Origin of the sequence: Rubritalea tangerina, from assembly GCF_042683245.1 — a bacterium.
Classification (GTDB): domain Bacteria; phylum Verrucomicrobiota; class Verrucomicrobiia; order Verrucomicrobiales; family Akkermansiaceae; genus Rubritalea; species Rubritalea tangerina.
In genome coordinates, this window is sequence record NZ_JBHUJB010000034.1 from 1 (window position 1) to 113,422 (window position 113,422).

General features: G+C 50.2%; 98 protein-coding genes, 1 tRNA gene and 1 pseudogene. 57 read left to right on the forward strand and 43 right to left on the reverse strand.

The genetic code is table 11. The features are described from left to right. Positions 1 to 76: 76 nt before the first annotated feature. The 5 genes from ACFSW8_RS07730 (at position 77) to ACFSW8_RS07750 (ending at position 6,929) form a co-directional block, all read left to right on the forward strand. Entirely contained in the window at positions 77 to 1,768 is a 1,692-nt protein-coding gene (locus tag ACFSW8_RS07730) for an Eco57I restriction-modification methylase domain-containing protein (RefSeq protein WP_377089395.1), read from the forward strand. 54 nt (positions 1,769 to 1,822) lie between these two features. Beyond that, complete coding sequence (locus tag ACFSW8_RS07735; protein ID WP_377089394.1) at positions 1,823 to 3,442, forward strand: DUF2130 domain-containing protein; 1,620 nt, start codon at positions 1,823 to 1,825, stop codon at positions 3,440 to 3,442. A gap of 28 nt (positions 3,443 to 3,470) precedes the next feature. Continuing rightward, a complete protein-coding gene (locus tag ACFSW8_RS07740; protein WP_377177885.1) occupies positions 3,471 to 5,558 on the forward strand; it encodes an AAA family ATPase in 2,088 nt (695 codons plus the stop codon). 109 nt (positions 5,559 to 5,667) lie between these two features. Further along, positions 5,668 to 5,994, forward strand: a complete 327-nt coding sequence (locus ACFSW8_RS07745) for a GTP pyrophosphokinase (protein WP_377089393.1) — start codon at positions 5,668 to 5,670, stop codon at positions 5,992 to 5,994. 398 nt (positions 5,995 to 6,392) lie between these two features. Next, a complete protein-coding gene (locus ACFSW8_RS07750) occupies positions 6,393 to 6,929 on the forward strand; it encodes an antirestriction protein ArdA (protein ID WP_377089391.1) in 537 nt (178 codons plus the stop codon). A gap of 88 nt (positions 6,930 to 7,017) precedes the next feature. On the opposite strand, the gene ACFSW8_RS07755 is transcribed toward ACFSW8_RS07750, so the two are convergent. Next, complete coding sequence (locus tag ACFSW8_RS07755; RefSeq protein ID WP_377177887.1) at positions 7,018 to 7,440, reverse strand: hypothetical protein; 423 nt, start codon at positions 7,438 to 7,440, stop codon at positions 7,018 to 7,020. Between the two features lie 285 nt (positions 7,441 to 7,725). Between ACFSW8_RS07755 and ACFSW8_RS07760 the strand changes: the two genes are divergently transcribed. The 7 genes and pseudogenes from ACFSW8_RS07760 (at position 7,726) to ACFSW8_RS07790 (ending at position 14,435) form a co-directional block, all read left to right on the forward strand. Beyond that, positions 7,726 to 8,772, forward strand: a complete 1,047-nt coding sequence (locus ACFSW8_RS07760; RefSeq protein ID WP_377177889.1) for a Fic family protein — start codon at positions 7,726 to 7,728, stop codon at positions 8,770 to 8,772. Positions 8,773 to 8,790: 18 nt separating this feature from the next. Continuing rightward, positions 8,791 to 9,612 (forward strand): annotated as a pseudogene (locus ACFSW8_RS07765) (TOTE conflict system archaeo-eukaryotic primase domain-containing protein); the annotation flags it as partial. After that, on the forward strand, positions 9,601 to 11,181 hold the full coding sequence (locus tag ACFSW8_RS07770) for a DEAD/DEAH box helicase family protein (protein ID WP_377177927.1): 1,581 nt from the start codon (positions 9,601 to 9,603) through the stop codon (positions 11,179 to 11,181). The pseudogene ACFSW8_RS07765 and the gene ACFSW8_RS07770, both read left to right, overlap by 12 nt. A gap of 135 nt (positions 11,182 to 11,316) precedes the next feature. Beyond that, complete coding sequence (locus tag ACFSW8_RS07775; RefSeq protein ID WP_377089387.1) at positions 11,317 to 12,387, forward strand: transposase; 1,071 nt, start codon at positions 11,317 to 11,319, stop codon at positions 12,385 to 12,387. Between the two features lie 270 nt (positions 12,388 to 12,657). Next, entirely contained in the window at positions 12,658 to 13,125 is a 468-nt protein-coding gene (locus tag ACFSW8_RS07780; protein ID WP_377089386.1) for a hypothetical protein, read from the forward strand. Between the two features lie 204 nt (positions 13,126 to 13,329). Further along, positions 13,330 to 13,704 carry a hypothetical protein gene (locus ACFSW8_RS07785; RefSeq protein ID WP_377177891.1) on the forward strand — a complete coding sequence of 125 codons (375 nt, stop codon included), beginning with the start codon at positions 13,330 to 13,332 and terminating at the stop codon, positions 13,702 to 13,704. Between the two features lie 74 nt (positions 13,705 to 13,778). Beyond that, a complete protein-coding gene (locus tag ACFSW8_RS07790) occupies positions 13,779 to 14,435 on the forward strand; it encodes a hypothetical protein (RefSeq protein WP_377177893.1) in 657 nt (218 codons plus the stop codon). Positions 14,436 to 15,328: 893 nt separating this feature from the next. On the opposite strand, the gene ACFSW8_RS07795 is transcribed toward ACFSW8_RS07790, so the two are convergent. Further along, positions 15,329 to 15,733, reverse strand: a complete 405-nt coding sequence (locus tag ACFSW8_RS07795) for a transposase (protein WP_377089379.1) — start codon at positions 15,731 to 15,733, stop codon at positions 15,329 to 15,331. Then, positions 15,696 to 16,514, reverse strand: coding sequence for a hypothetical protein (locus tag ACFSW8_RS07800; protein WP_377089378.1), 819 nt, complete (start codon positions 16,512 to 16,514; stop codon positions 15,696 to 15,698). The genes ACFSW8_RS07795 and ACFSW8_RS07800 overlap by 38 nt, the downstream gene beginning before the upstream one ends. Positions 16,515 to 16,707: 193 nt before the next feature. Here ACFSW8_RS07800 and ACFSW8_RS07805 point away from each other — a divergent pair, with 193 nt between their 5' ends. Together ACFSW8_RS07805 and ACFSW8_RS07810 are read left to right on the forward strand one after the other, a co-directional pair. After that, positions 16,708 to 17,436, forward strand: a complete 729-nt coding sequence (locus tag ACFSW8_RS07805; RefSeq protein WP_377089376.1) for a TlyA family RNA methyltransferase — start codon at positions 16,708 to 16,710, stop codon at positions 17,434 to 17,436. A 78-nt stretch (positions 17,437 to 17,514) separates the two neighbouring features. After that, entirely contained in the window at positions 17,515 to 18,234 is a 720-nt protein-coding gene (locus ACFSW8_RS07810; protein ID WP_377089375.1) for a peroxiredoxin-like family protein, read from the forward strand. 3 nt (positions 18,235 to 18,237) lie between these two features. On the opposite strand, the gene ACFSW8_RS07815 is transcribed toward ACFSW8_RS07810, so the two are convergent. Together ACFSW8_RS07815 and ACFSW8_RS07820 are read right to left on the reverse strand one after the other, a co-directional pair. Continuing rightward, a complete protein-coding gene (locus ACFSW8_RS07815) occupies positions 18,238 to 18,978 on the reverse strand; it encodes a magnesium transporter CorA family protein (RefSeq protein ID WP_377177895.1) in 741 nt (246 codons plus the stop codon). A gap of 106 nt (positions 18,979 to 19,084) precedes the next feature. Then, positions 19,085 to 20,044 (reverse strand): archaemetzincin, encoded by a 960-nt coding sequence (locus tag ACFSW8_RS07820; RefSeq protein ID WP_377177897.1) that lies wholly within the window; start codon positions 20,042 to 20,044, stop codon positions 19,085 to 19,087. A gap of 208 nt (positions 20,045 to 20,252) precedes the next feature. On the opposite strand from ACFSW8_RS07820, the gene ACFSW8_RS07825 reads away from it, so the two are divergent. Then, positions 20,253 to 22,445, forward strand: a complete 2,193-nt coding sequence (locus tag ACFSW8_RS07825) for an NADP-dependent isocitrate dehydrogenase (RefSeq protein WP_377089370.1) — start codon at positions 20,253 to 20,255, stop codon at positions 22,443 to 22,445. 79 nt (positions 22,446 to 22,524) lie between these two features. Here ACFSW8_RS07825 and ACFSW8_RS07830 read toward each other — a convergent pair whose 3' ends face one another. After that, positions 22,525 to 23,103, reverse strand: coding sequence for a TetR/AcrR family transcriptional regulator (locus ACFSW8_RS07830; RefSeq protein ID WP_377089369.1), 579 nt, complete (start codon positions 23,101 to 23,103; stop codon positions 22,525 to 22,527). 65 nt (positions 23,104 to 23,168) lie between these two features. Here ACFSW8_RS07830 and ACFSW8_RS07835 point away from each other — a divergent pair, with 65 nt between their 5' ends. The 4 genes from ACFSW8_RS07835 to ACFSW8_RS07850 are packed head-to-tail and all read left to right on the forward strand — an operon-like array spanning position 23,169 to position 25,436. Next, positions 23,169 to 23,738, forward strand: coding sequence for a tetratricopeptide repeat protein (locus ACFSW8_RS07835; protein ID WP_377089368.1), 570 nt, complete (start codon positions 23,169 to 23,171; stop codon positions 23,736 to 23,738). Next, positions 23,735 to 23,986: a hypothetical protein gene (locus ACFSW8_RS07840; protein WP_377085811.1), complete on the forward strand. Its 252-nt coding sequence runs from the start codon at positions 23,735 to 23,737 to the stop codon at positions 23,984 to 23,986. The genes ACFSW8_RS07835 and ACFSW8_RS07840 overlap by 4 nt, the downstream gene beginning before the upstream one ends. 12 nt (positions 23,987 to 23,998) lie before the next feature. Beyond that, positions 23,999 to 25,270 (forward strand): aromatic ring-hydroxylating oxygenase subunit alpha, encoded by a 1,272-nt coding sequence (locus ACFSW8_RS07845; protein ID WP_377089367.1) that lies wholly within the window; start codon positions 23,999 to 24,001, stop codon positions 25,268 to 25,270. Next, positions 25,227 to 25,436 (forward strand): 2Fe-2S iron-sulfur cluster-binding protein, encoded by a 210-nt coding sequence (locus ACFSW8_RS07850; RefSeq protein ID WP_377085844.1) that lies wholly within the window; start codon positions 25,227 to 25,229, stop codon positions 25,434 to 25,436. Before ACFSW8_RS07845 ends, ACFSW8_RS07850 begins: the two co-directional genes overlap by 44 nt. A 32-nt stretch (positions 25,437 to 25,468) precedes the next feature. Here the strand turns inward: ACFSW8_RS07850 and ACFSW8_RS07855 are convergent, their stop codons facing one another. Beyond that, positions 25,469 to 27,163: a cation:proton antiporter gene (locus ACFSW8_RS07855; protein WP_377089366.1), complete on the reverse strand. Its 1,695-nt coding sequence runs from the start codon at positions 27,161 to 27,163 to the stop codon at positions 25,469 to 25,471. Positions 27,164 to 27,282: 119 nt separating this feature from the next. On the opposite strand from ACFSW8_RS07855, the gene ACFSW8_RS07860 reads away from it, so the two are divergent. The 3 genes from ACFSW8_RS07860 to ACFSW8_RS07870 all read left to right on the forward strand — a co-directional run bounded on the left by ACFSW8_RS07860 (position 27,283) and on the right by ACFSW8_RS07870 (position 29,068). Next, positions 27,283 to 27,819, forward strand: a complete 537-nt coding sequence (locus tag ACFSW8_RS07860) for a superoxide dismutase [Ni] (RefSeq protein ID WP_377085821.1) — start codon at positions 27,283 to 27,285, stop codon at positions 27,817 to 27,819. A 249-nt stretch (positions 27,820 to 28,068) separates the two neighbouring features. Beyond that, the gene (locus ACFSW8_RS07865; RefSeq protein WP_377091478.1) at positions 28,069 to 28,695 is read left to right on the forward strand and encodes a peroxiredoxin; all 627 of its coding nucleotides are present in this window, start codon (positions 28,069 to 28,071) and stop codon (positions 28,693 to 28,695) included. A gap of 136 nt (positions 28,696 to 28,831) precedes the next feature. Next, entirely contained in the window at positions 28,832 to 29,068 is a 237-nt protein-coding gene (locus tag ACFSW8_RS07870; protein ID WP_377089365.1) for a hypothetical protein, read from the forward strand. A 20-nt stretch (positions 29,069 to 29,088) separates the two neighbouring features. Here the strand turns inward: ACFSW8_RS07870 and ACFSW8_RS07875 are convergent, their stop codons facing one another. Further along, complete coding sequence (locus ACFSW8_RS07875; RefSeq protein WP_377089364.1) at positions 29,089 to 29,931, reverse strand: MBL fold metallo-hydrolase; 843 nt, start codon at positions 29,929 to 29,931, stop codon at positions 29,089 to 29,091. A 124-nt stretch (positions 29,932 to 30,055) separates the two neighbouring features. On the opposite strand from ACFSW8_RS07875, the gene ACFSW8_RS07880 reads away from it, so the two are divergent. Together ACFSW8_RS07880 and ACFSW8_RS07885 are read left to right on the forward strand one after the other, a co-directional pair. After that, positions 30,056 to 30,691: a hypothetical protein gene (locus ACFSW8_RS07880; RefSeq protein WP_377177899.1), complete on the forward strand. Its 636-nt coding sequence runs from the start codon at positions 30,056 to 30,058 to the stop codon at positions 30,689 to 30,691. A gap of 95 nt (positions 30,692 to 30,786) precedes the next feature. Further along, entirely contained in the window at positions 30,787 to 31,944 is a 1,158-nt protein-coding gene (locus ACFSW8_RS07885) for an HD domain-containing protein (RefSeq protein ID WP_377089362.1), read from the forward strand. A 78-nt stretch (positions 31,945 to 32,022) separates the two neighbouring features. Here the strand turns inward: ACFSW8_RS07885 and ahr are convergent, their stop codons facing one another. The 4 genes from ahr to ACFSW8_RS07905 form a co-directional block, all read right to left on the reverse strand. Further along, on the reverse strand, positions 32,023 to 33,021 hold the full coding sequence (ahr, locus tag ACFSW8_RS07890) for an NADPH-dependent aldehyde reductase Ahr (RefSeq protein WP_377089361.1): 999 nt from the start codon (positions 33,019 to 33,021) through the stop codon (positions 32,023 to 32,025). Positions 33,022 to 33,203: 182 nt separating this feature from the next. After that, positions 33,204 to 33,557 (reverse strand): ribosome silencing factor, encoded by a 354-nt coding sequence (gene rsfS, locus ACFSW8_RS07895; RefSeq protein WP_377177901.1) that lies wholly within the window; start codon positions 33,555 to 33,557, stop codon positions 33,204 to 33,206. Between the two features lie 123 nt (positions 33,558 to 33,680). After that, positions 33,681 to 33,756: transfer RNA gene (locus tag ACFSW8_RS07900), tRNA-Ala, on the reverse strand. A gap of 64 nt (positions 33,757 to 33,820) precedes the next feature. After that, complete coding sequence (locus tag ACFSW8_RS07905) at positions 33,821 to 34,936, reverse strand: serine hydrolase domain-containing protein (RefSeq protein ID WP_377089359.1); 1,116 nt, start codon at positions 34,934 to 34,936, stop codon at positions 33,821 to 33,823. Between the two features lie 134 nt (positions 34,937 to 35,070). Here ACFSW8_RS07905 and ACFSW8_RS07910 point away from each other — a divergent pair, with 134 nt between their 5' ends. The 9 genes from ACFSW8_RS07910 (at position 35,071) to phoU (ending at position 46,856) form a co-directional block, all read left to right on the forward strand. Further along, positions 35,071 to 35,937: a hypothetical protein gene (locus ACFSW8_RS07910; protein ID WP_377089356.1), complete on the forward strand. Its 867-nt coding sequence runs from the start codon at positions 35,071 to 35,073 to the stop codon at positions 35,935 to 35,937. A 234-nt stretch (positions 35,938 to 36,171) separates the two neighbouring features. Next, positions 36,172 to 37,920, forward strand: coding sequence for a Na/Pi cotransporter family protein (locus tag ACFSW8_RS07915; RefSeq protein ID WP_377089354.1), 1,749 nt, complete (start codon positions 36,172 to 36,174; stop codon positions 37,918 to 37,920). A 101-nt stretch (positions 37,921 to 38,021) separates the two neighbouring features. Beyond that, the gene (locus tag ACFSW8_RS07920; RefSeq protein ID WP_377089353.1) at positions 38,022 to 38,708 is read left to right on the forward strand and encodes a response regulator; all 687 of its coding nucleotides are present in this window, start codon (positions 38,022 to 38,024) and stop codon (positions 38,706 to 38,708) included. A gap of 28 nt (positions 38,709 to 38,736) precedes the next feature. Then, entirely contained in the window at positions 38,737 to 39,969 is a 1,233-nt protein-coding gene (locus ACFSW8_RS07925) for a sensor histidine kinase (RefSeq protein WP_377089352.1), read from the forward strand. Between the two features lie 142 nt (positions 39,970 to 40,111). Continuing rightward, entirely contained in the window at positions 40,112 to 40,933 is an 822-nt protein-coding gene (locus ACFSW8_RS07930) for a phosphate ABC transporter substrate-binding protein (protein WP_377089351.1), read from the forward strand. A 130-nt stretch (positions 40,934 to 41,063) separates the two neighbouring features. Continuing rightward, positions 41,064 to 43,037: a phosphate ABC transporter permease subunit PstC gene (pstC, locus tag ACFSW8_RS07935; protein WP_377089350.1), complete on the forward strand. Its 1,974-nt coding sequence runs from the start codon at positions 41,064 to 41,066 to the stop codon at positions 43,035 to 43,037. 25 nt (positions 43,038 to 43,062) lie between these two features. Continuing rightward, positions 43,063 to 45,192, forward strand: a complete 2,130-nt coding sequence (locus tag ACFSW8_RS07940; protein WP_377089349.1) for a PstA family ABC transporter permease — start codon at positions 43,063 to 43,065, stop codon at positions 45,190 to 45,192. Positions 45,193 to 45,318: 126 nt separating this feature from the next. After that, entirely contained in the window at positions 45,319 to 46,113 is a 795-nt protein-coding gene (pstB, locus tag ACFSW8_RS07945; RefSeq protein WP_377091477.1) for a phosphate ABC transporter ATP-binding protein PstB, read from the forward strand. A gap of 59 nt (positions 46,114 to 46,172) precedes the next feature. After that, positions 46,173 to 46,856, forward strand: a complete 684-nt coding sequence (gene phoU, locus ACFSW8_RS07950; RefSeq protein WP_377089347.1) for a phosphate signaling complex protein PhoU — start codon at positions 46,173 to 46,175, stop codon at positions 46,854 to 46,856. A gap of 76 nt (positions 46,857 to 46,932) precedes the next feature. On the opposite strand, the gene ACFSW8_RS07955 is transcribed toward phoU, so the two are convergent. From ACFSW8_RS07955 to ACFSW8_RS07985, 7 genes are all read right to left on the reverse strand, one after another. Continuing rightward, positions 46,933 to 48,477 carry a LamG-like jellyroll fold domain-containing protein gene (locus ACFSW8_RS07955; RefSeq protein WP_377177903.1) on the reverse strand — a complete coding sequence of 515 codons (1,545 nt, stop codon included), beginning with the start codon at positions 48,475 to 48,477 and terminating at the stop codon, positions 46,933 to 46,935. Then, complete coding sequence (locus tag ACFSW8_RS07960) at positions 48,467 to 49,009, reverse strand: sigma-70 family RNA polymerase sigma factor (protein ID WP_377089345.1); 543 nt, start codon at positions 49,007 to 49,009, stop codon at positions 48,467 to 48,469. The genes ACFSW8_RS07955 and ACFSW8_RS07960 overlap by 11 nt, the downstream gene beginning before the upstream one ends. 82 nt (positions 49,010 to 49,091) lie before the next feature. Next, positions 49,092 to 49,859 carry a LamG domain-containing protein gene (locus tag ACFSW8_RS07965; RefSeq protein ID WP_377089344.1) on the reverse strand — a complete coding sequence of 256 codons (768 nt, stop codon included), beginning with the start codon at positions 49,857 to 49,859 and terminating at the stop codon, positions 49,092 to 49,094. Positions 49,860 to 50,120: 261 nt separating this feature from the next. Then, entirely contained in the window at positions 50,121 to 50,750 is a 630-nt protein-coding gene (locus ACFSW8_RS07970) for a PEP-CTERM sorting domain-containing protein (RefSeq protein WP_377089343.1), read from the reverse strand. A gap of 331 nt (positions 50,751 to 51,081) precedes the next feature. After that, the gene (locus ACFSW8_RS07975; protein ID WP_377177905.1) at positions 51,082 to 51,780 is read right to left on the reverse strand and encodes a PEP-CTERM sorting domain-containing protein; all 699 of its coding nucleotides are present in this window, start codon (positions 51,778 to 51,780) and stop codon (positions 51,082 to 51,084) included. A gap of 81 nt (positions 51,781 to 51,861) precedes the next feature. Continuing rightward, entirely contained in the window at positions 51,862 to 53,400 is a 1,539-nt protein-coding gene (locus tag ACFSW8_RS07980) for a LamG-like jellyroll fold domain-containing protein (protein ID WP_377089340.1), read from the reverse strand. Next, complete coding sequence (locus ACFSW8_RS07985) at positions 53,397 to 53,933, reverse strand: sigma-70 family RNA polymerase sigma factor (RefSeq protein WP_377089339.1); 537 nt, start codon at positions 53,931 to 53,933, stop codon at positions 53,397 to 53,399. Before ACFSW8_RS07985 ends, ACFSW8_RS07980 begins: the two co-directional genes overlap by 4 nt. A 179-nt stretch (positions 53,934 to 54,112) precedes the next feature. Here ACFSW8_RS07985 and ACFSW8_RS07990 point away from each other — a divergent pair, with 179 nt between their 5' ends. From ACFSW8_RS07990 to ACFSW8_RS08000, 3 genes are all read left to right on the forward strand, one after another. Beyond that, positions 54,113 to 57,586 carry a translocation/assembly module TamB domain-containing protein gene (locus ACFSW8_RS07990; protein WP_377089337.1) on the forward strand — a complete coding sequence of 1,158 codons (3,474 nt, stop codon included), beginning with the start codon at positions 54,113 to 54,115 and terminating at the stop codon, positions 57,584 to 57,586. Beyond that, a complete protein-coding gene (locus ACFSW8_RS07995) occupies positions 57,587 to 59,569 on the forward strand; it encodes a BamA/OMP85 family outer membrane protein (RefSeq protein ID WP_377089336.1) in 1,983 nt (660 codons plus the stop codon). A gap of 253 nt (positions 59,570 to 59,822) precedes the next feature. Next, positions 59,823 to 60,527, forward strand: coding sequence for a helix-turn-helix transcriptional regulator (locus ACFSW8_RS08000; RefSeq protein ID WP_377177907.1), 705 nt, complete (start codon positions 59,823 to 59,825; stop codon positions 60,525 to 60,527). Positions 60,528 to 60,571: 44 nt separating this feature from the next. Here the strand turns inward: ACFSW8_RS08000 and ACFSW8_RS08005 are convergent, their stop codons facing one another. Together ACFSW8_RS08005 and ACFSW8_RS08010 are read right to left on the reverse strand one after the other, a co-directional pair. Then, entirely contained in the window at positions 60,572 to 60,745 is a 174-nt protein-coding gene (locus tag ACFSW8_RS08005; protein ID WP_377089334.1) for a hypothetical protein, read from the reverse strand. A gap of 80 nt (positions 60,746 to 60,825) precedes the next feature. Continuing rightward, positions 60,826 to 61,314: a YcxB family protein gene (locus tag ACFSW8_RS08010; protein ID WP_377089333.1), complete on the reverse strand. Its 489-nt coding sequence runs from the start codon at positions 61,312 to 61,314 to the stop codon at positions 60,826 to 60,828. Between the two features lie 252 nt (positions 61,315 to 61,566). On the opposite strand from ACFSW8_RS08010, the gene ACFSW8_RS08015 reads away from it, so the two are divergent. Next, positions 61,567 to 65,097, forward strand: a complete 3,531-nt coding sequence (locus ACFSW8_RS08015) for a beta-N-acetylglucosaminidase domain-containing protein (RefSeq protein WP_377177909.1) — start codon at positions 61,567 to 61,569, stop codon at positions 65,095 to 65,097. A 326-nt stretch (positions 65,098 to 65,423) separates the two neighbouring features. Here ACFSW8_RS08015 and ACFSW8_RS08020 read toward each other — a convergent pair whose 3' ends face one another. Together ACFSW8_RS08020 and ACFSW8_RS08025 are read right to left on the reverse strand one after the other, a co-directional pair. After that, a complete protein-coding gene (locus tag ACFSW8_RS08020) occupies positions 65,424 to 66,821 on the reverse strand; it encodes an ROK family protein (protein WP_377089331.1) in 1,398 nt (465 codons plus the stop codon). 165 nt (positions 66,822 to 66,986) lie between these two features. After that, entirely contained in the window at positions 66,987 to 68,111 is a 1,125-nt protein-coding gene (locus tag ACFSW8_RS08025; protein ID WP_377177911.1) for a 3-keto-disaccharide hydrolase, read from the reverse strand. 682 nt (positions 68,112 to 68,793) lie between these two features. Here ACFSW8_RS08025 and ACFSW8_RS08030 point away from each other — a divergent pair. From ACFSW8_RS08030 to ACFSW8_RS08050, 5 genes are all read left to right on the forward strand, one after another. Continuing rightward, on the forward strand, positions 68,794 to 69,048 hold the full coding sequence (locus ACFSW8_RS08030; protein WP_377089327.1) for a FeoA family protein: 255 nt from the start codon (positions 68,794 to 68,796) through the stop codon (positions 69,046 to 69,048). Positions 69,049 to 69,065: 17 nt separating this feature from the next. After that, positions 69,066 to 70,973 carry a ferrous iron transport protein B gene (gene feoB, locus ACFSW8_RS08035; RefSeq protein ID WP_377089326.1) on the forward strand — a complete coding sequence of 636 codons (1,908 nt, stop codon included), beginning with the start codon at positions 69,066 to 69,068 and terminating at the stop codon, positions 70,971 to 70,973. 81 nt (positions 70,974 to 71,054) lie between these two features. Next, positions 71,055 to 71,255: a FeoB-associated Cys-rich membrane protein gene (locus tag ACFSW8_RS08040; protein ID WP_377089325.1), complete on the forward strand. Its 201-nt coding sequence runs from the start codon at positions 71,055 to 71,057 to the stop codon at positions 71,253 to 71,255. A 121-nt stretch (positions 71,256 to 71,376) separates the two neighbouring features. Further along, complete coding sequence (locus ACFSW8_RS08045) at positions 71,377 to 72,078, forward strand: hypothetical protein (protein WP_377089324.1); 702 nt, start codon at positions 71,377 to 71,379, stop codon at positions 72,076 to 72,078. 19 nt (positions 72,079 to 72,097) lie between these two features. After that, positions 72,098 to 72,913, forward strand: a complete 816-nt coding sequence (locus ACFSW8_RS08050; protein ID WP_377089323.1) for a hypothetical protein — start codon at positions 72,098 to 72,100, stop codon at positions 72,911 to 72,913. 296 nt (positions 72,914 to 73,209) lie between these two features. On the opposite strand, the gene ACFSW8_RS08055 is transcribed toward ACFSW8_RS08050, so the two are convergent. From ACFSW8_RS08055 to glmM, 4 genes are all read right to left on the reverse strand, one after another. Next, positions 73,210 to 73,671 (reverse strand): flavodoxin domain-containing protein, encoded by a 462-nt coding sequence (locus ACFSW8_RS08055; RefSeq protein WP_377089321.1) that lies wholly within the window; start codon positions 73,669 to 73,671, stop codon positions 73,210 to 73,212. A 95-nt stretch (positions 73,672 to 73,766) separates the two neighbouring features. Next, the gene (gene glmS, locus ACFSW8_RS08060; RefSeq protein WP_377089320.1) at positions 73,767 to 75,608 is read right to left on the reverse strand and encodes a glutamine--fructose-6-phosphate transaminase (isomerizing); all 1,842 of its coding nucleotides are present in this window, start codon (positions 75,606 to 75,608) and stop codon (positions 73,767 to 73,769) included. Positions 75,609 to 75,623: 15 nt separating this feature from the next. Then, complete coding sequence (locus tag ACFSW8_RS08065) at positions 75,624 to 76,472, reverse strand: hypothetical protein (RefSeq protein ID WP_377177913.1); 849 nt, start codon at positions 76,470 to 76,472, stop codon at positions 75,624 to 75,626. A 4-nt stretch (positions 76,473 to 76,476) separates the two neighbouring features. After that, complete coding sequence (glmM, locus tag ACFSW8_RS08070; RefSeq protein ID WP_377091475.1) at positions 76,477 to 77,838, reverse strand: phosphoglucosamine mutase; 1,362 nt, start codon at positions 77,836 to 77,838, stop codon at positions 76,477 to 76,479. 276 nt (positions 77,839 to 78,114) lie between these two features. Between glmM and ACFSW8_RS08075 the strand changes: the two genes are divergently transcribed. Further along, a complete protein-coding gene (locus ACFSW8_RS08075; protein WP_377089318.1) occupies positions 78,115 to 79,344 on the forward strand; it encodes an aspartate kinase in 1,230 nt (409 codons plus the stop codon). Positions 79,345 to 79,660: 316 nt separating this feature from the next. On the opposite strand, the gene ACFSW8_RS08080 is transcribed toward ACFSW8_RS08075, so the two are convergent. Beyond that, positions 79,661 to 80,194 carry an 8-oxo-dGTP diphosphatase gene (locus tag ACFSW8_RS08080; RefSeq protein WP_377089317.1) on the reverse strand — a complete coding sequence of 178 codons (534 nt, stop codon included), beginning with the start codon at positions 80,192 to 80,194 and terminating at the stop codon, positions 79,661 to 79,663. 158 nt (positions 80,195 to 80,352) lie between these two features. On the opposite strand from ACFSW8_RS08080, the gene ACFSW8_RS08085 reads away from it, so the two are divergent. Together ACFSW8_RS08085 and ACFSW8_RS08090 are read left to right on the forward strand one after the other, a co-directional pair. Further along, positions 80,353 to 81,228 (forward strand): metal ABC transporter substrate-binding protein, encoded by an 876-nt coding sequence (locus tag ACFSW8_RS08085; RefSeq protein WP_377177915.1) that lies wholly within the window; start codon positions 80,353 to 80,355, stop codon positions 81,226 to 81,228. After that, positions 81,229 to 82,419, forward strand: a complete 1,191-nt coding sequence (locus tag ACFSW8_RS08090) for a hypothetical protein (RefSeq protein ID WP_377089315.1) — start codon at positions 81,229 to 81,231, stop codon at positions 82,417 to 82,419. Between the two features lie 64 nt (positions 82,420 to 82,483). Here the strand turns inward: ACFSW8_RS08090 and ACFSW8_RS08095 are convergent, their stop codons facing one another. From ACFSW8_RS08095 to ACFSW8_RS08110, 4 genes are all read right to left on the reverse strand, one after another. Continuing rightward, positions 82,484 to 84,079, reverse strand: coding sequence for a SpoIIE family protein phosphatase (locus ACFSW8_RS08095; protein WP_377089314.1), 1,596 nt, complete (start codon positions 84,077 to 84,079; stop codon positions 82,484 to 82,486). Between the two features lie 50 nt (positions 84,080 to 84,129). Beyond that, entirely contained in the window at positions 84,130 to 85,716 is a 1,587-nt protein-coding gene (locus ACFSW8_RS08100) for a SpoIIE family protein phosphatase (protein WP_377089313.1), read from the reverse strand. Positions 85,717 to 85,782: 66 nt separating this feature from the next. Further along, positions 85,783 to 86,616, reverse strand: a complete 834-nt coding sequence (mazG, locus tag ACFSW8_RS08105) for a nucleoside triphosphate pyrophosphohydrolase (protein WP_377089312.1) — start codon at positions 86,614 to 86,616, stop codon at positions 85,783 to 85,785. Further along, the gene (locus ACFSW8_RS08110) at positions 86,617 to 87,447 is read right to left on the reverse strand and encodes a rhomboid family intramembrane serine protease (RefSeq protein WP_377089311.1); all 831 of its coding nucleotides are present in this window, start codon (positions 87,445 to 87,447) and stop codon (positions 86,617 to 86,619) included. It abuts the gene before it with no gap. A 93-nt stretch (positions 87,448 to 87,540) separates the two neighbouring features. Between ACFSW8_RS08110 and ACFSW8_RS08115 the strand changes: the two genes are divergently transcribed. From ACFSW8_RS08115 to ACFSW8_RS08145, 7 genes are all read left to right on the forward strand, one after another. After that, a complete protein-coding gene (locus tag ACFSW8_RS08115) occupies positions 87,541 to 88,881 on the forward strand; it encodes an LptF/LptG family permease (protein WP_377177917.1) in 1,341 nt (446 codons plus the stop codon). 48 nt (positions 88,882 to 88,929) lie between these two features. After that, complete coding sequence (locus ACFSW8_RS08120) at positions 88,930 to 90,390, forward strand: endonuclease/exonuclease/phosphatase family protein (RefSeq protein ID WP_377089309.1); 1,461 nt, start codon at positions 88,930 to 88,932, stop codon at positions 90,388 to 90,390. A 109-nt stretch (positions 90,391 to 90,499) separates the two neighbouring features. Beyond that, on the forward strand, positions 90,500 to 91,405 hold the full coding sequence (locus tag ACFSW8_RS08125) for a PEP-CTERM sorting domain-containing protein (RefSeq protein ID WP_377177919.1): 906 nt from the start codon (positions 90,500 to 90,502) through the stop codon (positions 91,403 to 91,405). Positions 91,406 to 91,546: 141 nt separating this feature from the next. Further along, positions 91,547 to 92,167, forward strand: a complete 621-nt coding sequence (locus ACFSW8_RS08130) for a TetR/AcrR family transcriptional regulator (RefSeq protein ID WP_377089306.1) — start codon at positions 91,547 to 91,549, stop codon at positions 92,165 to 92,167. A gap of 12 nt (positions 92,168 to 92,179) precedes the next feature. Further along, the gene (locus tag ACFSW8_RS08135) at positions 92,180 to 93,559 is read left to right on the forward strand and encodes an efflux transporter outer membrane subunit (protein ID WP_377089305.1); all 1,380 of its coding nucleotides are present in this window, start codon (positions 92,180 to 92,182) and stop codon (positions 93,557 to 93,559) included. 25 nt (positions 93,560 to 93,584) lie between these two features. Next, positions 93,585 to 94,724 carry an efflux RND transporter periplasmic adaptor subunit gene (locus ACFSW8_RS08140; RefSeq protein ID WP_377089304.1) on the forward strand — a complete coding sequence of 380 codons (1,140 nt, stop codon included), beginning with the start codon at positions 93,585 to 93,587 and terminating at the stop codon, positions 94,722 to 94,724. A gap of 22 nt (positions 94,725 to 94,746) precedes the next feature. Then, the gene (locus ACFSW8_RS08145) at positions 94,747 to 97,905 is read left to right on the forward strand and encodes an efflux RND transporter permease subunit (protein WP_377089303.1); all 3,159 of its coding nucleotides are present in this window, start codon (positions 94,747 to 94,749) and stop codon (positions 97,903 to 97,905) included. A gap of 51 nt (positions 97,906 to 97,956) precedes the next feature. Here the strand turns inward: ACFSW8_RS08145 and ACFSW8_RS08150 are convergent, their stop codons facing one another. Then, positions 97,957 to 98,718 carry a biotin--[acetyl-CoA-carboxylase] ligase gene (locus tag ACFSW8_RS08150; RefSeq protein ID WP_377177921.1) on the reverse strand — a complete coding sequence of 254 codons (762 nt, stop codon included), beginning with the start codon at positions 98,716 to 98,718 and terminating at the stop codon, positions 97,957 to 97,959. Positions 98,719 to 98,831: 113 nt separating this feature from the next. Here ACFSW8_RS08150 and ACFSW8_RS08155 point away from each other — a divergent pair, with 113 nt between their 5' ends. Continuing rightward, positions 98,832 to 99,737: a DapH/DapD/GlmU-related protein gene (locus ACFSW8_RS08155; protein ID WP_377089301.1), complete on the forward strand. Its 906-nt coding sequence runs from the start codon at positions 98,832 to 98,834 to the stop codon at positions 99,735 to 99,737. 284 nt (positions 99,738 to 100,021) lie between these two features. On the opposite strand, the gene ACFSW8_RS08160 is transcribed toward ACFSW8_RS08155, so the two are convergent. After that, a complete protein-coding gene (locus ACFSW8_RS08160; protein ID WP_377089300.1) occupies positions 100,022 to 100,153 on the reverse strand; it encodes an entericidin A/B family lipoprotein in 132 nt (43 codons plus the stop codon). Positions 100,154 to 100,319: 166 nt separating this feature from the next. On the opposite strand from ACFSW8_RS08160, the gene ACFSW8_RS08165 reads away from it, so the two are divergent. Further along, positions 100,320 to 101,228 (forward strand): MerR family transcriptional regulator, encoded by a 909-nt coding sequence (locus tag ACFSW8_RS08165; RefSeq protein ID WP_377089299.1) that lies wholly within the window; start codon positions 100,320 to 100,322, stop codon positions 101,226 to 101,228. Here the strand turns inward: ACFSW8_RS08165 and ACFSW8_RS08170 are convergent. The 7 genes from ACFSW8_RS08170 to metK form a co-directional block, all read right to left on the reverse strand. Continuing rightward, positions 101,225 to 102,538, reverse strand: coding sequence for an MFS transporter (locus tag ACFSW8_RS08170; protein WP_377089298.1), 1,314 nt, complete (start codon positions 102,536 to 102,538; stop codon positions 101,225 to 101,227). The two genes, ACFSW8_RS08165 and ACFSW8_RS08170, sit on opposite strands and share 4 nt — an antisense overlap. Positions 102,539 to 102,543: 5 nt before the next feature. Continuing rightward, entirely contained in the window at positions 102,544 to 103,320 is a 777-nt protein-coding gene (gene yaaA, locus ACFSW8_RS08175; RefSeq protein WP_377089297.1) for a peroxide stress protein YaaA, read from the reverse strand. Positions 103,321 to 103,389: 69 nt separating this feature from the next. After that, positions 103,390 to 103,953, reverse strand: coding sequence for a LemA family protein (locus ACFSW8_RS08180; protein ID WP_377089296.1), 564 nt, complete (start codon positions 103,951 to 103,953; stop codon positions 103,390 to 103,392). 71 nt (positions 103,954 to 104,024) lie between these two features. After that, complete coding sequence (locus ACFSW8_RS08185) at positions 104,025 to 104,942, reverse strand: ThuA domain-containing protein (RefSeq protein WP_377091473.1); 918 nt, start codon at positions 104,940 to 104,942, stop codon at positions 104,025 to 104,027. A gap of 283 nt (positions 104,943 to 105,225) precedes the next feature. Beyond that, complete coding sequence (ahcY, locus tag ACFSW8_RS08190) at positions 105,226 to 106,656, reverse strand: adenosylhomocysteinase (RefSeq protein ID WP_377089294.1); 1,431 nt, start codon at positions 106,654 to 106,656, stop codon at positions 105,226 to 105,228. Positions 106,657 to 106,707: 51 nt separating this feature from the next. Further along, complete coding sequence (locus ACFSW8_RS08195; protein ID WP_377089293.1) at positions 106,708 to 107,067, reverse strand: four helix bundle protein; 360 nt, start codon at positions 107,065 to 107,067, stop codon at positions 106,708 to 106,710. 51 nt (positions 107,068 to 107,118) lie between these two features. After that, complete coding sequence (gene metK, locus ACFSW8_RS08200; protein ID WP_377091471.1) at positions 107,119 to 108,297, reverse strand: methionine adenosyltransferase; 1,179 nt, start codon at positions 108,295 to 108,297, stop codon at positions 107,119 to 107,121. A 66-nt stretch (positions 108,298 to 108,363) separates the two neighbouring features. Between metK and ACFSW8_RS08205 the strand changes: the two genes are divergently transcribed. The 3 genes from ACFSW8_RS08205 to ACFSW8_RS08215 are packed head-to-tail and all read left to right on the forward strand — an operon-like array spanning position 108,364 to position 110,676. Then, positions 108,364 to 109,284: an ArsR/SmtB family transcription factor gene (locus tag ACFSW8_RS08205; protein ID WP_377089292.1), complete on the forward strand. Its 921-nt coding sequence runs from the start codon at positions 108,364 to 108,366 to the stop codon at positions 109,282 to 109,284. After that, positions 109,232 to 110,071 carry a phosphodiester glycosidase family protein gene (locus ACFSW8_RS08210; RefSeq protein WP_377177923.1) on the forward strand — a complete coding sequence of 280 codons (840 nt, stop codon included), beginning with the start codon at positions 109,232 to 109,234 and terminating at the stop codon, positions 110,069 to 110,071. Before ACFSW8_RS08205 ends, ACFSW8_RS08210 begins: the two co-directional genes overlap by 53 nt. Continuing rightward, on the forward strand, positions 110,068 to 110,676 hold the full coding sequence (locus tag ACFSW8_RS08215; RefSeq protein WP_377089290.1) for a hypothetical protein: 609 nt from the start codon (positions 110,068 to 110,070) through the stop codon (positions 110,674 to 110,676). Before ACFSW8_RS08210 ends, ACFSW8_RS08215 begins: the two co-directional genes overlap by 4 nt. 51 nt (positions 110,677 to 110,727) lie before the next feature. Here ACFSW8_RS08215 and ACFSW8_RS08220 read toward each other — a convergent pair whose 3' ends face one another. Both ACFSW8_RS08220 and ACFSW8_RS08225 read right to left on the reverse strand, forming a co-directional pair. Beyond that, positions 110,728 to 110,883, reverse strand: coding sequence for a hypothetical protein (locus tag ACFSW8_RS08220; protein WP_377177925.1), 156 nt, complete (start codon positions 110,881 to 110,883; stop codon positions 110,728 to 110,730). A gap of 149 nt (positions 110,884 to 111,032) precedes the next feature. Continuing rightward, the gene (locus tag ACFSW8_RS08225) at positions 111,033 to 113,123 is read right to left on the reverse strand and encodes an exo-alpha-sialidase (protein WP_377089288.1); all 2,091 of its coding nucleotides are present in this window, start codon (positions 113,121 to 113,123) and stop codon (positions 111,033 to 111,035) included. Between the last annotated feature and the right edge of the window lie 299 nt (positions 113,124 to 113,422).

Genomic DNA, 113,422 nt, shown 5'->3' on the forward strand with positions numbered 1-113,422 from the left:
TCACCTTTGCAAGCTTTTTATTTACTTATTTTCAATCAGTTATGCTTAAGTGAACGCGCATGGGCAGCTCGCTAATTTGAAGGGGCAGAAGACAAAGCTCGCACCTAAGAATATAGCAGCCAGCCAAACAGATTTATTTGAGGCGGAGGATGCTAGTAAACTTGCTCGCGAAAAAGCCAATGCCCTGCAAGAGGCTGTCAAAGCCTTCGCTCTAGAAAACCAACGCAGCAAGAAGCAAAAGCTCAAAACTCAAATCAAAACACTCAAATGGGATTTGATCGAGGCGACTTTAAATGCTCGTGGAGAACAGTCCAAGTTAGGACAGATTGCGAAGTATCGTTCATCTCATGAGCAACCTTTTTTCCTCTGGAAACTGGAGTTTAGCGAGGTCTTTCAGTCTAAAGGTGGCTTTGATGTGGTCATTGGCAATCCGCCTTATGTTCAGCTACAGAATAAGGAGAAAATCCCTGCTGATTTACAAGAAAGCTACGAGCGTGAAAACTACGAGACCTTTGAAAAAACAGGAGATATCTATGCGCTATTTTATGAAATGGGGTTAAATCTGAGCAAACCAGAAACTGGCTTGCTCAGTCTTATCACCAGTAATTCATGGATGTGCACCAAATATGGGGCATCACTCAGAGAATTTTTCAGTTGGTATCAGGGAATAGAATTAATCGATTTTTCAGGCAATCATGTTTTCGACAATGCAACAGTTGATACCAATATTTTCACCTTAAAAAATAGCAGTTATCAATCTTCCTACATTGCTTGTAATATAAAAGATCCCTGTCCAGAAACCGATTTCCTTCGAGAATATCTGAAAATTCATTCTGGGAGATTTAAACCGATTAAGGATAATAGTTGGTTTATTGGATCTGCGGTTCAAATGGCATTGAAGGAGAAGATTGAACGCCTAGGAACCTCTCTCAAAGAATTGAATGTAAAGATTAATTTCGGAATCAAAACAGCTTTCAATGAGGGCTTTATTATTAATCAAGAAGTTTATGACAAACTTATCAAAGCTACGCCGTGTAACGCAGAAATTATAAAACCTGTATTGCGTGGGCGTGACATCCAGCGTTATTCTCCAATATGGGCAGAAAAATATATTATTTTCTCACACAATGGATACAAAAATTCCAAAGGTTCCAGAATACAGCCTGTTGATATAAGCAAGTATCCAGATATAAAAAAGCACTTAGATAGAATTGAGGAAGATCGCAAGAATGGTAAGCTAGGACAGAAGGCGAAAAATGCTAAAGGACTTTTCAAACGTGGTGATCAAGGCGTAACTCCCTATAATTTAAGAAACTGCGCATATGCTTCAGATTTTGAAAATAAGAAAATATCTTGGATCGAATTAGCGGATAAAGGGAGATTTTCTTTGGTTTCCGAAGACATGTATTGTGAAGCAACGACATTCATCATGACTTGCGAGCACCCGAAAGCCATGACAGCTCTACTGAATTCAAAACTGATAAATTGGTATTTTGATAAAATATGTGCTGAGTCTGGAGTTGGAACAAATCGTTGGAAAAAAGTTTATGTTGAGAAAATACCTATTGTTCAACTGAACGACACTTCGGTAAGTGGTCTGGCATCAAAGGTGAATGAAATTTTATCTCTTGCAGCCTGTGAGGGTTACGATCCTGCAAGCCCATCAGAAAAGCAATTAAGCCTTGAAGCAGAAATAGATGAGCTCGTTTTTGACCTTTACGAGCTTACAGACGAGGAGCGTGAGTTAGTAAGGCATTCTGAAAACTAGCTGGTGACAGCTAAATATATGAAGATTGATTGAATTTTAATCGCCAGAAATATTATGAACGAAATTTCATGCCCCCACTGCGGCAAAGCCTTCAAGGTCGATGAGACCGGATACGCGGACATCCTCAAGCAAGTCCGCGATAAGGAATTCGACGCGCAACTTCACGAACGGCTTGAGCTGGCCGAGAAGGAAAAGCGCGATGCAGTGGAATTGGCGAAGGCCAAGTTGAGCACTGAGTTGAAAAGCGAAACTCAGGAAAAAGAAGCGACGATTAAGGAGCTGAAGGCTCAGCTAGAGGCAGGAAAGACCGAGCAGCAATTGGCAGTCAACAATGCGGTGACAGCGGTTGAAAAGGAACGTGATGACCTGCTCAACCAACTGAAACAGGCCAAGCAGGAAACGCAGAACGCCACTGAACAGGCCGAGAAAGACAAGGCCAGTGCCGTAGAGCTGACTGAGCAAAAGGTCAGCAGCCAATTGCGGACAGAGCTTCAGGAGCAGAAAGCCGTCATCCAAGAACTCAAAGCTCAGTTGGATGCGGGAAAAACGGCTCAGGAACTGGCCGTCAAAGACGCAGTTACCAACTTAGAGAAAGAAAAAAGCGACCTCGAAAATCAATTACAGCAAGTGAAAGTCGATGGCGAGAACGCCACGAAGCTCGCTGAAATTGAAAAGCAAAAAGAAATTCAAGAGCTGAAAGGCGAACTCCAAGCCAAGGATGTTAGCCAAAAGTTGGCCATCACTGAAGCGGTCAGCGTTGTGGAGAAAGAGCGCGATACGCTCAAACACAACCTAGACCAAGCCGCTCTTGAAAAGCAGGTCGCCGAAAAAGCCATTACCGAACAGTATGAAGTTCGCCTGAAAGACCGTGATGAAGAGATCGAACGCCTGAAGGACTTCAAGGCCAAGCTCTCCACCAAGATGGTCGGCGAAACGCTCGAACAGCACTGCGAAACGGAATTCAATCGCATTCGCTCTACGGCATTCCCACGTGCCTACTTCGAGAAAGACAACGATGCCAGCTCCGGCAGTAAGGGTGACTATATCTTCAAAGACAACGACGATGCTGGAACCGAGATCGTTTCGATCATGTTCGAGATGAAGAACGAGAACGACACCACTGCCACGAAAAAGAAGAATGAAGACTTCTTCAAAGAGCTGGACAAAGACCGGAACGAGAAAGGCTGCGAATACGCCATCCTTGTTTCGCTCTTGGAGCCCGAAAACGACCTCTACAATTCGGGCATCGTCGATGTGTCTTATCGCTACGAGAAGATGTATGTCATCCGGCCACAGTTCTTTATCCCGATGATTACCTTGCTCCGAGATGCAGCGATGAACGCTCTGAGCTACAAGAACGAACTCGCTCTCGTAAAAGCTCAGAACATCGACGTGACCAACTTCGAGGCCGACTTGGAGGATTTCAAATCGAAGTTCGGACGGAACTATGATCTGGCTTCCAGACAGTTCCAGACCGCCGTTTCTGAGATCGATAAATCCATCTCGCACCTCCAGAAAACGAGAGATGCACTTCTAAAGTCAGAGAACAATCTCCGTCTCGCCAACGACAAAGCCCAAGACGTAACAGTGAAGAAGCTCACGCGTAAGAACCCCACCATGAAGGAGAAGTTCGAGCAAGCCAAAGCAGCCAGCCAAATTGGTGAGATCGAGTAAGCCGAATGAAGCCCAAAGCCCATTTGAGATGAACGTTGAGATAAAAAACTGTAACAATATCGATTTAGGCCAGATCAACATTCAGCCTAACAAGTTGAATATCAAACTAGGTATTAACGGAACTGGAAAGAGCACAATTGCTAGATCGTTGACGATGAGTGCAGCCGGAGAAGACCTCTCTTCACTCAAACCGTTTAAGCATGAAAACGACAAAACGGATGAGTATGCACCTACTGTGTCTGGCTTAGACGGGATTGAAACTGTAAAGATTTTCAACGAAGAGTATGTCTCTCAATTTGTATTCAAACCCGAAGAGCTGATTGAAAACAGCTTTGAAATTTTCATTAAAACACATGAATACACCGAGAAGATGGAGGCCATTAACGGCCTCATCGCAGATGCAAAAAAGGTTTTTCAGGAGCACGAATGGTTGGCTCAGGCGATCAAAGACTTCGATCAACTAGCGGCTGATATGCGCACGACTGCTGCGGGATCACTGGCTGGAAATAGTAAGATGTCGAAAGCGTTTGGTGGGAATGGCAATATTCTGGAGAACATTCCTGAAGAGCTTTCAAGCTACACAAATTACCTGAAATCGAACTCAAATGTGAAATGGTTGAAGTGGCAGGCGCAGGGGAACGCGTTTTTGGATTTGGACAGTGGTTGCCCATACTGCATAGCACCTACAGAGGAGAAGAAGGAGCGAATAAAGAAAGTCAGCGAGATCTATAATAGCAAGACCGTTGAAAACCTCGGTGCTATTATCGATGTGATTGAAAAGTTGGGAGACTATTTCTCCACTTCAACTGTTTCGACCCTAGAGGGGATCGTGAAAAAAATCGAAGGTTTGAATGAGGCTGAGGAGCTGTTTCTCGTCACGCTGAAGCAACAGGCTGAAACGCTATCAAACCACCTAAAGAAGATACAAAATCTATCGAATTTCGATTTCAAGGATAAGGACAAGGCTGAAGAAGAAATCAACGCCCTGAAGATCGACATGAGCCTGTATCAATATCTTAATTCTGAAAAGACTCAGCAAGTGGTCGCTTCTGTTGATGCTTCCATCACTGAAGTTGTCGATAAAATTGGTCTTCTTAAAGGTCAAATTGCTCAACAAGAGAGGCTTGTTAAGGATGCTATCGAAAACAATCAAAAGGAGATTAATGGCTTTTTGGCCTACGCTGGCTATAAGTATGAGGTAGAATTGCTAGGAGAAAAGAACGACATCAAGCTAAGGCTTAGACATACAGATGGAACTAAGGCTGTGCAAAATGGAGATCAGCATCTGAGCTATGGTGAAAGAAACGCCTTCGCCGTGATCCTCTTCATGTATGAGTGTTTGGCGCAAAGCCCAGACTTGATAATTCTGGATGACCCAATATCTTCATTTGATAAAAATAAAAAGTTCTCGATCCTGCATAAACTCTTCAGGGGCTCAAACTCATTGAAGTCTAAAACGGTTCTCTTGCTGACGCATGATGTTGAACCTGTCATCGACACCGTCAAAATCATGCCTGATAAATTCGCTGAATTTACTGTGGCGAGCTATCTAAGAAATCGCAATGGCTCTCTCTCCGAAGAGGCTATCAGCTATGGAGATGTTCTCAGCTTTAAGCAGATTTGTGATGCGGTTAGGGAGACGCATCCTAACAAGCTTATTAGGCTAATTTATTTGAGAAGGTATTTTGATATTCTTGATGACAAAGGTTTGGAATATCAGATGCTTTCAAGCCTTTTCAAAAAAGCTGCAACGCCATACATCAAGAATGGGAATGATGAAGTGGATTTTACTCCTGAACAAAAAACTGAAATAGAGAGCAAGATCAGTGAGTTAATAGGAGGTTTTTTTTATGATGAGTTACAAGCTGTGATGAGTGACAGCTCTCAAATTGTTGAGGCGTATAGGCTGGCTGCAAATGGATACGAGAAAGTGCAGATATTCAGGCTCCTTCAAGCCGAGCATGAAGATCACGTAGTGAGGAAACACATCAGCGAAACTTTCCACATCGAAAACGATCTGGTTTGCCAACTGTCACCTCAGAAATATGATCCAGTCCCAGATTTTTTGATCGAAACTTGTGATTTGTATATCGACGAAAAGTATCCTCCGAATTAAATAAACACCCATGTCCAACCTCGCCAGAGCCATTGAAATCGCATCGTCTGCCCACAAGGAGCAGACGCGGTTCGATGGCAGTCCCTATATTCTGCACCCGCTTCGGCTGATGTTTCAGCTTGAAGGCGAATTGGAGCAGATGGCAGCGGTGCTTCACGATGTAGTCGAGGACACCGAATGGACGTTTGAGGATTTGAGAAACGAAGGCTTCAATGAAGCACTCATCGAAGCTCTGGATTGTTTGACCCGCCGCGAGGGCGAGTCCTACAAGGAATTTATCGACCGTCTGGCTCCGAACCACGTCGCCAGAGCGGTCAAGATCGCAGACCTTGAGGACAATATGAACCTCAAGCAGCTTGAGCGCGTCACTGAGAACGACCTCAAGCGCACTGCGAAGTATCATAAACACTGGAAACGCTTGGTTTCCATGGACTGACTGGTTGCGTCGGTTACAGAGCCTCTATCGCTCCGCTAGTTTCGGCACAGAAACCGCCGCCTTTGAAGGGGCAAACGCTCTTCGTGAACTGCTACCGATTGCCTAATGAGGTCAGGGGGTCGCACGCGCCCCCGTCACATAGGTTTCCTAGCCTGTTTTTCCGCTGCCGCGTAAAACAGATCATGCCAGCCCTACGCTTGAACCCGTAAAGGTCGTATTTTTGCGCCCACTTGTGCAGCAGCGTCACAAGTTCCTCGCTTCCGCATTCAACGAAAAAATCTCCACCTTGACTGGACGGTTTCACCGTCCGCTTCAGGCACTCTCTAGCTTCGCTCGCCGCTTGGCAGGGAAAAATCAGGCTTTCAATCAAGAAGGTCGTAACAACTGGAGATTACAAAATGACTGTCACAGCACAAACGAGCACTTACGAAACACAACGCATCTACATTGCATGCCTTGCAGCATACAACAGCGGAATTCTACACGGGGAATGGATTGAGATTGAAGACGATATTGACCAGACATGGAACCGCATCCGCAGCGTGTTGGCATCCTCACCAATTGAAGACGCAGAAGAATGGGCAATCCATGACTTTGAAGGCTTCGGAGGCATCCGCCTTTCCGAATGGGAAAGCATTGAGCGAGTGCATGAGCTTTCCGAGTTCATGCAGGAGCATGACGAAATCGGAGCTTTAGTTCTGGATCACTATTGCGGCGACATCGACGACGCAACCCGCGCCCTTGAGAATTACATGGGATGCTACACGAGCCTTGCTGACTATGCGCAGGAGCTAACTGAGCAAACAAGTGAAGTGCCGGAGCATCTACAATTCTACATCGATTATGAGCGCATGGGGCGCGACATGGACATGAGCGGCGATATTTTCACCATCGAAACCAGTTTCGACGAGGTTCACATCTTCCTGAACCACTAAAAATTTGGCTCCCCGCCGTGAGGCGGGGAGCCTTTTGCTTTCAAGGGAAAGAATTTCGTCCGAGGTGCGATGAACCAAGTGAAACAAGTTATGCCTCTATTTTGACCGAGAATGCGTCCTCAAAGAGTTTCACCTGATCCGCCTCTCTAGCGGCAGCAATTGGACTAAGTCGCCTGTGGGAGTATTTTTTGGCGGCTCTGGGATCATCCAAGCCCTTGAGGTAGTCAAAAACTTCCAGAGGCAGATTTTTCAACCGGATTATTTTTCGGACTTGTCCCGAAGTCAGCCCGACTTGCTCCGCAATGTCGCTTGAAGACCCGACAAGTCCCTGTTTTAAGGCATTTGACCAGTTTTCGCTTAAATGCACCAGATGCCGACCTTCAGGGCATTCAGTGAGTAATTCGCACTGATCCGGCATTTCCACCCATTCCTTACGTATCGGATGAACAGAAAAATATCCTTGCTGCCAAGAGTCACGGACGACACCAATAAGACACGGCAGGGCTGTCAAAGTTCGCATTCTCTTACCACGCGCCCCGCCATTCGCATTTCCGTAAAAATGCGAACTTTTTTGGAACAAGTTTGGTTTTATGGGTGTTTCGTCTGTGACGTGAACTCCGATCTTTGCTAAGGTGAGGGCGATTTCTGGTTCTTCATTTGTTTCATTTGGTCATTTATTCCTTTCACCTACAATTACGAAGCTCACACCTGTTTTTTCCAGAATGACCTCTTTTTTCAGCTGAACTCTTGATTTTAGAGTTTATTTGGGTATAATCGGGTCAGTTAATGGTTCATTATGGAAGTCACAGTCAATATCACGTCAGAAATTCTCCAACTCATCGCCTCGATTGATGAGTTCAAGGGGCGTTGGCAGGCTCTGGGGGCTATTGATCGTGATCGTCTGACACAACTCAGAAAAACAGCCACCATTGAGAGTGTGGGGTCATCCACAAGGATAGAAGGCTCCAAAATGTCTGATGCTCAGGTGGAAACCCTGCTGGCTAACATTGAAATTGAGAAATTCACTTCTCGGGATGAACAGGAAGTCGCTGGTTACGCCAAGGTCATGGATCTGATCTTTGACTCTTGGGAATTTCTCAATGTAGATGAAAATCACCTGCTCCAGCTTCACTCTACTTTGTTAGCGCACTCTACCAAGGATGAACGTCATCGAGGGGCATACAAAACCTTAGACAATCATGTCGCAGCTTTCGATGCCGATGGTAAGCAGATAGGCATTGTCTTTGAGACCTCTAGTCCTTTTGACACTCCTGCCCACATGAAGACACTCCTTGAATGGGAGCTAGCTACGCGGCAGTCCAATGAGCTTCACTCTTTGCTGAGAATTGGTGTTTTTATTGTCCGATTTCTAGCAATCCACCCTTTCCAAGATGGAAACGGCAGACTTTCACGGGCACTCACTACTCTTTTCCTTCTTCAGGCAGAATATGAGTATGTTCCATATGCCTCGATTGAGAGGATTATTGAAGAAAATAAAGACAGCTATTACAGAGCGTTGAGAACAACGCAAACGTCATTTAAGACTACGCCAGACTGGAACGCTTGGATCGTTTTCTTCCTGCGGACTTTGTCAAAACAATGCGAAGTTTTGGCTCGGAAGGTGGAAGATCATCGCATCATGCAGGCGAGTGATTTATCTCCTCTAGCGCTCGAAGTCCTATCGCTTTTTGAGCAGCACAATAGTTTGAGTAACCGTGAAATGGTTGCTTTGACGGGTTCCAACAGAAACACGATGAAAAGAACGCTTTCTTCTCTGGTCGAAAAACGTCTGCTTATTCTTGAAGGGAAAGGAAGATCCACACGTTACAAGGTGGCTCCATAAAATTGCTTGAGAGAAGTCATGTTCGAGCAATTAAAAGCCAGAATTCGCGAACTCGAAGCCGAGTGTAAACGTCTGACGGTGGAAAATTCTGATCTTCACAGGCAACTGAGCCACTACCAATCCAAGACAACTGCCCAGCCTCCTCATGAAGCTATTGCTTCGTCTATAGACAATCAGTCCTCTTCAGATGAGAAGGTCGAACTTTTTAGGCAGCTCTTCCGAGGGCGGGAAGATGTTTACTCCGTTCGCTGGGAAAACCCTCAGAAAGGCACAGCCGGATATGCTCCCGTCTATCACAGAAACTGGGGAGAAGTTGTGCCCAAGGAGGAACGGCAGTATTTACCTGTCGATGACCATGTGATCCGCAACCACCTCAGTGGTAAGATCACGATGGGAGCATACGCTATTTTAGAAGATGATAGGTGTTACTTTCTTGCGGCTGATTTTGACAAAAAATCTTGGCAACAAGACTGTTTGGCGTTTTTGAATTAATGCGATGCTTTGGATGTTTCTGCATCTTTAGAACGATCACGTTCAGGAAATGGAGGCCACGTGTGGATTTTCTTTCGTGAACCTATTCAATCTTCACTTGCTCGCAAACTGGGATCGGCGATCCTAACCCATGCCATGGAATCACGTCCCGAAATGGGGCTTGATTCCTATGACCGATTTTTTCCCAGTCAGGACACCTTGCCCAAAGGTGGCTTCGGCAACCTCATTGCATTACCATTACAAAAAATCCCAAGACAACAAGGAGGTAGCGTCTTCATTGACCGAAATTTTACCCCTTACGAAGACCAGTGGGCTTATCTGGGTAGTGTCAGAAAAATGACCGCGTTTCAGATTGAAGATATTGTCGCCAATGTTTCGGGGGATCTCCTCGGACTGCGTCATCGATTTGAAGATGGAGATAAAATTGAGAAACCTTGGGAGCTAAAACCTTCCGAGCATTTTTGCTCTGAACCATTGGATGGCATTCTGCCCGAAGAGGTGAAAGCAATTCGGGCAAATCTGCTCTTCATTGAAAAAGCCAGCTTACCTCCAGCTCTGATCAACAGGATCATTCGTCTTGCTGCATTTCATAATCCGGAATTCTACCAAGCTCAGGCGTTGAAATTTTCCACCTTCAACATACCTCGGCTTGTCCACCGTGCTGAGGATTTTTCTGAGCATATTGCTCTACCCCGTGGTTGCCTTCAGGATCTTCAAACACTTTGCGAAGCTCACGAGATAAAGGTATTAACAGAAGACAAACGCTTTGAGGGCGAACCTCTTAGTGTAAAATTCCAAGGAGAGCTTCGTTCGGATCAAAAAAGAGCCGTCAGAGCGGTAATGAAATATGACGAAGGTATCATCTGTGCTGCGACTGCTTTTGGCAAAACAGTCGTAGCGGCAAATATCATCGCACGGAGAAAAACAAATACTCTCATTATCGTGCACCGCAGTCAGCTCCTAGATCAATGGAAAGCTCGCATTGCCACGTTTCTCGACATTGACCCCAAGGAAATCGGTCAAATTGGAGGAGGAAAGAGCAAGCCAACAAAGAAGGTTGATATTGCCATCATCCAAAGTCTCAATCGTAAGGGAGCCGTAAAGGATATTGTGGCTGATTATGGGCATGTAGTCGTGGATGAGTGCCATCACATTTCTGCCTCCAGTTTTGAGTTAGTAATGAGGAAAGTCAAAGCTCGATACATTCTTGGTTTGACTGCCACTCCAGAACGAAAGGACGGACACCATCCGATCCTGTTCATGCAATGTGGTCCAATTCAGTTCCGCATGTCTGCCCGAGCGCAAGCCAAGTTGAGACCCTTTCGTTATCGTGTTTACCCGACACCCACAGGCATGCGTTTTGACAAGATGGCAACATCTCCAAGTATTCACGAATTCTATCAGATCATCAGTGGTGATCCTAAACGTAACCAACTTATTGCTGAAGGGGCACTCTCTGCGATCAAAGAAGGCAGAAGCCCATTGGTGCTAACCGAGAGAACGGATCATCTTGATTTACTGGCAGATTTAATACGCCCTCATGTTAAACACACCATTATCCTGAAGGGAGGCATGGGAGTGAAACAGCGACGTAATATCAACGAACAATTGGAGCTAATCCCCGAAAATGAACCTCGGATCATCCTTGCCACGGGGCGTTATGCGGGGGAAGGATTTGACGATGCTCGATTGGATACCTTGTTTTTAGCCATGCCTATCTCTTGGAAAGGCACTCTCCAACAATATGCAGGGAGGCTTCACCGCATACACGAAGGCAAACAGGAAGTTCGCATCTATGATTATGTGGATGATGATGCTCCCATGTTTGCCTCTATGTTCAGAAAACGGCTGAAAGGTTATTCCTCCATGGGTTATGAAATTCACGACCCTGAACAGGAACCTCTTGATCTGAAATAGCCTTAAAAATAGAGTAATGCCATGAGCGAATATCAGTGCTACCAGTGGAAAAAAGTGGGTCGAGTGCCATTCTAGACAGACAATTTACGAGAGAAGTATGTTGCTTCAACTAATTGATAGTGATATGCTTACTCTATGTCTAAAGCTCGTTTACTAGCCCCCTGGGTAGGCGATGATACAGGTCGCTCTGCCATTTACCATGTCGTGTCCCGCATTGTGGGGCGCGACTTTTTATTAGATGCACGCTGTAAGGAACAATTCGTGCGCTACATGCGGAGGTATGAAGCCTTTTGCGGTGTGCGTGTGTTGACCTACTGCATCATGACCAACCACTTCCACATTCTCGTGGAGATACCACCGAAGTGTGACCGACACTTGAGTGATGAGGCTCTTATAGCACGCTTGGGAGTCCTCTATTCAAAAGAATATGTGGATCAGGTGCGCGTGCATTTAGAGTTGTTAGCAAAGGCGACCCATCCCGAAGGCAGGGCTGCTCATGCCGAACTCAGAGAGCGCTTCACTCGGCGCATGTGGGACCTTGGCCTTTTCATGAAGACGCTGAAGCAACGCTTTTCTTCGTGGTACAACAAGAAGCATGGAAGGCGCGGGACATTGTGGGAGGCTCGCTATAAAAGTGTGCTCGTAGAGAATGGCTATGCGGCGCGTACGATGGCCGCATACATCGAACTCAACCCAGTGCGTGCGGGCATGGTTGAGGACCCTAAAGCATACCGTTGGTGCGGTTATGCAGAGGCGGTGGCGGGTGGACAACTAGCGCGCAATGGTGTGAAGCGAATACTTTCTGAGCTTGATAGTGATACATCCGCCGATGGCTGGAGTGGGGCACGTGATATTACAAAATACGATTGGCGAACCGTAGCGCAGAGGTATCGCCTGATCCTCTTTGAGGACGGCACCAGCTATGATGAAAGCGCTGAGATAGCTCACCCATTACGCAAAGGATTTAGTGAAGAGCAGTGGAAGAAAGAACAGGAGCGCGAGGGCAAACTGAGTATCGCTGAGGTTGCGCGTTGCCAATCGCGGTACTTCGTAGAGGGGGCTGTCTTAGGCAGCCGCGAGTGGGTGGATGAAGTGATCGAAGGGATCAAGGGGGACTTCCTGAGTGAAAACCGCAAAACACTTTCGAGTAAAATGCGAGGGACGCTTGATGGTTGCGGCTTGTGGTCGATGAGGAAGTTAGAGTGAACTAAAGCTGTGGGGGGCGATGCATTGAGTCTGGTGAGGGTTATCTAACAACCCATGCTGAGGTGTGTATCTAACTTATGGTGTTCTGCGTTTTTAGAGCTAAATTTGGAGAGTGGCTGCCCTGATTTCGCATTTTCAGGTGAGAAGAGGCTGGAGTAGTTTGGGCGGCAAGAAAACTGAGCAGGTGTGGGTAGATTTTTTAGCTAGCTACAGGAATTGTCTGTCTGTATATGATTATGAGCTACAGGAATTGTCTGTCTGTATATGATTATGTATATGATTACGGGAACCAGCTCTTACATCAACATCTTCGCCCAAGGAAGCCGCCTGAGTGACCCAGCTTTCACAGCCGGAAGCATCGACATCACTGGACTCACATTCGTGGGGTCGTCGACTAATACAGTGGACTTTGTGAACGCAGTTCTTGGCGGTTCACTCACCAGGAGCTTCAACAACCTCGATCTCTCCCCTCACCTCAACGAAACTCTCTACGCGGTAGTTTCTACCACGAACACCGCTGACTCATTCGTTGGCGCCTCATTCGAAATTGCTAATCCCGGCAGTGAATCGTTTAACGGTCTCGCTCCAGCTGACTCCGCTGCGCTCTTCGGCGGCACTCCTGATGCTGGCAGAGCCCTCACCTTCAACGTGACTTTGGTACCCGAACCATCGTCCAGCGAGCGCACTCATCGGCCTCGCAGGACTTACCTTCATCCTGCGCCGCCGTCGCTAGACTAGGTTGACACCCACTCTCTCTCAAACTCCCGTCACGCAAGCTGATCGGAGTTTTTTTACCCCCTCTCCAGATAGGGTCGGTTTTTCCAAACTGTCCCGCACACGCATGAAATCACACACAATCTGTGTACCTTATTGGAGCAATAGGCTTCTCTCACAGATTATATATCCTTCAGATCGTGTGGCTTCGTGAAAACCCATGCGGCGATGATCACACCTAGCTTTGGAACCTCAGGGGGCTTCAAGACTGTATCCGCGAGTCATCTTCAACTCAGAGAGAGCATGCAGAATGCTCACGACCTTGAAGAGCTCGCACCTCTGAGAGCTTCGCCCCACTTCGAAGTCGTGATCATAAGAAACACCATTTCCTTATGCACCACACATATTGTACGTCCTTTAGATTCTGGCAATGCTGTCAGAGTAAACAACCGTTTCCATTGCTTCTTACGTGAAAAACGCGCTCCCGTGCTCCGTTTCCTGAAAATAGAAATCCACCGACTAACAGCAAAACTAACAATCGAGTACGGTGGTAAAAAATTCAAAGATCTCATCCGCGAAACCATCCACCTTCGCCGTGACTGACGGGGCTCCATGGTCGTCGAATCGCGTGAACATTAATGATTGGCAGAGACCTATCCACAGTTATAGTTCTCCCCATGCTCCATCGTTATCTCTTTACATTTCTCGTCGGCATAGCCCTCACAAATACAGCGTTTTCAGAAATGCCAAAAGGACAGACCATTGCTGTCACCAGTGTTGTTTACGGTAAAACAAAAGATGGCAACAAAAGGACCGGCATTCTTCGGCTCATTATGACCGAAGGAGAAATAGTTGTATTTCAAGATGAGGATCATTTTAAAGGCAAGTTTGCCCTTCAGCTGGAAACACAAGGTGCACAGGACAAAACCACGCCCCTCAATCCCATCACTCTCCCGCTGACCGGAGGAGGTGACTTGTTTTTCCCAAAAGGCACATGGCCCATCGTCACCCATGATTTTAACAAAGACGGCATTAGTGAATTCAATCTGTCCCAACCAGGTAACAGCTGGGGCTCTCACTTCATGCTGTTCACGTTTGCCAAGGATGGAAGTGGAAAGATCGAGGCCATGATTGTTGATGAGGAGAAGGACTATAACTACCTACATCCCCAAACCACCAGCCCATCAACTCATGAGCTTTTCGAAACCAAGGAAGGCTTCAAACACATCTTCACCGAACGAGGTGATATTGAAGACAAGGAAATCTACATTCACTTTCGCTGGAATACTAAAACCAAGCAGTTCCAAGAACAGAAGCGTGCCCCAGTAGAATAGTTTCGCACTGAAGGACACACAATCTGTTTACCGGAGTATCGGAGCCGTGGGGTGCTGCGGTTGGTTTGACGCAAGCGTGTGGGATGGTTTGATGCCTTTGGGCGTCGAAGACACGTCCCTCGCCGGACGGTTTGGAAAACCGTCCCTGCCTGCGCCATAGCCGATGAATTTATCAAATTTATCAGACAGACAAGAATGGCACGTAGTTAAGCGGCACTTCGCTTGGCTCCTCGGTGTGCAATTTCTCTGAATGTGTGTCGAGGTTCTGTAAGTAGCTGATAGTTTTTAGGCCGCTGTTTTTGTGCTCTAGGTTCGCTACGAAAAGGTCTTATAGAGAGCGTCTTTGTAGCAAAGGTCTCTATGATCCTTTTCCGACATGACTCCAAATTTCTGGAGCTAACGAGGAGCCCCATAAAACAAGATTGACTACTGGTTATCACATCTAGAACACCTTTGAAGCTGAGGTGTCTGTTAGAGATTCCTGTGAGTGTTGAAGATTTTTGCATTAGGCAGCGTATTAGGTGTTATTTATCACGATGCTATCGTATTTTTCGTCCAAATATTACCAAGGTTCCATCGCAACCTAACAGATATGAAGTCTGTTAATCTAACCCTGATTCCTTACCACTCAAGTATCGAGAGCCTGTGCTATGCCTCAGAAAATCTCGGGGTTTGGGGCTGAGCCCCATCTATCCTAACAGAAACGCTACGGTCAGAGCGTGGTAACGATTTTTAAGCTCACATGAACACTCAAACTGGGCTATTATTCCCAAATTTCACCTCAAAAAGATATCCAAAAGCATTGTAGCCTCATTTAACTATAATCATTTGAACACGTTTTATGATCGATTTGATAAGGAATCGACTATTTGAACAGGTTTAATTTGGTAATTTCATACGACGTTAATTTGGAAATTAACAATTAGGTTGTATGCAAGCATCATCATACCCAAGGTTTTGTGAGCCATTTCGGGAGTTTTCACAGCAAACTTTTCCAGTCCCATAGTGGTTTTCACATCCCTCAACTTCACTTCAATTTCCCAACGCTTCGCATAGAGGTCAGCTAGTTCGACGGCGTCATATCTAACATGATCCAACAGAGTGGTCACAACGACTAATGTCCTCTTCAGGCCTGACCTGTCTTCAAAACCAACACGGATATAGCGAAGCTTCATTTCTGAGGGAAGATTATCCCATTGTTCTGAGCTTAAGTCACTCTTTTCAGGCTGTGTACTAGGCTTTTCCCATGTCACTATTCTTTCAATAGGACTCACTTTCTGACCCTTTCTCCAATCCATTTTTGCGTTGCCTAGCTTGATGTAACCTCATCAAAACGTGTCCGCCTCTCTGTTGGGCTAGGCTTATTATCTCATAGGAGCAAAAAGCTCGATCGCCCATCAGCAGGTCACCATCAGCAACGTACTTGAGTAGCTTGGGAGCTACACGAGCACCGTGTTTTTGCCATTGGCAGGTTTCAAACCCTTCCCAGCCTCCATGGCTAAGGTTAACAACTCCAACAAAGCCCATTACAGGGTAACCACAGCCAGGCTTTTGTGTCGGAGGCTGAGGGTACACCTGCTGATTTGCTTCAGAGTCCATCAGTTGCACTGAGCTTCCATCAATAGCCTTGAGCTTAAGGCCATTCCAGAGGTCACAGTCTTGAGTTCTTTGCTCCAACTGCGAGCTAACTTGACTTGAAAGTGTCTTTATAAAATCAATCTTAAGACGTTTTCTAGCCTGACAGAAGCCACTAGTATCACCTTTTGGAGCTTGTAGCCCAGAAGCTTGATACCACGTTTGTATGAGGCTGAGAGCTTTACTACATGAGGCGTTAGCTTCCATTATTTGACCTAACCACGCCCAGAATGTAGGAATATGGCCGAAGCTGCGTTGCCTGAGAGTTGGGTCATGTTTAGCCAATAGCCGAGACGGCAGAACATCCTCAAAAATTTGTGAATAGCCAGAGATACTTTTCGCAATGGCCTCTTGTTTGGCTGCACGAATACCTGCTTGATAACGTCGTTTAGCCGTGGCAAAAAACGTGCTCGGAAAGCCTGTGAGAATAGGTTGTTTGTTCACACCTCAGCTCATTCAATATCAGGCTTTCCGTCTACTACAAAAAAGCTCGTAATCGACCTTAACTACGTGCCATTCATGACAGACATCGAGTTACCCACACAGCAAAGTATACCCCAACAAAAGAAAATCTGTACAATCTCGCCATTCTGCAGTCTTCATCTCACTGACAACAGTAGCCTTCACACTTATCACAATGAAAGACCGAGCCGACGCCCTTCTCGTTTCCCGCAAACTCTGCGACTCCAGAGAACAAGCCAAACGCCTAATTCTAGCAGGTGAGGTCCTCACTGGTACGACTGTCGTTGCTAAACCCTCCACAAAAATCGATGTCGATGCCCCACTCAGCATCAAAGAAAAACCCAAATACGTCTCGCGAGGAGGCCTCAAACTCGAAGGCGCCCTCGATCATTTCAATTTTGACCCGTCGGGGATGGTGTGCCTCGACTGTGGTGCCTCAACGGGTGGCTTCACCGATTGCCTACTCCAATCAGGCGCCGTCAAAGTCCACGCAATCGATGTCGGCACCAACCAACTCGTCTGGAAAATCCGCAGCGACGAACGCGTCATCGTGAAAGAAAAATTCAATGCCCGCCATATGGTCCCTGACGACATTGGCGAACAAGTCGACCTCTGCGTCACAGACGTTTCCTTTATCTCTCTGACAAAAATCCTCCCTCCTCTCTTCAGCGTGCTCAAGCCTGACGGTCATATCATCTGCCTGGTAAAACCACAATTTGAGCTGGAGCGTGATGAAATTAGTAAAGGTGGCATCGTGCGCGATCCAGCACTCCACCAGAAGGCAGTCGATAAAATCCACACCTTTGTCACTCAGGAACTCGGCCACCAATGGCTCGATCACACCACCTCTCCCATCACTGGTACTGACGGTAATGTCGAATACCTCGCATTGCTCAGCTTCTAAATCCCCCCCGCCATTTTGGCTCATTTGCTTTTACCCAAACATAGTCTACACTGAGGCTTTCCATCCCTTCAGTGAACTATGAAATTTCCATTAATACCTCTCACGGCCCTCGCCCTCTGCACCTCCTCCCAAGCCGATTCCCTCAGCGCTCAACTCGAAAAACGTGCAGCCCAAAGTTCTCCCAAAATCACCCCTGAAATTAAGGCAGAATTCCGCCAAGGCATCGAAGCAGTCAAACAATCAGGTGTCACAGTCAAAGCCAAACAAGTAGGTGACCAAGCCCCTGACTTCACACTCACCAACGCCACAGGCAAAAAAATCACCCTGAGTGAACAACTCAAAGACGGCCCCGTCGTCCTCACTTGGTACCGAGGTGGCTGGTGCCCCTATTGCAACATCACCCTTGCCGCCCTCCAAAAAGAACTGCCTGCCATCACCGCCACAGGAGCATCACTACTCGCCCTCACTCCCGAACTCCCAGACAAAAGCCTCAGCACTAAAGAAAAAAATGCGCTCAGCTTCGAGGTCCTCTCCGACTTAAATAACCAAGTCGCCTCCCAGTACGGGTTGCTCTTCAAACTCACACCCGATGTCGAAAAACGCTACGCCCAATTCTTTGATCTCAAAAAATTTAATGGAGCAAATGCCGACACCGATACCCTGCCACTCGCAGCCACCTACATCATCGGACAAGATGGGAAAATCCTCTGGGCCTTCCTCCACCACGACTACCGAAAACGTGCCGAACCCAGCGAAATCTCGAGTTTCCTGGAGAAACTCAAAGACCAAAACAAATAAGCATCACTCAGATCGCTTCAGCGCCCCCCGTACAATCGCCCCCAACACCAACCCAACCACCAAGGCTGCCCAAATCCCCGCATGAGATAATACCTCCCTCACTGGGTTCATTCCAAACACGGCTGCGATCGTCATTAAGGGAAAGAAAAAAGCCGCCAGACGGTTCAGCTTTTGCGCCTCTTTTGCCGCCTTGTGAGACTCCTTCGCCTGCACCACTGTGTTCTTGGCAACCATGAAGTCCAAACTCGACTTCGCATCCTGCAAAACCAAATCACCACTGCGCTCCATCTGCACCGCCATATCACGCGTTGCCAAAATATCTAAATCCTCTCGCAGCGCCTTGCGCAGTTCACTAACAACTTGAGCAACATGACGTCCTGCTCGAACCACTGGTGTCGCCTCATCTATCACATTGTGAATAACCTCTGGGTCATCAGCCTCCTCCATCGCTGCATCCAGGGCATTGATGCGCGACTGATAGGACTCTACCAAGGTTCTCAACTCGGACCTTCCTCCCGAACTCGGCGAGGACTTCCAATTGCCCTGCCCGTCATGCCAAAATAATGCAGGCTCACGCTCCCCTTTATCCTCAGCCTTCGGCACCATGTGCAGCAACACCAATATCTCTCCATCCTCTTCAATCAACCTCTGACGACCTACGGATGCGCCCACCCGCTGCCGAATGACAGGTGACACACTCCACGACTTGGGAATGACCGACTTTCGCGAACTCATCGTTTGCATGACTACCAATAAGCAAATCCTCGCTGCCTCGCCTATTACAAATCTCAGAGAATTTCCCACCTCACCTCATCAGCACCCCCAAAAGCTCCCTCCCCACCTCTACACCTCACGGCATCTTCTCTAAACGCGATTTGTAAAACTTTGCCCCATCTTCTAATCCCTGAGCTTCGCAAAATTCCAGCAACTTCCGGTACCGCGTCTTTGCCGAAAACCCACAAGCATGATGGAACTTACGTAAACACACTGGACACGCTTGCAGTGGACTAACATCTACCTCCCCAAGGTGATTGGATCCATTCATATTACATTGGTAGTAAATACAATGGAGCACACCAAACATGTGCCCAAACTCATGCGTTAACACTTTCACAGAACGCTCTAACGCCAGTTCCTTAGGCACCTTCTCACCACCGCCCCCGACTCCACCACTGTACCGCGCAAAGCTAAAAACCCCCACCCTCTCTTTCAAGGAAGCTTGCCCGAAGACATAATTCCAAGACTCCCTCGGGTACAAGTCAACCATCGTCACTGCCAACATCGCATACGCATCACTCGGTAACTTCCCTTCTAACCATTTGAGGGTGTCCTCACTATGCAGCTGCGTCCCAAAACTCCTCTCACGCGTCTGGGCCTCCACATCATTTAGCGCCACCGCTGGCAGCACACGCACCTTCATTGGATGGAAGTAGGCCTCGGTATAGCTCGCTAACTGAGAAAGCTTCGGTGAGCTACCGAGCCCAAACGTTCCAAGCGGTAAAATATAGAGAGTGTCCTTTCCCTTTTTCGGGACATTCGCACCTGAGCGTAAATACTGGCCGTAGCTCTGCCCCGGCTCGTGGTGAGACGCCAGCCAATCCCTCTGCCCCGGAGCCCTCTTTAGTTCAAAGTCATCCAAGAAGCTTACCGCGGCTCGCATCTCTGGATCTAATTCTGACACATCCCCAACCGCAGACTGCCGATCGACAGGTCGCACTTTCTGCCACTGCGCATGCAGAACCAGCCCTCCTGCTCCTATCAAAATCAACAGCAATGCAATCACCGACTTTGCCGACAACATCGTTCTCATCTCACCATCTAACGCGTAATGCTTCAGTTTTCATAGATAATTTTGAGTCCCTCCTCCCATCTTCCCATTCATCCTCCATCGCAAAAACTCCTAACCATTTCAGACATTATGAAATTTCCTCATAAATAATCCGAAATTCAGCACGAATTCCCCCTTGTCCATCGCAGCTGAATACTCTAAACCCCGCGCCATCAATTGATAAATTCTTATGTCTACTATCATTTACACAAAGACAGACGAGGCTCCAGCGCTCGCGACATACTCACTGCTTCCAGTGATCGAAGCATTCTCCAAGACTGCAGGTGTTGCTGTGGAGACTCGCGACATCTCACTCGCTGGCCGTATCATTGCTAATTTCCCAGAGAATCTCACTGAAGATCAGAAGATCGGTGACGCACTCGCTGAGCTCGGCGAACTCGCTAAGACTCCAGAAGCAAACATCATCAAGCTTCCAAACATCTCCGCATCCGTGCCACAGATGAAGGCTGCAATCGCAGAACTTCAGTCCAAGGGTTACGACATCCCTAACTACGAAGACGCAGAAGAGCGCTACGCTAAAATCAAAGGTTCCGCAGTAAACCCTGTCCTTCGTGAAGGTAACTCCGACCGCCGCGCACCAAAGGCAGTGAAGAACTACGCGAAAGCAAACCCACACCGCATGGGCGCATGGTCAAAGGACTCCAAGTCCCACGTCGCAACCATGGGTGAAAACGACTTCCGCTCCAACGAGCAATCCGTCACTCTCGAAAAAGCAACTGACGCAAAGATCGTCTTCACAGCTGCTGACGGCACAGAGACAGTTCTCAAGCCATCCATCCCACTTCAGGAAGGCGAAGTATTCGACTCCACATTCATGAGCAAGAAGGCACTCGTTGCCTTCCTCGAAGAGCAAGTTGCTGACGCAAAGGCGCAGGACATCCTCTTCTCCCTTCACATGAAGGCTACCATGATGAAGGTTTCCGACCCAATCATCTTCGGCCACGGCGTAGAAGCATTCTACAAGCCTGTATTCACCAAGCACGCAGCAACCATCGCTGAGCTCGGCGTGAACACAAAGAACGGCTTCGGCGACCTCGTTTCCAAGCTCGAATCACTTCCAGCTGACAAGAAGGCTGAGATCGAAGCAGATATCGAAGCATGCTACGCATCCGCTCCAGCAGTCGCTATGGTGGATTCCGACAAGGGCATCACCAACCTTCACGTTCCTTCCGACATCATCATCGATGCATCCATGCCAGCAATGATCCGTACATCTGGTCAAATGTGGAACGCAGCAGGAGAGCAGCAAGACACTAAGGCTGTCATCCCAGATAGCTCCTACGCAGGCGTCTACGCAGCAACTATCGACTTCTGCCGCGAGAACGGTGCATTCGACCCAACAACCATGGGCACAGTGCCAAACGTAGGTCTCATGGCTCAGAAGGCTGAGGAATACGGTTCCCACGACAAGACATTCGAAATTCCAGCTGACGGTTTAGTCAAAGTTCTCGACTCCGAGGGCAACGTTCTCACTGAGCACACAGTAGAAGAAGGCGACATCTGGCGTGCATGCCAGGCGAAGGACGCACCAATCAAAGACTGGGTGAAGCTTGCAGTCACACGCGCTCGCGCGACGAACACACCAGCTGTGTTCTGGCTCGACGAAACACGTGCACACGACGCACAGCTCATCAAGAAGGTTGGCCAGTACCTCCTCGACCACGACACAGAAGGTCTCGAGATCCACATCATGGCTCCAACAGAAGCGACTGAGTTCACACTTGCTCGCACCAAGGCTGGCGAAGACACCATCTCCGTCACAGGTAACGTACTCCGTGACTACCTCACTGACCTCTTCCCAATCCTCGAGCTCGGTACATCCGCAAAAATGCTCTCCATCGTTCCTCTCATGAACGGCGGCGGTCTCTTCGAGACAGGTGCAGGTGGTTCCGCTCCTAAGCACGTGCAGCAGGTTGAAAAGGAAAACCACCTCCGTTGGGATTCCCTCGGTGAATTCCTCGCAACAGCAGTTTCCTACGAGCACCTCGCTACTGCAAACAACAACGCAAAAGCGGCAGTACTCGGTAAGACACTCGATGAAGCAACTGAGAAGTTCCTTCAGAACGACAAGTCACCATCTCGTAAGGTTGGCGAACTCGATAACCGTGGCTCCCACTTCTACCTCGCTACTTACTGGGCAGAAGCTCTCGCAGCACAAACGGAAGACGCAGATCTTCAGGCAGCATTCGCACCAATCGCAAAAGAGCTTGCTGATAACGAAGCAACTATCGTCAACGAACTCAACTCCGCACAAGGCCCAGCAGCTGACCTCGGCGGTTACTACATCTTCGACGACGAGAAGACTTCCGCCATCATGCGCCCATCCGCGACATACAACGCGATCATCGCTAAGCTTGGCTAAACGCTAACCTAACTACTCAACACACTTTTCATCCCGCTCAGGCACTGTCTGATGCGGGATTTTTTTTGCCGCCACATCACTATTTTGCTCCAGACAAACCTGCGATCAATTGATCCACACAATACACTGAAGCATCAGAATACCTCTGGCCTAACTCTAATGGCTGCAGCGATGCCTCGTTAAATAAGATTGCAGTCACTCCATACGCCACCTCCCAAGTCCTCGGATGCCCATCACTATAACGACCCAACAAATCAGCCACTGCCGAGGTGTAAGCTTCCACGTATTCTAAAATCTTCTGACTGGCCGCAGGATACAGTGCCGACGCTGCAATAAATTGCTCAATCAGTATCACATCACTAAACCCACAGTTCGCCCCCCCGTCGTAAAGAAACGCTACAATCTCTTCCCGATCCCCTCCCTCAAAAGCCACAATCGTATCTAACTGGCCATCTAACCTACCTCTTAACCTCTCAGCGACAGCCTCCACCAATGCATCTCGGTTCCCAATATAATGACGAATAATCGTACGCTTTAACTGCGCTTCCTCAGCCACACGCTCCAATGTGCTCCCCTCAATGCCATACCGCACCACGCAACGCTCAAACGCATCCAATATCTGCTGACTCCGCTCCTCCACCATACTCTTCCTTGGCATACCCCCACCCTCCAATAGATTTTCACATTTGACAACTTTAAACCTTTCATTATAGATTTTCAAGAATGAAAACATTCAACAAACCACCTCAACAAACCCTATCCTTCTTCTGTGCTCTACTCGTAACCACAGGGCTAGCCCTCACTGCATCGCACCCACCAAACCAAATAACGACCTCAGCAGAACTTCACTCAACCTTCAAAACCCTGAGCCCATACACCCCTGAAGGTGAAGCCTACTTCTCCAAGCTCTGTGACTCACCAAAATTCTACGAACTACTCAATCAACTCCAAAAGTCAAAGTCCCCAAACACTGCTGAGTCTTACACAAATCTTGCCACATACTTTTCACTAGCAGCATGGGATCAAGATGCCCCTGAAGCCCAAACTCGCTATTACAACCTCGCAGACACAGCCTATAACAACGCTCTCAAGATTTCTCCCAACCACACTGACGCTTGGATCGGTAAAGCTGAACTTTATTCCTACTCAGAACACCCTGAATCGATCAAGTACGCCATACAAATCCTACAGCATCTCAGCGCTTCCGAGACTTCCCTAGATGTATACAGAAGTAACTACATTAAGTCACTCTCGAAGAAACTCAACGTCCTAACAAAAGGAGAAGGTAAATGAAACATTGGCCTGTCTATATCGCTCTGGCCCTCATCTATCTATCAGTTTGGTTCGAGTATAATTTCCTTTGGGGCATCCTCTTCATTTCGTGGACGATCCCAGCTTTCTACACAAAAGAAATCCACCTTATCCAAACCGTCAGACAAAACGAATCCCCCTTCCTCTTCTGGACCATTGTCCTCACATGGATCATACTGAGCATCTGGATGATTCTGCTAGATATACCAAACCTCTCAATCGCGCCCTAAACCACCTTTCCTATGTCTACGAATATGCTCCACCACCTTCCAGTCGAAGCCTACACAAGCCAAGAATGGTTTGACCACGAGCAGGCTGAAATTTTCTCAAAAACCTGGCGTTATGCAGGTTTTGTCGAGGATCTCACCGCACCTGGTGAATACCTCACGGTACAAGCAGGCCTCAACAACATCTTCATCATCGTCAGTGCTGATGGCTCCCTCAAAGCCTTCCATAATAGTTGTCGCCATAGAGGCACCCAACTCCTCAGAGCAGAAGGAATAACCGACAAACTTATCACCTGCCCATACCATGATTGGACATACAACTTAAATGGTGAACTCTGCACCGTACCTGACGAGGCCAGAGAATTTGACACTATCGACAAATCCTGCCTGCACCTCAAACCTGCCAGTGTCGGCGTCTGGCGTAAAATGCTCTTCGTGCACCCGGACCCAGAAGCTCCATCACTCAATGATTGGTTTGCCGACATCACACCACACCTAGGCCCACACGATTTCACCACACTTGTCGAATACCCCGAAGCCGCTACCAGCTACGAAATACAGGCAAACTGGAAAATCGTCGTCGAAAACTATATTGATGTCTATCACCTCGCCCACCTCCATTCCGGAACCCTTTCGATGTATGACCACGCAAAAGCTGAATACCAATTCATCGGCCCACACTTCAGCTTTGTGGAACCTCTAGCAGATTATTACGCCAAAGACATCGACAGTAATACCCCCACTCCTCTCATCCTTCCTAAAGAGCAACTCGCAGCCTATGTTCCCATGCTCTTTCCCGGGATCGGTCTAGCTGAAAGTGAATCCTCCTGGGCCACCTTCATCATCACCCCGCTCGGGCCAGATAAAACCAGAGTAGAAAACCGTGTGAGGCTCAAAAATGCATCCGCTTGGGAATTCACCAAACAAGAATGGAAATCAGCGGCATTCTGGAATAAACACATCTCCCCCAAATATAAAGGGGATAAGAACACCGACCCAATCGCCTCAGCTGACTTTACCTCAGAAGATATCTATGCCTGCGAACAACAACAGAAAGCACTGAAAAGCCCCTACTACCAAGTCGGTCCCGCCGCAAAAGGCGAATCACCAATTCTAGAGCACCAGAAAATTGTCCTGCAATACCTTGGAAGACCCATTCCTGAAAACCTATCTAAGCGCACCACAAAGAAACCACCGTCCAGTCACCTCAGATGTTTCAGTCCAAGTTCCAGAAAACGAAACAATCCTAAACGCCGCTCTCTCAGCAGACATAACACTCCCGCATAAATGCAAAGCAGGGGTCTGCGGCGCTTGTAAAGCTCAGCTCACATCGGGCTCGTGCTCCCAAAAAGTAACCGCCGCCCTAACACCCAAGGAACTCGAAAATAATTACATCCTCACATGCCAAGCTCAGCCCACGAGCAACCCAACAAGCATCAAGTTCTCATCCTAACCCTCGCATCAACACCCCTATCTTGTGCGCAGCTACACCTCCCAATCGGGGGCTAAATCAGCCTCGTAACACATCATAACTGCAGTAATCATCGCCTTGCCACTCTGCTCCTCATCATACAACACAAAGTGCACACCTGCTCGCTGTAAACGCTCAGCCTGACCTGCAAACTTTGCACGCGCATAAATGCGCACTTCAGGGTTGAGCTCCACCGCACTGTGCATCGACTTCAATACAGCTTGCTCATCAGGAAAGGTGAACGCAATCCCGCGGGCTCGCTCAATATGAGCTAGCTCTAGAGATTCCTTGTCGCTGGCATCCGCAAATAGCGCAGCCACCCCCTCTGCATGTAAACGCTTCACTGTCTCTGGATTCGTCTCGAGTACCACCACTCCAACGTTGGCACGTAGAAGATTGCGGTGCAGATTCTGACCCACTGGACCATAACCACATATCACCACATGATCCTGTAAACCCTCAATCTGCCCCCCCATTCCTAATTCCTCATGGCTTCTGCCACAAAATTCCTTGCTCGACCTCCTGATCTTGTCCGCCCAACCAAGGCTCGCCTTCATCAAAGTCGGTACCAAACCCATCGAAAATGCCGTGCTCGCTAAAAAAATCTGCTCCCACTGCGAGCTCCAGGCATTGAACTCACTCGCCCGCGCTAACAATACAATGGAGAACTCCCCTGTGCTGCACAAAGCCGCTGTCGTCACCAACCAACTCCCTTTCCTCAACCCTGACCACTTCGCAGCATACGCAACAACCACCCCCTTGAGTACGATGATCGATACCGTTGCTAACAAAATATTCGGCCAGTATTCCACGATCACATCCAAATCAATCAAAAGCCCAACAGATACAAAAAAGACCGTCAAAAATAAGTCCTTGAATGGCAAAATATCCGATAACACACGGTGCGAGTATATCGATTCACTCACCACCACCCCTGCGGCAAATGCCCCCAAAGCAGGACTCAAACCCAATAAGCCACTCACCAAGGCTACCGCCGCACATAAACCAATCACCGTAATCGTAAATAACTCCCTGCTGCGCGTGCGTGCAACGGCATCTAACATTTGAGGAAAACCGTGCCTCGAAAGAACGATGATCGCTCCCGTAAATAATGCCCCCCGGATCAGCGCTGTGAAAACTGCTCCGCTCCCACCATCCTCACTCAATAATGGAGGTAGCAAAACCATGAATACGATCGCCGCCAAATCCTGATAAATCGCCATCCCCAATGCCGTCCTCGCCTGCGGACTCTCAGGTAAACCTAATTCCTGAAAACTCTTCATGCTTACCGCAGTCGATGATAGTGATAAGGCAAAACCTAACAGAACAGCCTGAGAGATATTGAGCCCCAGACACATCCCTCCAACAATCCCTAGTAAAATACATAGCCCCACCTGCGATCCCCCACCCACAAACACAGGCCTCTGCAAAGCCTTGATCTCCTTTAATGAAAACTCAATCCCAAGAGTAAATAACAACAATACCACCCCAATCTCTGCTAAGGCATCAATGACTTCCACTTGCTCAACTCCGACCCAATCTAGCAACCCACTGTTACTAATCAAAATCCCACACAAGAAGTACCCTACTAACAGTGATTGCTTGATACGGGTAAGCACCAGTGAAACAACAACCACTGCTAACAAAACTACGGTCAATAATATAAAAAAAGGTGGGATCGCTCCACCTGCTGCTAAAAGCCATGGCATGCTCCAAAACTAGCCTACTTAATCAACATTCATCCATCAAAATTCACAGATTTCATATTTTATTCTGCTAGGCTCCATAATTTGGGCTATAATGCCTACGAATTTACGAACCAATACTCATGAAGACACCACTACTCACTGCCCTTGGCACCGCATTCGTACTCGCTTCCGCTCCCCTCGCATCCGCACATTGCCAAATCCCTTGCGGTATCTACGCAGACGACAATGTCTTTGTCACACTCCACAAAGACCAAGAAACCATTGCCAAAGCAATGCAGCAAATCAAGGAGCTCTCAAAGGATCCTGCAGCCAACGTCAACCAAATCTCTCGCTGGGTCACCAATAAAGAACAACACGCCCAAAATGTTCAAAATGTCGTCGCTCAATACTTCCTCGCCCAACGTATCAAAATCAATGAAAGCGATAAGGAAGCCTACACCAAAAAGCTCACTATGCTTCACCAGATCACTGTCTACGCCATGAAGTGCAAGCAAACCACTGACCTGGAAAATGCGAAAAAGCTGCACGAGCTCATCGATTCCTTCCATGCTGCCTACTCTGGGAAACAAAAGGACAAATCCAGCTCAACTCACAGCCATGGCCACGGTCATTCCCACGACCATAAGCACTCCAACGGCCATAGCCATAAACACTAGCCCACTCGCCTGTCTCTAATTTCAAAACACCTGCACCAGCTCTGGTCAGGTGTTTTTCTTTGCCCTCGCTCCCCGAAACCAGTTCCCACAGCCATCATTAGCGACTCTAATAGGTAGTATTTATCCCCCCGCTCTCAAAAACCTATTGCGACTTCCTGTAAGCTCGCTTACACCCAAGCGCGTTCGAAAGTGGCTAGGCAGTGCCGCTCCTCTTTCTCTCATTTAATCCGAATTAGAAACTATAATATTATGGCAGTCCTCGTAGGCAAAAAAGCACCAGCATTCACTGCAAAGGCAGTTCAAGGTCAGAACATCATCGAAGAATTCTCACTCGAGCAATTCGTCGGAGAAAAATACGTTGTTCTCTTCTTCTACCCAAAAGATTTCACTTTCGTTTGCCCAACTGAACTCCACCGCTTCCAAGAAGAAATCGCACAATTTGAAGCACGCGGCGTCCAAGTTGTCGGTTGCTCCACTGATTCCGAGTTCTCACACTGGGCATGGCTCAACACACCTAAGGCACAAGGCGGCATCCAAGGCGTTTCCTACCCACTCGTCGCTGACATCAACAAAACAATCTCAGAAGACTACGACGTACTCGCTGGCGAAGCATACATCGACGAAGACGATAACGTCGAAATCGCAGGTGAGCTCGTTGCCTACCGCGGCCTCTTCCTCATCGACAAAGAAGGTATCGTTCGCCACCAGGTTGTAAACGACATGCCACTCGGCCGCTCCATTAACGAGTGTATCCGCGTCATCGATGCTCTCCAGCACTTCGAACAACACGGTGAAGTTTGCCCAATGGACTGGCAAAAAGGTGACGACGCAATGACTGCTGATCACGAAGGCGTTTCTTCCTACCTCTCTAAGTAATTTACTACTTTCTTACCTAGCCTCATGGAGACTTCCTCCATGGGGCTTTTTTTTACCTCCGCACCACACGCACAATTTGATGTAACCAATTCTGTAAAAATACCGTATACTCAAGAGAACCCCATTAAATAACCCCATGTCAGTACACGTCCAATACGGCCCCATCGATATCACTCTCGAAAAAGACTCCGAAGGCTTCGCCTTCTCATGCCCACTCTGTCATAGCATGTTCTTTTCAACCGGTGACCAAGAAACCTGCGGTAGAGTGGTTCAAGACCACCTCCAACAATTCCACCGCATCATTCTTCCCGCCGCCACCATCAGTGAAGATGGACTAGAACCACCCAAGGTTCAATTGCGTAAAGCTCAGTGAGCTACCAACTGAGCCCTACTCTAAAATAACTCTTCTTGCTGTAACTCCCCAGAGAGCCGCTCCAAGATTGCACCTCGATTGCTCTGACCAAACTCTACCCACTCCGTCGGCTTGTCTTGGCTCGCGCACTGAACTTCCACTTCGGATAATCCACCATTCTCTAACATCCCATGCACCGTTTCGCGTGCCACCTTGGGACAGTTACAATCCCCACTCAAGTGCCCTAACACCACGCTCTTGAGTCGCTCACACCCCACATCGGCGATCAACTCACCCGCCTGAGTGTTAGATAAATGGCCGTGCCTAGATGCGATCCTCTGCTTCGTCGCCCATGGACGCTTCGTATCAGCTTCTAACAGGGCTTCATCGTAGTTTGATTCAACAAAAAGCGCATGAGCCTCCCTCAAATGCATACGCATCGCCTGAGTCACATACCCCACATCGGTCACTAAACCGAACTTTGTACCCCCGGCAGTGACCGTGAACCCCACAGGCTCTGCTGCATCATGCGGGATCGGAAATGGATGCACCTCCATTTCCCCAATACGAAAATCCTGGCCAGTATGAAAAACTTTCCACTGAATCGAACTCTTCAGCCCCCACTGTAACGCCTCCTTGGTCATCGCATTGGCATACACGGGAATTGCACGCTTCCTTAAGAGCACATCCACCCCCTTGGCATGATCACTGTGCTCGTGCGTTAATAGTATTGCCGTCAGGCTGTCTGGCTCGATATCTAATGCTTCTAGACGTAGGCTCAATTGCTTAGCACTCAAGCCTGCATCCAACAAAACGCGTTCATTCCCGCACTCCAAAATAGTAGAGTTGCCACCACTGCCACTGCCTAAAACTGCCATCCGCATTCTCACGAGCCGAAGACTAATCAATCTTTTCCCCCACTCAAGCCAGATTCACCAATCCTTTAAAATCTCGCACTTTAGCCTTCCGTACTCGACCAAATCCTCTACACCTTTGCTCATGAATATTATGAAGATCATCATCGGATCTACATTTGCCCTCCTCATTGCCTGCCTTTTCATATCCTACAGCAGCATGAAACAGGGCGTGATCAATAACCCCGAAGAACTCGAAATCGCCCGCCTCGAAAAGCGTCAGGCACAACTCGAAGCCGCACTCGCCAAAGGTGCCGCCAACTCACCAAGCTTCGAAAATACCTTCACTCCGCAAAACCCACTCGAAAAAGCAGCCCAAACTCAGGCTGATATGAACGAGCTCCAACGCGTACGCGAAGAACTCAAAGAACTCAAAGAAGCGCGCGACGCTATCGAAGATAAAGCCGCTGAAGTGATCGAAGACGCTCTCGAAGCCACCCCATCACCGAAAAAAGGGCGTGCCAACCTCGTCAAAACAGCTCTCGTAATGGCTCGTGTCACCGAATACGATAACGTCAATAAAATTGCAGGCATCGAAATCCTACGTGTCGGCAATGTCAACACTGGCGACGTCCTCGGTATCCGCAGAAATTCTGGTATTATCGGTCGCCTCACCATCGGCACCATCGACCGTAACCAAGGAATTGCTGACCCACTCCCAGCCTCATTCATGGGTGGCAACGTAGATATTCAGGCGGGTGATGAACTCATCCTCCCACCGGACTTTTAGGCCCCACACTTCCCCCCAACAATCACGATGACAAAAAGCGAACCTCGGTTCGCTTTTTTATTGGCCTCCTTCCCCCCTCCTCCCATGCTTCCCCCGTGGATCAGCTCACTATCACTCAACTCAAACAATCTGCCGGAGACTCCCCCATCAGCGCTAGTATTGACGTCCAACTCCAATCCTGCGTCACGAAAACCACAAAGTCGGGAAAACCCTACCTAGAGCTCACCCTCGCTGACTCCATCGACCAATTTACCCTAAAAATCTGGGAAAACCTTCCACAGTTTAAACTCGCCCAAGAACTCCCCGCCGAATCCTTCCTCCGCCTCGCCGGCGACTGGACCCAAAACCAATACGGACTCGACGCACAACGCTGGGATTTTAGACCACTCAACCAAAGCGAAATCGCAGACCTCCTCACCGGAAACCCTGAAACCAGCGCCCAACAACGCAAAGACTGGGAAACCATCAATGACTTGTGTAATAGCATCCACGACCCCCGTCTTCACACACTTTGCCAAAACTTTATCCAGTCCCACGGCATTCTCTTCCAACGCACCGCTGCAGCCCGTAAAAACCACCACGCCCGCCGAGGCGGCCTTGTCGAACACGTGGCCCAAATGATGCGTAGCGCTAAAGCCATCAGCACTGTCTACACTGACCTTAACCTCGACCTTCTCATCGCAGGTATCCTCTTCCACGACTGTGGAAAAATGTGGGAGAACACCTACCCAGAAACAGGCTTCGCCCAACCCTATGATATCCAAGGCGAAATGCTCGGACACATCCCGCTGGGAATCGACCTCTGTGGCAGACTCTGGTCCGCTATGATGACAGATGCTCCAGACGACTGGAACGAGCTCTTCCCTCTCAGTGAAGATGTACGCATCCACCTGCTGCACCTCATTGCCAGCCACCACGGCACCTACGAATTTGGCTCACCCACCCTCCCCCGCACCCCCGAAGCCATCGCCTTACACTACATCGATAACCTCGACGCCCGCTACGAAATGTTCAAACAAGGCTACAATGCCGCGCCCGAACTCGCTCCAGGTATCCAACAAAAACAATTCCCCTTACCGGCAAACCTCGTAGCACCTCTCGCCCATTTCCCTGAGCAACCCCATTCCCCAGCTCCCACCTCGCCAGACGCACAGACTCCCACCTCCGCCCCCAAAAAGACCTCCACTCCAGCTGAGGAGCCAGAGCTCGAAGATGAACTCCAAGCCAAGCCCTTCACCGGCGAACTCTTCTAATCCCACTCACACACAGCACCCCAAAAATCAGGGAAATGCCAACCCAGATCGACAGATGCCTCAGCTCACTCCCCCATACTACTTCTTGAGCACAATGCGGTAATGGGCTTTGCCCTCCCGTAGGTGGTCCAATGCCGCATTCACATCGTGCATTGCAAATTCCTCCACCACAGGCTCAATGCCGTGCAGCTTGGCAAAATCTAACATTTTAGCAATCGTTGCTGGCGACCCAACAGGTGAGCCGGAAATTTGGCGCTGCTGCATGATCAAGCCGAAGGCTCCTATGTCCAATGGTTCAAGCGTGGCTCCCACAAAATGTAGCCGCCCCTTGGCTTTCAAAGTGTTCAAATACAGGTTCCAGTCGAGCTTGACGTTCACGGTTGTCAAAATCAAATCAAACTGCCCAGCAGCGGCCTCCAGCTCAGCTTCATCACGGGAATTCAGTGTCGCATGTGCGCCTAACTTCAGCGCCTCAGTCCGTTTAGATTCACTAGATGTAAACGCAGTCACTTCACAGCCCCAAGCATGAAGAAACTGCACAGCCATACTCCCCAAGCCCCCAATCCCAACCACTCCAACCTTCGCAGTCGGTTTCACATCAAATTGCACCAGGGGATTAAACACTGTAATCCCACCACAAAAAAGTGGACCAACCTTCGCTAGATCCACTCCCTCAGGAATCGGAACCACACTATTTGCCGCTGCACGTACCTTGTCGGCAAAGCCACCGTGCCGCTCAATCGTTGAAGTTGCTCCCGTACACAAATTGTTATCACCTGAGTCACAATGCGCACAGTGGTCACAATAACCCGCGTGCCAGCCAATCCCCACTGCCTGTCCAAGCTCTAACCCCACGACCTCCTCACCAAGCTTCGCAACCCGCCCAACCACCTCGTGGCCCGGTACCAAAGGGTACTCCGATAAGCCCCACTCGTTGTTAATCATGCTCAGGTCAGAGTGGCATATACCACAGTATAACACGTCTACCTCAACATCGTTCTTCCCCAGTGCCCCTGGGTCATACTGAAATGGCTCTAACGAACCACCCTCTTCCATCGCAGCATATGCATTTATCATAATACGCCACTCATACACCAACTTTGCTCTCCATGCTAGTCAACAAGCGTTAGATAGCTCCAACACCACCTCAACTCCCAAATCTGTCAGGCATTTACTTGGATGATTAATGCCAGAATAAAATCAGGCTCAGTTAGCAAACCCGCCAGTGATACCGCTCCCCTCCCATGCTGTGAACTCGCCTACTCAGACCAAGCCACCTCTTTGGCATCGCCCCAAAGATTCTCAAGATCGTAGTGGCCACGTGCGTCCTCACTCATAATGTGAACCATCACATCGAAATAATCGAGCACCACCCAGTTAGTCTCTGCACGACCTTCACCACTGTACGGCTTTACCTCATGCTTCTCAAAGACAATAGCCTCGGTGTCACGTAACAACGCCTTCAAGTGAGGCATCGAGTTGCCTGAACATATAACGATGAAATCAGTAAGTGATGACAAACCTGTGACATCTAACACGCGAATATTCTCAGCCTTGTTCTCATCTGCCGCATGCGCACATGCGATTGCAAGTTCCTTACCTTCTACTTTCATTGTCTCTGCTAGATCTAATTGCTTCACTCGTTTGGACAAAAAAAAAGCCCCTGTGAGGGCCATCCTTTAACAAGCATCTGGAATTTCTACCAGAATGAAAACCAACCATCTCCTGAAGATGGATGGTGGAGCATAGCGGAATCGAACCGCTGACCTTCTGCATGCCATGCAGACGCTCTACCAATTGAGCTAATGCCCCGTAATCCTTCGAGTGCGGCAGGGATTTAGCCTCTCCCATACCCAGTGGCAAGATCTTTTTTTAGCTAGCTCTCAGAAAGTGCCTCAATGATCGCTGAGCTTTTTGCCCCAGGAAGCACCGAGAGGTCCATCTGGTTCATGATGTATGCATAAGAAATACCAGAATCTGGATCCCCAAATGCGTGACTTCCACCCGCCCCTGGATGCCCAAATGCATGCATCCCACTACCATAGTTGTGCCTTACCTTCTTTCCTGCTCCATCTAGGGGGTCCAGCTGGAAACCACAGCTGAAGCGTGTTTGCGTCATCAAAATCCTATCATCCCCAGTCACAAGGGGCGTCTTCATCCACTCCAGAACCTCATCAGAAAAGAAGGGAAGCACCCCAATCGCCGCCTGATAAAACTGAGCCAAACCCTGCGCCGTACCCACTCCCCCCATCGCAGGCAATCCAGACTGCCATGCCTTGGGAGTATTCATCTCATGCACTCCCTGCAGCCCCCTCGGGGAACTGAATGCCTGTCGAACCAATGTCCCCTGTTGGTTAAATGCCTTATAAAAACCGCTCTCCAGATCACTCTTATCCGTCTTCCCAGGATAGAGAGTTGCCACACGACCAAACTCACTCTCAGGTAGCCCAATCCATAGCTCTAACCCTAATGGCTCAGCGATGCGCTCGCGAAAAACCTCTCCCAACCGCTTGCCCGAAAGTAAACGCACTGGCTCCTCCACGATAAAACCAAAAGTCCGTGGGTGGTAGCCATGCCCATCCCCTAAATCCCAATTCGGTTCCTGAGCCTCAATCGCTGCTATCACCGCTTCATACTCAAAAACACTCACCTTCTGATCGAGTGCCGCAAGGCCACATTGGTGACTCAGTAATTCACCAAACGTCGCATTCTTGTTGGGAAACTCCGCCCACACACGGCATACCAAATCCTCCGGCCCAAGCCCGTTCTCCTCCAACAACATCAAAAGTGTCGCTGACGCCAGCGCCTTCGTCGCCGAATAAAAAGGAACCATCGTAGCCGCAGTCCATTCCTTCTGATGCTCTCGCTCACACCACCCATCAGCCAAGTTTAAAACCTCTTCCCCCCCTTGCCATATGGATAGCGATGCCCCCAATTCCCCCCTCTCGACAAAATTATCCCGAAATGCCTTCTCAACAGCTGCCAAATCCATGGCCAGAGAGCACCCCGACATCGCCTATCATTCAATAGAAAAAATCAGCGAATCGACACTCAGCCCACCACCTACGCATCCAGTTAGATCAGATTTGGTTTACACCCACCCCGCGATCCGATAGCGTCAGCGCTGTGAAATTCTTGGCGACATGCATCCTCCTGCTCAGTTTGGGCCTCCCCGCCCAGGCAAACTATTGGAAACATGACGCCCAACAAGGTAAGGTCTCCGCCTGCCATTGCTTCGCCGTCATTGCTCTTGTCGAAGCCGCATACTGGCAAAACACTGGCCAATACCTTAACCTCTCTGAACGCGATCTCTTCTATAGACACTACGCCCACGGCTCATCTCAGCCAGCTGAACTCATCCAAAAACAACTCATCTCCGCTGGCCGTACAAAACTCCCACAACACCACAACGAAGCCGGCCACCTCAGCGCCAACTTCTCACTCATGCAAAAGTACGGTGTCGCCAGCGAGAAAGAGCTCCCCTACAACCCACTCTTCAGTACCGGTGTCGCCATGACCGTCGAAAAACTCAGACGCCTGCGTGACCAATTCACGGCCGATGCCAAACTCGGGCATTGGGGCGCACAAACCACCACCCACATGGCAGCAGAATACGCAGCAAATCAAAAATCACTCACGCGCGCGCTCACCCTACCACCCCACACAAAAACCCGCCAATGGACCCAAAAGTGGCTCAGCCAATTCACCCTCAAAAAAGTGAAACCCGCCACCTCAGCCACTGTAAAATCCAACATCATCTCCCAGCTCAGCCGTGGCCCCGTTGCCGTCGATGTCTCAAACTTCGACGAACTTATCAGCAAACGAGGCTACGCCACGCGCTACTACCAACACAGTCTCGTCGTCAGCCACTACGACCCGCAAGCCGACCTCTTCACCATCCGCAGCTCGACCCATAAAGGCAGTAAACAAGTCTCAGCAAAAGCCCTCAGCCGCGGCACCTACCAACTCTACTATCTTCAAAAAAACGGATAGGACGACTCCACAAACCACTATCGCCGCAAAATACAATCCTCCCATCTCGCTGACTGCCCACCTATTAACCACTCCCTCCTCACTGTGTGGGCAATTTCCACAAGGCAACCTTCATAATCAAAATTCGCCTTGCGGAATTAATGCCTTTGGACAGCCTTCCACCTTGACACTTGTTAGCGAAAGCGACACACAGACCACTGTCACTTGTGACGAATTAGACACACAGCACACATTATGGGCAGTATCCTAACCATCCTCACCATCCTCGGCGCCTTAGGTATTTTCCTCTACGGAATGAAAGTCATGTCTGAAGGCATCCAGAAAGTTGCCGGAAATGGCATGCGCAGAGCCCTCGCTACCATGACTACCAACCGCTTCAGCTCGGTAGTCACAGGCCTCTTTACCACTGCCCTAGTCCAGTCATCCTCCGCCACCACAGTGCTGGTCGTGAGCTTTGTGAATGTGGGTCTACTCACACTCGTAGAATCCATTGGTGTGATCATGGGGGCAAACCTCGGCACCACAGTCACGGCATGGATCGTCGCCACCATTGGTAAGTTCAGTGTCACTAAAATCGCCCTTCCCATCATTGGCTGTGGCCTCCCACTTTTCTTCGCAGGAAAAGGCAAATGGAAGTCCATGGGTGAAGTGCTGATCGGCTTCGGCCTTCTTTTCTTCGGCCTCGGCGAACTTAAAAATGCCGTCCCCGACCTCAAATCTACCGTAAAAGACGCAGTCGCCACTGGCGACATGGGAGCTGTCGAGACCATGCGCAACATCGTCACGTGGATCCAAGGTACCGGCTTTGCCTCTGTCATTCTCTTCATGATCGCAGGTGTCATCCTCACTCTCGTCGTGCAGAGTTCCTCAGCGGCCATGGCCATCACCATCACATTTGCCATGCAAGGCTGGCTCGGCGATGACCCATACATCGCCTTCAAAAATTCCGCTGCGATCGTCCTAGGAGAAAACATTGGCACCACAGTAACCGCTTGGCTCGCATCGCTTGGCGCCTCCACGGCAGCGAAACGTGCCGCACGTGCCCACCTTCTCTTCAACGTCATTGGTGTCGTCTGGATGCTGATCTTCTTCGGCGTCTTTACCAACTTTATTTGGTCACTTGCAGACATGCTCCCAGACAGCCTCAAGAGCGCTAAGAAGGACTTCGGCAAATCAGAGGTCGCCTTCGCCACCGCTGTCTTCCACACCAGCTTCAACCTTATCAATATCGGGGTCCTTATCTGGTTCGTCCCACAAATTGCCAACCTCGTCCAAAAAATGGTCAAAGACAAAGACACTGACGAACCAGGCGAAACCAAACGTATCAAGTACATTTCTCAGTCACTCGTCGACCTCGGGGAACTCAACATCGTCGAGGCGGAACAAGCAGTCGAAGCCCTCTCACAACATTGCTCAAAAATGTTCCAAGGCTACGTCGAAGTCTTCGAAAACCCACAGAGTGATATGTCCGAACATGTCAAACAGCTCAAGGAAATGGAAGATGAAGCAGACCTCATGATGCACGACATCACCGAGTACCTCGTCCGCTGCACCTCCAAAGAAGTCTCCCCACACCTCTCAGAGCGTATCACCGGCCTGCTCCGCATGACTGCCGAACTAGAAGAATGCTCAGATGCCATCTACCGCCTTATCAAAATCGCCGAGCGCAAATACAATAAAGGCCGCCAGTTCAGCTCCGAGCAAACCCAGTCGATTAAGGAACTTAATGCCCACATCTCCGAATTCCTCACCTTCTGTGAAGAACGCATCCTCGGCCAAGTCAGCCCAGCTGAAACACAAAAGGCCGAGGACATCCGCGAGAAAATTAAATCCCTCACTAAGAGCTCCAATAAAGCTGCCATGAAGCGCATGGCCGACGGCAACGTCAAACTCGAGATGCTCAATATCGATACCAATAACCAGCTAAATATCGTCGCCAACCACCTCATGCATGTGGTACAAACCTCCGCGGAGGTGAGCTAGGCATCTGTGACAGGATTGCCACCAACATAACTTCGCTAATAGCCGAGCTGCACCTATAGCAGTCTCGGCTTTTTAGTTTTTAACCCAGAGCTCTCCACACCATGCAAAAGATCCTTATCATCGAAGACGAAGCAGACATCGCTGAACTCATCTCATTTAACCTCCAGCGAAACCAATTCGAAACAATCATCGCTCACGACGGCCTAGATGGTCTCAATAAAGCGATGAGCATCGAACCAGATCTCATCGTCCTCGATCTCATGCTTCCCGGCATGGATGGCATCAATGTCAACAAAGAGCTCAAGCGTGACCCCAGAACGCGCAACACCCCCGTCATCATGCTCACCGCTAAAGCGCAAACCGAAGACCGCATCACCGGCCTCGAAACTGGCGCCGACGATTACTTAACCAAACCATTCAGCCCAAAAGAGCTTGTCCTTCGCGTCCAAGCTGTCCTCAAGCGTACCACCACCAAAAGCAGCGGCACTGTGCTTGAACTCGGCCCCTTCAAATTCGATAAAAACTCGCTCTCTTTCTACCTCGACGGCCAACTCGAAGACCTCACCTCAACAGAGTTTAAACTCATGATCTTCCTCTGTGAGCGCGTCAATGCCCCACAAGACCGCAGCACCTTGCTTAAAGAAGTTTGGGGGTATAGCGACGACGTCCATTCCCGCACACTCGATACCCACATGAAGCGCCTGCGCAAAAAGCTTGAACCACACGCCAACTACCTCGAAACAGTGCGCGGCGTAGGCTACCGCATCGTCGACACCCCCGCCAACTAACCCCACCTGAGCACGCTTCAGATTCCTCATGCTGTCCCTTGCCATCACCCTAGCTAGCCTCTTGCTGATCATCAGTGCCGCACTCGCTGTGCGCCTGAAGCATCAGAGCCAGCGCTGCGCCAAACAGCTCAGCCAGGCAAAAGCGAAACGTGAAGCCGCAGAAAAAGCTCTCTCAGAAGCTCTCTCAGATAGCCAAGTCTCACTCGACGCCCTCAGTGACGCATTCTTCCTCGTCTCCTCAGACCTGGAAATCCGCAAGTCCAATACCCGTGCACGCGAAATCTTTCGCGACCAAGAGCTCGTCGGCCGCGGACTCCCAGAAATTCTCATGAACCCCAGCTTCACCGACGCCATCCGCGGCATGGTTGAAGCTGGCAAACCCGCTCAAGAGCGCCTCACACTCTCATCCAGCGGCCACGCCCTCGGCGGATCCGCTTCAGAAGGCGAGACCGCTTGGATTATCCAGGTCACCCCCCTTCCAAACCACGTCAACGACCCACTCAGCTGCATCATCCTCCGCGATATCAGCACCGAGCACCGCACTGAACAAATCCGTACCGACTTCGTCGCAAATGCCTCACACGAACTGCGCACCCCACTCGCAATCATCAATGGCTACCTAGAAAATCTCCTCGATGACGACATCGTCGAAGAACCTGCCATGTCACGCCGTATGCTCACCACCATGCGCAAACACGGCCAGCGCCTCTCACGCCTCATCGATGACATGCTCGTTGTCTCACGCCTCGAATCAGGTGAAAATGCCGCGATCAACCGCGAACCCTTCGACCTCCTCGAATGCGCAAATGACGTCCTCGAACGCCTCGACCAAATCATCAGCTCCACTGGCACCACTCTCGTCAAAAACTTCCCTGACTCCCCCGTCATTCTGAATGGTGATCGCTTCTATTGGACCCAAGTCATGTTCAATCTCATTGAAAATGCGATCAAACAAAACCCGAACCGTGAACTCACAGTCACCCTCGGCATTGAACTTCTCGGTGCCGATCAGGTACAAATTACGGTGAGCGATAATGGCATCGGAATCCCCTCCTCCCACCTCCCATTCATCTTCAAACGCTTCTACCGAGTCGATAAACATCACACCCAGTCCGACATCAAAGGAACGGGGCTCGGCCTCTCCATTGTGAAACGCGCTATCGAAGCCCATAATGGTACCATTGAGGCGTCATCAAAACCTGGCATCAAAACCACCTTCACCATCACCACCCCACTTGGTGATGAAAATGCGCCAAACTAACAAGATTACTTCTCATTCTTTTTGAATGAGTTACAATTGTGACAACTTCGTCTCCCTAAGTTCTTTGGCAAATCACCCACTCCCATTGATGGTTCTGCCGCTCCCACAAAAATAGGAGAAACAATTAACTCAAATTGACACGATGAAATTCAACGCATTCGTAAAAGCAATTGTCGCTGGCCTCGCTATCTCAGCAACAGCATCCGCACAAACTAAGCTCGTAGTAAAGGGTTCTGACACTCTCGGCGCGAAAATGGTTCCTCAGCTTGCAGAAAAGTACAAATCCAATGGCAACAACGTAAGCTTCGAAATCGCTGCGGAAGGCTCTTCCACATGCTTCACAAACCTCCTCGCTGGCACTGCCGACTTCGGTATGTCCTCACGCGCTGTCAAGTCCTCCGAAAAGAACAACTTCGCTTCTGCAGGTAAAGACCTCGTTGAGCACGTTGCAGGCATCGACATGATCGCTGTGATCGTTAACGAAGCAAACGACGTCAAAGAACTCACCAAAGACCAAGTTAAAGGTATCTTCACAGGCACCATCACTGACTGGTCTGAAGTTGGTGGCAAAGCAGGTGAAATCAAAGTTTTCACACGTAACACCTCATCCGGCACCTACAAAACATTCCAAAAGCTTGCTATGGACAAAGTCGACTACGGCAAGAACAGCCAGAAGATGGCTGGTAACGAGCAAATCGCTCAGGAAGTTGCTAAAGACACCAACGGCATCGGCTACGTTGGCCTCGCATACGCTAAGAAAGAAGGCGTTGCTCCAGCTGCTGTAAATGGTGTTCTCCCAGAGCCTAAGAATGCTTCTAAGTATGCTCTTTCCCGTAACCTCTACTACTACACTGTTGGTCAGCCATCTGGTGAAGTGAAAAAGTTCCTCACATGGGCAATGACTGACAAGGACGCTGCTAAAGTCATCGAAAAAGTTGGCTTCATCGCTCCTGCTGCTAAGTAATTCCCTCTTAGAAAAAATTCATAACAATTAAGGGATAAATCTAGAGGCGCCGCACAGCAAATGTTTGTGCGGTGCTTTCTTGACTAATAGGGGAAATTGTCGCTCTCTCGCAGCACATTGAGCCGCAGCTATGAAATCGAGCAATAAACCACACTCAGCCAACCCGTTCAGCAAGTCGGGAGACTTCAGAATTCTAGGGATTGGCAAGCAAGAGGCCATCAAATATTTCTTCGGTGGCAATGCGACTCTAGCGATCATCGTTATCGGGATGATCATCATCTTCCTCATCTACCATTCCTATTCCTTCTTCCCACAATACAGAGATAAACTCGATCTCTACAGAAAGTCGGGTCAGGAATTTACCGATTACGCGTCTGAGCAAATTACCGCCCAGAAAGAACTGAGCTCACTCGCCGTCCAAGCCCGTGCATACGAAATTAAACATAAGCTCGGCGCCCTCTACAATGTCCGCCCAATCTTTAACGAGTTCAAGCGCGAGACTCTTAAAAATATCTCCTCTGAGCGTAAAGAATGGATGCGTGAAAAATCACGCCTCGATGACCTCAATGACGAAGATGATGCCTCACCCGATGCCATCGCCGCTGCCGAAAAAAATCTCGCGGCAGCTCTCACCAAACTAGAAAATGCCGCCAAGTCGGCGGTTGCCGAGCTCGAATACAGCTCACTCTCCGACCGCTCATGGAAAACCGATCCTAAATACCTCGAGCCGATCCGCGCCGCCGTCGTCGAGAGCATCGTCACCGGTGAATCCCAGCCCGCATTCATCAAAGAAATCAAAGCTGAGGAAAAAACGAAAACTGAAGCCATCGATACCACCCAAACAATGCAAGACCTCAATGCCGCTCTTGCTAGCTTCAAAGCTCCCCAAAAATCATTTGAATCCTTCGTCGACTCACTCCGCGATGTCGCCAGTACTAACAAAAGCCAAGCCGTCACATTCTCCAGTGCCCAAGCACGTAAAGACGCACTCCTAGAAGGTGCCGCTCTCGCAAAGACGCCCGAAGCCAAAGAACGCAAGCTCATCGAAGCACAACGCGTGCTGACTATCGAGCCCAACTACACCGAGCTCAATAAACCACTCTACGCCAGCCTGCCAAAACACAAAGAATTACTCGCTGAGCTCTCAGCTAAAACTGCTGAAGGCTTCGCCAAAATGCCCAACACCGACGCCTTCGACGGTAAACTCGCCCAACGCCGCATCAGACAAATCGACGAGATCGAAACCAAAATCTTCAAGCTCTTTGAAGATAAACGCCGCAGCATGGAGACCTGGAAACATGAAGAACCAGTCACTCTCAGCGCCGCCGTCACCGGCTTCTTCTTCGGAACCAAGTGGGTAACCAATTCCTCGTGGCAAGACTTTTACGGCATCCTCCCACTCCTCGCTGGCTCAGTCTGCGTGGCCATTGTCGCCGTCATCCTCGCCATCCCATTTGCCGTAGGTGGCGCCATTTATGTCAACCGACTCGCCTCCCCCTTCGAACAAAAGTTTATCAAGCCAGTCATCGAATTCATCGGCGCGATTCCCTCCATCGTTCTCGCCTTCTTTGGGGTCGTGGTTCTGGGTGAGCTCCTCCAGACTCACTCACAATCCCCCTTCTTCTCTTGGATTCCTGGGTTCCCAGTCGAAGGTCGCCTCACCATTTTGAATGCCGGGATCCTTCTCGCATTCATGGCAATTCCAACCATCTTCACCCTTGCTGAAGACGCCCTCAACAATGTGCCAAAAGCTTACAAAGAAGCCTCTCTCGCTCTCGGCGCTACACACATCCAAACCGTCCTCAAAGTCATCATCCCCAGCTGCGCCTCCGGTGTCATCGCTGCCGTCCTCCTGGGCTTCGGCCGCATTATCGGTGAGACAATGGTCGTACTTCTCGTGATGGGTGGACGTATCGCCATTCCAAAATCGTTCACCGACCCAGCCCACTCCATGACGGGCATTCTCGCCCAAGAAATTGGTGAGGTTGATGAAGGCTCACTCCACTGGGGTGCCCTCTTCATGGTTGGTCTCGTCCTCTTTGTTATCGCTCTGACTCTCAACTACATCGCGCAAACCACGCTCCGCAAATTCAGCAAGCGCTAATCACCACTTTCTCATTCTCTGGCTTATGTCCTCACCACGTCCAAAGCAGGCCAATCCCTTCTGCAAGTCGCAAGAAACGCACAAGACAAAGGAAACTGTGATCAAATCACTCTTTGTGATCGCCACCTATGTCATCATCCTCTGTGCCTGCTGCATCTTCGGAGATATCATCATCAAAGGGGCTCCAGTCCTCTGGAATAAAGGTTGGTCCTTTATCACCAAAAAACCTCAGACACTCAATGTCCTCGAGGTGGAGAAAGCCGATGCCATCGAAATTCCTGAGAAAAATTTCGACTCCATCTTGCGCTCGAACACCAAAGTCTCCGAGCTCTTCACCAATGTCGAATCCATCGAGCGCAAATTCTCGTTCACCGAATTTCAGGTTCAGCCAGGCTCTATCATCGGTGAAGGCTACCTCAAGAACCTTGAGAAACAAAATGACGGATTCTACCTCCTCTACGACAAGCGTGACACCAATGCTCCTGTCGCATTCACTCTCAAGAGTGACAAATCCTTCCAACTCAAAGCAAACGACTTCGCCACCCTCAAGCAAGTGGCTCCAGAAATCATCCCCGCAGAAGTCGAGGCCAACGAACGCACCCTCTCAAAGTTTGAAATTACCGTAGCAAAGGGAGAATACCCGATTGGCAAGGCCGCCCACGACGCCCTTGTCCCTACCGACCTCATCTTCCAAATGCGCCAGACCTTCGCAGACGATGACCAAGGTAAAATCAACCAAGTAGTCATTCCTGAAACCCAGACGCTCACTATCGAAGCCTCTGCATTCTTCACCGCCTTTGATGAGGACGAAAGCGGCACACTTCCTCTCGCAGCTCAAAAAACCATCCCCCAAAAGACAACCTTCCACGCCTTCTCACTCCCCGCTGGCACCTACCAAATTCCACTCGCTGGCCTCGCGATTCTCGAATCCCAAGGCGCGTCCAGCCAACACAATACCCTCAAGGGCTCTATCGTCTTTAACAACGAAAAACCTATCACCCTCCGCACACCCAGTGATGAATTCGTCGCTCTTAAAGCGGAAAACCCATCGCTCAAAATTGCCGGGGAAAAGCAATTCGAAGAAAGTGAACCATACATCAGCTTCTCACTCGCCAAAGATGCAGAACTTCGCCTCGATATCGATGACTACGAAGCTGTCACTCACGCCAACAAAGAATCCGGTAACTTCAAAACCCTCTCGGAAAAAACCCATTCCTATTCAGGAGGGGGTATCCTCGGCCCCATCGTTGGTACGGCATTGCTCGTCCTCATCTGCATGCTTGTCGCCCTCTCCACAGGTATTGCCACATCAGTCTTCCTCAACGAGTACGCAGCTAAAGGTAATTTTATCAAAACCATCCGTCTCGCCATGCTCAACCTCGCTGGCGTTCCATCCATCGTGTTCGGCCTCTTTGGCCTGGGCCTCTTCGTCATTCTCGCCCCCAACATCACCAGCACGCCGAATGCTGAGAGTAAACTGATCGTCCCCATCGCCCCCATCGCGTCAGAACCCGGCCAGCGCGAAATCGAAGATAAAAAAATCTTCATCTCCGATGACGTAAGCGCCACTGCAGACATCGCCACCCAAGCCTCTGCTGATGGCAGCACCCTCTTCTACGATGGTTGGACCTACCTTTCATTCCAAGGCTGGGGTAACTGCATGCTCGCCGGCGGTTTCACTCTCGCCATTATGGTGCTCCCTGTCATTATCACCTCCTGTGAAGAGTCGCTTTCAGCCGTACCCATGGGCTTCCGAGAAGCCTCGCTCGCTCTAGGCGCCACCAAGTGGCAATCCATCCGCACAGCGGTCCTCCCCTATGCCTTCCCTGGTATTCTTACCGCCTCCATCCTCGGCATCACGCGTGTCGCCGGCGAAACCGCCCCCATCATGTTCACCGCCGCCGTGGCCGAACGCTCAGACCTCCCGTGGCAAGGAATTCACGAAACCGGCTTTGACGGCTTCATCGCATTCCTCCAACAATCCGTCCAAGCATTGCCCTACCACATCTACACTGTCGCTGGCAGAATCCCTCAATCTGAATATACTGAACCTATGCAGTACGGCTCTGTCCTCGTCTTCATGATGATCGTCATGACCTTCGCTGCCTTCTCCGTCTGGTTGCGTATCCGCATCCGTAACAAAATTAAATGGTAACCACCACCACCTCATTAACTTCATAAAGCCATGTCCACTCTAGAAGCCACTGCTCCTGAAACACTCGCCAAGGAAGTGACCGCACCAGACACTACCTCCAGCTCACCGACCACCCAAGTCTCACCCATGGAATCAACACCTGAGAATGTCACCGAAAATAAGACAATGATCGAGATCGATAACGTCTCCTTCTCCTATGACTTAGGCAAGACCAATACCCTGCGTAATATCAGCCTCGACATTCCCGAAAAGCAAGTCACCGCCTTCATCGGGCCCTCCGGCTGTGGTAAATCCACCCTCCTGCGCTGTATCAACCGCATGAACGACCTCGTGGAAACCTCCCGCGTAACCACCGGAGAAATCCGCATCATGGGACAAGACATCAATGCCAAAAATGTCTCCGCCATCGAGCTGCGTAAGCAAGTCGGCATGGTCTTCCAAAAATACAACCCCTTCCCAAAATCTATCTACGACAACGTCGCCTACGGCCTCCGTATCCAAGGTATCAAAGATAAAAACACCCTCGATGAAGCCGTCGAGCGCGCCCTCAAAGGCGCCGCACTCTGGGACGAAGTCAAAGACCGCCTCAAAGACTCAGCACTAGGCCTCTCAGGAGGTCAGCAACAACGCCTCTGTATCGCTCGCGCCACCGCGGTCCGCCCGAAAGTCATCCTCATGGATGAACCATGCTCGGCACTCGACCCCATCGCTACCGCCAAAGTAGAAGAGCTGATCACCGAACTGCGCCGTGACTTCACCATCGTCATCGTTACCCACTCGATGCAACAAGCCAGCCGTATCTCAGATAACACCGCCTTCTTCTACCTCGGTGAACTCATCGAATACGATTCAACTTCCAAAATCTTTACCAATCCCTCCGTCAAGCAAACTGAAGATTACATCTCAGGACGCTTCGGCTAAAAACCGCTCGTACAACCCATTATCCAACCTAACCCCTAGCACATTACCATCTAACCATTATGCACACCGGCGGACATATCCTCACCGACTTCAACCTCGCACTCAAATCCTTCAAGGAAAAGACAGTCCACATCGGCTGCCTCGCTCAGCAAAACCTTGAAAATGCCCTTCAAGGCCTCTTTGAGCGCAACGGTGAACTTTGTAACAAGGTGATCGCGGAAGACGAAGACGTCGACCAACTCGAAATTGCAATTGACGAAGACGGCATCATGCTCATGTCGAAATACCGTCCCTTTGCAAGTGACCTGCGCATCGTGGTGGCTTCCATGAAGATCACCAATGTCATCGAACGTATCTCTGACCACGCTGTCAGTATCGCTAAGCGCAGCCGCAAGCTCATCCGCACCCCTGAGCTCCCGGAAGTATCACTCATTGAGCCAATCTTCCAGCATGCCAACACCATGCTCACCGATGCCCTCAATGCTTACTCAGATGGAAACCAAGAGCTCGCAATCAAGGTCATCAATGCCGACCCTGAGCTCAATAAACTTCACAAAAAAGCCACCAAACAGCTCACAAAATGCCTCGAGGGTGAAGCCGAAGAACACAAAGCTTACCTTCACCTCGTCTTCATCTCACGCTGGCTCGAACGTGTCGGTGACCTCGCAGTCAATATCGCTGAAGATGTCGTCTACATGGAAACAGCCACTGACATCCGTCACGGTGGCGAGCTCCCTGAGTAATCCCAACCCAACCATCAGCCAACTTCCAGCCAACCAGCTCCCTCCGCTCGGTTGGCTTTTTTTATGCAACCACTTACTATGGCGCTTCTACCGCATTATCTCGGTACAACCGCTCCACCTCCTGAGCGCCAATCTGGCCCTTGAAGAGATACAATTCATCCAAGCCGATCTGCCCGTCTGTCCAACCATTGTATATCCCCCATCTCCCACCAAAAATCCCCACCGGATTGCCATTGCGCCAATCACCAGCGGTGCGCTTCTCCACATAACCATCGGCATTGCGCGCCACCCTCTCCGTCCACTCACGCTTCACCTCACAAACCTTGCCATCAATGTAACACGTGATCGCAGGTGCCTTAATTGCTTCATCCGACCCATTACATGCAAAAACTACATGGTGCCATTCACCATCTGACAAGTCAGTCATAGCCGAAACCCAATAGCCCCCCAGTGAGATCCCTGGCACAACCACACCACCTTCAGCTTCCACATACAGATAAAAAGCGTTAGTCTCGCTGTCGTTGAACCCGTACTGCCGCCCCCAACCGACGACTTGCCTCACGTAATTCTGCCCCTTGGGAGCTTTGATCCAACACGCAATTGATACAGATTCTTCATCCACCACCCCTTGCCAGTCTCCACGGTATAGATGCTCGTTGTCTGATCGAAATGCCTGACCAAACACCCCATCAATCGTCTGCAGCTCTGACCACCATTCCATCTGAATCGGCTCTAATTCCTGCAGCACACCACCGACATCTAACACATTATCTTTCTGATCAAAACCCCAATGGTAATAGGGCAAACTCCGTGGCAGCTGGGTTAAAAATTTTCCTTCCCCATGCGCAATACTCTCTAACTTGCCAGTAACTGTAGCCCTGCAAGACGCCAATTCACCTAGCTCCCAGCTGTCCTTACTTGCATAGCTCGTCTCGACCAACACTTTCCCCTCGTACACATGAACCTCATCGTATCCATCTTCATGCACAGCCACACCAAAACGTGTCCCCAGATCCACAACCCTGAGTTCGTCCGTACGCACAGTAAACCCATGTCCTGAGCGCGGCACGTCAAACCATGCCTCTCCACGAGCTAAATACAACTCACCCGCTTCGTGCAGGGTCAAATCCGCTGGTGCTGAGACTACCCCACGCACACCATTAGTCAGCACAACCTCAACCACCCCCTGGCTTAACTCCAAACGTGAGCCCTCACGCAACAAATTCTCCCCCTCACTCTCACCCTCCACATGGCTCAATGCATAGCGCGCCCCAGGCGACACCTCAAATGAGGCCGACACAGCATTCGGCTCAAATTGCATAAACCTTAGCCCCATCATAGCAACTAACAAAATGGCTGCCGTCGCTACCGCCGCCCACTTCACTTGCTTCTTACGCTGGCGCTGAATGATGAGCTCGATTGGCACCACCTTCTGCGCTAAGGGATCCACCGCCTGAGCCTGCAGTTCAAGCGCATTATGCACCAAGGCATACTCACGGTAAATCTGCTTCGCACGTGGGTCTTGCTTCAACAATGTCTGCAGTTGCTGAAAGCCTGCTTCGTTCAACTCACCCTCAAACAAATCGATGATTAGTTCCTCTATCGCTTCCTCATCCACCATAGATCTCTCCCGTTTCAATCTGATAGGTCACACACTTCCTCAACTTTTTGCGGACCCTGTGCAGTAACACCCGTAACGAACCCACCGGCTTATTGGCCTCCTGTGCATATTGGCTCAATGTCCTCCCTTTGGAATACCGGTTCTTCACCATCAAGAGCTCATCATGGCTCAGCTTTGATAAACATTGCTCAAGCGCGTGCATCCTCGCCTCAGCCTCATGCTGGCTCACTTGACAAAAATTTGATAGATCGTCGGCCAATGCATCATCAAATACCAAATGGGTCCCCCCCCTCGCCTGCTTGCGTAAATAATTCTTCACCTCAAACCGAGCAATCGCAAATGCCCACGCCGTGAAGTGACTCCCCATTTGAAAACTCTCACGCTTCTCCCACAAAACCATGTTCGTTTCCTGCAGCACATCGGCTACAGCCGAATGCCCAGGCATTAATGAAATGATGTAGGCACGGATCGCCACTTGGTGTTGTGTTATCAACCCAATAAATGCTCGCTGATCTTCAGGTGACGATGCCATATATGAGATTCTTCCAGCCTAGCCTGCAACCTCTGGTAGAAAAAGTAGGAACTTCCCCCGCCAGAGGTGCCTGCCAATCATTCTAGCGCTTGCGACGCAGCACCAAGCCTAAGCCACCTAGACCGATCAGAATGGCTGAGGAAGGCTCCGGTACCGCCTCAGTCGCCACATTGACGTTCAACCACGCCATCTCTCCAGCTGTCAGAGCCCTATCATAAATCGCCACATCATCAATGTCCGCCGTCGTACGACGCCCTAATGCCCATTCAGCTCCTAACTGGAGTCCTGTGATCGTGCCAGAACCAGCATACGCTGCAGACTCAACAGCAATACCATCAATGTAGAGAGTCAGCGTACCCCCAGAGCTCACCAAACCTAACTGATGCCAACCACCATCACGAATATCTGGCCCAGCTCCTCCACCGATGGTGACAGCTGCACCACCCGGTGTATTAGTACTGTAGACTGAGGCGTGGCCTCCTGAGTTTTGCTCAATCTTTAATGTGCCACCGCCCCCATTGAATGAAATAAAGTCAGTCCAATTACCTGCACTGGGAGCCTTCACATGCATAGATACCGTGAAGTTGGAAAAATCCACAGCAGCTGTACCGAAGCCACTGTTCCAGTAGTCGGTCGCTGGAACAAAGCCAGCAGCTCCACCAAATTTCCCACTCACCGCTGTCGCCCCTGATGAGCCATTCCATGTCAGTCCTGCTGAACCCGAGTTCTCACCAAGATTCCCAGCATTATCAAAGGTATAATGGGCCACCAATGCGGCCGACACATTGCCAGCACTCATGCCTAGTGCCGCAACCATGCCCGCTATCGCGTGTTTTTTTCGTATGTTCATAATGTATTGCTTATCGTTCGGCCCCCATGCGCAGACTCACGTCTCCACACAAAAACCTAAATCGACTAGCAAACGCACAAACCCACCAAGACGTTAACAAGCAATCTCAGAAAATTAACTAAAGCTCTCCAGAGAACATACCCGCATGTGGCACCGTAAACACCTCTATACTAAAACGAGAATCTACCCAATTGCCCTACAGTCTGAACTCACAATGATAGTTCACACATATCCATTGGCGAGAAGTCCTCGTAGACTTCGCTAGCGACGACGACGCAGCATCAACCCCGTTGCTCCAACAAGCATCAACACACCACTACTCGGCTCTGGTACTGCTTCCACACTCAACTGGAAATTATCAACTTCCGGGTAGGCCACTACCGCACGCACCCCGAAACCTATCGTCTTTCCAACCGCACTATCCCCAGAGAGTACCGTGTAAGTACCGCCGTACGCCTTAGGTACTGCTGAACCATCACTCGTAACTTCCGTTGCCAAAATAGATGTTATCGTACCACCATCATCATAAACTAATCCCCCTATATGGGTTCGATCACTGCGTGCTGCATGGTCCCATGAAAAAGTAAAAACATCCCCTACTTGTACCACATGATTCGTCATGTTGTAGGCAGCATTCCCCGCCTGTAAAAAAGCGATCCTACTCCCATCAGTCGCCGTAGCACCATTATCTTCCGCGCCACTATCCCCATTCGCAGTCGAAACCTCAGTCCATTCATCCCAAGCAGTCACACCAGACCAATTCTGAATCTTTCCGGAATCATCTTCAAAACTCCCATTCCGTGTCGCAGGATCAATCAACACAACACTCGCTGCCTCCATCATTCCAGACCCCGCCACCACAAAAAACACAATATTCGCTCTCAACTTCATAGCTATCTCATTCAGTCTATTTATTTAACCCAGTCCTATAACATAGATCTATCACCCCTGACCAGTCCCCTTGTCAAAAAAGATAACGAACAGGACAAGATCAGAACGAATGAGTCGCATAAGCCGCAAATAACGATCCCACTTCGTTCTCACCCTGCGATGTAGCCCCACAAAAAAATCTCCTGTTGCACACCTCAAACTCCACCTATAAAACAAAGAAGCCACAACTCACCAAAGTGAGCTGTGGCTCCGAACTGTCAATGCAGTTCAACCTCATACTAACACGCCGCGCTAGCACATGCACAAAGCTAGCGCGGCACTGATGAACAATTTACTTACGGCGACGTAAGATCAAAGCCATCCCACCAAGCCCTAAAAGCGCTGTGGAAGTTGGCTCAGGAATAGCCGTCGTATCGATGATCTGAAAACCAGCGATGGTCGCGCGGTTCGCACCGTCACGAGTACCATCAACTACGAGATCTCCAGTCAATCCTGTGATCACGAGCGAGTTCGTGTCGTCCCAAATTGGGTTCGTGCCGTATTGCTCCTTCGTGCCTGTGGAAGTCTGTGGTCCAACTCCATTCACGGTAAAGTTACCATAGGTACCACCACCAGCATCAGTGGAGAAGTAGAGCACTGCAGTGTACGTAGCATATCCGATGTTTGTCACCGTAAAGTCAGCTCCGTCACCGACATCATCCTTGTAGCCACGGGCAATACGTGCATTTCCAACACCAGCATCTGCATCAGTGTTTGCAGTGCCGTCGCCCCAAACATTAGTGGTAGCCCAGGAAACATCAGCTGTGGTTGTCGCTCCTGTGGAGTCAATCAAGTCAAGTGATGGTCCTGCCACGTTTGAAGCAACATTGTTCCAGTTAGTTTGCTCATAGCCAGTGCGGCCAGCCAAATCAGCAGCACCAAGCTGCTGGTTGGCACGTCCAGCGTCTTCCGTAAAGTTGACGCTGATCGTGGCGGCTTGCACCGACCCGAGAAGTGCTGCGCTCGCAGCAAGCATTATCGTTTTTTTCATATGGTTGTGTGTTTGTTTTGTATGTCTGTACAGATGGAAGGACACAGCCCTCCAAAGCTATCGAAGTATCCTCAGCCCCCACTATTGTCTGGCTTCGTTCCTTAAGTAGAGGGACTGTACCTCCCTCTCGCTGAGGACTTTCGGAAACACATAAAGCTCATCAAGCTCCCGGTGCACCGCTATATCAAATTGCTCCCAGTCCTCATGGATCGGCCCAAAGAACCACAGGTCCTCACGCTTCTCGGCCTCCCCACCCGTATGTATCGGAGAAAAATATTCTGGCCGCTCGCCACCACCAAACCAATGCAGCTCATCGCGCTTGCCATCTACATAAAGCTTTAGGTCGGGTAAACCATCGTCGTTTACCTCACCAGAGTAGGTGTAGGTCACATGGTGCCATTGCCCGTCAGCTAGCGCCTGCGTCCCCTCCGCCCATACTTGGCCAAAAGACAGACCACTTACTGTGCCCTTATCCGGACACGCTAAATAACTATAAAACCCACTATTCGTACCCGTTAGTTTCCGAGTCCCCCAGCCAGCAATAGAATGATAATGATGCTCACCCTCTTGCAACCTGATCCAATAACTCATCGTGCGTGGATTATCTCCTAAGATCCCCGGCCAGTTGGTTTGAATGTATCCATTGCCAATCCCTTTCACCGCACCACCAAAATGCCCGCGCGTGATCTCAAAACTCTCACCCGAATGCCTCACCTCAGCGTGTGCCACCAAGGGGTCACGCGTGGGTAAAGTCGCCACTCCCTCCAGCACCTTGCCATTCTCAAAGGCAAAGTGAACCGAAGGAATGGTCTTAGGCAATTCTGTTAAATACTGGCTATCGCGTACTCTAATTTCCTCCAACTCTCCTAACAAGGTCAGGCGTCGCGCCTCACCCGCTTCTAGAGTCTGACTCACCCGGCGGTTGCGCAATACGCGAGCCCTCACTTTGCCGGTAAATACATGCACTTCATCAAACTCCTCAGGATCTACAGTCATCCCAAACTCAGTACCTAAATCCACCACTTCGAGTTCCCCAGTGGTCACCGTAAAACCAATCGCTTTCCTTGGCACCTCAAACCACGCATTCCCCGAAACCATGGCAACTCTATCTTTCTCTACATAACGTAAGTCAGCTGGGGCACTGATGACCGATTGCACACCATTAGAAAATTGGACTTCAACCACCCCCTCTTCTAAAACCAACCTCGAGCCTATTTCTAATGCCACTCCCTCTTCAGCGTCGGTTGAAGCATGGCTGACTGACCACTTCGCTCCAGGACTGAAGGCGAGTGCGCCACTCGGGCTCGAAAACTCTAAAGTCACTACTCTCAACACTAACAAAGAAACTAAAATCAATGCCGCTGCAGCCAAAGCCGCCACCCGCAATGCCCTCTTGCGCTGCGCAAAAAGTAATTTCTCAATCGGCACCACCCCCTGAGGAGTGGAACTCACAATCTCGCTGCGGTGTACCAAGCCGCTCTCTAAGCTCACCCAAGCCTGATAACGACGCATCGCCTCAGGATCATTGAGGATTTGAGCCTCAAACATAGCCACCTGCTGTTGGCTAGCCTGCCCCTCCATCACCAACTGAACAAGCTCATCAAATGCTTCCTTCTTCACGTCAACCCTCCTTGTTCTTTAAGTCTCATGTCCACACACTTGCGCAATTTGTTGCGTATCCGAAATAATGTCACACGCAGTGAACCACCACTCGTTCCTAAATGCTTTGCTAATGACTCCAGCGACTCCCCCCTAGTATAGCGCGCATTAACCACCGCCTGTTCAGTTCCCCGCAGGTTATGCATGCATTGCTCCAGAGCCAGTAACTTCATATCCTCTACCGTATGGCTCTCCTCAATCCTTGCTGTCGCAATCGCCTCCAATGCCACCTGACTCAAACTCACCCCCCGGGTCTTCTTCTGTTGGTCCCAGTATTGCATCACCTTGATCTTCGCCACACTGAATGCCCACGCCTGAAAATTACTCCCCGCTTGGTAACTCCCCATCTTTTCCCACAAAACCACATTCGTCTCCTGAAGCACATCACCCACATCATCACACCCCGGTAGGAGTGCGATGATGAAACCTCGCAAAGCCGGCTGATGCTGAGTCAGCAGCTTTACAAAGTCAGTGTATGCCTGGGTTTTCTGCATAGTGCACTAGTTAATCATGAGATCGTATTTTTCGTTAACATAGAAAATGAAACTTTTTTTCATCCACCATTCTTTCCTCCCTCACCCCTCCCATATTTAGCCCACCTCCAAGCCGCTTTTTCTTTACCTCAACCAGAGATCCCCCCAATATCTCTGACATTAGCAAAAACTCTGTTAGCATGTCCGACTCTCCTTCTCCCAAGCCCCCCAAGAAGCGCAAATGGAGAAGACGCCTCCTCTGGTCGGCTGCTATCCTGACCGCCCTCTACTGGGCAATCAATGGCCCCATCTCCCGCTGGGCCCTACACTACGCCATCGATACCGTCCTCGAAGATCAGGGAATGACCGGCAACACCCAGGTAAAAGGCACCCTCACCAAAGGCTTCCACCTCAAGCAATTTGACTACCGAGGTGCCGGCGGGTTCCAACAAATCAGCTTCTCGTCAGCACGTGCCGACTATCGCTTGCTACGCGAGCTCATCCACGGGAAAGTCCGAGGTGTCTACCTCGATGACGCCACCATCACCATCGACCTGGATAAATTTGTCCCCTCCGAGTCAAATGAAACCACCACCATCAAACAACTGAAAGAAACGGTCGAGCTCGCCAGAACCTGGGTGAGACAACCAGAAATCTCAATCCAGAATACCGACCTCACTATCCTCCAAAGTGACACCCTCATCGCAGAGTTCAAACTCAACAAACTCACACACGCACCACAATCCGACCACTACCAACTCACCGGCTTTAAAGCCAAAGACAGAGAGTTCATTGAAACCCCATCCCAAGATGTCACCATCGACTGGCTGACCAATGCCCTCAAACTCAGCAAAATCGAAATCCTGCCTGAAATTGCTATTCTCGAAGCACAAGCCGATTGGGCGCAAGACCTACGCTGCCACACCCGCCTCCAATGCCTCAGCGCCTTACTCGAGGTAAAACTCGACGACTCGCTGACGACACACCTCACCAGTGGAACCCTCACCTCGGACCGCATCTCCGAACGGTTTGATATCGAACTCCCGCTCGACTTCGAACTCAACGCCCTCGAGGCCAAAGTCACCAATTGGCTTGCTCCACTCGAAACCTGGCACATCACCGGCACACTTGACCTCCCCTCAATCAGCCATGACACCTTCTCTCTCAACGACACAGAGCTCAAACTCTCACAACAAGATGGGAGCTTTCAGATCGCCCTCAACACCACCAGTTTCGATGCCCCTCTCAACCTAGAGGCTGATGGAACTTGGGACGCACCAGAATCCGACACTTGGTGGGAAGATGCCAGTGTCCGCTACAAATTTTCCTGCCCAAAAGCTGCCCAGCTGCCCAAGGCTCTTGCCAACCTGCCAGCGACTCTCGACCTCAGTCAAACCGCAATCCAGGCCCACGGCAAACTCAGCCTAAAAGCACTCAAGCTCCATTCTTTAGACGCGGAACTCAGCGCCTCCGGCATGCTGGCCAATAAGCTCCCCCTCCCCCACATCCTCGCCAAAGCCAACTACCAACACCTCAAAACAGGTAACGTCGAACTCTCCCTCAAAAATCAAAATGCCGCAATCGCCGAGCTCGCAGCAAACTACACCTTCGAGGGAGACCTCTACGAAGCTAGCCTCAACATCAACGAACCCTCACCAGATTGGATCAACGCCCTTCTCGCAAGCTTCGAAGCTCCCGTTTCACTCAACGCCCCACTCCAGCTCAGCTGGCAAGGCACCGGACACTCCGACCTCCAAGCCCCACAGTCCGGTACCCTCACCCTCAAACAATGTAAACTCGGTATCGCCGACGACGAAGAACTCCAAATTGACCTCGCCAGCGAATACCAATGGCCGAATTCCATCACCATCAATTCTTTCGAACTGAGAGAAGAAGACTTCCTCGCCCAAGCACAGATCCTCTGGGATGGTAACTTCCTCCACCTCAAACAAGGCAACATCCTCAAACAACAAGAACCACTCGCTAAGGTCGCCGCCAAAATCCCCCTTACGACTGACATCCAGTCACTCGAAAACTTCCTCGCACAAGAATCCCCATGGACCATCGACCTCGATGTCCAACCACTCGATATCCCCAAAATTAATCAGTGGCTCAAGCTCCACGAGATTAAGCAAGTCGCCGACCTCGAAGGCTCCGTCGCCATGGAACTCGACCTCATCGGCTCCCCACACAAACCAGAACTCAAAGGCGCTATCCAACTCCAGGGCCTGCGCGGCATCGCTAATCAAGACCTCGCCCCCATCCACATGCTCGCCAAGTTCCACAGCGAAAATAAAAGGCTCATCTTCGACGGCGAATTGCTAGAAGGCTCGACCCAGCGCATGACCCTAGATGCCCACATCCCCTTCACCCCACTCGCCTGGGTGCGCGATGCAGAAGACGTCCAAAAAATCCTCGACACCTCCGAAGTCGAAGGAAACCTCATCATCAACACACTCCCACTCAAACGCATCGCTCGTATCGTCCCACAGCTCAAAGAAATCACTGGTAACCTGAACGGCGAAGCCAAAATATCCGGTAAGCTATCAGACCCTCAAGTCGAGCTGAAAACCAAAATTGATATCCCTCTACTCGTCATCGCTGATGATACCGTCGATGACATCACCGACATCAAGATTGAATGCAATGCCGACACCTCAAGAAAAGTAGTCGCCACTCTCAGAGCCACCGTCAATGGAGGTAAGTTTGAAGCCAACGCCAACGCTGACCTCAAAGACATAAAAAACCCAATCTTTGAAGTCACAGCGAAAACAAATCACGCCATGGTGTTCAGAAATGATGCCATCTCCGTCCGCGCCAATGCCGACATCAAACTCGCTGGCACTCTTGAAGATGCCACCCTCAGCGGCGAAATCGGCGTTGTCGAATCCCTATTCTACAAAGACATCGACATCCTTCCCATCGGAGTTCCCAGCTCCGCCGTCGCCAAAGTCGAACTCCCTGGCCTCGACCGAAATAAAATCGTCATTCCCATCCCCGAACCCTTCGATAAATGGAAAGTCGACCTCAAGGTCGGTATGCAAGACCCCCTCCTCATTCGCGGCAATATCGCCCGCGGTCAGGTCGAAGGCTCCATCCGTGCCACTGGCACCCTCGGTGACCCCAAATTAAGCGGCAAAATCTTCGCCAATAAAGTCGTCGCCCGCCTCCCATTTTCAGAACTGCGCCTCACTAAAGGCGTCCTCAACTTCTCCCCAGAAAATGGCTTCATCCCCACGCTCGATATCCAAGGCAAGTCGATGGTTAACAACTACGACACCAGCATCTTTGTCTACGGCCCCGCCACCGCCCCGAGGACTACCTTCACTTCCTACCCCCCACTCGCAAAAAATGACATCATGACACTCCTGGCAACCGGTGTCACTGCCACTGGACTCAGCAACAATAAAGAAGCTGCCACCTTGCGCGCACTCCAGCTCTTCCTCGCCAAACTTAAACAAGAATCCGGTAACAGCCGCTCCACTCGTGCTCTCGAAACCGTCCTCTCAGCCGTCGAAGACTTCGAATTCAATATCAATGAAACCGATGGCTTCACCGGTCGTAAGTTCTCCTCCGCTAAAATCAAATTAAACCAACGACTCTACCTCACGGCTCAGGTCGATGAAGAGAAAAATACCAGAGGCCTCGTCGTCTTTGTGCTGAAGTTCCGTTAGATGAAATACCTTCTCTCCATCATCCCCCTTCTGTTCATCTCTCTGCTTCAAGCAGCGGAAGTGCGCATCGTGGGCATCGACGAGAAGAGCAGGGTGATCTTCGAGGACCAGCTCAAACCACGATTACAATTCATCTCAGCACGCCCCGCCACCTCCTGGCGTGCCGATGACGCCGCCTTCTATCTCAAACGTCTCCTCCTCAGACGTGGTTACGCCAAGTCCGATGTGCAATGGTCAATTAGCGGAAACACAATCATTCTCAAAGTCACTTCCGGCCAACGCTACTTCTACGGAACGGTTGCCACACGCTCCACCACTACTCTCGACTCTGAGGCACTCACCAACTACTTCTATCAACCACTCGTCGAGGGGGAACTTGTGAGCATCAAAAATGCCCCTTACATCCAAGAATATACCGATAAAGGTGTCACCAATGTCGAAAACTTCCTCAAGGCAAGCGCCTTCTGGAAAGCCAAAGTCACACTAGTCAAAGAGCAATTAGACCCTAGCACCGGACGCATGAATGTCCTTCTAGATATCGACCAAGGCCAACTCCATATCCTCACCCGCCCCACCTTCAAAGGCATCTCACCAGCCACCCAACAAGAAATCCTCCAGCTCTTCCCAGATATCGTGGGCCAAGCCTCCACCACCGAGAATATCGTCAAAATCAATGCTGAGGTGAATAGCTACTTCCGCCGTACCGGCTACCACTTCGCCAAAGTCGATGTCGAAACCCTCCACGCCAATAACCGCACCACCCTCGCATTTACCATCAATCAAGGACGCCGCTATGTCCTCAGAAATATTAAGGTCCACGGCAACAGAGATACCGAAACGAAACGCATCGCACGCCAATACAAAAACCTCGTCAACAAAACCTACGACGCCGATAAAGCCGACAAAGCTACCAACAAATTACTGCGCTCCGGCATCTTCAGCAAAGTCATCGTCACCCCTCAACCCCAGGACGATGGCTACATCGATCTCGATATCGAAATCGAAGAAGGGAAATCGGTGACCACCAGCACCTATGTAGGTACTGATTCCTACGAAGGCCTTATCCTAGGTCTCTCCTATAGCGACCTCAACTTCGCAGGCAAGATGTGGCAGCTCAGTGCCCGTGGTGAATACACTGGCCGAGGTCTCCTCGGTGAAGTCGGTATTACCGAACCCTTCTTTCTTGGTGAACTCGTCAGCTTCAACGTCCGAGGCTTCGCCCTCCAACGCAGCCCAGATGGTTATGAAAAATATGAAATCGGCACCGAAGGCTCCTGGACATGGCAACCCACCGACAACTACAGCCTCCGCGCCTACCTCGGTACCGGCTTTGTCTCCACCAGCTCAGGCTCCATGACCGATGAAGAACTCGGACCCAGAGACTACGTCAATACCCGCATCGGCCTCCTTCAAAACCTCGACCTCCGCAATGACCCCATCCTCCCATCCGATGGCTACAACGGCGAATTGCTCACCGAACTCGGCTCCATCGTCGGCGATGCCACAACCTCCTATTTCAAAATAGATGTCAACAATTCCTACCGATACAGTATCAATGATAAACACTACCTCATCTCACGCTTCGATGTCGGTGTGATCACTCCGGCTGAATCCGCCAAACTCCCCATCGATAGACGCTTCTTCAGTGGCGGTACCAACTCCGTGCGTAGTTTCGATGAACGCGGCCTCGGACCACGCTCGAATGCCGGCGACCCACTCGGCGGTGAAGCGTATTGGGTCGGCTCCGCGGAACTCGTACGCCGCATCAAAGGCCCCATCTACGCTTCCCTATTCTACGACCTCGGTCAGGTCTATTCCCAATACGAAGACCTCAGCTTCAGTAACCCCAGCCAAGCCATCGGCCTCAGTGCCCGTATCCACCTCCCCATCGGACCCATCCGCTTCGAATACGGCTATAACCTCAACCGCCAACCCAAAGAACCCCAAGGTACCTTCCACTTCACTATCGGTGCCAGCTTCTAAACCCCTCACCCCAATCACCTCTCCATACATAGCGATTTTTATTGCTATTGAGTCTCATTAGCTAAATAACTCTCCCACAGCAGCGATGGAGAGCACAATTCTATATGGCAATTTTCAAAACGAAGGGATCCAATTGGTGCGGGGACGTCAATCAGGAGACTTTTTGACGAATCTGCCAGAGGGAGCCCTCCACATCGTTCTAAACCTGGAGGGCACCGCAATTCTTTTCGGTAACCAATTGAGAGTAAACCTTATGCCAAGCACGATGGTTGTATTCCACCGCACCCCCAGGGAAGCGCTGACAGCCACTCGGATGACGGTCGAAGACAAAGACGACTATCTAGTCCTCAGCGTAACGCCTAAATGGATTATTCAAACTTTTGGCTCCAGAAAGGAAGCCTTACACCCTGGACTACAAGATCTGCTCCATTATAAAACCTCTGACAGCTCAGCGCTGGCAAAAGTGCGCAGCCTCAGCCTTGCTGAAAAAGAAATCGCTGCAGCCTTGATCACCCCTCCAGTCGTCTCTGCAGCTCGCAGCTATTGGTACCTCGCAAAAGTCCTAGAAATTCTCACCCACCACCTATTCCCCCCCATCAACTTAGCAAGCTCCGAGCCCTTTTGCTCCAAAATCAAACGCATCGACCGAGAGCGCTCGGATGCATGCATTGCTTGGCTCAAAGAGCGTCTGGATGAACCGCTCAACCTCAATGACCTAGCCCGACACATTGGTTGCGCTCCACACTACCTGAGCAGGCAATTCAAAAAATCAACGGGCCTGACCCTCAAACAACAACATAGAGCCCTACGAATCGACCACGCTGCCACCCTCTTAAGCGAGGGAGATTACAATGTCACAGAAGCTGCAATGGAGGTTGGATATAACTCACTATCACACTTCTCTAAAGCCTTCATGGAAGAAAAAGGATGCCTTCCATCCGACTTCCTAAACGACTAGCAGAACGCACAGAGAATTCTGCAACATCCCTAATTCGGGCCCAATCAAGCAGTTGCCTGCCCACGCGCAGCCATCAATTTCTTCAGAGCTTCTTGCTTTTCTTTGTGGGTACGGGCCTCGCTGAAGGCCTCACGAATGCGACGTAAACGATCTTTCACGGATTCACGAAGTTCACCGTACTCAGGAACCTTGATGTCGAGTTTCTTGCTAGTAGACATAGCACCACCCTACACCCATTCCTCAATTACGCTAATGATTGCTTGCCATGCACTAGCGGCTGCTTACCTATCACACCAAACTAGCGCCGAGAGGCTAGCGCAGCGACCTCCTCCATCTGACCATATTTGAAATCAGATTTTGGAATCCACAGATAGTGCTTTTTATCTTGGTAAATCAAGAGGCCTTTGCGTGTCGGCTTGAGCTCATAAAGTGCGCCCCAAGCAACATCCGCATCACCTGCTTTACCACGCATTTCCACCCCCTCTTCATCGAATCGATACACCACCTTGCTGCCATAGGCCGGATGCTTTCTTAAGCCTCGTTCATGCCACATCTGCCATAACATCGGACGCATGAACCCAAGCGATCCAGCCATCACTAAAATTCCCCCCAAGGCCCCCGCCTTGCTGCCTGGCTCAATCAAATAAGCACCGAAACAAATGCCCGCCACACAGAGTAACGAACGCAACACTACCCACCAACGATGCCGATACAGCATATGCTGGAAATAGGATCCATGCTGAGAGGTCCCATCAAAGGTCGATGTGATAATGATCTTCTGGTCCATAACTACTAGGCAGTTCCAGCCACCGCCTCCATAAGCATAAACCCACCAGAATCAAACAGAATCCCCTAAAAAAAAATCTCCTTCACCTCCAGATCTGTGTCTCGCTATTCACCCTCTACCCTAACAGCTAAAAGGGCAACCGCATCCACACCACATTCCTTTGTCCTCCTATATGACATAGTGCAAGACACACTTTTCCATTGCATCAGCATCAATGCTCCATACCGATGCTTGCTCATCCCAACAACACACATGAATAAACGCATTCAACACACCGCACTCACAGCGCTGTCCCTCCTGGCGCCCCTGAGTGTATCCTACGCTGAATCCCCCTTCGAAATCTACCCGACTCCACAAAAAATTGCTTATCAAAACAGCAATTTCACAATCACCCCTGAGGTCAATGTCATCCTCGAAAAAGGCGTAGATTCATACACCAAGCTCCGCCTCAACAAGGTCCTAAAAAACCATGGCCTCACCCCAAGTTTCTCAAACAAATTAGTCTCAGGAAAAACCAATATCCTGCTGGGAATTAACGCATCTGGGGAAGCGGTTGACCAATACTTCAACAAGCACGTCGCACACAAAGAAAAGTTCTTTGAGAAAAACGACTCACATATCGTTTCAGTGAAGGACAATATCATTGCCGTCCTCGGCGATGACACCGATAGCACATTCTACGGCTTAACCACCCTCAAACACGTCTTTAACCAACTCACAGACAAACAAATCCAAGAGTTTCGTGTAGACGACTTCTCAGATGTCAAACACCGCGGTTTCATTGAAGGTTACTACGGCAACCCATGGAGTAACCAAGACCGCGCAGAACTCATGAAGTTCGGTGGTGACTATAAACTCAACACCTACTTCTTTGCCCCCAAAGACGATATCTACCACAACAAAAAATGGCGTGAGCTCTACCCACCAAGAGAACTCGCCGAAATCAAAAAACTCGCCAAAGCCGGCAACGAAAGTAAGTGCAAATACGTCTACGCCCTCCACACCTTCATGCACCAGCCGGTCCGCTTCGATACTGAAGCAAACTACCAAAATGATCTCAAAATTATCAAAGCCAAGTTTGTCCAGTTGCTCGAAAATGACGTCCGCGCATTTAGCATCTTAGCCGATGATGCCGGCGTCCCACCACAAGGGCCCGAAACATACGTCAAACTCCTCGAGGACCTCACCGAGTGGCTCATCGAGCAACAAAAAACCTACCCAGACCTCGTTACCGATATCCCATTCTGCCCCAATGATTACATGGGCAATGGCTCCTCCCAACAACTACGCGTCACCAACCAAGCACCTGACTCAACCTCCATCATCATGACTGGTGGTCGAATCTGGGGAGAGGTGAGTGAGCACTTCACCTCAAACTTCATCAAAAATGTCGCCTCTCCCGGCCATGCCGGCCGACCATCCTACCTCTGGATTAATTGGCCCTGCTCAGATAACTCGAAACAGCACCTCATCATGGGGGGCAATGACACCTTCCTCCACCCAAAGGTGACCCCATCCAATATCCAAGGCATCATCCTCAACCCCATGCAGCAGGCTGAGGCAAACAAATCCGCCCTCTTCGCCATTGCCGACTATAGCTGGAATATCTGGTCCGATAAAGACCAAGCCGACCAAAATTGGCACGATTCCTTCAAATATATGAACCACGGGTCCGCTGAAGAAACGATGGCATCCACTGCCCTCCGTGAAATCAGTAAGCACATGATCAACCAAAATATGGATGGCCGTGTCAGAGCACTCCAAGAATCAATCGAGCTCGCTCCGAAACTCAACACCTTTAAAGATAAGCTCAAGTCCGGCACATTCCAAAAGGCTGATACCGCTTCTCTCATCAAGGAATTCGAAGCTCTCCAAAAAGCGGCCGCCTACTATAAAGCAAACCCAGGCAATGAAAGAACCCGTGACCAGATCATTTATTGGTTAGATTGTTGGCAAGACACAACCACGGCTGCCATCAGCTACCTCCACAGCCTGAATGCCATTCTCGATAAAGACAGCAACGCTACTTGGAACCACTATTCCTCCGCACATGCAGCCTTCGAAAAGTCCAAAGACCACCCGTTCTGGTACCTAAACCACTACCAGTACGCTGAAGTCGGAGTGCAACATATCGTCCCATTCATCAAAACACTCGGCGCCCACACCGGCAACGTGGTCTCAAGAATCGTCGATCCCAGCAAAGTCGTTCGCAACTACATCACTAACCGCGAAGCCGCTCCGTCTGGAAAAATCGATGCCATCCTCGATTATAACCCAAGTACCGGTGTCGTTTATAAAAATCCCACTCGTATCACCAAGGGCGAATACATTGGCTTGCTCTATAACCACCCTCAGAAGATCACTTCCATCACCTTTGATCTCGCAACTAAGGCAAATCCAAAAGATACCTTCAGTAAAGCGATCGTCGAGTTCACGAAAGATGGTAAGACATGGAAACCACTCTCCAGTAAGGTCTATGAGTTCCCTAACAAGGTCGAAATCTCTGACCTCACCCTCGTGGCCCGCGGCGTGCGCATGATTGCCACCGAGGTAAAAGAAAATACCTGGCTCGGAGTGAACGAGGTCTCCCTCACCCTCTACAACCCAGATGCCAATGGCTATACCAATACAAATTACACACTCGAAACGGAACTATCACTCGACCGTGCATCCCTCCACCCCATCAAAGGCATCAAACTCCAACCGAAACAATTCATCGGTATCAAGCTCGACCGCATCAAAGACCCCACCAGTATCGATAAAGAAATCTCTAACAAACAGCTGAGTCTCCAAGTCTCAGCCAATGAAGTGGAGTGGCTGCCCGCAAAAACGGACAAGCTTCCAGACGCCCGCTACATCCGCCTCGTCAACACAACATCCCGCCCACAGTCAGTGGATATTCAAAAATTTGAAGTCCACTCAAACGAGATCCAGCCATTGGCCCTTGTAAAATCCCACGCCCCCATCCGTGACGGCTCAAGCCTCCAACAGATGTTCGATGGAAACTTCAACTCCACTGCCATCTTCAATGGTAGCTTCAGTGAAGGCAACTCCATCGTCTTCGACCTCGGCCAAGCCATCCACATCGATAACCTCAAATACGTCGTTCTCGATACCGAAACCGACCACATCCGTGATGCTAAATTCCAACTGAGCCTTGATGGTGAGACTTGGGTGGACGCCTTCGAGACTTCACGGGTGTCTGACGACGCCAATGCCAAACCACAAGACAATGGCTACACCCACGGAAGCCTCTCAAAGGGTGTCATCCCAATTTCTCATGCCTACCTCGAAGGAAAGAAACTCAATTCCAAAGCCCGTTTTGTCCGCATCCTTGCTACCAAATCCTACCACCCACGTTGGGTGAGAATCTCAGAAATTCTCATCAATAATGGCCAGTACGTCCGTCCAGTCAACGACCCAACCTTTGCTTCCAAACCCATCGAAATCAAAGGCCATGGACCCGAAATGATGGTCGACGGTGACCTCAACACATCTTACCGACCTAATACCCAAAATGGTAAAATCAAAACTGGTGGAGTGATCTATAAACTCAGCGAAAATACAGCTGTCAAACAGATCAATGTCGTCCAACACCATAACCCGAAGTGTCATGCCACCATCCAGGTGCGCACCGGTTCAGGCTGGGTAAAGCTCGGCCCACTTAGCGAAAGCCTCAATAAATTCGATACCAGCAGCCACCAACATATCTTCGAAGTCAAAATCCTCTGGAACGGCGAAGCCCCTAGCATCTACGAAGCTGCCTTCATTCCTAAGAACTAAAGCACTCTAACATAATCTAATCACCAAGGCCTAGCCGCAGCTCCTCACCCGAGCCGCCTAGGCCTTTTTCCTTCTAAACCAATAAGCTTCACCCACCTTCGTCAGGGTCGCTTGCCCCCAAGCGACCAGATAACTCGATATATCTCCCCCCTAAAAAGCCATCGCCAGGCCTATCAACCATCATCACGGACACCTCTTACCTGAAACTTCAAAAAGGCCTACACAGCCCAGCCCCAAACCATAAAAAAACCCGCCAGAGCCGGAGCCACTGACGGGATTTGGACAAAAGTCATTTGGTGCCGGGTCACCCCAGCAAAACTCAGCAATTACGCCTTAGCGAGTGCTGGAAGAGAAGCTGCTGCCACAGCCTGGCCGTGACGCTTCATCTTCTCATCTGGCTGAGTGATGTTGATTTGCTTCGCAAGTTCAGGGAACTCAAGCTCGAGAACTTCACGAGCCTTGTCGATCATGATCTGACCACCTTCACCAGTAGTCACGCGACCCATGATGATGAGTGTCTCAATGTGATAGAACTCAGCGTAGTGAGCAATCGCGTAACCAAAGCAAGTGCCGATGGTCTCGTAAATCTTTGCTGCAGCTTCAGAACCTTTTTCCATTTCCTTCTGAACTTCTACAAGCTGTTCAGGGAATGGCATGTCGCCGTAGTTGAGACCAGCTGCTGGTGCAAGACGTGCCACACCTTGCTGACAGAAAATCTGTACACCACAACCAATGTCACCTGACCACTCGTCTACAGGTGCGTCATCACGGTAATCAACAGGTGCAAATGCAAGCTCATTGATCTGCGTAGTAACGTTGCCTTGTGGGTCAACATAGCCAACTGCCTCAGATGTACCCATTGCAATACCAAGAACAGAGTTGGTGTTCATTGTGATGGAACCTGCAAGAGCGGTCACTTCACCGTCGTTGATCACCTCAAATGGAACACCTGGGTATTCAGCGGCAAAAATGTCCTTGAACATTGGAACCACTGTCTTCTGGAAAACATCCTGGTCCTTGATGCCGCGGAAAAGTGAAGCAATACGCACTTCATTGTTGATGTAGACACCTGCGGAGGAACCACCGATTGCATCCACTGAAGGAAGGTGCTCAGCTGCAAGTTTAAGAGAATCAATAATGCCTTCGTACTGGTAGGATGGGTCTTCCTGGAAATACGGATCCCAAGGTACTTCTGTGGAGAATACGACTTCACCGTCGATCAAAGCTGCACACTTACGGTCAGAACCACCAAGGTCAAAACCAATGCGGTTACCATCAAGGTTGCGTCCAATCGCGTCAGCTGGGCTGTTCTGCTCAGGTACCTCATCAAGAGATACTGCCTTCACTTCAATGTTCTGGCTGAACATCCCCTTACCTACGATGTCCCAGTCAAAGCTGCGCTCACCATTCTCAGAGTAGATCTCACCAAGCGCCTTCGCAATCTCGTCGTTGCCTGCAATGATCACAGTACATCCACCCATGCCCCAAAGCATGAATTTTACCAAACGCTCTACATACTTGACGTTGAGTGCCACATTCTCACCTTCGTGCGTGAGTACCTTCACGTCCTTGCGGAAAACAGTTCCATCAAGGCGTGTTAATGCAATCTTTACATCGTGCGCACCTGCGTCAGCAGCTACGAGCTTGCGGTATTCAGCGTTCCAAAGAACCGCAGGAACAAATCCCTCATCGAGGACCGGCTTCACTTTTGGTTGAATATTCATAAGTCTGATTTTGTTGAAATAGTGACACTCAAATCGAGCGGTGCATGCTGTCTACGCCATCGGCAATCATTAGAAAAGAGGTTTTTTAGAATTTATTTAACAATTCCGATTGACACCCTTAGTTATTGATTATCCCCACCCAGCTCTCTCCGCTATGCTACCCTCCTATTTCACAATATGTAAAACATTGCTGAAGTACCCACGCTTTCCAAGCTCCAGTAACTCCAGATCCCCACCTCGACCCAATTGACCAATCGCCTGACCATCGAGCACTGCAGCTCCGGAACCAAGATTCACCTCTAAGCGATGCCCCCCCTTCTTAATAGGGATATCTAGCCCCTTTCCTCCCAGGCGAACCGGCAATGCCTCCATTGGCTCAGGATTCACAAAATCGAGTTGAATCACTCCTCTTTCAGGAACTGCCTTTGAAAGTACCCCTTTCGTCGCCTGAAGCTTCCAGTCTGCGACTTTGAATCCCCCACCTTCAGAAACTTTCCACCCATCGAGATCAAGTCCATTATAGAGCGCTCTAACCTGAGTACCACTCGCCACCACCCGGGCCACCTGTGACTCTCCGAGCGCTGCCTCACTGGACTTGAGAGCCAGAACACGCATCTTCCTGAAATGCACCTCCCCCCCCTCACTTTCAATCATCAAATGCCCCTTACGAGGATTGATGTGGTAACCACCACTGACCAACTTCCCATTCACCTCAAGCTGAATCACCCCATCCACACACAAAATGCGATAATGGTTCCATTCAGCTGTTCCATGCGCCCGAAATTCTAATGGCAAACTCCGCTGACCACGGGCCGCAAACCTCGGATCGGGTGTCATTCTCGATCCGTGAATAGGAAAAATATCCCCGTGCCGAGTAAAGTTTGCCGTATCCCTGTCAAAGTTTGCCACCTGAATCTCTATACTCCGACTAAACGGAATCCCCACTGCCGGTAAACCATCACTCCAAACAAAAAAACCAGCATTCGCTCGCATCCCATCCCGCTCCATGTGCCGCCACTCAAACTCAACTAAAAAATTCTCATACACCTCAGCCGAGCGAATCACCCCTGTCGGCTTTCCTGTGCAGACAATCACCCCACCGCCTTCCGCCTCGAGACGAAAGGTACTGTCAGCCACATTCACTTGCCTCCAATGTTTCAATCCCAAAGCCCCCTCCCCAGCTTCCATCAAATCCACCCACACATGCTTCTGCGCCGTCGTCGTCGGCTTCTCAGCCCCAATCACTACCAATGGAAACAGCATTCCCAATAACATATGCCTTAACTTCATCCCCACAATACCATCACGACTCCCCCCCTATTTCACCCATTTTCTTTCACCCCTCCCACCCTCACACCACCCTCACACCACCCTCACACCACCCTCACACCACCCACTCACTCTCAAACACCCCACAGACTAACAGATAGCACTCTATACCAACACCTTAAGAAATTGTGACGAAATTAGCACAAGCCCACATCCAACCCAATTCCTAACTTGACCTGCTAATTCAGATTGTATTGCTTGGCCTTCACTCGTTCGTCTCTGTTTTTGAGAGAGCCGAGACGACTACACGATGAAAAACCCAGGGGAGGTAGTCCCAGTGGCTGCCTCCCCCCGTCGGAAATTACTTCCAAAGTCCATACCGCCTAAAGTATTTCCAACACCGAGCTCACCCTTTACGAGAACTTTCCTTTCTGGCACTAATGCCACAATCACACCATCGCATTCCTCCCATGCTAGGTGCACAGAAGACCCGCTCTGCTTCCATACATTTCAAGCAGTAGCACCCAATCAAGGTGAACGCCACCTCAGTGGGAAATGTAATACCCATAGGCTCACCGATCAGTCAGTGAGCCTATGGTTCCCCCACTTCCCCCCCTTCCCTAACAAGATTCCTCTAAGCTTTGCCGCCCAAGCATATTTTTCTTATTGCAAACGATTCTCAACTGCACTATCTCTCTCTTAGATGAATTTCTTCCGACGCGCCACCGACATCAAATCTGACAGTGCTATGACACTGGCCCAGGCAAGCGTTGGTTGTTCAGTTCGGATTGATTCCATTCAAGGCTCCGCGTGTGACCGCTTACGTAGCATGGGTTTTTGTGAATCCATGGAGGTCAAAAAGCTAAGCAATGGCCGCAACATGCTCTGCACTGTCTGCGGCACTAAATTAGCGCTGAATAAAAAACTCGCGGATCAAATTCTCGTCTGCCCAGTCTAACTTTACCTACTCAACAAATGTCATCAGGGTCTGAGCAACACACTGTTGCACTCGTCGGCAATCCTAACGCAGGAAAAACAACCCTCTTCAACGCACTTACTGGCGAAAACCAGAAAGTCGGCAATTACTCAGGCGTTACAGTTTCTAGAAAGTCCGGTAGCTTTCGCTCCCCTCAAGGACGCAAAATCGATCTCATCGACCTTCCCGGCTGCTACAGCCTCTCCCCCCAGTCACCTGACGAAAAAGTCACTCACGACGTCCTCTCTGGCCAGCAAGAAAACGAACAACGCCCAGACATCACTGTCTGTGTCCTAGACGCCTCAGCACTCGAGCGTCACCTCCAACTTGCCATGGAAGTCATCGAGCTCGGCCACCCAGTCGTCGTCGCTCTCAATATGGTCGACCTCGCTGAATCACGCGGTATTCACCTCGACCCAACCATTCTCTCAGAAGAACTCGGCGTCCCAGTCGTTCCCATCCAAGCCAACAAAAACAAGGGCATTGTAGAACTCAAACAAGCACTGCGTCACCCCTTCCCAAGCGTTGCCCCACCGAAATGGAAAACCACCGGCTCTGATCAGGAACGCCTCGCCGCACGCACCGCCTTTATTAAAGAAGTCTGCGGTGAAGCCGCACGCCGCGAAAACGATGGCACCCTTACCCTCACTGATAAGATCGATAGCTTTTTACTCCACCCCTTCACCGGTTGGGTTGCCCTCATCGGTATCATGCTCGGGATTTTCTGGACCATATTCTCACTCTCCTCCTACCCTATGGACTTTATCGATGAGACATTCGGCTCTCTCGGTGAATGGACCACCACTCAACTTCCCGATGGTGACTTCAACAACCTCATCGTCGATGGCGTCATCGCAGGAATCGGAGGTACCGTCATCTTCCTCCCCCAAATCGTCTTGCTCTTCTTCTTCATCGCCCTGATGGAAGCAAGTGGCTATATGGCACGTGCAGCCTTCCTCATGGACCGGGTCATGAACCTAGTCGGTCTGTCAGGCAAGGCGTTCCTCCCACTACTTTCCTCACATGCCTGCGCCATCCCCGGAATCATGGCCGCCCGCACCGTCGATAGCGCAAAAGAACGCCTCATCACCATTCTCATAGCTCCGTGGATGTCATGCTCAGCTCGCCTTCCTGTATACACCCTGCTGATCGCCATGCTGCTTCCTCAGGCGGACTCACTCAAACAAGCCGCCGTCATGCTGGCGATCTACGCTACTGGCATCATCACCGCACTCATCGCTGCCCGTATCCTCAAAGGTCGCCTCGCTGAAGATGAAACGCCCAGCCACTTTATGCTGGAACTCCCCCCCTACCGCCTCCCACAACTGAAGTACCTCGCCCGCCACATTTGGGACCGCGCGTGGGCCTTCCTTAAGCGTGCCGGCACCATCATCCTCGCACTCTCCATCATCCTCTGGGCACTCCAAACCTACCCAAAACCAGAAGAAAACTCCCCTGCTGCCGAGGACCCAGCGTTGGCTCTTGAGCAATCCTTCATGGGCCAGATTGGCCACACGATCGAGCCTGTTTTCAAGCCTCTCGGCTACGACTGGCGCACCGCAACATCTGTGCTCACCTCATTCGCAGCACGTGAAGTCTTTGTCTCCTCACTTAAAATCTCCTACAGCATCAGTGAAGATGCCGATGAAGATGAACAAGACCTCCTGCTGCGGGAAGAACTCGCCGCAGCCACTTGGCCAGATGGCAGAAAAATCTACACCCCACTCACCCTCCTGAGCCTACTCGTCTTCTTCATCTACGCCCTGCAATGCCTCCCGACCTCAGCCGTAGTAGCACGAGAAACCAATTCCTATAAATGGGCCATCGGCCAGCTGGCCGGCATGTCACTCTTTGCCTACCTTGCTGCACTTGCAGTATTCCAAATCGGTAGTTTATTAGGCTTCTAGTGCGGCCAACCCTAGCCCCGATCGCTCCCCCACAAACATTACGTTCGCGGGCGAAAGGCCGCCACCAACCATCGCCTATCCATGCCAAGTACCCAGACCATACTAGCCCTCAGCTTCGTCGCTGCTGCGCTCCTCTTCCTTGCTTGGAAAATCTATCGCTCACTCAAAAGCTCTGCTTGCTGTGGCAGCTGCGGCTGTAACCTCATGTCCGATAAGGCCAAAAAGAAAATGCTCAAAAAACGTAAACAAGCAGCCACACGCAAAACTGCTTCCCTCAAATAGTACTATTCCGAGTCGAGAGACGGTATAAATCCACCCTTCCTCTCCAAGCGAAATCAAACAACCGCTAATCAAAGGTATTCAGACGTTAGCCCACACGCGCTCATGCTGATTGAGTCACAGCATGATCAAAGCCAGTGTTCTCAACCCCTCGTGGTCCCGCATTGTCCACCGCCTCCACAGCCTCGGTGTTGTCGAAGCCCGATACACTAACGCCATCGCCCAAATCACCGAAGTCGGTAAATACCCTCGCCACATTACCTCTTCACTCGAAGATAAAAGCGAAAGCATTGACGGCTCCACACTCTGGAACTTCCTCAACTGGCAGCATGGCTGGGTCACCCAACCCAAGTCCCCCCTCGGCCTTGGCACAGAGTTCGCCTTCCTCTCCTCTAAACACGCTCTCTTTCATAGTATTCGGTTACTAGAAAACCAACAGGACGATTGCCTGCGCTGCCTTCTTCAACTCTTTGCACGCGCCGAACCTAATCACACTAAAGAGAAAGCCAGCCCTCAAGCTACCCCTCCAATTCCTGTCCAATCACTCGCACATATCTGCGAGCTCACCCTCAACCGAGCAAACCAAAAATCAGGTTTCTCTATCGACCTCTTCACTGAAGGTGGAATCGTAAGCAAACGCCTCAAAGCCGCTGACCTCACACTCAACCCCGACCGCGTCACTCTTCATTGCTATCACAACACGCAGATCGACCTCCACCCTCACTCAATCTCCTACCACCAATCCATCAAACGAGGCTCCGAACTTCACACCACCTTCTACAACCCAAATCACCTCCCTCAGGCCTGCCTCAAACTCGTCGCTTAACACAAATCTCTGTATCCCTATGAAATGCTCTACTCTTAAGTCCCTGCTCCATGACGAAATCTGGCAGCTCCCCACGCTGAGTACACCATTGTTGGAACGACTCAATCAACTCCACGACATCACCCTCATGCTCCACTCTAATGGAATAATGAGCTCTAGAACAGTCTCCCAACTCTCACTCACCAAGCTCGACTCCATCCTAACAGTCCCAGAGGCTGGAATCAGCTTTCAACCCAAAACACTCGATACTCTATCACTCCAATCCGGCACCTGCTGCCACAGAGACTTCTCAATCGAGTTGCGCCACCCTTCGAGCCCTGAAGCCCTATCCATTGCCTTCGATGACTCCCCAACAAACAAAAACGTTCTCAGCACCTTAGTTTCCACTGTCACCCAATCCACCCCCATCAGTCAATTTCCATGCATTCAGGACAGATACGCCCCTTGCTGCCCCTGCTGCGCAGGAAAAAGAGATGACATCAGGCGCAATAGCAAACTTCACCCCCTCTTTCATATAATCTCCCAATGCACCTTCCCTCAGGAAGTGCAGATCAAGCACTCGGGCTTGTCGACTCATTCACTACAAGCCTCATCAATCCTTTCCTTTTCTCACCACTGGGGACACCTCTACCTCCACTCCCCAGAAGCACAATTTGCCATCGATATGACCCAAGTCTACAACCTGCGCGCTCAAATCACCACTTCCGAAAACCTCCACCAGAGCGAACTCATCGCCTATAATGCATACGGCAAAGAAATCCTGTCCCTCAGCGTGGGTGGCACCGAACACTTCTACCTCTGGAGCCGACTTCTTACCAGACCTGCTGTCAACTAATGCCATTGAGCGAAACGGAATGGACGAATGGTCGGAATGAGCTTGCAGAATATCAAGGCGGAGTGAAGGCCTCCCGCACGCGCAGGACAACTGAATGACAACGATGACATTCTGTAAGAGAATCCGATTTACTCTAAAATCGCGAAGCGCAAACTTCACAAGACTCAACCACACTCCATTCGTCTATTCCGAGTCGAGAGATGGTCTCAGATACCTCATAAAAAATGGCCCCGGGTCACCCCAGGGCCATCGACTCACCTATACTGACCAGTGCTGTATGAATAACAATGGGTGATCTATGAAATAGCTGGAACGCCGAAACTTTGCTTTACCAACTCAAGCCAAGCCGCAAAGGGCCCATCAATATCTATATCACAATCCACCCGTTCAAGAATCCGCCGCCCCCCTGCTGCTTCCATCTTGGCATCCACAAACTTCCCACATTCACAAAATTGCTCGTAGCCACTATCTCCCAATCCAAAAACCCCATACTCCAAGCCATTAAGCGCCCCACTATCACATTCCTCTAACCACTCACAAAAACCCTCCGCATCATCAGGTGGATCTCCATCCCCCCACGTGCTGATCAAGACAAAAACCCGCTCGACTTCACTCAGACGTGACATCTCAATATCAAACACATTCTCACAGCCTGCCTTCACCCCCATTTCTTCAAGCGCTTCTTGCAGCTCTCCCCCCAAGTCCTCTGCTGTCCCAGTCTGTGTCCCATATAAGATCAAATTTCCCTTACGCGTCATGAGCCTAGACTACAACGCATCACCCAACCCGACTAACGGTTGCTTGCCTTTCTCTAGCGCCCATTTACCCCCCACTCACTGGCACTCACTGGCACTCACTCGACCGTCACGCTCTTCGCTAAATTCCTCGGCTGATCGATCGCACACCCTCGTAACCTTGCCACATGATAAGCAAATAATTGTAGAGCCACCGTACTCACTATCGTGGCAATGTAATGTGAACACTCAGGCACCTCAATCACCCTGTCACATGCTGCCTTCGCCTCGGCATCCCCCTCAGTAATCACCCCCAAGACCGGCGCCTTACGTGCACGACATTCCTCCACATTTCCTACCGTCTTCTCCTGACCCGGTCCACGGTTCAGCAAAGCTACCACTGGCATCTTTTCATCTAACAAGGCGATCGGCCCGTGCTTTAGCTCAGCTGCATTGTAGGCCTCCGCATGAATGTAAGAAATCTCCTTAATCTTCAATGCCCCCTCCAGCGCTACCGGAAATAAATATCCACGCCCAATATAAAACATATGCTCGTACCCCACAAAGTGACTCGCCACATCCGCAATCGCTGCATTGCTCTCTAGGACCTTCTCTACTAACTCCGGCACCCTTAGCACCTCGCCTGCAATGCCCATTCCCACCTCTCTCGACATGCGCCTGCCCCTAGCCAACTTTAATGCGACTAATAATAAAACTGCTACCTGACAGGTGAATGCTTTTGTCGATGCCACACTAATTTCCGGCCCAGCATGTAGATAAACCCCGCGTCCCGCCTCCCGTGCAATCGTTGAACCAACAACATTCACCAAGCCTGCCACCATCGCACCCTTATCTATCGCCTCCCTCACTGCCGCAAGCGTATCAGCAGTCTCTCCCGACTGACTCACGGCAACAACCAAGTCCTTACTTCCCACAATCGGGTTGCGATAGCGAAACTCCGCTGCTTGCTCAACCTCACCTAACATCGCGGCAAAGTCCTCCACCGCATACTCACCCACAAGACCAGCATTCAAAGAAGTGCCACATCCCACGATTAATAAACGTTGAAACTCCACCAACTCACGAGGACTCAAACCTAAACCAGATAAGATGGCCGTCCCCCTCTCCACATCAACACGACCGCGTATGGCATTGCGTATCGCTTCGGGTTGTTCAAAAATTTCCTTCAACATGTAATGCTCATACCCGCCCTTCTCCACTGCATCCGCAGACCAATCAATTGATGCCATGTCACGTTGCACAGGAACCGCATCCAAGGTCCTAATATCAACCCGCCCACCATCTATCAATGCAATGTCATTATCATCTAAGTAAATCACCTGCCGCGTGTGATTAATAATCGCCGAAGCATCAGAAGCGACAATCGTCTCACCATCCCCTACTCCAATAACAATAGGAGATCCTCGCCGCGCAACTAACAGTCTCTGTGGTTCATCGGAACAAATACACGCCACGCCGTAAGTCCCCTCTACCTCCTTCAAAGCTGCTGACAAGGCACTTAGAAGATCCCCGTCGTAATACGAATCCACTAAATGCGCGAGTACCTCACTGTCGGTGTCTGATGAAAATTGATGCCCAGCACTCTCTAAACGCGCTTTTAGCCCTCGGTAGTTCTCAATAATTCCATTGTGAACCAGAGCTATCCTGCCATCACCCGCATGATGCGGATGCGCATTCGCAGTCGTCGGCGGTCCATGTGTTGCCCAACGCGTATGTGCAATGCCCACCTTTGCTCCTCGATGTACTGGGTCACCATGATAATCACCTAAGCTTTCCACCAAATTCGCAACCTTTCCCTCCTGCTTGTATACCTCAATCTTGCTCCCGCGATGAATCGCGATCCCCGCTGAATCATAACCACGGTATTCTAACTTTCTTAGCCCCTGTATCAATATTGGCGATGCCGCCCTGTCTCCTGCGTATGCTACTATTCCACACATTTTATTATCTATCAGTTAATCTAATTTATCAGTCTCTACACTCTCGTTAGGGCGTGTTGACGTACCCGCTCCTAACTTTCTTCCCGGATAAATCGCTGTGTGGATGCCTGTATGCACCCCATCACCAACAATCGTACCAAACTTCCTCCTGCCCGTTTCCATCAACCTACCTGCCACCAAACTCCGGTGGTTACATCCATCGTGCCGTAAGTTAGAAGTCACCGTCGCTGCTCCAAAGTTGACTTTATCTCCAAGCACACTGTCGCCTACGTAACTCAAATGACCAACTGAGCTACCATGCCCAATCACCGAGTTCTTCACTTCTACCGCCTGCCCAATGTGAACCCCATCCCCAATCGCTGTATTCCCTCTGATATAGCAGTTAGGACCGATCTTACACCCAGCTCCAATCACAGCATTACCCTCAATAAATACTCCCGGTAATATCCTCGTACCCTCGCCCACATGCACAACACCCTCAATATGGGCTGCTGCACTCACCTCCCCAAGCGTCACCTCTTCCTCCAAACCGCCAACGATCTGCTCATTGACCCTGATGATGTCCCACGGATAGAGAACAAGAAACGATGACGCACCCACCAGAATACCGGGGCCACTCCCATCACCAGTCCACGCAAGTCGCTCACCCGCTTCGTTCACCAATACTGCCCCATCACTAACTCCAACCAACTTCCCCCAATCCTCTGAACCAACCCATGCATTTTCTGCCATACTCGCTCCTTCCACGCAGAGCTTCGCTTGCCACTGCTCCAGCGTCTTGCCCGCCACAAATTGACCACCACTCACAACCTTCCCTCCGAGAGGCCAAAAATCGCCCACCACTTCTGCATCAATTCTTTTCATACAACTATGCTCCCGCTCCCACTCCGATACTTGACTCAACCACTGCACAAATCTTGTCCGCCGACTCGCGCGCCATAACCTCATCCTTCGCCTCCACTAAAACCCGAATCTTGTTCTCAGTTCCAGAATACCGCACCAATACACGTCCATCCTCTCCCAATGTCTCCTCCACCTCATCAATCACCCCCACTAATTCCGGAACCTCAGAAATCTCAGGTTTCTCTCGTACTTCAAGTCCACGTAAATCCTGAGGGAACTCATCCATCCCATCCACCAAACGCGACAATGGCATCGCCGCCTCTTGCATAATTTCTAACACTTTAAGTGCCGACATCAAACCATCGCCAGTCGTCGCACTCTCAGCAAAAATAATATGCCCCGAGTTCTCACCACCTAACGAGTAACCATGATCACGCATACACTCGATCACTAATCGGTCCCCCACCCCAGTCTCTGCTACGCTAATGCCTTCCCGCGCCAATGCAGTCTTTAGCCCGAGGTTACTCATCACAGTGGCTACCAATGTATCATTCTCTAACCTCCCCTGCGACTTTAGTGCCTTTGCACAAAGATACAGAATCTTGTCACCTGACACCTCGCTGCCAAATTCATCAATGAAAATGACCCGGTCCGCATCACCATCCAAACATACTCCCAGATCAGCACCATGCTCCTTCACCAGAGCCGCCGCCCGATCCGGATGTAATGCCCCCACTCCCTCATTAATATTCTTACCATCAGGCTGCACCCCACTCGTAATCACCTCAGCCCCCAATTCCTCTAAAATCAACGGCCCCACAAAATACCCAGCCCCGTGAGCACAATCGATCACAATCTTCAACCCCTTCAATGATCGCGCCCCAATCGATGCCTTCGCAAACTCAATATACCGACCAGTCGCATCCTCAATCCGATAGGCCTTCCCTAACTCCCCCTCAGGCTCACTCAGTTCCGCCTCAAGAATGATCGCCTCAACCTCCTCCTCCAACGCATCATTTAACTTATACCCATCCGGCCCAAATATCTTAATCCCATTGTCCGTGTAGGGATTGTGAGATGCCGTCAACATCACACCAGCATCACACGCCATCGACTTCGTCAAATACGCTATCGCAGGTGTCGGTACCGGCCCAGTCAATAAAACACGAGCTCCCTCAGATACCAATCCTGCCGTGATGGCATTCTCTAACATATACCCAGACAAGCGCGTGTCTTTGCCTATCACTACTTTGTGCTGGCCCGGCATCTGCGCATTCAACACGCGTGCTACCGCACGCCCAATTCGCATCCCCACTTCTGGCGTGATTGGCCATTGGTTCGCTCTCCCTCTTATTCCATCAGTCCCAAATAATTGTTTTTTCTTCATAATGCTCACGGTGTTTAAATTTACCAAATCCGACTAATATTTAACAAATCTGAGCAACACTTCATAAAATTGCAAGACAATGCGACAGCAAAATTCGTCATCTCTGTCATGCAAACAAAACCCTCATCCATTGAGGCTCAAAATGGTGTTCCCATTCTGAATTCATGACTCGCCCATTAATTTCTAGACTAGACATCCTAGACGCTCTGAATTACCCCATCCATCCAACGCGGCACCACGCCGCATAACTAAACAGATAATCACTCGTATAGTACCATGGCTCTCATCGTCCAAAAATATGGCGGCACCTCAGTAGGCTCACTCGATCGTATTCGTAATGTGGCTAGCCGTATCAAACGCCTCCGCGATGAAGGCAACCAGGTGGTCGCCGTAGTTTCAGCAATGGGTGGCGTCACCGATAAACTCATCGGTATGGCCAACGAGTTGACTCAAGACCCCGCTGAGCGTGAACTCGATGTCCTCCTCTCCACAGGGGAACAACAATCTATCGCCCTTGTTTCCATGGCCCTCCATGAACTCGGAGTCGAGGCCGTTTCCGTCACTGGCCGCCAAGCTGGTATCAAAACCACTGGCTCACACACCCGTGGCAAAATCGACGCCATCGACCCCAGCCTCATTCACCAATACATCAGTGAAGGTAAAGTCGTTATCTGTGCCGGCTTCCAAGGACTGCGCGAAGATGGACTCATCCACACACTCGGCCGAGGGGGCTCCGATCTATCAGCTATCGCTGTAGCCGCTGCGATCAAAGCCGATACCTGCCAAATCCTCACTGACGTCGATGGCGTCTACACCTGTGACCCGCGAGTCGTCAAAGACGCTCGTAAAATGCCAGAAGTCTCCTACGACGAGATGCTTGAACTCGCCTCCTCTGGCGCCAAGGTCATGCAATCCCGCTCCGTTGAATTTGCAAAAAAATATGGCGTGATCTTCGAGGTCCGCTCATCCTTGAACGATAACCCAGGAACCATTGTAACCGAAGAACACGATAATATGGAATCAGTAGTCATCCGCGGCGTCTCAATAGAGCGCTCCCAAGCTCGCCTCACCATCACCGGCATTCCCGATGAACCAGGAATGTCAGCATCCATCCTCTCCGCCCTCGCTGACGCTGAGATCAATATCGACATGATCATCTCTAACATCGCGCACGATGGAATGGCTCGCCACTCAGTCACGATGCACAGCAATGACCTCGGCAAGGCCCAAGCTGCCCTCAAACCCGTGCTCGCAAAACTCGGTGACCAATCCAAAGTTGAAACCGAAGGCGGCATCGCAAAACTCTCCTGTGTCGGTATCGGCATGCGCTCACACTCAGGTGTCGCTGCCAAAATGTTCGAAGCGCTCGGTGAAGCCGGTATCAATATCGGTATGATCACAACCTCCGAAATTAAAATCGCCGTCACCGTCGACGAAACCGATATCGAAGACGCAGCCCGCGTCGTGCACTCCGCATTCGACCTCGATAAAGCGCCTGCCAAATAAGCTCACGCTTCCAATTTCCTCTCCCAAAAAGCTCCTCGGCCTCCAAGCCTTGGAGCTTTTTTCTTCCCTAATATCAATGAGTGAAACGGAATGGACGAACGGTCGGAATGAGCTTACAGAATAACAACGATGACATGGTTTAAGCTAATCCAACTTAGTCTAAAATAACGTAGCGCAAACTTCACAAGACTTAACCACACTCCATGCGTCTAATACTACTCGAGAGAGGGTATGTGCCAAACTCCAATCCCCCCAAAGACCTTAAGCATCTCCCCTAATCTAACAGGGTGATTCCAATCATCACCTCACTGTCTATCTATGAATGTCCGTACCACAGGCCTCGCCCACATTCACCAAAACGCACATCCATCCACACAATCTTCTCCCCCTCAAACTGAAATCGCCCAGTAAAAACTTGCCCCTCTAACATCTGAGGCAGCCAATGACGGTCATCCTCCCACATGCGGTCATAAGGAATCGCCTCTATAGCAGTCCACATCGGATTTGCCTCCCGTGTCGCTGTAGGAGTCCCCTCGAACTCAGTAGCCATAAACACATGACAGTGAATGTCCGGAATATCAGACATCGCAAAATGCAACTCCCCCATTTTCACAGCCCCCTTGGGCGTGATGTGCAATTCCTCCTGACATTCCCTAACAATAGCCTCCTCCGCTGTCTCGCCTGGATCAATCTTCCCCCCAGGCCCATTCACCTTCCCCTGACCAATCCCAGTCAGCTTCTCAATCAATAAAACCTCCCCACCTCGCTTGATAAACATCAAAGTCGCTGGAATCTCAGCCTGCCAACTCTTCCACTCCACAGGGCTCTCATTGCTCGGAATCGCACTCATCTAATGCTTTCTATCCCCACATCCCCATAATCTCAACTAAACATTCTCAAAACCCTCCAACCTAACAGATTATCAAGCCGATGTACAATAGAAACAAATGCAACTGAGTGACATTATTAACTTGCAACCGCAATATTGTTGCATGTACAACCCCTTCCATGAAGATCCTCAGCCTCCTGCTACTGATCGTAAGTGCCATGCTCTGTTCGGCTAAAACCAAAGTAGCCACCCTCAGCCCTCTTCTGGCAGACCTTGCCCGTCAAGTTGGAGGCGAGCATGTTACTGTCATCGACCTCATGGGCCCCAATGGTGATCCACATACATTTCGCCCCACTCCAAGCAAACTGACCAAAGCACAAGGCGCGACGCTGTATCTCGCTTTTGGCAAAAACCTAGAACCCTTCCTACCCAAACTAAAGTCAATCGTCGGTAACAAGGCGATGGTTCTAGAAGTGGGCAGAGATGTCCCCTCACTCAGAATTTCAGGAAAGTCAGCAGTATACGCATGCTGCCCAAAACATGTCGTGGGTGCCCTTGATCCCCATTGGTGGCATTCCATCGAAGCGTGGCGCAGAGCTACCACCTCTGTGGAGAAAGCTCTCAGCAAAATAGACCCAGCCAACGCTGCTTCATACAAATCACGTTCCTCAGCCTACCGCCGCCAACTCTCAGGCCTCAAGTCCTGGGCGAAAAAAGAAATTGCCTCCATCCCCCGCAGCCAACGCCACCTCGCTACTGCGCACGCCGCTTTCGGATACTTCTGTAAAGAATTTGGTTTCAAATCTATCCCTGTCCAGGGACTCAACAAAGAACAATCAGCTTCACCCCAGTACATCTCTGAAGCCATTGCAACGATTAAGAAAAATAAGGTCAAAGCAATTTTCCCCGAAAAAGGCGCCAATACAAAAAGCCTAAAAACCATCAGCCAATCAACTGGCGTCAAGATTGCTCCAGCACTCTACGCCGACACGGCTAATTCCATCATCGGTATGTTCCAACACAATGTAACAACCATCAAAAACGCACTCAAATAAATGAGAAATACCATCACTACAGCACTACTATTAGGGTCTGTCGCTCCAGCCATCGCTGCAGACTTCCAGCTCGATTACAACGCTCACCTCAATATGGCCTTCGGCCAAGCTTCCACCGACGAAGCTGAGCTAGCAACCCATGCTCACGACCCTAACGACGAATTCACCCTCCAAGGGCTCGAGTTCAACCTCTCCGCCAGATACGGCGAACATCTAGCCGGTTTCGTGAGCTACAATACCTTCCTCGACGAACGTAATAAATGGGATGGTGAAGTCGAAGAAGCATTCCTCAAAATTCTCGAAATCCCCGGCGGCTTCGAGTTCCGCGGCGGTCGCTTGCTCAACCGCGTCACTAGCCAAAACACCCAACACCTTCACAGCTGGTACTTCGCCGATGCAAACCTCATCACCACACGCTTCCTCGGTGATGAAGGCCTTATCTCCGACAGCCTTGAACTAAGCTATAGGCTCCCCTTCGAGCATGACTCACTGATCTCTGTCGCCTACGGTAATGCAGTCGCCCACGGAGATCATGGTCACGGACATGGACACGGTGAAGAAGAGCATCACGACGAAGATGAAGACCACCACGACGAAGACGAAGATCACGGAGATGAGCACGAAGAACACCTCGAAGGTGAAGACGCTCTCCTCCAAGATGAAATTATCTCAGCCCGCCTGAAGGGAATCTATTACCACACAGACTTCCAATCACTCACCTACGGCCTCAGCTACCTCACAGGTAAAAACGGCTATAAAAAACGCGGACACATCGTTGGAACTGACCTCACCTACCAATGGCGTGAAAATGGCCTCGAGTCAGGCGGTAAGCACCTCAGAGCAACCATTGAACCCATCTACCGCGACTTCGATTATGTAAGCGAAGATGGTGATATCAATGGCTCAGCCAATGAATGGGGCCTTCATACTGGCATCGGTTGGGGCTTCAGAGAACTCTGGGAACTCGGTCTCCGCTACGACTACCTCCAAGGTGTCGGTGAGCCAATCGAACACCTACAAAAACGCCAACGCGGCACCCTTGCTCTCACCCGCCAATACACAGTCAACGACCTCCTCGGTGGCCACGTTCGTCTCCAATACAACCGCGACTGGCGCGACGGCATGGGACATGAAGACGCTGTATGGCTACAACTTCAGTTCGACCTCGGCACTGGGAACGAAGTTCGCTAAATATATTTCGAGTTAAGTAGGGATAAATACTTCACTCCTAAAGCCTAGGGCCTCGCTCGAGATCCTAGGCTTTCTTGTGTACATCGACCGCAAGCATACACACATCATCCCCATAGTGAGCACACCCACAGTGCTCACCAGCCAATGCCACAATCGCATCGAGTGTCTCCCCCCCCCCTGACTGAATTCGGTCAGATAAGAAACGGATCAAGCGTTCCACTCCTAACTCCTCCCCTTCAGCATTCTCAACCTCGTAGATGCCATCGGTAAACATAATGACCTGATCGAGCTCATCTAACCCAATGCTATCTGCCCCATAGGGAGCCTCAGGAACCAACCCCAATGCCGGCCCTCTAACAATCTTCTCAGAGCTCAGCACTCGCGCCACCCCGTCCTTACGAATGATCGGAAGAGGGTGACCAGCTGTCGCAAATTCCATCCGCCCCTTCTCTAAATCAAAGATCAAATACAATGCCGTAGCAAACATCTGAATCCCTGCGTGGCTAAAGATGTTCACCAGACTGTCATTTAAACCGTACAAAAACCATTCAGGACTCTCGGCGGAGTCGCTCTCCTTCTCAATCAAACCACGCAACATCGCAACCACCAAGGCCGCGCGAACTCCGTGCCCCATCACATCACAGATCAGCACTCCAGCCTTCGTGTCCGAAATCGCAAAGACCTCATAAAAGTCACCAGCCATCTCACTGTCTGGCTTGTAGTAAGTACTAAAGCCCACACCGCATGCAGTCCCCTTACCCATCCTAGGAAAGGATTCAGGTTTTGGATCTAACACTGAATGCTGAACCTGCCGCGCCAACTCCAATTCTTCCTGATACTCTTGGTTGCGCTTCTTCAACTCCGCAGCAGCATTCGATAATCGAATCTGCACATTCACCATGTCCGACACGTCGCTTGTCACACCAAAGGTCCCCCGAACTCCTCCCTTACTATCAAGCCAAGGAATCTTCGTCGTTAAAACCCAAGTGTCTTGCTCACCACCTTCCCAAGTCTCTCGCTCCAACGATTCCTCCTGAGGCAAGAGACTCTCCATAATTTCCACTTCGTCACTGCGCGACTTATCCGCATGCACCTTGTCAAAAAAGTCATGGTCAGTTTTACCAATAATTTCCTTCGGGCTCTGGTACCCCATCTTCACCGCCGTCGCCTTGTTCACCATCACAAACCGAGAATCTCGATCCTTGAAGTAAATGTTATTGGGAATGTTTTCTATCAACTGGCGTAACAAATGCCGCTCATCACTCAGTGCATTCTCCGCATTCTTACGCTTTGATATATCTATCATGGACCCCGCAATCTTCGTCACCCTACCATGATCATTGCGAATACATGCCCCACGGATCCGCAACCAGGCAAAATACCCCTCAGGACGCCGGTACCGACAATCCACCGCCATCAAATCCGTCCCCCGATCCCTCAGAATCCCGCCCACTTCTTGCTTGAATAGTGGCAAGTCATCCTCGTGCAAATACAAATCAGGCTGCAGAAAAATGTTCGGTGCCTCACCTGAATCGTACCCTAAGAAGCTTAAAACACGCTCCGAATAACTCACCTCTTGCTCAATGACGTTCCACTGCCATATCCCCTCGTTCGAGGCACGTAGGGCAAGCTCTAAGCGATCCTGTGTGGTCGTCTGCATTCCTACCATAAAAACTGGAAACTCACATACGTGCAACAAGAAAGCAGAGACTACACTGCCCCCTTCATGCGAATAGTCAGCAAGCACACATCATCGTCAAAGCCCTTCCCCTTGACCCAACTAAGAGCCTTCGCACAGAGACGATCTAACTCTTCGGTTTCATCACTATTACGAACCTCTATGAAAGATTGCTTAAAACGCTCAATCCCCCAGTCCTCTCCCTCCTTATTCGAGGACTCATAGATGCCATCAGTAAATAAGAGTGCCTCTGAAATCCTTTCTAACTCAAAGATACAACTCGTATACTCAGCTTCTTCAAAAAAGCCTAAAGCCGGTCCCTTGGGCGCTTCACAACTCAATAACCGATCGCTGCCCTTCTCAACTAGCAGAGGGATATCATGACCAGCACAACATACCCTCAATGTTCCAATGTTAAAATCGACAACCAAATAGCAAGCCGTCGCAAACATGTTCACATCCGTGGGCCCCAAAATCTTGCACAAACCCTGATTCATCTTCTCCAAGAACCGTGCAGGCCGGTCAGCATGGTGAGACGCCTTCTCCATCAACCCCCGAATCATTGATACCACCAAAGCCGAACGCACCCCATGCCCCATCACATCACATATAAACAAACCCACCACACCATCTGCTATCGGCAACACATCATAGTAATCACCAGCTAACTCAGTCGCCGGTATATACTTGCTGTCAATACTCGCAAACTCTTTCACACACGCCACGCGTTCATCCCAGTGCCCATCGTTGCCTGGCAATAAAGCCTGCTGCACCTCCCTCGCTAAACCTAACTCTTCCTGATAACTATGGTTCTTCGCTTGTAAATCCAGTGCAATCTCCTCCAAGCGAGCCTGAGACTCAACAATCCCAGAAACATCGGTAGAGACACCAAATGTTCCAGCCAAGCGCCCCCTGCTGTCATACCACGGCTGCTTCACCACTTGCACAAAGGTGTCCGGACGATGTGGCCACATCTCCCGCTGGATCTGCCCCAAAATCGGCTTGCCCGTCTCCATGATGTGCAACTCGTCAATGTGCGTGTGCTTTGACCCAATCGGTGTGTAAAAATCAGCATCCGACTTCCCAATTAACTCCATCTCAGAATTACACCCCACCCACTCAGCTTGTCGCTTGTTCACCAATGTAAAACGAGAATGCTTATCCTTGAAATATACCTGCACTGGCACGTTATCGACAACCAATCGTAACATCGTACGCTCTTCATCTAACTCTTCTTCGGCTCGCTTGCGCTTCGAAATATCTATCATCGACCCCACTAAGCGTACAGCCTCGCCACCCTCACGTACCACCACCCCCCTCACGCGTAACCAACAAATCTCACCATCTGGTCGCTTGATACGACAATCGATAGCAAATAGCTCCTCGTCCTCGTCTAGCAATACCAATGAAAGGATGTTTTCCAGATAACTCGCATCCTCTGGCAACAACATGGTCTCCGGATGCTTAATGATGTTTGGAGCCTCCCCTTTTGCACACCCAAGAAAAACATAAATTCTATCAGAATAATAGATCTCCTCACTCCCAACCTCCCAGTCCCATATACCCTCATTCGATGCCTTGAGCACCAAATCCAACGTGTCTTGGAAGGAATCGTTCATTTCTAACTCTCTATAAAGTCAGATTTGTTAGCAAATTGCAACAAGATAGCGCATCTATGCTGGCTTCTATTCGCTTGCTATATGTTTCGCCTCTTGCCAATGCGCTTCCATCTCATCAAGGCTCGCAGAACCTAAATCCCTTCCTTCCTTTTCAAGCGCCCTTTCCATATGGCTAAAACGTCTCAAAAACTTGTGATTTGTTCCGTCTAACGCCACCTCTGGATCGACACCTAACTTTCGCGCCACATTCACCACTGAAAACAATAAATCTCCCACCTCGGCCTCTAACTCCCTCTCATTCTTCGCACCATGCTCCTCCCGCTTCTCGATCTCTTCTTCGACCTCGGCTAATTCCTCACGGACTTTATCTAAAACCGATACCACATCTGGCCAGTCAAAGCCGACTTTAGAGGCTTTCTTTTGCAACTTATAGGCCTTCAGCAGACCTGGCAGTCCATCCCCCACACCATCAAGGAGCCCCTTCGATACGCCCCCCTTTTCTTGTAGTTTGATGGCATCCCATTGGTTCAAAACCCCCTCAGTATTTTCTACCTCAGACGCTCCATACACATGAGGGTGGCGCCGCACTAACTTCTCTGAAATCTCACGTGCCACATCATCAAAATTAAAATGCCCATTGCCTTCCGCAATCTCCGCATGAAACACAACCTGCAGAAGTAGATCACCTAACTCCTCTTTCATATGCTCCACGTCTCCTCGCTTAATCGTATCGACAGCTTCATATGCCTCCTCAATGAGGTTGCTAATAATGCTCTCATGCGTCTGCTCAGCATCCCACGGACACCCACCTGGAGCCCTCAACCTATGCATTATCGCACGTAATCGCTCCATCTGGCGGCTCGCATCCGCACACTCTACCATCTCTTCATCCGTCATCATCTATTCCCCTCTTGATACTCTTAGCAATGTTTGCCGCTCCTCTTCTGTAAGCGACTGCATGCCGCCCTTATTCACTTTATCCAGTATCCGGTCAACCTCAGAGCTGTCGAGATTGACAGAGCTTCGAGGTCGCAACTTTGGTTCATATGCCTTTCTCACCTTCCCACTCTTTTTCCTACCACGCTTTAACTCAGTCCAATCTAACGTCCGCGGGTAGCGCATAAACAGATACCCCATCAGCGCCCCACCCAAGTGGCCAGCCTCCCCTCCCGCATTGGGTCCAGAACTTAATACTACAAACACCCCTAGCCCCAATATCGCCAGCGCAAAGGTTCTCAGCTGCATCGGTATCGGTGGAAAAAGTAACTGCACTCGCATGTCTGGTGCCCGCATCGCCATCGCTACTAAAATGCCAAAAATCCCCGCAGACGCGCCCACCAACACTCCCGAACTAAGCCAACCAAGCAATACTAACAATGTATAAAAAAGCGCACCTGCCATACCACACAGCAAGTAATAAGCCACATACCTCCTACTCCCCAAAATCCTCTCACACATCCCACCAAACATGTACAAACCAAACATGTTGAAAAATAAATGCCCTAAATCACCATGCAAAAATTGAAAACTTAACAAACGCCAGACCTGCCCGCCTTCAAACGCCCACGGAATCACATAACACCCATAATACGTCAGCATGGAAACATCTCCAGAATTCGTCCAGTCGAAGCCCAACACAAAAATAGCCAAATTAATAAGTAACAACCACTTCGTTACAGGAGCCCCCACTAAGCGACTCATCACTTGCCCTTTAAAGTCTTGTCCCGCCATTCTTCGTGATATGTAACATGCACCCGTCCCACTGCAAATGAAATCACCATGTTTAGGATTGCAGTGTCGTGCTCACGGACACACATTGGGCGTATGCCCAAGGCTCTCAGCAAACTTCTCTGGCCCACCCTACTCTTTATCCTAGGAGCTGGTGCCTCATTCTTGCTGTGCCCTATCGAACAAGCCGCCGTAAATCAACAAATCATCGGCTACCCTGACTCAGTGGTACCAGCCTACCAACTACGTCCCTGGTTACTCAGCTTCATCCTCTTTATCCCCTTTCTCGCCTCAGTGATCTATCGCTGTTGCGGCACCCTCGACCGCTACACACTCAAGACCTTCCTCAATAGCTTTGCTATCTGCTTCGGAGCCCTCTTCATCATCATGTTTCTGGAAGACATCCAGGATAACCTCTCAGACTTCAAAGAGAGTGAAGACATGCTCTACCTCATGGGAAAACACTACCTCATTAAGCTCCCATCCTTGCTCGTATTCATCCTCCCCTACTCCCTCATGCTAGGGCTACTCTGGTCACTGGGTAAAATGTCCAAAGACCAGGAAATTGTCGCCATGATCCAAACTGGCCGCAGCGTGACCCGCATCGTCGGCCCACTCATCGGCTTTGGCTTCCTCTGCACACTCATGTGCATGGTCTTCAACTACCACTGGGCCCCCTATGCCGACAGCCAAGAAAAAAGTATCCTTGAACAAGCACGCGGAATCGAAGCCAGTGAAGCACGCCACGTCGCCTACCAGAATAACGATGACTCACGTCATTGGTACGTCGGCGCATTCCCCGCAGAACACGATCACGGTGAACCCCTTAAATCTGTGAACATCACCGTCATGAAAGACGACTCGATAGTCCAACGCATCATTACAAAAAATGCCTCCTGGTCCGTCGACGCACGCATCTGGGAACTAGAAACTCCCCTCATTCACACCATCAAGGAGGGCAATGTCACCCCCGTCACACATAACGAAAACCTTACTTTTGATTGGCCCGAAACACCCTACCAAATTATCAACCCTGGCCTCAAACCACCCTACCTCGGTATACCAGGCCTGACTAGCTGGCTCGCCAACCACCGCGACCACCCACTCTCGGATAAGCGTTCCTACCTCACGCACTGGCACTACCGCATTGCCCATCCCTTCATTTGCATGATCACCATCATGCTCGCCGCCCCCCTCGGTATTGTCTTCAACAGACGCGGACTCGGCGGCGGTGTCGCCGTCGCTATTTTTCTCTGCGCTGGCATGATCTTTTGCTCCACCGTCTTCCCCACACTCGGTGAGTCTGGCCACCTATCCCCAGTTCTAGCAGCTTGGGCCACTAACATCATCTTCACCCTCGTCGCCCTCGTACTCTTTCATCGCCGCATGACCGGGCAACCTATCTATCAAACCTTGAAGAACCTCTTAGGAAACTAACAATAAAGTATTTGAATCCCATGCATTGCTGCGCCATCATGGATTTCTATGCTGCCACGATTCCTAATCCTCGTCCTCGCCTCCCTCACACTTCTCCAAGCCAGAGAACTCAAAGTTCTCACCTACAACATCCGCTACGATGCCAAGTCAGATACCGGTGACCGCGACTGGCAACACAGGAAACCCGTCGTTGCCAAGCTGCTCACTGACTACGAAATCATCGGCCTCCAAGAAGCGCTTGCCCATCAAATCACTGAACTCAAAGTAAGCCTCAAAAACTACCAAGTCGTCGGAGTCGGACGCCAAGATGGGAAGTCAGCAGGTGAACACACCCCCATCTTATTCGACTCCACTAAGTGGCGCCTCGATCCCGACCAACATGGCACATTCTGGCTCTCAGACACACCCAATAAACCCGCCAGTACCAGCTGGGGAAACCAAATCCCACGCATCTGTACCTGGGCGCGCCTCATCGACCCCTCCGGCGCAGCCGTCTATGTCTACAACACCCACTGGGACCACCGCAGCCAAGACTCCAGAGAAAAAGCCGCTCACCAACTCATCACTAAGCTCCAACAAAGGCGCTATATCGATGAACCAGCTATCGTCATGGGTGACCTCAATGCCGATACCAACAACCCAGCCGTCAAACTATTACTCGACTCTACCGACTGGCGAAAAAGAAACCACCTCCTCGATCACGCAAACCAAGGCAGCACACTCACACGTTGGAAGCCTGAACTCGCCGAGGGACAACGAATCGACCACATCTTCTGCTCCCCCTTCCTCCCCGTCACACACAGCGCCATCATCCAAAATGGTGACGATTTCCCAGGCTCCGACCACCATCCAGTCGAACTCATAGCCACCTGGATCAGCCAGGACCGTAAAGAACTTCTCGATACCCACTACATCCGAGAAACTGTCCTTGGTAAAGAACACGGCGGCGGCGAAGGCTTCATCGTGCGCTGGCAAAAACCCGCCTACGTCAAACTCATCGGCGGCTCCAAAAAACAAAGAGAAATTGCCACTTCAGTCATCCAAGAACTCAATCAAGCACTCAATGGCACCTTCATGCGCTACACCATCACCGAGGAAAACCACCCCAATACCCTCAAGGTCTTTATCGACCATTCCTCAAAGCTTAAAGAACTCGGGAAATCCGAAAATGTCGATGTCCACGACAATATCGATGGCTTTGCCTCCATCACTTGGACCACCCAAACCAAAGTCATCGAGCACGCCTGCGTCTTCATCGCCAATGACAAAGCCTCCGGGGACTTCCTTCGCCATGTCATGCTCGAAGAAATCACCCAAACCCTCGGCCTCATGGGAGACACCTCAGTATTCCCCGAGAGCGTTACCTACTCGCGCTACGAAGACCAAGGCTCCGCCAATACCCTCGGCGACTGCGATGCCAAAGCACTCCGCCTCATCTATGGCAACCTCCTCCCCGGAGATGATGCCCTCACCACCGGCATCGCCTACGCCCGCCACTGGGAACCGTAACCCACTCCCAGCCTAACAAAAAATCAACATTGACTTTCGCGTACTCACAACATTCAATAACCCGTACTAGTTAAACCACCCCGAAACCAAAAACATACTTCTCCCCCTTATGACTTCCCCCAAAAGCTATTTCTATAGCACTGCTGTCTTGTGTCTCGTCTCATCAGTCCACAGCTTTGCTGCGCTCAGCTCTATTGACGCACCAAGCTCCGCATGGAACTCCGTCTCCTACAAATCAGTCGCTGATGATCCTACAGACTCTAATGGCGCACAACACGAAGAGCTCGTCGGTACAGCACTCGTACCTTTCTTTTTCACAGCCTTCGATGACAATTCTACACCATCAAATAAAACCGATGGTACAATGTATTTCCGTACACGTCACGCAGACGCCGACAATAAAGGCAACTTCAGCTCAAACCTCTTTATTGGTATTGACGCTAATAAAGATTTTGTCCTCGACGCCTTTGTCGGTGTAAACTCCTCTGGAAATAGCAATGATATATTCATCGCTTCACCCGATTTCAGCGCCTCTAACGATTCAGTCAACGATAGTAAAATCGACCGAGGTACAGAAACTTCTGTGACCATCAATCCCGGCGTAAACTATAATTGGCGCAAGTTGACTGCCGCCGACTTCTCTGACCCTACCGATAGCCTTGACCTCGACGGAGCCCAAGACGGCTCAGAAGATGATTACTACCTATCATTTAGTGTCAATTTCAACACTCTCTCTTCCGTGCTCTCCACGAACACTGGCACCACTGTCGACGAAGACACTGCACTCAGATTTGTCGTAGGCACTTCAACCCAAAATAATAGTTTCAACAAGGACCTCGGGGGCCTCAACGGAAGTGGGGATTTCGGCACGGCATTTTCATTACTTCCAAATGGTGGCCCAGTGTCAGAACAATTCTCCGCTACTGGAACTCCTATACTTGTCCCAGAACCCACCAGCAGCATGCTCTTGGCCTCAGGCCTCCTCCTCGCCTGCGGTATCCGACGCAAGAAATAAACCCATCATCACATTCCTTCCCATCCCGGATGGCCACCACTGGCCATCCTTTTTTTTAGGTACTTACACCCTATTTCAAAACACCATTTTAAAATTTTATTTGCATTTTGACGGGGCTCGTTAATAGGTGGTGCCATGACTGTGAAGGACAAACTGCTCAATAGCGCAATCCGCGTATTCTCCCGCACCGGCTACCGCGATGGCAAAGTCGCTGAAATCGTGCGTGGTGCTAAAGCAAATATCGCTTCCGTAAATTACTACTTCGGCTCAAAAGAAAAACTCTTCGCTCAAGTCCTGCGTAAAGCATACGCAAAAGCGGAAGCCGTCCACCCAGTCAGTGGTAACCTCCCAAAGTCAGCTCCTCCAGAAGAACGCCTCGCCGCCTTTGCGCGCGCAATCGTCAGACGCACACTCGATTCTGGTTCCGCCGGCGACTTCAACCGAATCATGAGTAAAACGGTCCACTCCCCAGGCTCACCCATCGATACCATCTGCGCTGAAATCACCACCCTCCAAGTCGAACCACTCCAAGAAATCCTCGTCGGATACCTCGGTCAAGTCGATGAACAATCCTACGCCGTCGCCACACTCAATTTCCTCAGCCTCGCTGCCGTCGTAGCAAAACACCCATTCGTCATCGAAAAAATCTTCGGAGATAACCCAGCCCCAGAAAAACTGGAGGCCTTTGTCGAGCAACAAGTAGCCGCCATCCTCGCTGCTACGAAATCGCTTGCTAGTCACCAACCATCTAACGCATACTAACAGAGACTCATTATGTCTAAGCTAGTATCCTCGATCCTTGGGGTATCACTTGCAGCCCTTACCTCTAGCTGCATGGACCGGCCAGCGGCGCTTTCTCCTAACGCGAAAGCCACCCTCAGCATCCCCGCCCGCTACGACTCCACGCCCCCTCCAGTCCCCCAAGTTAGCTCCAGCTTGAGCAGTCTCTTCGCTGACCCACAACTCACCCGCTACATCAATAAAGCGATCAAAAATAATCCCGACCTCAAAGCCAGCGCCGCAAGACTCGAAGAAGCTGGCTACAATACCAGAAAATCTCAAGCGGGACTCAGCCCCACTCTAGACGCCAACCTCGGCGCTAGTACCAACCGCAATAACCCCACAGGTTTCGGTGCCGTCACCTCAGAAAACTATACCGCCTCCCTCGATGCCCGCTGGGAAGTCGATGTCTGGGGACGCATCCGATCAGGAATCTCAGCCTCCACTAGCGATCAGGCAGCTGCTACCGCAGACTTCGCATCCGCTCGCCAATCAATCGCCGCTCAGACCGCCCAAGCATACTTCGATCTCCTCCGCACCAGCAGCCTTCTCCAACTCTCTGAAGAACGCCTCACCTCGTTTAAAAAAACACTCGATCTCGTCAATCGCCGCTTCGAAGCCGGAACCTCAGATCTCGGGGCCCTCGACCTCGCCCGTACTGATATCGAAAACACCCGCTCCCAAGTAGCACAACGTAAGGACGAAAGAGATAAAGCCGCACGCCGCCTCGCCATTCTCATAGGTGAATACCCTACTAACAATCGCTCAGCGACTCAGTGGCCTCAACTCTCCCGCAGCGTCCCAGCCAATCTCCCCTCCACCCTCCTCATGCAACGACCCGATATTGATGCCGCCTACCAACGCATCAGGGCCGCTGACGCTCGAGTCGATGTCGCACATAAAGACCTCTACCCACGCTTTAATCTGACCGCCAGTTACGGCCAGCAGTCCAGCGTCCTGAAAGACCTAGCAGAATCTAACTTCAATGCTTGGTCACTATTAGCGAACATGAGTGCACCACTCATCGACGGAGGCGCCCGCAGAGCCGAGGTTGGAGCTGCTAATGCTCGTGCCAAACGCTCACTCGCAGATTACCAATCGACCGTACTCAACGCCTTCCAAGAAGTCGAAAATGCGCTTGGTTCTGAGACCTACCTGCGCCAGCAATACTCCGCAACTAGCAAGGCACTCGCGGCTGCAGAGTCAGCCGAATCCCGAGGCCTACGCAGCTACAACAATGGACTCATTAACATCCTAGACCTCCTTGAAGTCCAACGACGAACCTTCGCCACCGAAGAGTCACTCATTAATATCAGAGCTCTCCGATACCAAAACCGCGTTTCACTAGCACTCTCCTTGGGCAAGGCCCTCTAACCATCTCCTACTCCAACCAAGCACGATGAAAATTGCTCTTCGCATCCTCGTTCCTATCATCATCCTAACCGCGGCTTACACACTGGCGAAAAAAATGATCGCCAGCAAGCCGCCACTCCAGAGTAAACAACCACCCATTGTCGTCCCCACCGTCGATACGGTAAAAAGAAGTGCCGAAGACCACAGCCCACCAGTAATCACTTTCGGCACCGTCCAAAGCTATTTTGAAACCACCCTCACCCCGCAGGTTTCTGGCACCATCACCAAAGTCTCAGAAACATTCAGAGTCGGCCGCGAAGTCAAAGCTGGTGAGATCCTCGCCCAAATCGATACCACCGACTATGAAACCACCCTCGCCCGTGAGACTGCCACACTCACCGCAAACCAAAGAACACTAGAAGAAGAAATTATCCGCTCCAAACAAGCCGAAGAAGACTGGATCGCTTCAGGACGTCAACTCTCCTCAGCCTCACCCTTCGTCTTGAGGAAACCACAACTCGCGTCCGCCAACGCCAGTATCACCTCCTCACATGCCGCTATCAAAAAGGCTCAAACCGATATTGAGCGTTGCTCCATCAAGGCCCCATTCGACGCCATTATCAGCAAGCGCAATGCATCAGTCGGCAACTTCGCATCCGCTCAAAGCCAACTCGGCACCCTCGTCGCCACTCAGAAAGCGGAAATTCGACTCCCTCTCACCCCGAACCAAGCCGCGCGCATCTCCCTCCCTAACCAAAGCTCGCCCTCACAAGCCATCACTCTAACCAGCCCCACGAAACCTGCCGCCAAGTGGACTGCAGCTCTGGTACGCACTGAACCAGTCATTGACCCCACCAACCAAGTCGTCTTTGTCATTGCCGAAATCGATCACCCCTACGACCGAGAACAAGCATTGCCCATCGGAACTTTTGTCAATGCCACCATCCCAGCGCAACAAGTCCCTAATGCCATCGAGGTACCAGAAGTAGCTCTCGTCAATGATGCACACATATGGGCCGTCACCGCTGAGATGACCTTGGTAAAAATTCCAGCCAAACGCATCTATTCACATCTCGGCAATGCCTACATCCAACTCGGGAAAAGTGAACTTCCCCCGCCTTTCACTATCGTCTCTAGACCACTCACCAATTTCCGCTCAGGCATGAAAGTGCGCCTCGCCGAGTAACTCAAACACACTAACAAAACCTGTGTCCTCACCTCTCCAGAAGCACCCCTTCATCACCTGGTTTGCCTCCAACCCAGTGGTGGCTAACATTTTGATGTTTTCCATCCTCGCCGCAGGCTTGTTCACGGCGGTTACTGTACGAAAAGAAGGCTTCCCTGCCTTCGCCGCGGAAACAGTGAGAATCACCGTACCCATCAGAGGCGGCACCCCCGAAGATGTCGAACGTGGCGTTGCCATAAAAATTGAAGAATCTCTCCAGTCAGTCGACGGTATCGAACACATCCGCTCAGTGAGTACTGATAGCCTCGCCACCATCACCGTTCAAGCCAAAGAAAAGTACCCCATCACCAAACTCCTCGATGATGTCAAAATCCAAGTCGACGCCATCCCCAGCTTCCCCGAACAGGCTGAAAACCCAGTCATCGTCGAACAAAAACGTACCAACGAAGTCCTCTGGGTAGAACTCTACGGCGAGGCTTCAGAAGCCGTACTCAAAGAAACTGCACGCAACCTTCGCGACGTCCTCCTGCGCCAGTCCGCAATTTCCAAAGTAGAAACCCTTGGTGACCGAGACTACGAAATCTCTATCGAGCCCTCAGAAGAAAAACTTCGCCTCTATAACCTCACCTTCAACGAACTCGCCCAAGCAGTCTCCAATAACTCACTCGACCTCGGAGGCGGCGTCATCCGCTCCGAACGTGGTGACATCGCACTCCGCTCACGTGACCAAGCCTACCTCAGGAAAGACTTTGAAAACATCCCCGTGCGTACCAACCCCGATGGCACGCGCATCTTTGTCAGAGATGTTGCTAATGTCCGAGATGACTTCATCGACCAAGAATACCTCAATCGCTACCGCGGCCAGCCCTCCGTCAGCTTACGTATCAAAACTGAGGGGAATGACGACATCCTCAAAGCCGTACGCCAAGCTCGTGAAACCGTAGAAGAATACTCAAAAGCAGACAAACTCCCCGAGGGGGTACAAATTGCAGGCTGGTACGATGGCGCAGTCAATATCCGAGACCGACTCGTTCTACTCGGGAAAAATGGTTTTGTCGGTGTCCTCCTAGTATTCCTCACTCTCACCCTTTTCCTCAACCTACGTCTCGCCTTCTGGGTTGCAGTCGGTGTCCCAATTTCACTCGCTGGAGCTCTGGCATGCTTCCCAATTGCGGGCATAGACCTCTCGGTCAATGTCATCTCAGCCTTTGGCTTCCTAGTCGTACTCGGTATCGTCGTCGACGACGCCATCGTCATCGGTGAATCAATCTATTCAGAAAAAGAACAGCAAAAAGAAATCACCGACAGCGAAGGCTACATACGCTCCACAGTGCGCGGAGTGAGCAAAGTCGTCACACCTGCCACATTCGGTGTCATCACCACCGTCGCAGCTTTCCTCCCCCTCACACAAGTCAGCGGACGAATGGGAAATGTCTTTGGCCAAATTGCTATCACCGTCATTCTCTGCCTGATCTTCTCACTCGTAGAATCTAAACTCATTCTTCCCTCACACCTCGCACACATCGATGTCCATAGGAAACCCACCAATGCCATCACACGCACCTGGGCCAAAATCCAATCATCCATCGCCCGGGGCCTCCAATGGGTCATCGACTCCATCTACCGCCCACTCATCCGAACTCTCATCCCATGGCGCTATACCGTCCTAGCGGGTTTCATTGCCGTACTCGTCCTTATCGTCAGCCTCCTTCCAGCAGGCATGTTACGCTTCGTCTTTTTCCCTAACATCTATAACGATAACATCACGGTCACTCTCGAGTTAGAACAAGGCCAATCCGTCGACTACCTCCACCAGTCAGCTCTCAGAATAGAACGCGCAGCAGAGGCCCTCGGTGAAGAATATAAACAAAAACACGGACACAATCCCTTCCTCGAAGTCCAGATCTCCTCTAGTAATAACACCAAAGCATCCGTCATTACCGAGCTCACCCGCTCCACCACCCGTGAATTCCTTCCCACAGCGGATATCATCAAAGACTGGCGGAAAAAAGTAGGCCCCGTCGCAGGTGCGCGCTCCCTCTCCTTCGCCGCCACCGCAGGCCCTCCTGGCGGCGACTTTGTTATCAACCTCGAATCCGAGGACCTCAATGAACTCAAAGCCGCAGCCGAAGACCTCAAAGCGGTCGTCGCTACCTACCCTGGCGTCTACGATGTCCTCGATACCTTCGATTCAGGAAAACCTGAAATCCTCTACTCGATCACCCCTGAAGGCCAAGCCGCTGGTGTCACTAAACGCGATCTCGCCATCGGCGTGCGCGATGCTTTCTACGGCCGTGAAGCCCAACGTGTCCAACGTGGCCGTGAAGAAGTCCGAGTCATGGTCCGCTACCCCATCGAACAGCGTGACTCGCTCGAAACACTCCGTGACATGCGCATCCGTAAGGCCGATGGCACAGCCATTCCATTTTCGCTCGTCGCCAATACCGAGTACTCCGAGTCCCTAGCATCCATAGAACGCTACGATAATAAACGCGTTGTGTCCGTAGAAGGCTCCATCGACAAAGGAGTCACCTCCTCAGACGAAATCCAAGCCCGCCTGCTCGAAGAATATTTCCCCCAAATGCGGGCCAAGTTCCCAAGTATCTCTACCAGTGAAAGCGGTGAAGTGGAACAACGCCAAAAGTCCATGGGCTCACTCCAAGTCGGATTCCTCCTCTCCATTATTTTCATCTATATCCTCATTGCCATCCCTCTCAAAAGCTATGTCAAGCCCCTGATCATCATGTCTGTTATCCCCTTCGGTATCATTGGCGCTCTGATGGGGCACTTCATCATGGGGATCCCAGTATCCATTCTCTCCATGTTTGGAATCCTCGCCCTATCAGGTGTCGTCGTGAACGATTCGCTCGTCCTCGTCTGCCGCATCGATGACCTCAGAAAGGAAGGCTCTACTCTGCTGGAAGCTTGTAAGAGAGCTGGTGCCGACCGTTTCCGCGCCATCCTCTTGACCTCCTTGACCACTTTCTTTGGTCTCTACCCGCTCCTGCGAGAAACCGAAGTCCAAGCCCAGTTCCTCAAACCAATGGCTGCTTCCCTCGCTTTCGGCATCCTCTTTGCCACAGTCATCACCCTCGTTCTGCTCCCCATCCTTCTGCTCATCGCCAAGGACATCAAAGACTTCTTCAAATACGTCTACACAGGTGTGGAAACTAAAAAATGAAGGACCATATTACCCACCTCAATTCTCTCCAACATAACAAGGAGCGCAACTTCAGTTACCAAGCTCACCTAATAAAGGTCGCACGCTATCTGCCTGTGCGACCAATCGTGACTCCCCCTCAGCTTCCAGAACTAAATATCCCTCAGAGCTGATCCCACGTAGCACCCCTACCCGCTTCTCCCCACCCTCGTAAAGCTGAACCCACTCATTTCTGAGTGCGCAACGCTTGTTACAGGCTTCCACCAATTGCTCAAAACCAGAGCCACAGCGACTTCCCCACCCGATCAATCTCTGCAGGATATCCACCAAGAGAGCCTCTCTCTCGATCCGACCCACTCCCTCCAAAGCGAGAGAAGTCGCCTGCACCTCTTCTGGAAACTTCCCAACACTAACATTCAATCCAATCCCAACCACAGCGCAGTCCTCACAACCCTCAACCAAAATACCTGCTAACTTTTTTCCCCCGACCCACACGTCATTTGGCCACTTGATCTCAGCCTCCACCCCATACCTCTCTGCCGCCTCAGCAACTGCTAGCCCCGCTGCCAATGCTAACCTCGGCCAATACACCTTTTCGTAATCAGGCTCCAAAACGAAAGAAAATAACAAGCCCTCACCAGCGGGACAAGTCCATGACTTCCCTCCTCTCCCGCGCCCCTTCGTCTGCTGCTCAGCCACCACCAATGTGCCTGACCCCTCCCCCTCGCGCACGAGTTCTGCCGCCCTGTCATTGCTAGAATTCAGTTGCTCATAGAGATGCAACTTCCCGTCTAGTAAAGGCAACCTTCGTATCAATTCAGCTGAGTTAAGCATCACAAAAAGACTGCTCTGCCCCACATTTACCTGCAATCCCAAATTTTGAATCGCAACTTGCTAGACAGCAATTTCACCCTCTGCTAGACTGAGGCTTAACTATTCATAACCACATGGAAGCCGTCATCCAAACCCCACACCACGAATCACTCTGTGCTCCAATCACCTCCGGCCATCACATCGCCGACATTCTGATTGGAAACATCCCTCTCAAGGATCTTATGGCTACTGAATTGCGCCGAGCTGGCTTCCAGATTGTAGAGCTCACGCAAGTCACACCAAGCACCGTGCATCTGCCACTCGACCATTGGGTCGAAGTCGGAGCTCTCTGCCTTCTAGCTAGAGAAACTCCAGGCACATGCCTCTACGATTCCATGGGAGATATCGTGGCGTGGAAAGGATGTGATGAACCCGACCAATGCAAACGTAAAATCGTAACCGAAGCCGATTGTTTCCGCATGCGTTACCCATGGGAAATCCTGCAGGTCAACTCCGCCGTCGTCGAAGCCCTGCCAGACGATAACATCCTCGGATCAGTAAGCCCCCTCTCAGAAATCAATGGCATTGTCCAGCTCGGCGAAGGTTCCAGAATTCTCCCCGGTGTCGTGATCGAGGGCAATGTCTCCATCGGACGCAATTGCCGAATCGGTCCCAATGCCTACATCCGCGGTAATACCTCCATCGGCGATGACTGTATCATCGGTAATGCCGTAGAAGTTAAAAACTCTCTCATCGCACATAACACATCAATCGCACACCTCTCCTATGTCGGTGACTCAGTCATCGGCTCACATGTCAACCTCGGTGCCGGAACCATCCTCTCCAACTACCGACACGATGGCAAAAACCACCGCTCCATGGTTCAAGGTGAACTCATCGATACCGGCCTCGAGAAACTTGGAGCCATCATCGGCGACGGCGTTAGAACTGGCGCTAACACCGTCATCTATCCAGGCCGAAAGATTGGTAATGCCCGAACCACCCTCCCCGGTGCCATCATCAAAGATGATATGATGTAATACCACCTCGTGATTCAGAAGAGTCAAATGGCTGGGAAATTTGTTCGCAAATCAAGGCACGATGAAGCAATCCGGCTCCCGCGGGATGAATGATGAGAGACGCTGATTTATAAACAAAGAGCCCGCCCCAGATTTCTTTCGCGCAGCGCAATGCATCATTCCTCCCAAATCATCATTTGACTCTTTTGAGGTACGATTTTCTATAAATACAAAAAAGCGTCAGAATGAACTGACGCTTTATACATGCTAGAACAGGCCATGCCTGCTAAGCTGTGCCGCTTGCTTTATCGACTCGCTGCATTAGAGAGAGCGGCACCTCCAGCAGAGATGTCACGCCCCACCCCCTGCATCGTCTGACAGGAACTTAATCCGAAGGCTGCTAGAGCTAAGAGTGAGAGAAGTACTTTCATTTTCATATCTGAATCTATGCTTAGCATCCACAGATTTTCACTGCCAAGCCTTTTTTTATCTCACTAAATCCCCCTCGCCACTTGAGTTCACCCCAAGCTGTGGCAAATTATTTCCATTACTAAAAAACCATTTGCACTCACCCAACCACCAGTCTAGCTATTCACTCTGCCTATGAATCTCCACACCATGAAAGTCGTCTCCCAACAGACAGGACTCAGCCCGCACGTCCTCCGAGTCTGGGAAAAACGCTATGAAGTGGTGACCCCCCAGCGCAGTGACTCAAACCGACGCCTATACACTGACGAAGACCTCAGAAGACTCAGCCTACTCGCTAAACTGACTCAAGCTGGTCACGCCATCGGCCAAATCGCCTCACTCCCCTGCACAGAGCTCAGCTTGCTCCACGAAAAATACCAAACAGCAGAAGGCCAACAACATGATCAAACCGACGCTGCTCTCGTAGATAAAGCCCTCGCTGCAGCTCGTGAACTCGACCAATCCGCTCTCGAAGAGACCTTCGATGAAGCCTTCATTAGCTTCGGCTACTCAGGCCTGCTCGAGCGAGTCATGATCCCCTTCCTCCACAAAATTGGCGAATATTGGCAACAAGGAATTATCCCCAGCAGTGCCGAACACGCAGCAAGCAACGTCGTGCGTGACTACCTTACCCTCGCCGCACGCCCCTACAGTTCGCTCGAAGGCTCACCCCGTATCATCGTCACCACCCCCTCTGGACAAGTCCATGAACTCGGCGCAGTCATCGCTGCTAGTATCGCCAGAAAATCAGGGTGGGACGTCACCTACCTCGGCGCATCGCTGCCATCGGAGGAGATCGTCGGCGCCGCCATCAAACGGAAAGTCAAAGCCGTTGCTCTCAGTATCGTCTACCCCATGGATGACCCAGCACTCAGTTCCGACCTCCTGCGCCTCAGAAAACACCTACCCTCTGACATCGCTATCATGATCGGCGGTAAAGCCTGTGCCAATTACCAATCGATTATCGAGGAAATTGGCGCCATCCAAGTCTCAAGCTTCGATCAACTCCGAAACACACTCGACCAACTAAGGTCCCCAAGCTAGTTGCGTGCTTCTTGCCTCACACGCATGCTTAATAGGGCCCATACCACAAGCCCGATGGCCAATCCATAGGCCATCCATTCCAACGCCCACCCAAAGGCGGCACGCTCGCCGATAGACTCGGCCATATGATTCATGGCCGAACCCACTGCGAATGAGAATGCGCCATAGCCAAGATTTAATGTCAGGTTGTTCACACTCAAAATCGAAGCCCGCTGCTCAGATGGCGCAGCTTGATTAATAAAGCGACTAAGTAAAAAACCAACCTGCATGAGACCTAACATAACTAGGAAACATGGCACCACTCCCCACGCATTGCTTACAAAAGCTACACCTAACAAACCTGCTAATGTCACCAGCCCTGCATAGATGAAGTTCACCCTTGGACTGAACTTCCGAGCCATTTGCTTCACGTAAATAGGCACAACCACTCCCGATAAAGACATCCCAGCACCTATGATTCCCCACGTGTAGGTCGGTAAGTCAATGTACTGGAAATAACTCGATTGCAGAGTCACAAAAGTACGTGAACTCGCGTCAATAATCAGCCCGGCAACAATCAACACCGCAAGCCAGCGAGTCACCCATACCCACCTTACTGCGGACAACGCTCCGTGCCAAATACCACTCAGATGCTTCGCTTGTTTCCCCCCCTTCTTAACCAGTCCCAGATCACTCAAGCGAAACGCAAAAAAGACACAAAAAAGTGAACTGACAAAACACAATGCCACAGGGAGTTTCAAACTCACCCACTTGGGAAAATCCCCAAAGATCAGACGCATCTTCTCATAATCAAATACAAAAGCCCCCACTACCATCGCTAATACCATTGCGATAGAACGCCAACGCATCGTGGCTACAAGCACCTTATCCCAACGATGTTCTCGCTCCCCCTCATCCTCATGCAGTAATTTCACTGAATCATACGCGAGCGCTTCATCCGCACCACTGGCCGATGCCTCAGCCAAACCACTGAGCACCCGATTGACTGCACAAACGCCAAACAACCACCAGCCTCCACCTATCGGAGCAAGCAATAATAAAAGCATCTCAACCAGCATGCTCATCGCTGAAAAAATCACCAGCTTTCTCCGCCCCACCATGTCTGCCAACACCCCCGATGGCAGCTCAAATAATACAATCGTGATCGCCCACAAAGCGTTCAACCACAAAAATTGAGACACACTCAACCCCATCTCGGTAAAAAATACCGCAAAAATAGGGTAGTAAAAACGTGCGTTAAATAAGACGCGAAACCATACAAAAAGCCGAACATTACGCTCTAACTCATCTCTGCCTAGTCCCGCATCCATCGCTCTTACTTTTGCTCAGCTCTCATGAAGACCAACTCGTTTGCGGTCGAACTCTTGGCATCATATTTGTAACCAGCCGTCTTAAACTTCTTTAAGCCAGCAACATCATTGACGCCATGACGAACAATGAAATCAGCCATCATCCCTCGCGCTTTCTTCGCATAAAACGATATAATCTTATACTTTCCGTTTTTCTCATCCTTGAACACTGGGGTGACCAACTCACCATCCAATTCCTTCTTCTTTACCGAGGAAAAATATTCGTTAGATGCCAAATTTACCACTAACTCAGAACCACTCGACTTCAGGTCCTTGTTCAGAATCTCTGTGATCTTGCTCCCCCAAAATTCATACAAATTCTTTCCTCGGGCATTCGCTAACTTTGTGCCCATCTCCAGTCGATAGGCCTGCATCAAGTCTAATGGCCTCAAAACTCCGTACAGACCTGATAGAATGCGTACCTGCTTCTGCGCTGTAGCAAAATCATCCTGAGTCCAATCTGCTAGCTCCATCCCCTGATACACATCTCCAGTGAAAGCAAACAATGCCTGACGGCTATTGTCTTTTGTAAAATCACGCTCCCACTGCACATAACGCTCAGCATTGAGCACCGCTAACTTCTCACTGATAGACATCAAGCTACCAATCTCCACAGGGCTCATCTTACGCAACTGTAAGACCAATTCCTCAGAGTCATCCAGCAAACGCGGCTTCGTGCTCTTCTTCGTTGGTAACTCAGATTCGTAATCTAATGATTTGGCTGGTGAGAGTAATACTAGCATGCCCCCACTCAAGCACTCTTCAAAAAAATTACAAGAGCACCCTGCTAATAGTCACTATTAGCGACCCCATTATAACCTCACATCACGCACACCACTCTCTTCAGAATCTATCTGAAACCACTCACGCTTCTTAAAACCAAACATCGCAGCAACGATACTCGAAGGAAACATCTGAACCCCGTCGTTGTAATCTGTAATCGCCGCATTGTAGGCCCTCCGCGCCGCTGCAATCTGGCTCTCCACCTCAGTCAAATTGCGCTGCAAGTTCATAAACTGTTTATCCGCCTTTAGCTCCGGATAACTCTCAGCAAGTGCCAGAATACGAGGCAACTCAGATGACACCTCACTCTCATAGCGAAAACGCTCCTCCATACTCGCCCCTTTAGCCGACTTACGCGCTTCAACCACACGCTCTAACACCTCTTTCTCGTGGCGTGCATACCCTTTAACTGACTCTACTAAACGTGGTATAAGGTCCCATCGCTTCTTCAGCTGAACGTCTATCGAACTAAATGCATAATCAACGGCATTTCGGCGACTCACATGACCGTTGTATAAAATCACCAAGCCTAACAAAGGCAGAATGACCACAGCAATAATCCATACCACATCAGCCTGTGACAAATAATACATGGCTATACCTTGCTACAATGAACTCCTCACTGACGATGGTAAGATCGCCAAAACATTGTAATACTCCAGCTCTACTGAGCCAGGTACTCAACCGAATTCACTAACACTTTGCGAAATGCTTCCTCGTTCCATTCCTCACTGGAATGTCCCAGTGTAAAGGAGACTACTTTTGTTTTTCCATACGGGTGCTCCCAGAGAACAACTGCTTCTCCCTTATCCACTGAGCCTTTCAATATAGACGTACTAGCAGGACTATCCTCTGCATTGATAAAATTATAATAAAGCTCCTCCCCCTTGCTTGTTGTGAAGGTTTCTAGACCTTTTACCGTTGGATGGCCCTTGGCGATCACACTACATTCCACATGCCCCTGCGGACTATGTGCCGTAGACGCTAATCCCGTGAAGTTTGGCCAGGCTGGAAATGGTTCGCCAGGATGGTTCTTCTTCCACTCAGCTAACAAGTCTTTGCGTGTATGCACCTTCGAATGCGCATCTCCAGGGTGGACTGCTTGCTCACCTTTCTCCTTAAAGGTCGGCCAAAAACTATGAAGCGAACAATGCACTAACACAGCAGGAACTTCATACTTCTGAGTCTGCTGCATAATGTTATATGGAACCTCAGGGTTCGCACAATGCGCCATGCACATATTGTATACAATCACATCCACACCCTCACCAAATGTCTTATTCGAAGCCAGTTCCTGCTCAACTTCATCATGAGTTCCCGACATCACTTTAAGATTCCACCCCTTCGCCTCAGCTAGCTGAGTAAAGACACTGCGTTGAAATGTGTAATCGTGATAGCGACCCGGCTCATGGGTTACATACAATACATCAACCACCTCGTCTTCTACACTAGCCTCTACTTCCTTCCCCTTCCCACCTTTAGGAGCCTCACTACAACTGACATACGCTAACAGTGAGAGACACATCGCAGAGGGCAGCCCCAAGCCACACCAACGCTTCATTCGGGAAGTCACAGATTTCATGCCCAACAAATTGCAAAGATTTTTGCCAGAAATCAAGCAGGATGATTCGCCCACACTGCCGATACGAAGCTGCCAGACGATTACTATTCCCTCACCTGAACAGATCAATAAAGCTCAGCTCGCCACCCCGCATTTCTCTCTGAGTTCCTTGTTCCCGTGCAACAAGCGCCACCCGTAGATTCATAAAAAGCGCTGTCCCTAGCATGAGAGACAGCGCTTTTAAATTTTTAGAAACTGACAGCTGAATACTGCCAATTTTCTACTCTAAAATGGCTATGCCATTTTAGTAGCGATAGTGATCCGGCTTGTATGGACCTTCTACAGGAACGCTGATGTAGTCAGCTTGATCCTGTGTGAGAGTGGTAAGCTTCGCTCCAATCTTCTCTAGGTGGAGACGAGCTACTTCCTCATCGAGGTGCTTCGGAAGCACTTTCACTTCACCTGCCTTGTAAGCATCTTTGTTCTTCCAAAGATCAATCTGAGCAAGAGTCTGGTTCGCGAATGAGTTAGACATCACGAAGGATGGGTGACCAGTCGCACAGCCGAGATTTACGAGACGACCTTCAGCCAGCATGTAAAGGCTGTTACCGCTTGGGAAGGTGTACTTATCCACCTGCGGCTTGATGTTGAGTTGAGTCACGCCCTCAGCCTTGTTGAGTGCTTCCATCTGAATCTCGTTGTCGAAGTGACCGATGTTACAAACGATCGCCTGGTCCTTCATCTTCTCCATGTGCTCGAGACGGATGATGTCGTAGTTGCCAGTCGTGGTCACGTAAATGTCAGCCCAGCCAAGAGTGTCTTCCACTGTGAGAACTCGGTAACCTTCCATTGCAGCCTGAAGCGCACAAATGGGGTCCACTTCAGTCACAACGACCTGCGCCCCTTGACCACGAAGTGCCTGAGCACATCCCTTACCAACGTCTCCGTAGCCACAAACCACAGCAACCTTACCTGAGATCATCACGTCAGTCGCACGCTTGATACCGTCAACAAGGGACTCACGGCAACCGTAGAGGTTGTCGAACTTTGACTTTGTAACAGAGTCATTCACATTGATAGCTGGTACCAGAAGCTTTCCTTCTTTCGCCATCTGATAGAGACGGTGAACACCAGTAGTAGTTTCTTCAGAAACGCCCTTCCAGTCCTTGAGGATTTTAGCAAAGATACCTGGCTGCTCAGCACCGATCTTCTTAAGGAGGTTCTTAATGCACGCTTCTTCTTCGGAACCTGCAGGCTCGTTCACCCAGTCAGAGCCATTTTCCATTTCAAACCCTTTGTGGATGAGAAGTGTAGCGTCACCACCATCATCAACGATGAGCTCCGGTCCAAGACCGTCTGGGCTCACGATCGCATTCCAAGTACAGTCCCAGTACTCTTCAAGAGTTTCACCCTTCCAGGCAAACACTGGCACACCAGCTTTTGCAATCGCTGCAGCGGCGTGATCCTGAGTGGAGAAAATGTTGCATGAACACCAACGCACTTCCGCACCAAGATCCACAAGTGTCTCAATCAATACAGCCGTCTGGATCGTCATGTGAAGAGATCCCATCACGCGCACACCATCAAGCGGCTTCTCCGATGCGTATTTCTCACGAATAGCCATCAATCCTGGCATTTCGTGCTCTGCAATATCAATTTCCTTGCGACCAAAATCAGCCAAGCTAATGTCAGCGATTTTGTAGTCGTCTGTTTTTTCTAATGTTGAAGTAGACATGTTCTTAATGTTTTTTAAGTGATTAGGTTGTTACGTTTTTACGTTTTTACGTTAAAAGATTCTATCCGATAAAGATTTGATGAGATTCTGTAATTTACTAGAAATTTTCTTAGTGTCGTCGAGCAAAACTGTAGCAGCTTCGTGGTCCACGATTTTCATTTTGATTGAGAGGTAGAGTTGGGTTCGTACTTCAGCACATGAGCCTTTAGCAATATGCAAAAAACGAATTGTATCCTTTTCAGATCCGCGCTCACAACCTTCAGCTATATTTGAAGGAACTGAGATCGATGAACGGCTGATCTGGTCACGCATTGCATAGTCTCGTGATTCTTTGAACAATTCATGAATGGAAACAGCCAATCTGCATGACTCCTTCCAAACATCTAAATCCTCAAAGCTTCGGTAAGACATGAACGTAATAACGTAACACCTAACAACATAAAACCACTACGAGAAAACCATTTAACTAATTACTGCTTTCAGCTGATCAACCTTGTCGGTCTTTTCCCATGTAAGCGCGTCCAAATTATCTTCACGTCCGAAGTGACCGTAGTTCGTTGTGTGCTTGTAAATCGGACGCAACAAATTGAGCTGGCTGACAATATCAGCAGGCTTGAAGGAGAAGACTTCCTTCACTGCATTTTCAATTGCAATCTCTTCAACCTTGTTAGTCCCAAAGGTATTCACACTCACTGAAACAGGGTGCGGATGACCAATCGCGTATGCCAATTGAAGCTCCGCGCGGTCTGCAAGCCCTGCAGCCACAATATTTTTTGCTACCCAGCGGCACATATAGGCTGCCGAACGGTCAACCTTAGACGGATCCTTACCAGAAAAAGCACCGCCACCGTGACGACCAGAACCACCATAAGTATCAACGATGATCTTACGTCCTGTGAGACCCGCGTCACCTTCTGGACCACCGATCACGAAAAGCCCTGTAGGGTTGATGAGAAGTTCAGTGTCCTCCGTGAGAAGATTGGCTGGGATCACTTTCTCAATGAGATCCTTTTGCAAAATGCTGCGAATCTCTGGAGTGGTGATATCGGCTGAGTGCATCGTTGAGACAACCACTGCTGTCACGCGGGTTGGCTTGCCGTCTACATACTCCATAGACACCTGAGTCTTGGAATCTGGACGCAACCATTGATGCTGGCCAGATTTGCGCAATGTGGTGAGCTCTCTACCGAGCTTGTGTGAGTAGCTAATCGGAGCCGGCATCAACTCTGGAGTCTCGTTGCAGGCGTATCCAAACATGATCCCTTGGTCACCAGCTCCCTGCTCTTCAGTGTCCTTGTTCTCAGCACCTTCCGCATCCACACCCTGTGCAATATCAGGCGATTGCTGACCAATCAGGTTCACAAAGAAAAAACTATTCGCATTGAACTTGCAGTCATCGTGCACATACCCAATCTCGCGAATCGCTTTCTCAATCAATGCGCGACTGTCAAAATCTGCATGCGTCGTGATCTCACCAGCAAGACCCACTACGTTGTCTTTTACGAATGTCTCACATGCCACGCGGCTGTTCACATCCTGCTCTAAACAAGCATCAAGAATGGTATCCGAAATCGTGTCACAGACCTTGTCTGGATGACCTTCAGTCACGGACTCAGAAGAAAAAATGAAAGGACGGCTCATAGAATTTTGTTGTTGCATCAACAAATCGTGATGTGTTGATGTGAGCTACATATAAACGCTTTCTAGATGCCGTCAAATTTAATTTCTCTCAAGCTCATCACCGACCCCACACGCCTCCGTATTCTCATGCTTCTTGCCCATGAAGAGCTCAGCGTCGCGGAACTTCAAAGCATTCTAGGCATGGGCCAAAGCCGAATCTCAACCCAACTCTCCAAGCTCAAAGAAAGCGCACTCGTGAGCGACAGACGCGTCGGAAAAAACGTACTCTACTCAGCCTCTGCGCCTGAAGCCCTCCTCGAAGTCGCACACTTCGCTGCGGCCGACATTGAAGAAATTACTACCGATCGTGCTGCCTTACGACTCGCACTGCGCAAACGCCGTGACCGCGCGCGGGCGTACTTCGATGAACTCGCAGGAAAATTTGGCCGACAATACGTTCCGGGTCGCTCATGGAAAGGGCTCGCCGAAGCATTGCTCAAAATCCTTAACTACGAAACCGTCGCCGACCTTGGAGCCGGTGAGGGCACCCTCTCCCAACTCCTAGCACAGCGCGCCAAAAAAGTGATTGCGGTAGATAACTCACCTAAAATGGTAGAGTTCGGCCAACAACTCGCCAAAGACCACGCTCTCCCCAACTTGGAGTACCGTCTCGGTGAAATCGAAAACCCACCCATCCAAGCCAATAGTATCGACCTCGCAATCTTCTCCCAAGCACTTCATCACGCCGAACGCCCAGAAATAGCCATCAACAAAGCCTACCAAATCCTCAAACCCGGGGGCACCCTCGTCATCCTCGACCTACTTCAGCACACATTCGAACAAGCCAGGGAGCTTTATTTCGATACCTGGCTCGGCTTTTCTGAGCTTTCCATTACCCAGATCTTGGAGCACAATGGCTTCGACCAAGTCGATACTGCTGTCGTTGATAAAGAAGATGAAGCACCCCACTTCCAGACCCTACTCGCCACCGCGAGAAAACCACTCTAGAAAAAGATTAGAGAGACTCCTTCCGAGTACCGCCCTCATCTGCTGCGCACTTGCCACTGAAACCCTTGCTGCCCCGAGAGCGATTTCAGTAGGTCAAGAAACCAGCCCCAAGCCTCCCAGCTACACATTGGTCACCAGTGAAGGAGTGCGCCTCCACCTCATCCACTTTGATAGCCGACTTCACCAACTTAGTGTCATAGACCAAGTCCAAGGCCCTGCTAGCCAATGGCGCGATTCCAAACACCTCGGCTCCCATAAAAATGCCATCGCCTGCCTCAATGGCGGCTTCTTCCAAAAGAATGGACAACCACTCGGCCTCGTCATCAGCAATGGCCAACGACGAGGAGCCAACCACTCAAGTTCACTTGCCTCAGGTTTTGTCTTCAGCACCGCCCACCATATCGGCATGGCCCGCCGAGCCTCTCTCTCAGAGACACTGCGAACCCATCGCCCCAAAAACCTCCTCCAAACTGGCCCCATGCTTTCCTATCAGGGAGAAAGTGTCCAAGGTCTATCTAGCAAAGAATGGCGACCACGCTCCTTTCTTGCCACCGACGGCAGCTACCGCTGGCTCATGGGATACGCTGAAAACACAACTCTCCAACAATTAGGTGTCGCCCTGACAGGAAAAAACTTAGCTGGCGTACCCATCTACCATGCTATCAACCTTGACGGAGGTCGTTCCTCTGACTTATGGGTCTCGCCCCAGCTCACTCAGGGTGGCAAACATCTGCGCGCCTTCTGGAATAAGCCGGTTCGCAACTTCCTCCTATTGACTACAAAATGAAGCCATTGCTCATCCTACTTCTCACACTCGTATCTACCTTTGGCCAATACCAAAAAGTAGACGCACCCGTGAATTCCTCTGGCCGAACTCTCTCATTCCACATCTACCATTTCGACACCAGCCGCCACCCAGCTGAGCTCCATTCCCGCCCCACAACCATTTCATCCGCCATCAACCGACGCAGCCACCTAGCAGGCGTGGCCCTCGGCGCTCCAATCAATGGCGATACCTTCACCCTCGAAACCCAACATGGCATGCTCAAGGTCGTTACGGGTAACTCCAATGGTGCCAATATGGGGCCGCAGCTCGTTGCTCAAAAAAGCCCCCAACCAGGCCTCGATAAACTCCACTACGCACGGCGCACCTTCCTACTCCATAACGGAGACAAACGCTGGGCCATCGGCTATGCCCCCTCACTCAGCCAAAGCCAACTCGCACACGCACTCGCACACATCAGTAAAACTACTAAGCGAGGCTACTCACTTGCCTACCAACTCAATGCCGGAAATTCTTCAGGCCTCTGGATTCGCAATGACTCCTACCAGCCATTCTACCTAAAAGAATTCCAAGCTCCCACACACGTATTGAGCATCAGACTCAAATAACACATACCCACTGAGCTTGAACTACTACGCGATTCGGGTTCGATTTGAGTATTAGCCCTCGGGAAGCCGCTCACCATAGCGCTCAATAGCGTCTCGATGCTTCGGATCAATCAGTTCCTTTTGATCTGACTTCTCATCCTCCTCAAACCATTGGTCGCAGCCCGGTAACAAACTACCGATAAATACCGCTATGACCAACCGCTTCATAGACGCACCCTGCCCTATACTCAGCTCGGCGCCAACCAAATAAGCCGATAGCTTAGCTGACAAAAAACCCTCAGCTACCAATCGGCAGCTGAGGGTAAATGATATTATTGAGCTAACCGGAATGCTATAAGTACAGATGCAAGCCAAGGCTACTTCTGCATAAGCTCGTCCAAGCTCAGTCTCTCAAATGTCATATTCGATTGACTCCCCTCATAAATAATCCCGATGTCGCGACGCCCGTTCTCTTCGATCAAACTCAAACAAGAATACGCCCCACCAAGTTGATCTAAAAGGTACGGCTCAGACCAAGTCTCACCTTCATCTAAGCTATAGCGAATAGACATATGCGTGCGTCGCTTCTTGCCTCCATCTGCCGGGCCAGAGAAAAGCAAGATATCTTGCTTGTCGCCATCCTTAGTCGATGAGTAGCGCAAGATCGAAGCCATGCAGCCACTCATGTTGAATGTCCCACGCCCCGACGTCTTATGCTGAGTCCAAGTCTCACCCAAATCTTTCGTCGTGAATACTGCCCGACCACCCGCTGAGATACGACAATTTAACATCAATGACCCATCATTCAATTCGACAACCTGAGCCTCAGTCGTTTCCTGCGGGTACTCAACTCCAGGCGCGACCTTCCAAGTCTCACCGTGATCCTTGCTGTACAAAATAGAGGAACGAGCTGAGTAACGAGGCTTCTCTTTACTGCCTAGGTTTACCTTGTACTGGAAGGCAAATACCAATGTGCCATCGCGCATCGAAATACCTGCCCCAGGTCCCTGCAACATTAATTGCCATGCAGGATCCTTAATCTCAGGCGTGAGATTGCGCGGCTTAGACCACGTCTTCCCATCGTCCTCAGATTTAACAATCACCACTTGCCCAGTGTCCTTCGGGTCCATACCCGGCTTTGACTTACCCCAATACCAACCACTACTCAGACCGTGGGCTACCAAGCCAGTGATATAAATGTGTCCAGTCTTCTCATCCACCAAAATTGCCGGATCTCCTACACCATTCTTGTTCTCAGGCATTCCTAACCATTCTCCCATATCTAACACTGGACGCGGCGCCTCCCAGCTGCGACCACCATCAGTGGAACGGCTCAGGCCAACATCAATGTCACCCGGCAAATCACCATTTTGATTCCAACGTAAATCATAGACAGCTAATAAAGTTCCCTCCTTGCTAGTCACCATCCCAGGAATACGCATCCGCTTACACACCATCTTCGTACCATCAGTGCGAACAACCTCATCACCAGAATGCGCCACATTGAACCCAATCCGCTGGCTCTTCACCACCACCTCTGCGTCACCTGCCGATAACTTACCTTTCTTCTCTAACTCCGCTCCAACAAAGTCAGCCACGACTCGATTGGTTAACTTAGCATCGTTAGAAATGCTCGCCTGCACAACAAAGTGGTTTTCCCCACTCTCCAATGCGTAGTCAGTCTCGAAACTCACACCATCCTTCGCAGGCTTTGTGTCTAACTTTTTAGCTTTTGAAAGGTCACTAGATCCCCCCTGTAAAGCGTACAAACTCAAGCTCTCGATGTCTTTCAAATCGCTCGTCCCCTTCACGCGAACATGGAGCTTCTTGAGCTTATCCACGTTCTTGCTGCCTTCAGCCTTGATGCTATAGCGCAAAGCTATCGCGTCAGACTTGCGAATCAATAAAGGAATCTGAGCTTTCTTAGCACTCGCCCCCTTCACAACCATCGGTCCATCAGGGATCACAGTAATGTTATCTAGCAGCACACCACTACCCTCCTTAGTTGTAGCTGTGAAACGAAACGCTTCAAACTCTTCACCTCCCAAGTCAGCTTCACGTTTAGTTGCTAATGCCCTCAAAGGAAGCTTATTGCCATCATACACACGCTTCCACTTCCCTCCTGACTTGCCCTCTATCTGAAAAGCAAATGGACTGGCACCTGTCCATCGCTCAGCATTGAAATGCAATGCCAACAATGGCTTCTTTTGCAATGCCTTCGCTAACTCTAGCTCCACTACCTTGTTCTCCCCACCTGTAATTCTAAGACTCCCCGCAGTGTCATCCGCAGACATAGAATTCTTTTCCATGTGCCCCTTGCTGGCTCTAAAAACCCCCAAATCACTGGAGATTTCCCCCTTAGCATTTAGACTCACATTGCTAAAATCTTCACTCGCAGCATGCAGGCTCCCCATACTCATTGCCGCCATACAGCATCCCATGCCCTTTATTCGCATTACATTCTTCATATTTTTGGATCGGTGATTTTGATCAGCTAGTCACACAAGCACCTACTAGCACATTGTATTCTATCAGATCTCCACCCACTGTCGAAGATTTCCCGCAGAATAGCACGCAGACTACACAGGTACGAATACCCAACCAGCTTAGTCCCTCAATCCCCCACCCCAGCACACTTCCACCATGCACGGCACGCGAAATAACTGCCCCAACTAGAAGGCTGAGCCCATTCTCATAAACACAAAAAAGATAGAATGAGAAGAGAGGTGAGGCCGCGCCATGGTTGCTGGTAAGCTCATGGCTTATG

What these genes read in the sequence shown, in the direction of transcription:
- ACFSW8_RS07735 (WP_377089394.1), top strand. Translation starts at nt 1,823, where the DNA reads ATGAACGAAATTTCATGCCCCCACTGCGGCAAAGCCTTCAAGGTCGAT.
- ACFSW8_RS07740 (WP_377177885.1), top strand. Translation starts at nt 3,471, where the DNA reads ATGAACGTTGAGATAAAAAACTGTAACAATATCGATTTAGGCCAGATC.
- ACFSW8_RS07745 (WP_377089393.1), top strand. Translation starts at nt 5,668, where the DNA reads ATGTTTCAGCTTGAAGGCGAATTGGAGCAGATGGCAGCGGTGCTTCAC.
- ACFSW8_RS07750 (WP_377089391.1), top strand. Translation starts at nt 6,393, where the DNA reads ATGACTGTCACAGCACAAACGAGCACTTACGAAACACAACGCATCTAC.
- ACFSW8_RS07760 (WP_377177889.1), top strand. Translation starts at nt 7,726, where the DNA reads ATGGAAGTCACAGTCAATATCACGTCAGAAATTCTCCAACTCATCGCC.
- ACFSW8_RS07770 (WP_377177927.1), top strand. Translation starts at nt 9,601, where the DNA reads ATGACCGCGTTTCAGATTGAAGATATTGTCGCCAATGTTTCGGGGGAT.
- ACFSW8_RS07775 (WP_377089387.1), top strand. Translation starts at nt 11,317, where the DNA reads ATGTCTAAAGCTCGTTTACTAGCCCCCTGGGTAGGCGATGATACAGGT.
- ACFSW8_RS07780 (WP_377089386.1), top strand. Translation starts at nt 12,658, where the DNA reads ATGTATATGATTACGGGAACCAGCTCTTACATCAACATCTTCGCCCAA.
- ACFSW8_RS07785 (WP_377177891.1), top strand. Translation starts at nt 13,330, where the DNA reads ATGATCACACCTAGCTTTGGAACCTCAGGGGGCTTCAAGACTGTATCC.
- ACFSW8_RS07790 (WP_377177893.1), top strand. Translation starts at nt 13,779, where the DNA reads ATGCTCCATCGTTATCTCTTTACATTTCTCGTCGGCATAGCCCTCACA.
- ACFSW8_RS07795 (WP_377089379.1), bottom strand. Translation starts at nt 15,733, where the DNA reads ATGGATTGGAGAAAGGGTCAGAAAGTGAGTCCTATTGAAAGAATAGTG.
- ACFSW8_RS07805 (WP_377089376.1), top strand. Translation starts at nt 16,708, where the DNA reads ATGAAAGACCGAGCCGACGCCCTTCTCGTTTCCCGCAAACTCTGCGAC.
- ACFSW8_RS07810 (WP_377089375.1), top strand. Translation starts at nt 17,515, where the DNA reads ATGAAATTTCCATTAATACCTCTCACGGCCCTCGCCCTCTGCACCTCC.
- ACFSW8_RS07815 (WP_377177895.1), bottom strand. Translation starts at nt 18,978, where the DNA reads ATGCAAACGATGAGTTCGCGAAAGTCGGTCATTCCCAAGTCGTGGAGT.
- ACFSW8_RS07820 (WP_377177897.1), bottom strand. Translation starts at nt 20,044, where the DNA reads ATGAGAACGATGTTGTCGGCAAAGTCGGTGATTGCATTGCTGTTGATT.
- ACFSW8_RS07825 (WP_377089370.1), top strand. Translation starts at nt 20,253, where the DNA reads ATGTCTACTATCATTTACACAAAGACAGACGAGGCTCCAGCGCTCGCG.
- ACFSW8_RS07830 (WP_377089369.1), bottom strand. Translation starts at nt 23,103, where the DNA reads ATGCCAAGGAAGAGTATGGTGGAGGAGCGGAGTCAGCAGATATTGGAT.
- ACFSW8_RS07835 (WP_377089368.1), top strand. Translation starts at nt 23,169, where the DNA reads ATGAAAACATTCAACAAACCACCTCAACAAACCCTATCCTTCTTCTGT.
- ACFSW8_RS07840 (WP_377085811.1), top strand. Translation starts at nt 23,735, where the DNA reads ATGAAACATTGGCCTGTCTATATCGCTCTGGCCCTCATCTATCTATCA.
- ACFSW8_RS07845 (WP_377089367.1), top strand. Translation starts at nt 23,999, where the DNA reads ATGTCTACGAATATGCTCCACCACCTTCCAGTCGAAGCCTACACAAGC.
- ACFSW8_RS07855 (WP_377089366.1), bottom strand. Translation starts at nt 27,163, where the DNA reads ATGCCATGGCTTTTAGCAGCAGGTGGAGCGATCCCACCTTTTTTTATA.
- ACFSW8_RS07860 (WP_377085821.1), top strand. Translation starts at nt 27,283, where the DNA reads ATGAAGACACCACTACTCACTGCCCTTGGCACCGCATTCGTACTCGCT.
- ACFSW8_RS07865 (WP_377091478.1), top strand. Translation starts at nt 28,069, where the DNA reads ATGGCAGTCCTCGTAGGCAAAAAAGCACCAGCATTCACTGCAAAGGCA.
- ACFSW8_RS07870 (WP_377089365.1), top strand. Translation starts at nt 28,832, where the DNA reads ATGTCAGTACACGTCCAATACGGCCCCATCGATATCACTCTCGAAAAA.
- ACFSW8_RS07875 (WP_377089364.1), bottom strand. Translation starts at nt 29,931, where the DNA reads ATGCGGATGGCAGTTTTAGGCAGTGGCAGTGGTGGCAACTCTACTATT.
- ACFSW8_RS07880 (WP_377177899.1), top strand. Translation starts at nt 30,056, where the DNA reads ATGAAGATCATCATCGGATCTACATTTGCCCTCCTCATTGCCTGCCTT.
- ahr (WP_377089361.1), bottom strand. Translation starts at nt 33,021, where the DNA reads ATGATAAATGCATATGCTGCGATGGAAGAGGGTGGTTCGTTAGAGCCA.
- rsfS (WP_377177901.1), bottom strand. Translation starts at nt 33,557, where the DNA reads ATGAAAGTAGAAGGTAAGGAACTTGCAATCGCATGTGCGCATGCGGCA.
- ACFSW8_RS07905 (WP_377089359.1), bottom strand. Translation starts at nt 34,936, where the DNA reads ATGGATTTGGCAGCTGTTGAGAAGGCATTTCGGGATAATTTTGTCGAG.
- ACFSW8_RS07915 (WP_377089354.1), top strand. Translation starts at nt 36,172, where the DNA reads ATGGGCAGTATCCTAACCATCCTCACCATCCTCGGCGCCTTAGGTATT.
- ACFSW8_RS07920 (WP_377089353.1), top strand. Translation starts at nt 38,022, where the DNA reads ATGCAAAAGATCCTTATCATCGAAGACGAAGCAGACATCGCTGAACTC.
- ACFSW8_RS07925 (WP_377089352.1), top strand. Translation starts at nt 38,737, where the DNA reads ATGCTGTCCCTTGCCATCACCCTAGCTAGCCTCTTGCTGATCATCAGT.
- ACFSW8_RS07930 (WP_377089351.1), top strand. Translation starts at nt 40,112, where the DNA reads ATGAAATTCAACGCATTCGTAAAAGCAATTGTCGCTGGCCTCGCTATC.
- pstC (WP_377089350.1), top strand. Translation starts at nt 41,064, where the DNA reads ATGAAATCGAGCAATAAACCACACTCAGCCAACCCGTTCAGCAAGTCG.
- ACFSW8_RS07940 (WP_377089349.1), top strand. Translation starts at nt 43,063, where the DNA reads ATGTCCTCACCACGTCCAAAGCAGGCCAATCCCTTCTGCAAGTCGCAA.
- pstB (WP_377091477.1), top strand. Translation starts at nt 45,319, where the DNA reads ATGGAATCAACACCTGAGAATGTCACCGAAAATAAGACAATGATCGAG.
- phoU (WP_377089347.1), top strand. Translation starts at nt 46,173, where the DNA reads ATGCACACCGGCGGACATATCCTCACCGACTTCAACCTCGCACTCAAA.
- ACFSW8_RS07955 (WP_377177903.1), bottom strand. Translation starts at nt 48,477, where the DNA reads ATGGTGGATGAGGAAGCGATAGAGGAACTAATCATCGATTTGTTTGAG.
- ACFSW8_RS07960 (WP_377089345.1), bottom strand. Translation starts at nt 49,009, where the DNA reads ATGGCATCGTCACCTGAAGATCAGCGAGCATTTATTGGGTTGATAACA.
- ACFSW8_RS07965 (WP_377089344.1), bottom strand. Translation starts at nt 49,859, where the DNA reads ATGAACATACGAAAAAAACACGCGATAGCGGGCATGGTTGCGGCACTA.
- ACFSW8_RS07970 (WP_377089343.1), bottom strand. Translation starts at nt 50,750, where the DNA reads ATGAAGTTGAGAGCGAATATTGTGTTTTTTGTGGTGGCGGGGTCTGGA.
- ACFSW8_RS07975 (WP_377177905.1), bottom strand. Translation starts at nt 51,780, where the DNA reads ATGAAAAAAACGATAATGCTTGCTGCGAGCGCAGCACTTCTCGGGTCG.
- ACFSW8_RS07985 (WP_377089339.1), bottom strand. Translation starts at nt 53,933, where the DNA reads ATGCAGAAAACCCAGGCATACACTGACTTTGTAAAGCTGCTGACTCAG.
- ACFSW8_RS07990 (WP_377089337.1), top strand. Translation starts at nt 54,113, where the DNA reads ATGTCCGACTCTCCTTCTCCCAAGCCCCCCAAGAAGCGCAAATGGAGA.
- ACFSW8_RS07995 (WP_377089336.1), top strand. Translation starts at nt 57,587, where the DNA reads ATGAAATACCTTCTCTCCATCATCCCCCTTCTGTTCATCTCTCTGCTT.
- ACFSW8_RS08000 (WP_377177907.1), top strand. Translation starts at nt 59,823, where the DNA reads ATGCCAAGCACGATGGTTGTATTCCACCGCACCCCCAGGGAAGCGCTG.
- ACFSW8_RS08005 (WP_377089334.1), bottom strand. Translation starts at nt 60,745, where the DNA reads ATGTCTACTAGCAAGAAACTCGACATCAAGGTTCCTGAGTACGGTGAA.
- ACFSW8_RS08010 (WP_377089333.1), bottom strand. Translation starts at nt 61,314, where the DNA reads ATGGACCAGAAGATCATTATCACATCGACCTTTGATGGGACCTCTCAG.
- ACFSW8_RS08015 (WP_377177909.1), top strand. Translation starts at nt 61,567, where the DNA reads ATGAATAAACGCATTCAACACACCGCACTCACAGCGCTGTCCCTCCTG.
- ACFSW8_RS08020 (WP_377089331.1), bottom strand. Translation starts at nt 66,821, where the DNA reads ATGAATATTCAACCAAAAGTGAAGCCGGTCCTCGATGAGGGATTTGTT.
- ACFSW8_RS08025 (WP_377177911.1), bottom strand. Translation starts at nt 68,111, where the DNA reads ATGAAGTTAAGGCATATGTTATTGGGAATGCTGTTTCCATTGGTAGTG.
- ACFSW8_RS08030 (WP_377089327.1), top strand. Translation starts at nt 68,794, where the DNA reads ATGAATTTCTTCCGACGCGCCACCGACATCAAATCTGACAGTGCTATG.
- feoB (WP_377089326.1), top strand. Translation starts at nt 69,066, where the DNA reads ATGTCATCAGGGTCTGAGCAACACACTGTTGCACTCGTCGGCAATCCT.
- ACFSW8_RS08040 (WP_377089325.1), top strand. Translation starts at nt 71,055, where the DNA reads ATGCCAAGTACCCAGACCATACTAGCCCTCAGCTTCGTCGCTGCTGCG.
- ACFSW8_RS08045 (WP_377089324.1), top strand. Translation starts at nt 71,377, where the DNA reads ATGATCAAAGCCAGTGTTCTCAACCCCTCGTGGTCCCGCATTGTCCAC.
- ACFSW8_RS08050 (WP_377089323.1), top strand. Translation starts at nt 72,098, where the DNA reads ATGAAATGCTCTACTCTTAAGTCCCTGCTCCATGACGAAATCTGGCAG.
- ACFSW8_RS08055 (WP_377089321.1), bottom strand. Translation starts at nt 73,671, where the DNA reads ATGACGCGTAAGGGAAATTTGATCTTATATGGGACACAGACTGGGACA.
- glmS (WP_377089320.1), bottom strand. Translation starts at nt 75,608, where the DNA reads ATGTGTGGAATAGTAGCATACGCAGGAGACAGGGCGGCATCGCCAATA.
- ACFSW8_RS08065 (WP_377177913.1), bottom strand. Translation starts at nt 76,472, where the DNA reads ATGAAAAGAATTGATGCAGAAGTGGTGGGCGATTTTTGGCCTCTCGGA.
- glmM (WP_377091475.1), bottom strand. Translation starts at nt 77,838, where the DNA reads ATGAAGAAAAAACAATTATTTGGGACTGATGGAATAAGAGGGAGAGCG.
- ACFSW8_RS08075 (WP_377089318.1), top strand. Translation starts at nt 78,115, where the DNA reads ATGGCTCTCATCGTCCAAAAATATGGCGGCACCTCAGTAGGCTCACTC.
- ACFSW8_RS08080 (WP_377089317.1), bottom strand. Translation starts at nt 80,194, where the DNA reads ATGAGTGCGATTCCGAGCAATGAGAGCCCTGTGGAGTGGAAGAGTTGG.
- ACFSW8_RS08085 (WP_377177915.1), top strand. Translation starts at nt 80,353, where the DNA reads ATGAAGATCCTCAGCCTCCTGCTACTGATCGTAAGTGCCATGCTCTGT.
- ACFSW8_RS08090 (WP_377089315.1), top strand. Translation starts at nt 81,229, where the DNA reads ATGAGAAATACCATCACTACAGCACTACTATTAGGGTCTGTCGCTCCA.
- ACFSW8_RS08095 (WP_377089314.1), bottom strand. Translation starts at nt 84,079, where the DNA reads ATGCAGACGACCACACAGGATCGCTTAGAGCTTGCCCTACGTGCCTCG.
- ACFSW8_RS08100 (WP_377089313.1), bottom strand. Translation starts at nt 85,716, where the DNA reads ATGAACGATTCCTTCCAAGACACGTTGGATTTGGTGCTCAAGGCATCG.
- mazG (WP_377089312.1), bottom strand. Translation starts at nt 86,616, where the DNA reads ATGATGACGGATGAAGAGATGGTAGAGTGTGCGGATGCGAGCCGCCAG.
- ACFSW8_RS08110 (WP_377089311.1), bottom strand. Translation starts at nt 87,447, where the DNA reads ATGGCGGGACAAGACTTTAAAGGGCAAGTGATGAGTCGCTTAGTGGGG.
- ACFSW8_RS08115 (WP_377177917.1), top strand. Translation starts at nt 87,541, where the DNA reads ATGCCCAAGGCTCTCAGCAAACTTCTCTGGCCCACCCTACTCTTTATC.
- ACFSW8_RS08120 (WP_377089309.1), top strand. Translation starts at nt 88,930, where the DNA reads ATGCTGCCACGATTCCTAATCCTCGTCCTCGCCTCCCTCACACTTCTC.
- ACFSW8_RS08125 (WP_377177919.1), top strand. Translation starts at nt 90,500, where the DNA reads ATGACTTCCCCCAAAAGCTATTTCTATAGCACTGCTGTCTTGTGTCTC.
- ACFSW8_RS08135 (WP_377089305.1), top strand. Translation starts at nt 92,180, where the DNA reads ATGTCTAAGCTAGTATCCTCGATCCTTGGGGTATCACTTGCAGCCCTT.
- ACFSW8_RS08140 (WP_377089304.1), top strand. Translation starts at nt 93,585, where the DNA reads ATGAAAATTGCTCTTCGCATCCTCGTTCCTATCATCATCCTAACCGCG.
- ACFSW8_RS08150 (WP_377177921.1), bottom strand. Translation starts at nt 98,718, where the DNA reads ATGCTTAACTCAGCTGAATTGATACGAAGGTTGCCTTTACTAGACGGG.
- ACFSW8_RS08155 (WP_377089301.1), top strand. Translation starts at nt 98,832, where the DNA reads ATGGAAGCCGTCATCCAAACCCCACACCACGAATCACTCTGTGCTCCA.
- ACFSW8_RS08160 (WP_377089300.1), bottom strand. Translation starts at nt 100,153, where the DNA reads ATGAAAATGAAAGTACTTCTCTCACTCTTAGCTCTAGCAGCCTTCGGA.
- ACFSW8_RS08165 (WP_377089299.1), top strand. Translation starts at nt 100,320, where the DNA reads ATGAATCTCCACACCATGAAAGTCGTCTCCCAACAGACAGGACTCAGC.
- ACFSW8_RS08170 (WP_377089298.1), bottom strand. Translation starts at nt 102,538, where the DNA reads ATGGATGCGGGACTAGGCAGAGATGAGTTAGAGCGTAATGTTCGGCTT.
- yaaA (WP_377089297.1), bottom strand. Translation starts at nt 103,320, where the DNA reads ATGCTAGTATTACTCTCACCAGCCAAATCATTAGATTACGAATCTGAG.
- ACFSW8_RS08180 (WP_377089296.1), bottom strand. Translation starts at nt 103,953, where the DNA reads ATGTATTATTTGTCACAGGCTGATGTGGTATGGATTATTGCTGTGGTC.
- ACFSW8_RS08185 (WP_377091473.1), bottom strand. Translation starts at nt 104,942, where the DNA reads ATGAAATCTGTGACTTCCCGAATGAAGCGTTGGTGTGGCTTGGGGCTG.
- ahcY (WP_377089294.1), bottom strand. Translation starts at nt 106,656, where the DNA reads ATGTCTACTTCAACATTAGAAAAAACAGACGACTACAAAATCGCTGAC.
- ACFSW8_RS08195 (WP_377089293.1), bottom strand. Translation starts at nt 107,067, where the DNA reads ATGTCTTACCGAAGCTTTGAGGATTTAGATGTTTGGAAGGAGTCATGC.
- metK (WP_377091471.1), bottom strand. Translation starts at nt 108,297, where the DNA reads ATGAGCCGTCCTTTCATTTTTTCTTCTGAGTCCGTGACTGAAGGTCAT.
- ACFSW8_RS08205 (WP_377089292.1), top strand. Translation starts at nt 108,364, where the DNA reads ATGCCGTCAAATTTAATTTCTCTCAAGCTCATCACCGACCCCACACGC.
- ACFSW8_RS08210 (WP_377177923.1), top strand. Translation starts at nt 109,232, where the DNA reads ATGAAGCACCCCACTTCCAGACCCTACTCGCCACCGCGAGAAAACCAC.
- ACFSW8_RS08215 (WP_377089290.1), top strand. Translation starts at nt 110,068, where the DNA reads ATGAAGCCATTGCTCATCCTACTTCTCACACTCGTATCTACCTTTGGC.
- ACFSW8_RS08220 (WP_377177925.1), bottom strand. Translation starts at nt 110,883, where the DNA reads ATGAAGCGGTTGGTCATAGCGGTATTTATCGGTAGTTTGTTACCGGGC.
- ACFSW8_RS08225 (WP_377089288.1), bottom strand. Translation starts at nt 113,123, where the DNA reads ATGAAGAATGTAATGCGAATAAAGGGCATGGGATGCTGTATGGCGGCA.